The sequence below is a fragment of the Bythopirellula sp. genome, assembly GCF_041737835.1.
Taxonomy (GTDB): Bacteria; Planctomycetota; Planctomycetia; order Pirellulales; family Lacipirellulaceae; genus Bythopirellula.
Window position 1 is genome coordinate 1 of the sequence record NZ_JBGSQY010000031.1, and the last position, 115343, is coordinate 115343.

Below are 115343 nucleotides of genomic sequence, written 5' to 3' on the forward strand. Positions count from 1 at the left end.
AAATATCGACGTTGATTCTTCTTTTGGGCGCGGATCAATCAGTCTCTCTGCCCTCGCCACTCTCCAATACACAGGTGACACTACTAGTACAGATCGAAGCATTCAACTTGATGTGGGTATTGAAACTTTAGGAAACATTGAAGTCACTCAGATCGCCACGAAACTTACGCTTGCCGGTGATCTCACCGGAAGCGGTGGTTTAAGAAAGACAGGTGCTGGAACTCTCAATCTGGCCACTGCGGGAACCTATTTGTCCGGCACGATTGTGAATGACGGCACGCTCGCGGTAAACAATGTCACAGATTCTGCCACCGGGCCTGGACCAGTGATCGTTAATAACAGCGGGACTCTCACTGGCGAGGGCTCTGTATCCGGCCACGTCGAGATTCACGGTGGTGGTATACTTTCACCAGGTAACATCGTTGAATCACTCGAAGTAGGAATGCTTACGTTTCATACGGGTGCTAAATTAAGGCTGGAAGTCAATAATCCTACAGGACTTATGGGCTCTTTGGATGGTTGGGATGCTGTAATTGCCTCCGGATCAATCGCCTTCGACGCAGCCGCTGAAGTAGAAATAGATATTACGTCACTCGCGTCAGGTGATGTAGTCGGCACACTCGATGATTTTGACCCGACAACGGAGTACACTTGGCCGTTTGCCACCGCCGCGGGTGGAATAGCCGGTTTTGAGAACGTCACCTTCCTGATCAACGACGCGCAATTCGCTGCCGCCAACGGCATCCCCACCGGCCGCTTCAGCGTTGTCCAAAACACTGCCCTGAGTCTCGCTTTGCAGTTTGCTCCTTTCGAAAAGGGCGACTTCGATTTCGATGGTGACGTCGATGGACGAGACTTCCTCGCATGGCAACGTAATTCAGAAGTCGGCGATTTGGCGGATTGGCAGACAAACTACGGTACACCGCCGTCGCTCGCGACTCCATTGTCCGTGCCCGAGCCCACGGCACTGATCGTGTTCTTATCCATGGCTGGAGGAGTATCGCTAGGTCGCATAGGTTCTCGCTCTAGGGGTATTACCGTAGCCAGTAGATTAACAACAAAAGCCTAGAAGGTTTCTGTCGTGTTCGCATCCTGTAAGAGTGGAGTGAAATTTCGCGGCCGAAATACATTTCGGTTAGCGGAGCTAGTGACGAGGCATTCTAAAGCTGGAACCGAGTATCATTTCTAGATCTACCTAATGTGGGCGTGTCATTTGTTACAAAGAAGCTTGGATAACAGGTCAAGGGGTGAAGTTGATGGTAACAATCAGAAGGATCAAGAATCAGTGAGTCTGTGGAGTAGGCGAGACGACAGACATACTGACTAGGGTGTTGAGTATTGAATACAGCCTAAGAATATCAGTTCGGCATAAAGTGATTCAGCAGAATCACTTGCGATAAGAAGTGCCTACTTAAATGGCTGCTCGCAAGTCCCTGATTAAGAGTCCGGGAGCCTTACGAAAATCCCTCGAAAAATAGGGGTCTCCGATTCCAATTTTAGCAAACAATGCGTGTACGAACAGTCCAGGCGTGTACCGAGGCGTGTACCAGTTCAAGCGGCAGAAGTGCAGACACTAATGACGGTTCGTCATGTGCGCGCAACAGTCACCACATCTCACCGAGAGCTGCGTCCCCAAAAAGGGTGGCTTTTCGGTTTGTCTGACGCGTTGACGAGTTGATGAGACTAACCGCCGTTTGCGTGTCGACGGTGGTGCTCACGGACCTGGCACGCAAGACCGTGGCACGGCGAACGGTGGATGTGCTGGCAACGTGTTTAGCGTCCGCCGCGGGCCTTTCGACGCCGCGCGTGGGCTCCCACTGCGCCACAGCCCAAAGCAGAGAGCAACAAAATGAATGACGACGGCTCCGGGACTCCTTCGACGACAACGTTATCGAACCCGCTCAGAAAATTGTTGCTCGCTCCGCCGTTATAAAAAGTTAGACTCGTTGAGCTCCCCGTGGCCACAAATGGCACAACGAATTGCATCCAGTCGAGATGATTCGACGGCGCATTCGGGTTTGTGAAATGTGTTCGAGTGCCCCCGTTGATGCTTAGATCGATCGTCGACGGGAAAAAGAAATTGTTAACGTTATCATCCGCCGACCCAACATAGAAACTAATCGTATATTGACCGCCCATAACAGTGGCAATATTTTGGGTCACGCCGCTGCTCTGGGAATTCGAAGCATTTCCGGCCAAATCGATCCATTGCTGGCCATTCTGGGCATTGAATGTGACGCCACTCTGCGCAAATGACGTGCTGACCAAAGCCACCGAATCAGCCCCAACACCTGCGACCGTCCACCCCGTGATCGCCGTGGAGCCCGCCCCATAAATGGCCGTTCCTCCCGCCGTCACGACCGGCGTTTCAAACGAACCGTTCACAATTAAGTTCGCACAAGCTGGCGTCGCAACGGCCGCTATCAGGCAGAATGCCAAAAATCGCAGAAGACCCATCATTAACTCCCCTTCGATTGATGTTCGATCACGAATACTAAACCGACATTTCCCATTTGGGTTGAGCCTGGAACCATCCAGGCTCGGACTGGCTTCGATTGTAGCATCGCGCTCCCCGCCCCGCCTCTAGCGCGCAGTGGATTGTTCTCCATTTCTAGTCCACGGCACCGGTTTCTGAGTTCCCACGGCAGGAGCTATGTCCCTAATGGTGCTTTTCTGCCCTGCTCAAGTCTCGGCTTCGGTCTCCCGTAAATGGTTGGTTTGTTGGCACTTGTCGCAGTGAGTCCAAGTTGCGGCCAAGTGCGCAGCGGAGACACATATTGAAGCTGTCAACATCTTAGCGTTCAGCTGCGTAATGGGGGCGTGTCATTACGGTTGAATTTTCGAGCGAAATGACGGTTCGTCATTTGCGCGCAATACTAAAACAACGCAACACGGGGCCGCGTTCCGAAAAACGGTCGTTATTTAGAACTGCTTGTCGTTGCCATCACACCCCCAATCATGCCTGCGAGGGCGCCCGCGATGACGACCACTGCGATGGCCCAAAATGCCAGCGTGCTCGGCGCCCCCGGATCTCTCGCGCTCGATAGAGCTACCACGGCCAGACCGACAGCGAATCCCAAGACAGCCCCACCGCATAAGCCGATGAATCCCCTCAATGCAACGGCTCTCCCCGGTCGACTGCCAACTGCGGCGCTCAGCCCACCGGCGATTGCGCCGACAAGAGCCGAGAAAATCACCATGTACATGCCCGCCATTTCCCAATGAAAGACAGGACCCTTCATGGCCACTACGACGGAACTCGTCACGCCGCCGACCAACAATCCGGCTACCGTCGCCAGGACGATACGCATGGGCATAGTCAGATCCTTGTGCGCAAGATTAGCCACATCATTTTAAGCTCGACCATTTCTCTGTCACAGGCCCCCGCGGGTCGCAAAGTGAATGCAAGATCGGCGGTTTAGGCACACGGCTTTTCTTCTGCGGGGACATCGTCTGTTCGTCCTGGTAATCGAGTCTAAATCGGTGGGTTGTTGACCAATGTAACGCGTTGATGAATTGATGGGACTTTCTACGCGGCTCGCGTCGCCGGAGACGCCAACTAGCCGAATCGTAAAAAGGTCGCAGGCCGCCTCGTGAGAGACGGCCCGCGCGTTTTACGAGCGAAGTGCGGTTACTTGACTTTGGTCACCGCCGGAATCTTCCAACTGCCGTCGAGGATCGAAGGCGATTTCTCTGTCGGCCAGTACAGACGGAGCATCGGAATGAACCCACCTGCGGGGGCCGGAAGCCAATTGGATTCTTTCTCAGGACCAGGGCTTTCGTGCTGAAGGTAGAGGTCCACCGAGCCATCGGTATTCTTCTTGAGGTCGTTGCGGGCGCTGAGTGTATAGCGGTTGAGCGGGTTGTCCACGAAGAAGTAATCCGCGTTATACATCGTCAGCGACCAGAAACCATTCACGGGCGGAAGTTGCCCCTTCGGGAAGTGCATGACGTACTGGTTCGCGCCCGTGTAAGGCTTGCCCTCGGTATCCATTTCCGACGTCGGATAGACGGCGTCCTGCGGACGATTCGCGCCAAGCCCGATGGCGGTGACCAGTGCGCGCTGGAGATAGTCCGTGCCATAGAGGCCGGTCTTCGTAGTGAACGTCCAGCTGTTGACGTCTTCCCCGGCATTCTTGAAGTGGGCCATGATTTTTCCGAAGCCCACTGTTGGCACATCCTTGAGCGCTGTTTGGACTGCCGGTTCGAGTTGGCCGAAGTCGAATGGCGCACCTGGCTTGATGCCAAGCTTCGCCATCTTTGCGATGAGAGGAGCATCCGCTTCCGCAGGGGGATTGTCCTTCATCAAAGCGGCCAGCAGATTGAAGTAGGCGGCGGTATCGAGGGCGTTCACCTGGTCCCGCACGGCTGTCTTCATATCAATGTCGGCGTCCACTTTTCCCGGCGGCGGCGTGTAGGGCTTGCCGTAAGAACTCAACGGCACGATGGAGATTTCATCCTGCATCTTGTGAACCTTGGCGTAGTCCTCCGGCGTGCCAGTGCAATAGATGCGGCCCAGCACCCAGACGAGGCTGGTGGGTGATTTGTATTCCTTGACCCCCTGGGAAATTTCGCCTTTCCAGCCTGGTCCGGTGATGGCGTATTTCTGCGGTCCCGTGCCGGTCGTGCGCTTGCCGGGCACTTGGAAGACATCCGTCCAAGCGTCGAGCATCGGGAAGAGGTAATACCGGTCCTGCGCATCGGGCAGGCTCAGGACCCACGGCTCCTTGCCGACGTCGATCCAGGCCGTGGTGTAGAGCGTGTCCGCGTTGGGCGCGGTGACATCTTTGTAATCCGCCGTGGGATAAGCGCGGACCCGGAGTAGATGCCCCATGGGCGCCCGCGTGGCTTCCGGTTCGGCGACGTTGGTCATTACGCGCCGGGTCATCTCCATCGTGACCAGGGAGTAGCCGTAGATGTAGGCTTCTTCGGCGATCTGTTGCGCTTCAGCGGGTTTGATGTCCGCGGCATACGCCGGGAAAGTAGCGCAGAAGAGCACCGTCGCAGCGGTCAGCAGCGACAAGCCTCTAGTGATCAGATTTCGTTTCATTGTTTTGTCTTTCTGTCGTTGTTTTTTTATTTGTAGTGTCTGAAATCCAATATTGAACGGAGCCTGGAACCGCTCCGGGCTTGGACTGGTACTTATTCTACCGAGCTGCACCTACCGTGTCTCACGCGTGGGGATTATTTGCCCACGACCTTTAAATCCGAGCACCCCACGCTGGAGTGATGGCCTTCAACGCCTTTCGGGCCTCGGCAGAAGGCTCGCCCCGGGGTCACAATCGTTGGTTTCTCGGCACCAAACGCGTCAACGCGTTTCGCCAACGAATCTTCGGTCCGCAACGTTTCAAAACTCGTCTCGGGAATCAAAGTGCCATCAAACGTAGTTTCTGACACAGCTCTTCGGGGTCTCGTCGCCAAGTTGCGCACCGGAGACGCACTTTGAGGCTGCAAACATCTTAGCATCCAGCTGTCTAAGGTGGGCGTGTCATTTGTTACAAAGAAGCTTGGATAACTGGTCAAGGGGTGCAGTTGATGGAAACAATCAGAAGGATCAAGAATCAGTGAGTCTGTGGATGAGGCGTTCCCGACAGACATACTGACTATGGCTTTGTGTCGCGGATGGAACCTAAGAATATTAGTTTGGCATAAAGTGATTCAGCAGAATCACTTGCGATAAGAAATGCCTACTTAGCAGGTCGCTCGCAACGGAATGATTAAGAGTAGGGGAGCCTTACGAAAATCCCTCGAAAAATAGGGGTCTACGTTTCCAATTTTAGCAGATAATGCGTGTACGAACAGCCCAGGCGTGTACTGAGGCGTGTACCAGTTCAAGCTGCAAGAGAGAGCCGACACTAATGACTGTTCGCCCTTATACAGCGTTCTAAGGGGCAGAGTTACCACTTCGACAATAGCTTGGTCGCGGAAAGAGCCGCATGAATGTCGCAATGATTTGCGACTGCGAAGGGATTGTTTAATGCTGCTAACATCTACCTGCTCACCGATTGGCTCGCAGTCGTCTCAGTATGCAACGATCTCGTCTTTCGTAGTCGGGGCATCTTAGCAGAGCGACAGTGAAGTATCTGAATCCACGTGGCTAGGATACCACGGCTTCCAGCGTCCAGAGACATTGGATTGACTAGAGGCCCGGTTATCCGAGAATGAACATATATGTCCACCACTCCTCTACCGCTGCCAGTTGTATTGAGCGACAAGGCCGATATGGCTGTTGAAGCGCTCTCGGTGAAAGACCGCGAGAAGGTCGTAACTAATTTCATGCGGTTCCAGAGTGAGGAGCACACAAACTGGATCAGCAACCATACGCACAAAGTTGCGGTTTCAAACAAGGGCTCATTATGGACGCTTCGCGTTGATCAATCCCTACGAATCCTTTACTGCATTGAACACGATGCGGTCGGTCGGCCGTACGTTCTAATTCTCGATGTCGCTCGCAAGGAAAGGTTGGAACGGTTGATTCAATCTCTCGGAGCGAATCCGTGACGAAGAGATTTCAACAGATTACTTTCGACGCGGCTGTTGCAAAGCAAGAAGTTGCTGAGTTCAAGGCTTTGCTGGATAAGAACCAGTGGCTTTCAGAAGCAAAAGATATTCTGCCCTTCTTTAAGACGCGATTGCATTTGTCTGCCCTTGTCGGATGCTGCACTCCGAATATCGTTATTCCGGATATGGTCGGCGGTGAATTTATCCTACAGGGAGACTTCCGCTGTGACTTGGCAATCGGACAGAATTCCAGGAATTCGTTTTGTATCGTCGAATTTGAGGACGCGACGGAGTTCAGCTTGTTCGAGAATTCAGATAAGGCATACCGACCCTTCTCAAAGAGATTTGAGCAGGGCATGAGTCAGATTATTGACTGGTGCTACAAACTCGAAGACATGAAAGGATCTAACGACTGCGAGAATATTTTTGGCTGTCGTGAACCGGAGTATGTGGGACTTCTCGTGACGGGCCGCTCTCAAACGATGTCTGATGCAGAGCAGAAGAGATTCAAGTGGCGTGGATTTGGCACGCATATTCGCGGCCATGCGATCTTTGCTCTCACCTTCGATGAGTTGTACGAACATGCGTACGAGCGGTTAAACCTGTGTTGAATTAAAGATGCAAGGCAGATTGGTTTCAGTGCATTTATCGTTATACCGCTAATTGAAAGAGTTATTGCAAATAGGAGGAATTCGAAATGGCTAGATGCACAGCCCCAGTGCTGGGCCATCGCACAGCGAGTGGTCGAGCGGCCTGCCCGGCATGTGGTGGCGGTGGCCGCGGTTACGGCGGCTACGGGTCGTACTCGTCCCCGTCCTACTACTCTCCATCGGGGATCAGCGGGAGCGGCCGGAGCAGTAGCGGGGGGGCCGGTAGCAGCGCTAGGCCGAGGTGGTCGCGAGCAGGTTCGACCGTGGTGTACACACCTGCCGAGGTGAGGACGCTCACGCCGGTTCGCGAAAACGTCGAGAAGCGTGCGTCCGTGCCCGAACTTCGGGACGTTTTTCTTTGCCACGCGTGGGACGACCGGAAAGGAGCCGCCAAGGAGCTCCACGATCTGCTCGAGTCTCACGGCGTCTCGGTTTGGTTCAGCGAGAAGGACGTGGCCCTCGGCACGCCGTTGCTTCGCGAAATCGACAAGGGATTGGCGAAGTCGCGAGTCGGGATCGTGCTGGTGACCCCTGCGCTACTGAGCCGTCTTCCAGAAGAGAGCATCGCCGACAAAGAGCTTTCGGCACTCTTAGCGCGTGACCAGCTCGTTCCCATCGTGCACGACACTACGTATGAAGCTCTCCGCGAAGTCAGTCCTCTACTCGGCTCACGAAGCGGCCTGAACACTTCAGAAGATACGATGGCAAATGTCGCAGCCAAGCTCGCGGAGCTGGTTGCCCTTTGACTCTGTCCCGCAACCATACCCAAACCCACGGTCTGCCCTTTTCATCTAAAAACGGAAAGTCATCTACTCCGTCTGGCTCTCCGTGGGACCCAAATATTGCAAGTCTCGATGAATGGTGGTTGAATGCGGTTTAGGCAAGCAAACGTCTTAATTCAATTCGCCTCCGCATTCTGGAGAAATGTATATGTCGATGACTGACAACGCTCGACGTGCTTTCGACAAACTCTGTTTAAGGGGTGTTACGCCGATTGAGGTGGAAGCCGGTGAAGGCAATTCTATTACGCAGTTTTATCTGCCGCATGCGGGTTATTATGGCGACACAATTTTCGCTGATATGGATGGCAATTGGATTAAAGAGGCCTGGATCAATGGCCAGTGGATAAGCCCGATGGGAATTCGTCACGATATTCACGAAATATTTGCCGAGCATAACTTGGCCCATGAGTGGCAGGATTTCGGTCGGCTTTGCATTTACGATGCAGATGCTCACGATGTAACCGGATGGCCTCATAAGGACTGCAACGATAGAGAACTTGCCCGTGTAAAGCGAAGTACTAAGAACAAAACCGTTGACTCAGACTCTGAAATGCCACCGATGAGCGATGCTGCGTTTTCAGCTTACTGCGATTTGGCTCGGATCGGAGCGCCTGTTTGGGATTGGCACAATTATTCGCATTCTTACGACCCAAAAGCGTTAGACGCCGGAACTCAGTTTGTCATGCAATGCGAGCCTAAGTTTTCTATTTATTTTGCAGACCCCCCCGAGGCAACTTACGCTAGCTTCGAAGCAACTGGAGGCCTGCGGCCTGACGTGCATAAAATCATCACGAAAAATCGGCTCACATATCGATACTACACTCACTATTCTGAAGATCCGAGATTCAATCCAAAGGAACTCGTGGCGTTTTTTGATCCGAATGCGACACCAAAAACTCGTGGTATTGCCTGAACACTTTTGATTGAATACCGAGTTGCAACTAATCAATTGTCAGAATGTTTATTATCACTTTTATGTAAAACGGCGAAGGGCTAATACCGCCGCATTTTTTTCTTCTCGTGTCTTATAGAGATTATCGCGTGTGCATTCGGTCTAATCGTCCAATTCTTGCAACCACCTCGGAATTGGCACAAGTCCAAAATGGTTCACCACAAGCTGCGTGTCTCCGTTAACTAATGCGATTCTTGTTGTGCCCTCATCGAACGGCGATTGGATTCTACCGAGCTCCTCAAAGTCATAACTATAGACAATGCCCTCGCCACCTTCCTCTGTAATAATGCGGACGCGTTCTCCAATTTCAGGTTCGATCTCAAATTCGCAATCCAACACTTCTCGGTGTCTGCCCCAGAATCCATAGCTATTACTGTTCGTGGCAACAAAACGTTGCCATGCGTACTGCTCAGATTCGGAACACACGACGGGAGGTTCATCCCCAGTGGCCCCCAACCAATCGCGAACTGCAGGAAGAGAATTAAGTTCTAAGCCAAGTTCGCGAACTAGACGACAAGCAAAAGTCCGCGACTCTAACCCTGCTTCTAGGAGTTTCGCAGCAGTTACGCATGATACTCCATAGGTTGCGCAAAGCCCGACGTAGCTCAAACGCTCGTTTTCATCCGCACCGATAACGCCGGTTCCTACAAGTATGATCCGCACTGCTTCAATAGCCCATACGAACTTGTAGACGATGCCCTCTTGGACAAACGCAATCGCTTCAGGACTGCCGATTTCGCCGAGCGGGTGGCCGCTCATCCACACTCCGATTAGAGGACGCCAGTCATCCTCCGTCCATGAGTTTGGGATGCTGCTGGGTTGAAATGGATAAATGGCGAATAAGTGGGATGCCAAGTCGGCACAAGCCTGGCCGAGCGACTCTGCATTGTTTTCGTCAACCGCATTTGCGGCATTCCAGAGTAACTCCTTTAGCGCGTCAGCCTCGGATACAATGAATGTCCCGGTGTCAGTACCAACCGTAGCGGAAAAAAATGACCGACGCTGAGCACCAGAAGTCTTGTTCCAAATATGCGTACTTCTTGCTTGCAGCAGGGCGAGCTGTCCTGCCATCTCAGTCTGCCCAATGACCTCTATACGTCGTCTCCAATAAGAACTCGCAAGAGCCGCATCCAGCTGTTGCGCTATTTCCGTCACCTCACACTCGTGATCTTCAATCAGTGCAAGAAGACCTGCATCTAGCTCGGCCAGAACAACTGACAATTGTTCAGCAATTTCGGCTTCGCCCCCGGCTAGGTCATCAATCTGTTCCTGCTGATTCAAAACATATTCTTGCAGTTCATCTTGTTCGATATCTAAGTGATGGGCTAAAAGAGTTAGACAAAGTGAGATCAACTGATACAGGCCGCTCTCCAGTTCCCGATGCCTAGCATCCCGAACTAAAGCGTGGAATTCACTAACGCGAAGTTGACGTTTCCGAGCATCCGCCTCATGGACTGGCAGCACGTAAATGCCATCAATGTCAACATATGCACGACCGACGCGGCCCGCTACGTTGGCGAACTCTTTCGGGGGGATTAGGGCGCGATTGCGCCACAATGAATGAAAAATTAGAACTCCAAATGAAAGATCAACACCTTGAGCAAGAGTGGGCGATGAGATAGCTACGTGCAGCACGCGTCGCTTAAGTAACCGCTCTATCTCTGACAAGAACGCCCGTGGCAACTGACCATGATGAACAGCGATTCCGGCTTGCAATGCAAGTATTGCAACGTGATTCTCCCCGAGCCATTCTGCTCCTACTCTCCTTGCGGTTTCTATCTCCTCGCGAGCATTTTGAGGCAAGAATGAGCGGACATATCCTTTCTGAATCGCCTTTAGAATCGACTTTGCAAAGCTCTCTACTGAGGCTCGCATTGGACAGTACACGAGAACAGAGTGCCCGTCTTCGGCGAAACGCTGGATAGCTGCACTAAGGAGTTCTGGTTTGTCATGTGGGAAGCGGTTTCGGCGGGGGGCGCGACCTGGCTCAGATTCAATGAAACGAGGGACAAAGACGTGCTCTCCATTTACCTCGTACTCAAGGCGGGCAACGTTGGTCTGCCACACAAGCGTTGCGGGTCGCTGACGTGTGGGTCGCCATGCTGATCGAAGTGCCTCGCCCTCCTGGTCGCGACGAATCCAACTTGTGAAAGAGTCGAAGGCTGCGCCCGGCGTGAAGATGGCGGAGAGGCATACAATCCGACGGGTATCGGCGTCTGCCCACCTCAGGAGTCGTTGAACGAGGATTTCATATCGTATCTCTCGCTCATTGAGGCCGATCATGTGCCCCTCATCCAGCACTATGAGTCCGACATCATCGATTACTTCACGTGATTGTCGAATCGCAAAATCCAACTTCTCCGGAGTAGCAACTACAATGTCCGCCGACATTATAGTCTCGATGTCACTCGCTCCTATGCCGCTTGCTCCATATACGCTCGTGATTGAGAACCCTAGTGGACGAAACGTCCTGGAAAGTGTCGCCTCGATTTGAGCTGAAAGAGCTCGAAGCGGCGTCACGTAGATCACTCGCCTTTGTTTTGACAAGCATCGTAAGATGCAGAGCTCTGCTATCCGTGTTTTACCGCTGCTTGTTGGTAGTGCGACAACTAAGTTGTCACTATCACCGAGTACACGGTCTGCAGCAGCCAATTGTGATGGCCAAAGATCGATTTCCGCTAAATCACGGTCGGTTAGGACATCAATGAAGTTTCGCCGAAGTAGGTCCCAGTTTCCATCAGGAGATGTCGGCAAGCGGGAATGCAAACTACGTCGCCACAAGTCGTCGATAAGATGCCATGCTAAAGTACTGCACCACCATAAAGGTACATGTCGGGCAATTTCAGATGCCTCAATGCAGACATAGAGTATCTCTAACGCCGTTGTGATCTGGCTAGCATCACCTGTGCGTAGTCCGAATTCAGCTGTGGCGATAGCTCGGTAGAAGCCTCTTTGCATTGCCGTCCGGGATGCGTCTGCCGCGTAGAAGTTAGTCGCGTCGTCGTCCAGCATACGGGCGACGCCTGCATCTTGATTGCGTTCGTCCGTAAGCCAGCTTCTGCACACACTCGCAAGCTCATTGAGCTGGCGTTGCATTAAAGCGACAAGTATTCTTTCTGCCCCAGATAAGTTGAGATCGTCGCTGTTCTCGGCCAATAGCGAGAAAGACCGCGCCGCGTAGTGACCTATATGGTAGGACGCAGCTGCTACCGTAAGGTGGAATCCTCGATCACCATCTGTCTCTCCATTCCTTACAGCTGCCTCGATCGCTTCTGCGGCGTTCTCAAAGCTGCGGTCAAGAAGTTCTGAGTCGCGGTTGAGTGTTCGTAGCCTCAGTGCACGACCGAGCAGCGTGTACCCGTGATTTAAGAGATCGTTTGTGAGGTCGGCAGAAAACTGAGGACTATCCGGAGGAAGTATGCCTTCCTTCCAGATCATTCCTCGTGCTAAACCCTTCGCCAGTAGGCGGTCGCGGGATGCAGGGTCAGTGAGAGCCGATAGCTCTTCTTCCAGCTCTTCAATGCTCTCCATCTTCATCTCCTAACCGCCCGCAGCCTTCGAATACACTTGCAACGAAAGCTCCATGATCGGCTACGCGACATCCGCAGAGCTGTAGCGAGATGCCGCGTTGTATCGGATCAGCTTGGCTAGCCAGCAAAGTGCTGGGATTATTTCCGCTCAAAGTAAAGATTAAGTGCGCTACGTCTCTCGCGCGAATTGTGGACTGCTGTAGGCTCTTGAAGATTTCCGCCTCAGCATCCCGATCTTCCTTACGCAAGAGATACTCGATGAACGCTAAAGTGCTAGGATTTGGTCGTCCGCGATATTTGCCAAGTCCATCCCTCGCTTGTTCAATCACGGCACCCGCGAGAGCAGCCCGGCTCTTTGCCTCCGCTTTTAAGACTTTTGTACGGTTGCGTGTGCGTTGAATAGCAATAACATCGTCGCCCCTCATTGCGCTACCGCGATCATCCTTAAATCGCAGCCTCTTAATCGGGACCGCAAAAGAGGTCTTCTGTGAGATGTATTCAGTAGCGAGTATTTCACCCAGGTCGCCCGACCGCTCTGTCTTGCGCTGCGGGAGCCGATGCTTCAGCACATGCTGTGATTGAGTGAATCCGCCCATCTTTTCTATGACTTCTAAGTCCACTAGATGATCAGCTACGGTTTGAATAAGCGATTCAAGTACTAAAGCCCTTCCACCGTTACGCTCCGTGAAGACGGAAATAACATCATCACGGTCTTGTTGATCAAACCAACTTGTGAACAAATCAGGCATGTGAGATATCGCCTAAGGTGTATGTGTTAACTGCGACGTTTCTACTTTCCACGATACTTCCTTATTAGAGGCGGCTCTTTATCGCTGTCCGTTCGCATGTGGCGCGATAATACAGCCACTCCCGCAGCTTTTTCGGGTGGGCAGTACTCTTTATCGATGAGAATGAATTGCGTACCTTTCAGTTCTCCAGCCGCAAGCTCGTAAAGCAATGCGTGAAAGCCTTCGAATTGCTCTCGATTTTCGCGCTCACTTATGTTCTTCATAGGCGAGTCGATTATCAGTAAAGTGGGTAGAAACGTATTCAATTCCGCCGATAGTCGGTGAATCGCTAGCGCATAGCAACACTTGAAGAGGTTCTTCTTCCCTCCGCTGCCGAGAGTTCCGAAGCTCGTGGTCGCAATCTCCCCTGTAGTTACCCCAAGAACTTCAGGTAAAAACCACGGCGGTGACATCCGCACCACGTCGTCGCTCTCAAACCCAGCCACCTTCGCTCGAAGAAGACAATCCAGGAACAATTCACCTAGTCGTTTGAGATTGCTTAAGTCTTGCTCCGCAGCTCCCCTTGCGTCCTTTAGCTCCCGGCGAATTCGGTATTCGTCCGCGCCTAGCTTATCAGCTTCTTCGTTCAATTCAACAACCCGCTGCGGCAGCGTTCTAAGCTTTCCTAAGTAGTCCTGCTCTTGTACGAGAGTGGCAATCTCTTTCTCAGCCTCCAACACCTGTGATAGATAAGCAGAGTCGTATCGAAGCATCGATTGATCGAGCGACTCGTCAACATCGTGCTTCTGTTTCAGAAGTTCGTTCCTGCGGCGCTTTAATCGAGAGACTTGCATTGTCTGAGACTGCAAGACCTCCTCTAGCTCCTTAACGCGTGAGTCCATATCGGCCTTTGCTTGTTCACCTTCATGGTCTCCATCCACAGTTAGGGAGTCATCCTGGCCACAGACGTTGCATAGGGCGTCCTCTCTTTTGGGAAGTTCTTGAACGCACCGGGGGCATTGAACAAACGCGACATCATTCAAAACAGCTCGGGCACTTCTTAGTCGCCTTACCTTAGTCGACAAAGCAAGTATCTCATTTAGATGACGCCGATCATTGAACGTCAGTTCCGACAAGTCCTGAAGGGCGATCTCTAGCGCCTCAATTTCAGAAGCCAACTGTCGCGCAGTCTTGCGGAGCTGGTCGGATGCGTGTCCTCGTAGTGCTTCTCCGTCTGCACGTGCTGCACCGGTACGCTTTCTCGCCATCTCAAGCCGTTGGTGAATCTCACCGACTTTGTGGTCGATTTCTTCAACAGATTCGATCCCCGCAGTTGTAAGCACTTCTGAGACGACTTTCGCGGCTTCGGCCGAGCGCAACTTTCGCCGACGCACTTCCTCCAACGCACTTCCTCCAACGCAACTTCCAACTCCGCAACTTTCTCTTGATGAACCCCAAGAATAGACCTTAGGACGTTACGACTTTTAAGCCGACGAAACTGCTCTTCATCGTGATCCAAATGAAAGAAACTGCTGTCCATGCTGTCTTGGTCTAAATAGCAATACCATAGCAAGTCCCTGACGCTCAGTCGCTCAAGCTCTGAATCTTCGTTTATCTGGCTGCGGCGTACTCGTGGCGGAGTGATGCCCTGGAGGTAGAAGATTAAATCGGATAGGACCTCGACGTGAGTATCCGGAATAGCAGCGCCTTTTGGAGTTCTTGCCGGAATGAGCAACTGATTGTCGTCCCATGTAGCGATGATCTGCCCTGACTCACGTTCACGAGCAAAGTTCGCTTCAACTTCTCCAATTTTTAATTCTAGAGAAACAGATACGAACTCGCTCTGTAGCGTCGGGGTCATCACAAGTTCTTTCGAGCCCAGACAATAGTCTATAAGCCGAGCGATCGTCGACTTACCAGCACCCATCTCTCCATAAAAGTACGTGAACCCTGCAAGTGGAATTTCCTCGATAGACCCTCGACACGTCAGCATTAATCTCCGTAAAAACATCTTCATAGCTCAATCTCCTCGCCCCAAGCCATGCTGCCGAGGCTAGGTATCGCCGCATAGATCGCATCTTTGAGCCATGTGCCCGACTTGTCACCCAGGCTCTTGCACAATAGCTTGCATCGCGCATCAAGATCACCGTAGTCTTCCGCTTCAGACACTCGCTGTGCTACACCAACTCCAGCCTCGGTGAGACGGACGTGTACCGTTCGGCCAACGATGTAAGTTTCGATTAGCCCTTTCGCACATAGCAATGCAATCCATTGCCGATACCGTGGGTCCCAAGGACCGTATCGGAAGCGGATCATCTTCGACTCGACGGTATCAACTTCGAAGTTGTGCATTGGAACCTGCACCGGTCGTTTTCTTGTCTTGTTGAGCAGGTCTTCTAAGTACTTGGGGTAGCGTATCAGAAAGTCGAGCTTTGCCAGCTTCATGATGCCGTCGATAGATCCCTGCCCTCGGTCGTAAGCGTGCTTCAAAAGTAAGAGAAGCCTCGCCTCATGAATCTCAGGGCTTTGCTCCGTATTGATCGCCGCACTAACAATCCGCATGCTCATGGGTCTGCCCCCACATCAAAAGCTTCGCTCCACCAGACAGAGCACCCCTCAGTGAGTAGACCTGCAACGCCAACGAGGCATTCATACTCCTGCCGGAGAACCATTTCTGCACGCTTCTCAGCAGTATCTCTTAGCCGCTGCTGCACTTCCCGATACATCACTAGGCCGTACGGAGTCGGCCCATCGTCAGACATGGCACGGGCATCATCGCAGATACCCTGCACGACGTTTTCCAGCTGAAGTTGAACGTTCTGAGCGAAGGAAGGGTCGCGCGCTGTCAGCTCAAGAAGATGTTGCTCAGCCGACAAAGTCCGGCGGCGCATGGTCTCCAGCTGATTCGCCAATCCGCCTTTTAGCAGTTTCTTTTCAAATACCGATAATGCACGCGTTGGCGCTTCGGGCAGTAGCCGGTCCATAGGTGCAAACCGAAACGGCACACCACGCCTCTGCTCGATGATCTCTAGAACGACTTCGACGGATATTTCCTTCATCTGTATGAACGGGTTGTCTGCCGGGGCACCGTTAATACAGCACCAATGCTTCGCGGGATCGTCTACAGTACGCGACGACGCGTCATAAACACGCTGAATGATTTCATCGCGAACGGCGTGAAGTGCGGAGTGCGTTAAAGAAGCACAGGATGGATGATGTGCAACATGGTTGACAGAGACAGCGGCCTCGAAATCATCCAAACTCGGCCCTTTCACATACTCAAATCGCACAAGCACAGCGAACACTTCATCAGGGGCACATTCAAATTCAGTTGCCAGCGCAGTCACGACTCCTAGGAAAGGGTCCCCCAAGTTCGCGATTGAAGTAGCGGCACGGACAGCCTCCTGAAGCCTCAGCGGAGACAAATGAAGTTTGTTAGCGGCACGTGAGTCAAGCGGAGCGTGATTGGAAACAAAATGGAATATGCCGAGGCGCGAAGGAAAACGGGCGTTAAGAGAGACACATTTTTTAATTGCTCCCTTTAAGGCGATGTGTGACAAAGTCCATGTGCCATGTTCCGGCTTTGCAGTCTTAACTTGGAAGCTATCGAACACGCCATTTCGCTTGGCAAGGAAATCATCATGATGTTCGCACCAAATACTTCTATACGGCTGCCTTTGCAATGCTGCTCCGATTAGCAAGATCGCTCCATAAGCATGTTGGTAGCGAAATCGACGTTGAACGTCATCACCTGGATCGTCGTCTTGAACGACATCTGGTGCGGCAGTTACCGGTTGCGGCAGAGAACGCTTATCCCGAGGCTTCGCACGCGATGTAGGCTTCTTCTTCGCCATCTACAGCTCCCCTCGGAAGGCACGGTCCAGGATTGACGGCAAAAGCGCGTTGACACTTAGCTCAATGGACTTTTGGCGGGTTGAGATCGCGTCAACTTTCTCCATATATGCATTCAACTCCTTAGCAATCGCGATCTGCACACCCATAGGCGCGAGCGGTATCGTGAAGTTACGGATCAATCCGAGATTGAGGTTACCCTGAGAATGCCCCCGCCCAAGGGTGTTCATTGTTGCGCTCTTCGCACCGAGCGGTGAATTAAGCCAATGGACGAGGTATTCAGGATGAATAAGATCCCGATGAGGTTTGATTAGGCAGAGGCTTACGTAGTAGGCAAAATCCAAGGGACGATCAATTAAAGCTGCTTCGCCAATCATGGCTCCGACGCGTGTCATAAGTACGTCACCAACCTCTGGCTTTCCGCGAGCAATGCATGCCCGATATAGTTCTTCGGAAACGTATTTGTGCCCTTCCGGGAGGAAGCGATACGGCTTCACGTTTTGCGCAGAAAGGAAAGGAACTCCTACATCCAGGTAATCCGGCGTTTGATGAGTGCCATCGGTAATTGCAGAAGTTATATCGCTCAATTTGGCGTTCTTCCAACCACGCGGAAGCTCTTCAGAAGCTGATCCAATGAAATGATGCTTTCGTATCGAGTTCCAGAATGCAAGAAGGTCTCTACTACTAGACTCTACAATTGCTTTAATCTCACCGTCTATTCTTCCCGCTAGGTGTTCAATCTTTGTCACTATACGGCGTTGTTCCGCTAGCGGAGGCAATGGGATTGTATGCCTCAAGAATACGTCTTCCTTCAGACGGACGCGATTTGTCGTGCCTTCGCTTGCTCGCTTACATGCATCGATGAAACTACGCGTCTTCGACAGCCATCCCAAATAATCTGATACGAGTTTCTCCGGCACAGTGTCGAAAGTCGGAAAATCGTTCGAGACAACTGCGCCGTCGAGATCGTCAGGAACGATTCCAGTGGCACCATTACGAGCGTCGATACGCGAGAGGATGAACTGGCCTGCACGAACTACTGAGCGTCGAGCTGCGGCGATCTCGCTTCCGAGCGCTATCCTTCGTTCAACAACGCCACGGCCCCACAACTTTACAGTCACCTCGCGATATTGTGTGTCTGCGGCAAGGTCCGTCGTAACATTATTTTTGCTGAGCAGCTCCCAAAGTGGCACTTCTGGAGCCCAGCCTTTGCTTGTGTTCATCCTGGTTCTCCTGCGAGTACCGCCTCGATCTCTTCTAGGATCTGGATTATCTGACGCTCCTTCTTAAGAATGTCGGCTAGGAGTTGTGCGGGAGGCAGGTGCTCCAGGGCCTCCGCGCTATTAGGGTTCTTGATGTCAAGATTACAACTGATGAGTGCTCCCTCATCGTCGTATTGCATCACATCGCTCGCCGGAATCCTCCAGGCCTGATCATTCTCTTTGCGTCTCTTCTGGGCGAACCATTTCAGGCAATCCGAAAACTCCTCAAATTGCATCGGTTTTGTTTTGGAATAATTCTTCCGACCTTCTGGAAGAGGCATTTCATAGAACCAGATGTCCTTCGTTGGCCCGCTGCGGTCGAAGAAGAGCAAATTGGTGGGGATAGCGGTATATGGCTGAAAGACACCGTTCTGCAGCCGAACAATCGTATGTAGGTTGAAGTCCTTTAGGAGAGCTTCCTTGACCCTGGCACAAACACTATCACCGAAAAGCGTGCCATTGGGTACGACGACCGCTGCACGGCCAGGCTCTTTGCCACCAACAGGACGGCGGAGTCTGCGCATGATGAGTTGCAGGAACAAGAGTGCCGTCTCGGCGGTCTGCATGTCCTGAGGGAAGCCACTCTTGATGCTCGCCTCTTCTTCACCACCAAACGGCGGATTGGTGAGTATTACGTCGACACGATCACGATCACCGATCTCGGTCACCTTCAAAGCGAGCGAGTTACCGTAGTCAATCTGCGGCGAATCCAAGCCGTGAAGCAGTAAGTTCATCTGACAAAGCAAGTAAGGGAGAGGCTTTGCCTCCTGTCCAAAAAGAGTTTTGGTTTGTAATGCTTTGCGATCTTTCGCTGTCTGCACTTGCTGCGACAAGTGGTCAAACGCTTCCACTAAAAAGCCACCCGTACCGCAAGCAGGGTCGAGAACGGTCTCACCAAGCTGAGGATCAAGAGCAGCCACCATGAACTGCACAACAGCCCTCGGGGTGTAGAACTCGCCTGAATCTCCTGCTGCGTCTCGCATCTCTCGAAGCATTGACTCGTAGAGGCGACTTAGAGTGTGGATTTCCTCACTTGAGTTGAAGTGAATGTCATCGATCTTGTTCAAAACATCTCTCAGTAGGTATCCAGACTCCATCCGATTGGTGACACCACGAAAAACGTTTGCAACGACTTCTTCTCTCCCTCGGCCGTCGGCTGATTGCAAACCGCGAAGATAAGCAAATAACCCTGGCCCTTGCTTGCCGTCAGGTCTCGTCGCTTTCTCTTGGCCAATAAATGCAAGCAATTCAGGTCCGGTCATGCCGTCATCGTTCGTAGCCCAATCCCGCCAGCGATAGGGTTTGGCAACAAGCGGGCGAAACTTCTCACCGCCCAATTGGGCTTCTTCTTCCTTAAGCTTCTCCAAGTCATCAAGAAACTTGAGGAACATGATCCACGTGAGCATCGGCAAGCGATCTAGGTCGCCATTGAGCCCTTTATCTTTGCGCATGATGTCGCGGCAAGACTTAATCAGGCTGCCAAGGGCCTGAGCGGTGGTTTGCGTCGGTGCGGCCTTCTTGGCCATTTTCTTCGCCATCTGCTATTTCCTAAGCGACATAAAGTTCGGTTTGGAGTTGTGTCACGGCGGATCGAAGTTGCTCGGCCCCTCCGAAGAACTGAATTATTTCACTAACATTCCCTCGATTTGAAATGGGAGGCACTTTCAAAACATCTGGGATTTCAAACTGCCCTGCTCCATGGTCTTCATACTTCATCAAGATATCTAATAGCACGGCCTTGGCTTCTGCACCGTATTGGTCGAAGAAATCTTGCTTATCTTTGCGAAGCCGGTCAGCCCGTTCGCGGCGCGTGCGGAGCGGTGCATTAAATGCTAAATGACAGAGTAAATCGAATGGGTCTGCGTCGGGATTGCCTGCCGCCTCGGTCAGCCCATCAAAATCAATGCCTCGTTTGGCCAACTCGGCAACAATTTCATTGCGGCGTTCATTATCAAGCCAACGATCTAGCAGGTCTTCAGGATCGCGGCAGAGTGAACGGACGCGGCCAGCCGTATAGTCCACAAACTCAGTGACTGTGAGCAATCGCCCTTCAGCATCCAGGTCTTGAATGACTTCGTGGGCAATACCGACACCGGCATCACGGTCGACATAGAGCTTGCGAGGTTCTTCGGGTCCAGGGGGTTCATCAATTGGCGGCGGTCCGTCAACGGGTCCATCGCCTTCTTCGGGCGTTGGTTCGTCGTCACCTTCAGGCAAGACATCGACTATCACGTCGCCTTCGTCGTCAATTGTGATTTCTTCGATCAGTTCTGGCTCGCCATCAAATTCAGGATCGGCGAAGTGGCTCGTGGCGGTGCCTGTGTAATCCAAAATCGAAAACCAAAGTTTACCGTAATCTTCATCAATTCGTGTGCCGCGTCCGATGATTTGCTTGAATTCACTCATGCTGCCTACGACTCGGGCCAACGCAACGTTTTTGACCATCTTGGCATCGACGCCTGTCGTCAAAAGTTGCGATGAAGTGAGGATTACTGGCTCTTCGGTTTCGAGTTCTTGAAAGCGGCTGAGGTGACCACGTCCAATCATTCCTTCATCTGCTGTAACGCGAACGACATAGTTGGGATATTTCTTGGCACGCTCCGGATCGTGTTTGACGAGAAGGTGTTGCAATTCAGCCCGCATTTCCTGGGCGTGTTCTTGATCGACGCAGAACACGAGAGTTTTGGCCATCGGGTCGTTGCGTTGCAAGAAATCAAACAGATGCTTAGCGATTGCCTTAGTTCGCGAACGTAAGGCAACGACCCGCTCAAAATCTTTCGTCTCGTATTCATCATCGGGAATTTCGCGGCCATAGCGATCAAGTTCGCCGCGAGTCGGACGCCAACCGGCAGCATCGGCTGTGGTGATGATGCGATGCACCCGGTAGGGTGCCAAAAATCCATCCTCAATTCCTTGTCGCAAGCTATAGGTATAGATGGGATTTCCAAAGTAACGATACGTATCGCGGCTATCCTCGCGGAGCGGCGTCGCCGTCATTCCAAACTGGGCGGCGGGACGAAAGTATTCTAAGATTTCCCGCCAACTGCTCTCAGTGCGGGCACTGCCCCGATGACATTCATCAATGATGATGAGATCAAAATAGTCGGGCGCGTATTCCTTATAAAGACCTGGGCGCCGTTCATCCTGAGCAATGGCTTGATAGATCGCGAAGTACATTTCCCGGCTCTTGATAACTTCGCCATTCTCGATCTTGTGCCGTGCATCTCCAAACGGTGTAAAGGTCTTGTCCTTAGGGTCGTCGATCAAAATGCTTCTGTCCGCAAGATACAATATCCGAGGACGACGATTAGGATCGCCTTTGCGATTCCACTTGGCATTCCAAAGTTTCCAGCAGATTTGAAAAGCGACAACCGTTTTGCCTGTGCCGGTTGCCATCGTTACTAAGATGCGGTCTTGCCCCTGCACGATGGCTTGGACAACTCGGTTGATGGCAATCTCTTGGTAGTAACGGGGAATTTTTCCCGGCTGAATATAACTGCCTTCTAACAATTGCTCGGCAGCTTCATCATTGAGTTTGTCTTTTTGTTTGATGCGAGCGAACAACTCGCCAGGGCTTGGGAAATCCGTAAGGGTTGTTTCGGCTCCGGTGCCAAAATCAAATTCCACAATGCCGGTGCCGTTAGTCGAATAGGCGAAGCGTATTCCTAGAGCCTCGGCATAGCTTTTGGCCTGAGCAAGTCCATCGCCCGGTTTCTTGTAATCGGGCTTGGCTTCGACGACGGCCAGGGAATAGTCGCGAGAATATCGCAGTAAATAATCAACTCGCTTCTTTTCGCCACGGCGTGTTTGGGCATCGGGTCTTACAAAGACACGGCCATCAGTAAAGGATCGTTGCTCCGTGAATGAATGTGGAATTTGATCCCAACCCGCCGCGATAAGCTTAGGCACAACATATTTGGTGCAAGTATCAGCTTCATTCATCGTGGCTTCCTCTGAATCTGCTGGAGGGACTTGCCCCGTCGATGGTTGGAATTGGCTGCGGCCAGAATGTAATGCCATTCAGTCCCTGCTCGCTCGGCCCGGATATCATAGCCTCGCTGCCGCAGAGCCATCACGTCGCGGGAAATCGTGGGAATGGACACGCCGATTTCGGCGGCTAGCTCCGGGGTGGAATACTGACCAGTTTGAATAAGCTGCAAAACCGTCTGCAAACGGTGCTCGATGTCGAGCGAGCGTTGATAAAGCATGGAAACTCCTCCGTAAGTTCCTCATGTCTATCACGGGGCGATAGGAGCGTCAATTCGCGGGCCAGAAAAAGTGCCAATAAGGCATTTACCCTCAGTCAACCTCAAGGCTTGGCCAGTTTCCGTATTTCTCCTGGCAGGCAGGACAAAGCCCTGTATAGTTCGCCATCGGCAGGTCCGGTGCATAGTCCATGCAGGTCCACCCTTCGCGGATGGCTTGTTCATAGCTGTGGATGTCCATCCCTGCATCGCATTCCTGGCAAACGAGAGTAAAGGGCACGTCTATCGTGATTTTCTTGGGAGTATTCATAAAAGGCTCGCTGTAGGTAAAGAAAAACGGCCGGCAGCGAACGCCACCGGTCGTGGAACAACGATCAAACGCATTCCGGCTGAAGGCCATGCAGATATTCCGTGGCACGGCTGGCATGAGAAGCGGCGGTAAAAATCGCTCGCTTATCGTCTTTCAAGACTTTGAGCCAAGTCTCGATATAGCTGGCATGGTCTTCACGGATTTCGGGTGTCAGACTCAAGTCAGCACAAAGAAACGCGGAGCCCAGTTCTGCGACCAATTCCTCCATCGCATAACCGGCGTCGCCCCATCGTTGAGCCCCCTCTTCTCAAAAAAAAGAACGTCAATCGGCGTCAGCCCATGACAGTCGCCGACAGGCCCTAGAAAAACTCTTGCTGAATTGGAAAGGAATGTTAGGTTCGCGGTTATGACCGCTCTCCTCAAACACTCTTGCCATGACTTATGCTGCTCTGATTGCAAAGAGCCGATTGCGGCGAACGCCGGTCACTACGCGATTGAATTTCACGATTGCCGTATCCACGGCGATAAGAGACAAGTCGAACAGACCGAGAGCATCGCGACCGTCTGTGCCAAGTGCTCTCTCGGCTACGATCTGACGCGCTTGAACCCTCCCAACAAAGAAGGCTATTTTGCTCACGAGCCTTTGGGACTGGCTCTTATCGATGAGCGTCAATGTTCCCTTTGCCAGAATGAATTGTCCCATGGTGACAAGTTCCAAGCGGCAAGCATCCGTCCTGTGGGCATTTCAAAGAGTGATGAAGCAACGATCACGATTTCGCTCTGTTTGGTATGTTCCGAGAAACGGCTCTTGCGATACGCAGAACCGCCCAGCAACGCTTGCCCTCCTTATTGCTACCAATGCGGTGCGTACACCGGCTACACCGGCGGCTATAGCGATCAGCGAAAACTCTATGTGAGGCACCCAAGCGTTCCCGCCTATTCGCTGCCGAAGGACAAAATACGCGTGTGCGAACACTGCTTTTTCGAGGAGCTAGACGACGAGTCATGACTAACCCGCTTCATAACAAACTTGACAAACGTAACATATATGTTACGATAGAAAATGAATGAACTGATTGAATACGTCAGGGACAACGGACGTTGTCCGTTCGCAGAATGGTTTAAAAGCCTGGACGATCAGTCCGCTGCGAAAGTCACGACGGCCCTTGATCGGATGAAGGCCGGTAACTTCGGTGATTATAAGTCCGTTGGGAGCGGCGTGATCGAGCGACGTATCCACCACGGTCCTGGCTACCGTATCTACTTTGGCCGCGATGGCGACAAGTTGGTTGTCTTGGTCGGAGGGGGTACAAAGTCGCGGCAGAGTTCAGACATTAAAACCGCTCAGGAAACGTGGGCCGAATACAAAGCAACGAAAAGGTAAGGAAACGAGAGATGGGATACACGAGACCAGTTAAAGAAACGATTCTTGAGCGGGCCAAATCGAGCCCGAAGTTCCGGGCTGCCCTGATCGGCGAAGCTCTAGAACTGATCGCTGAGAATGACGTGCAAACTGCCAAGTCGCTCATTCGCGACTATGTTCTGGCTTCGATTGGGTTTGAGGCCCTGGCGAAAGAAGTTGGCAAGAAACCCGAGAGCATTAAACGGATGCTGAGCGTCAAGGGTAATCCGACGATCAACAACATGGCTGCCCTTATTTCTTCGCTCAGTCAGCATGAGGGTATTACGCTGCATGTGGAGGCGACACGCTAACAATGGCTCACCCACCTAGCATTTCTCATGACGAAGCCCTCGTGCAACAATTGCGGGCTGATCCAAAATTTGCAGAAGCCTACCGAGAGGAAGCTGCGGAAGAAGCCATGGGTGTCCGTGAGATTGCCCAAGGGCACTTGGCTGACGCTGCAAACGGTTCCACGGGCCCCACTGCATCATCATCCTAAGCCGCCGCACGGCTCTCTTGCTGAGCCAGTATTCCAAACACCGAATTGTGCAGCCGCAATTCCGCAGTCCTTGCCCTGTTGATCATCCCGCGAAAGTAAGCGGCGGGCTTCTCGACCACGTTTTCCGTCCGTTCGGTGGCCCTGTCGGTCACGAGCAAACACAACGCGGCTCCGGTGCGACCCAGAATTTCGCACGCTTCTCCCCAACTCGCTTGCGAAATCCCAAGCGGCGTTCGCAAACGGTAGGCTGCTTCAATCAAATCGGACCAAGTGGGTTCTGGCGGTAAGAGTTCTTGAAGCCGTTCACTGGCTGCCGCAATCGCCATCGCTAGTGAAATATGAGCTATCCCCGAGCTTGTGACGGGGTCAGTGGCCTCAGGACGAGCCGCTACGCTTCCCTGCAAGCCCTCGTCGGCCCGACTACTATCCTTATTTATTTTTAGAGTTGTGTATTTGTAGTGGGCGAACGGAGGTTCGCTTGTGCATGTACCTTTATTGGTTTTTTCTGGAATAGAACGCGGTGGAGGGGCTTCAAGAGTTTCGACCTTCCCTACTCCCATTCCTTCCAATATCGCGTTATGGAGCGATTGATGACGGGCTAACAGCGTCCGCATGGTTTCAAGATCCAAATGCGTGCGAAGCTGAATAGCGATTTGATCGTATCGTTTTTCATATTCGTTTAACAAAACAAAAGCCCCCTCCTCCTGCTGCCATTCGAGCAGGAGCGAGCGAATTTGGCGGCGGTAGAACGATATCTCACGCTTGCATGCCAGCCACGCCTGATCGTGGAGTTGTTTTTCGTGCAGCATGTCCTGCAATTGCTCGCGGAGATACGCGAGCGGCGTCAGGTCGACGCCATAGGCGTAGAGAATTTTTCCCGATTGGGAATCACGCTGTCCGTAGCGTTTGTGATTTCCAGAATCGCTCCATGTGATGGCTCCCAATTCAAACAAAGCCTTCTCAAGCTTTTGAACTTGCCGTTCGCAAACGCCTAAATCGAGTGCCGTGCGAGATAACGACTGGTAAACAATCGGTCGTGACCCCCGCTCCCAATCGATTTCTCTCGTAAACGCAAAATAATAATCCAAGAGTTGCATCATGCGGGGCGTAAAACCTGCCGCCTTCCCTACCCGTTTGACCAGCAATAGTAACTCGTAGCGGTCGATCCCCTCCTCCAGTCCGGTAAAATCTTCGCTGCGAATAAGCGATTGCCGGTAAGCGGGCGAGCTCACGCGGCCCCCTCCTCGCTGATCATGATTGGTATAGGTCTCTAGCATGGTTTCTCTAGCGTTACCGCGAGCTAACAAGCAGCATTCAAGGGTGTGCAAAAACTCCTTGCCGAACCAGAATTTGGTTTGCAACATGAGAATACTTGCGCTAGAGTGAGAGTGTTGATTACCTCAGCTCCAACGCTATTTGCCAAGTCACCGCCGCGCCAACGGCGGTTTCTTTTTATCTAAAACGTGCCGGTCAAGCTTACGGGTCGGACGCCCTCCTTGGTTGGTTAAGTTGGCAAGTGGAGATGCCAGAACGGCCCTCCGATAGATAAGAATGGCCACGATTCGGCCTTCTCATGAAGTGACTGTACATGATTCCTGCACAGATTTCGATCAAAAACTGTGCGTCCATCCCTGACCAGCATTGACCAATGAACAATGGGGTGTGCAGCACCCGAAGCTGCACAGTTTTTCTGAAGCTGTTAAGGGCGGCGTATTCCAAGTGTGCAGTGGTGCCTACCGCACTTGTTCATTGTTGACCAGTGGTCAGTGACCTGGACAGCACACGCTGCACAATTGGGTGAGCAGGGGTGTTCATTCTGTCCTGCACACGGCTGCACAGTTCCCTGTGCATAGCTGCAAATGGCACTGCGTTAAACGCTTGCGCGGCCAATTAAAGTAGTGATAGGTTATCCACTGCGGCTGTGACCCGCGAGGAATCACGACCACAAAATACCATCTGCGGAACGGTACTTGTTTCAATTTTGATCCTGGTGGTCAAAGTGCTTACGAAACTGATGGCTATAACCTGCTCAAGGATGTCCATGTGGAAAAGCCTGGTGCCATAGGCCGTTTAATGGCGCTCGCTGCGGGCTCTTTCCCGGACAATCACAACGTTAAGGACCAATGGTACATAAAAGGGCCAAAGACCGGGCTCGCCTCGACCTGGGGGCATTTTCTCTCAGCTAGCGACGATCCCAGCAAACATAACGTGGTTTATGGTCTGCAACGGCTTTTGGGAATTGATCCCCTGACAGGGATTGCCGAACCGCGTAATCAGGAAAAGTTGTTTCAAGAAATGATGCGAAATCCGTCCCTCAACGGCTGGATTCAAACCGTCGCATGTTCCTTGTACCAGCTAGGAGAAAAGAACTTCGGTGCCCTCAATTCTGAATTGCAAACGAATGCTGGGTGGATGCTAGATCCCACAATGACAGAGGTGTTGACCAAACCATCCAGCTTCAGTCTTGACTGTCTCGGCCATGATGATTGGCCAGTAACGGCGTTTTTTACACCTCCTCGGGGAGAGAAGGTGGCCAATGCTTGGCTGCGTTCAATTTTCGAGTTGATGCAAGTTGTGTTTCAACAGCAGGAGCATGTCCCAAAGTATTCAACCGGTATAATTTGCGACGAATTTAAATTTTGGGGAAGCGACGTAACATCGGCAAGAGACTCACTGAACGTCATGAGGGACAAAAATGTAGCCCTCCATATTTATACCCAGAGCTATGCCCAATTACTCGAAATGGCCGGCGAGCAGGGGGCAGCAGAAATGCTGTCAGCATGCTGTCTCCAAGTGTTTGGCTGTAACGATCTGATCACACGGAAGATGATTCGAGAAAAACTTGGTCGCACTCAGTACCGGAAATGGGGTCGTGCCTCAGACTGCCCCACGGCAGTCGATGTGCTGTCTGATGACTCTATCGACCGTTATTTGAGCCGTAGCTCACCACTGCAAATAGTTATGCCTCCCGATACTCCCGCCATGATGTTGGGTCGGCTCGCATACAAAACGCTGCGAACGAAGGAGGGGACGTATTACGAAGGGCTCCCTCTCAAAGGGCATTACGACGATCACTTGGGCCATTAAATCAAAACCACTCGGCGATGGCGATTACTATGAACTCTGACCACTTTAAGAATGTTCCCGCTTTGAAACATGATTTTGACGAGACGCATGAGCAAGCTCTTCCTCTCGAACACGATGCTGTGAATTGGGAACTGACCGAAGAGCCTGAGATAGAGCTACCTTCCGAAAAGCATTTTGAATTGCATTACACGCCTGGCGGGGCATTAGAGCAGGAGGTCCATACACAGATTGATCAAGCCGCACGGAGAAGGATCGAAGAGCGAGACTATGTTGAACCAGCCCATGAGTTGCCCGATGAGCAGGAACTCAATTTTGGAGATAACTTCAACAGATTCAGCCGAGCGGGAGATAAAAGAGAAGAACGTGGTGATGACTTGACGGCGTCAAGATTTGAGCGTGGGCGAGGACGTAACCATAACTACGAGCGCGAACATTAAAGGAGCAAATCATGCAAAAGGCACTTAAGAATTGTGTCGCGGCATTGGCGAAATCACGACCCGCCCTTGTTGCCGACCACAAGGCAAAGCTGGCCGAAGCAGCAGAGATTCTTGAAGCGATTGCTGAAGTCGACAAATCGACTGAAAAACTTAACGAGATACTCAAGAGAATGAGGGATGAAGCAAAGGTTCCTGTAAAAGTCAGCAACTGCACCAACAAAGTTGAGATCATGGAGCTTATCGCGGAAGTGATGGCTGCTGATCAGCACGTCTCAAAAGTGAATTTGAAGAAGGAAGTGGCGGCGAAGCTTCGTAAGCGCAAACGCAACCTTTCCATTTACTCAAAGTTATTTGATGAGTGCGTAGAGGAAGTTGACTTTACCACCATGGTGACTGAAGAATTGGCCCTCGCGAAAGCTCGCAGTAACTCCGTTGCCACCGTCAAGGCGGGCTAACCATGGATGCAATTACCGACCCATCAGTCAATCAAGGCCAGCTCTTGACAATCCAGCAAGTCGCAAAGCGTCTCAATGTCTCGATACGTACTGTTCAACGTCTTCGTCGAAAGGAAGCTTTGCCTCAGCCGATGCAATTGGGCGGTAGCGTCCGTTGGAACCCCGAAACTATCGAAACTTGGATAAAGCTTGGCTGTCCTGGGGCGAGTACGAATGCGTTGGTGGGGAAAGCGAATAGTCGACCATGATGCGCTTATTGACTGTCAATGATGCGAGCGAGCAGCTGACGTTGAGCCGTTCGACAATCTACAGTGAGGTCAATAAAGGCCGCATGAGCCATATTCGACTCGCTGATGGCAGCATTCGCTTTCAACAAGCCCACCTCGACGCTTACGTCGCTGCTCGCGAAGTCCTGGCCTGCTCGCCGACAAAAAGCCAGCGAACCGCGAAAAGGGCCCCAAGAGCCCCATCGCGGTTCCGCCATATCGATGTCAGCCGACAGCTTGGCAAGCGAAAGTAACCAAATGCTCCTGAGCGACGTGGGTGTATCGCTCCGTCGTTTGGGTCGATGTGTGGCCAAGTAGCTGGCTTGTCATCTTGAGATTGCCAGTCTTGAGAATGGCGTTGGTCGCCGCCCTATGCCGCAAAGTGTAGGGAATAACTTTGGAATCAAATCCGGCACGCTTCCGAATATTCTGGACACGTTGGTCAATGGCATTGACGGTCCACGGTTCACCCCGCGAATTGATGAAGCAGTGAGTACTTGTGGAATGTTTTTTCAGCCACTTCAACAACCGCATCATCTTCGGAACCAAAGGTATGACTTTGGGTCGACCCGTCGAGCGGCGGGTTTTGTGTTGAGCGAGCAGGGCAATGTTTTGCTCCCAATGAATGTCACTCCACTGCAAGCGGATCAACTCGCCAGGTCTGCAAAACGTCCAGTCCATGGCGAGCAACACGCGGCGAAACTCCGCTCCGCGACGGTGGTTGTTCTTGGGATTGGTGGCCCGCAGCATGGCTTGAAATTCTTTGTCCGTGAGATACCGATCACGGCGGACACTCGTGGGTTTACGAATTCGGCCAAGCGAGTGGGGCGGAATGATTTGCTCTTCAACGCCCCAATTGAAGCAGCGTTGTACAGAACGCAAAACAATCCCCTGCGTCGTGGAATTGAGCCGTTTTTCCAGGGCAATTGTGAAGTGCCGAACATGGAGCGGCTTGATGGTATGAGCGGGCAAAGCCCCATACTCATCAACAAACATTTGGCAGCCGTAACGATACGAGTCGTACGTTTTGGGAGCCAAGTTCCGCTGCACGTCCTCCAAGAATTCTTCGCAGAGTGCGGCGACGGTCAGCGGACCATCGACCGTCCCCAAGAGCTTTCGCTCGGCGAGAAGGGCGTCCAATTTCTCTTGGGCAAGCTGCTTGTTCTTACGTCCCTTGGCGAGACAGAGACGTTTGCCGTCGATCTGCGTGGCCCAATACTTTTTGGCGGACCACCACCACAAACTCGGTTGCGTAGCCATCGAAATCCTCACGAAAAAAGCTGGTCTCAGTCACGAGGCGTGTACCTGAGGCGTGTACCAGGAGTCTTTTCGTAAGGCTTCTGTTTGTGTGCCCTTGCCGTAACTTCAATTGCGGCAAGGGTATTATATCAGTGCTCCCTGTTGGAATCGAACCAACAACCTACTGATTAAGAGTCAGTTGCTCTGCCAATTGAGCTAAGGGAGCTCGCAAGAATGCTTTCGAGAGGCTCATCACGACAATTCGTGCCGAGTCCAGCATTTTAGCGAACTTCGCCCCGAGCGACAGGGGGTGGGAATGCCTTCAGAAACGCGCTTTTTTACTCGATCCGCGACATGCGGCGATAAAATTCGTCTTCGAGCTTGGCAAAATCGTTGCCAAAGTGCCGTGTGAAGTCGGCCAGGCGCTGCTTTTTATCCGACGGAGTGAGCAACGGCTTCTCGGCAATTGCTTTGAGATACGCCACATACTCGTCGGTGTGCCAGGTGATCAGAAAATAGGTCCATGCCCACGCCTCGGCGTAGGCATCCACGGCGGTTCGCGAGTTGCGAAAAACATTGTCGTCGACGATCAAGCTCCGCAGCGTGCCAACTTTGTCGGCATTGGCATTGTTGCGATAGCGGTCCCAGCGGTCGTAGTTAACTTTGCCGATGCCCCCCCAACTCCGATTGCTGAACAAGTCCGGTGTCTCGCAAAACATGGCCAGCCCCTCGGCCAGCCAGATGGGATTGTCCGCGAATCGTTTTTGCAGACCGCAGTTGAAAGCGATCTGATGCGTCGCTTCATGCACAATCGTCGCAACCAAGTGCGCGGCGGCGGGATCGCTCAACATCGCGCTGATATCGCCTAAAGATCCACGCCGGGTTTCTTCGCGCCGAAGTGCCTGAACTTCGGTCAGGTCGTACATCGTGATCCGGTTGGATTGTAAACTGTAAAAGCCGATGGCCGACCCTGCGGCTGGGCCGAGTTCGTCACGAGCGTAATTGAGATAGCTCGCCTTGTCGGCAAAGATCACAACCACGAGTGGCGCTTCGGGTTCTTTGATGTCGCAACCCTTTTTCTTCCAATAAGCCAGAAAGCCCTTTTGCAAACGCTCAAGCAGCGAGCTCGTCCACTGGGCATACTTACGGGTTGTGTTGTAAACAACCACATAATGCTTGGATTGATAAACCTGAAATCCGGGCCCCATTTCTTTAAGCAATCGCTCGGCGAATTCGTCTTTGTCGAGCGGCTTGAGCTCTTCAGCGTTGCTTTCACGACTCTGAATAGTGTCGGCCATGATTTGCACCATGGCCCCTTCGTCGGTTTCCAGCAACATGCTCCCCACGGAGTCTTCAACCACAACCTTGCCGGAATACTGCTTCGACCGGCCCTCGACGTTCACCAACACGGTTTCGAGGGCCTGCGCGTAAGGAGCCTGCCAACTCACCACAGCCAGGAACAAGATAAGAGTCGATCGCAAGGACATGGGCCGACGAATAGGAGTGCAGGGATTCACCATCTGTATTGTAACCCCGCTCGGCCCCGTGTGGTTCGCACGATTGGCCGATGACCGGCAAAAGACGGCGGAATTACCACTTCAACCCGAACTTTTCGCCGCCGCTGGGGCCGCTAATCCCACCCTTCAGGTTCTTGTCCGATTCCCGTTCACGACGTTGGAGCGACTCCACGGGCGGATGGTCCGGCTCTCTGGGCTCGTGCTTCGGCCTTTCGGGAGCGGGCAGCAAGGCTTTGAGCGACAGCCCAATCCGCTGGGCATCGCGGTCAAAGGAAACAACCTTCACTTCGACTTCCTGGCCTTCGCTCACCACGTCGCTGGAACGCTGCACCCGGCCGTGGCCCATTTCCGAGATATGGATCAAACCTTCGACACCGGGGGCCAATCTCACGAACGCACCAAACTGCATCAGCTTGGAAACCGTCCCCTTCACGCGGGCACCGACGGGAAACTTTTGTTGGGCATCGTCCCAAGGATTGGCGGCGAGTTCCCGATAGCCGAGCGAGATCTTGCCGGTCTCGGTGTTGATCTTTTCGATCTTCACCTTCACGGCTTGGCCAACTGTCAGTACGTCCTTGGGATGCGTCACGCGATCCCAGCTCAATTGGCTCACGTGGATCATGCCGTCCACGCCGCCCAGATCAACGAACGCGCCAAAGTCTTGCAAGCTGCGGACGGTCCCTTCACGCATTTGCCCCGGCGCGAGTTCGGCCAGCAACTTTTGCTTCTGATCTTTGCGTTCGCGCTCCATCAACGCCCGATGGCTGAGCACCAGATTCTTGCGGCTGCGGTTGGCTTCGGTGATGACACAGGTGAGTCGTTGACCAACGAACTCCTCAGGATTCTCAACGCGATAGATCGAAATCTGACCCATCGGAATAAAGCCGCGAATGTTGGCGACGTGGCATTCCAAGCCCCCTTTGTTCGCGCCGGTGATGGCCACTTCGACGACCTGACCCGCTTGCACTTCATCCCAATTGCCGACGTCGACCGCCGCATTGGTCAGCGACAACTCGTAGAAACCTTGTTCGGCATTGAAACGCGCGACGACGACTTCCATCTGCGCGCCCACTTCAGGCGGTGTCGATTTCTCAAATTGCTTGAGCGGCAAGACGCCCTGATTGCGATTGCCCAAATCGATAAAAATATCGTCGCGATGAATGCTCACCACCGTTCCGGTCAGTCGTGTGTCGGAAGCCAACTCCGCACCAGTCACCGTGGGGCCGGTCGCGTCATCGATGATCGAGTCGAGCGATTCGCCACCCAAGGCCGCGGCAAGTTCGGCTTCTAATTCGGGCGTGAGCGCATCGCGCACATTCGGCGGGGGGAAGTTCGACTTCTTCGGTTCAGGCGTGGTCGATGACCCCGGATGCATTGGCTTGGCCTTCGGCTGCGCATCGGCTTCGCTCTCGCGCTGCGAACCAATTTGAATCCGCTCACTCGGGCGGTCGGAACTTTCGCCAGTCACAGCATCAACAGCCGCTGATTGAGTCTCGGTCTCCGACAAACTTGTCGTGGTATCCGTGGCGGGGCTGGTTGACTGGGGGGCATCGGTGTTCGAAGTCATACTAATTACAAAGTCCTGAGGAGAATCTCACGCAAACGTCGGCGGTAACCAAAGTCGCAAGTTTACCAACCCTTGCCGACGCGACGCAACTATTTCAGCGTTTATCTTGACCACCCCCGGGCTGGTTTTCTAGGGGCCACGGGCTAACCAACGGTACTTTTGCCTGCCAATTTTGAAGATTTTATGTTGCCTGCGTGACGCTCACGCAAGTTGGCACCTTTTGTGCTCCAGAAATAGACAGCTTTACGAAGCCGTGCCGAGCAATTCTCGCAGCGGAAAATGAAACTTACCGAGCTTACCACCATAATTGCCTGCCGAAATGGCAAGCACGCCTTCTCCTGCCGCTGCATGCAGCGCCGCACGCATGGCGTCGGCCACGGCCAGTTCATCGACGCCGTCGATCACGATTTCGTAAGCACAGTTGGCCCCTTCGACCAATTCGGTCGGAACGCGGCCACGCAGCGTCGGGCAAAAGGCATCGTTTGTCGACGCCACCATTCCTTGATATTTCGACCCAACTTTGCTGCCGCTCCGCACAACCCCACCTGGAAACGGCGTGATCGCGCCGGGCAGAACGCCAATCGCTTCGACAGCGCGTCGCGCCGCAGCCAGTGCCACCTCGGCGGTAGTTGCCTGCAAGATAATGTTGCCCCCGGCGACCCCTTTGCCGACGCCGATCTGCTCTTCGACGATGAACTCCCCATCCATCACGGGAATTCGCCAATACCGCCGTTCTCCGAGTACTTTGCTTTTCTGAAAGCCATCGCCGAAATAGCGCAAATATTTCCCCAGCGGAATTTGTTCTTCCCCTTCCGCCAAGCCATCAAACACGGCCGTCGTGGGGCATGTCATCAGGCACTGGCCAACACGGTTGGGAATCGCCTTGGCCAATGCCTGCGTGCTGAATCCAAACGCCAAAACCGCCGCGCCCGGTCGACCGTCGGGGGTTTCATGGGGGGCGAGCACTTGCTCGAGGCCAATCTCGGCATCGCAACCAATCACCGACGAGCCATAACCGGTCACTTCGCCGAGCGCAATATCCAGCCAATAGTCATCCGTCGCGGTGACGATCAAACGAACGTACCGCATCCGAAAGGCTTCTGCAAAGGTGTCGACAATCAGCGTGGAACCGAGCAGCATAGTCCGTGCATCATCGCACGTTTGGTGAGAGCAGCAAAGACGAGATCGCCCGATTTGCCGGCTCGGCTTTCGGCATGCTCGCCGAAGTAGTCCGCAACTTCTCGAGCAGCGCGGCAATCTTATCCTGAACAGGCTGAGTTTGTGAAACCACCAGCATTCCCGGCTTCATGAGGTGGGCAACCCCTTCCCCGCTCCCGTTCGTCATCCAAGAGTCGTACTCCACGCAATCGGTGATCACTTTCACGAGCGACGTGTAAGGGCTCTTTTCACCCTTCTTCCGCGGCGAGGTGTTGTCGACTAAGTCATCGACTTGATAAACAGCGATCACGAGATGCAAATTTGCCTCTTCTTGCGTCGTGATCAGCAGCACCTCATCGTTGACCATATAGGTGACGTCTTCGAGTCCAGGTTGACGAAGCATCAGGTTGAGTGCAGAACGTAAGGTGACATTTCGAAGATTGACGGTCACTTCTGTTTCAGGAGAGATCGCGACTTCATCCAGCGCCGCTGAATCAAAAACAATTGGAAATTGATATTCCTCTTGAAGATGATTCATTACCTCGTTGATGGGTATCTCCGAAAATTGAAGAGGCGATTTTAGTGGTGAATCGAGCAGCACCTCGATATCTTCCGGCGAAGCGAACGACGGAGCCTCTGATTTTGAATCCTTGTCGGACTCGGCTCTGAGCACTGATGAGAAGGCCAAAACAACAACCGCCAACCAAGCCCCTAGAATAACCCGCGACATAACATCGCTCCTCTCTCGCGCTAAATTTGCGCGAACGTCGGGAAAGATTCGGCGCGTGGTTCCGGACACGCAGCCTCAAGCGCCGGATAGCCTACTCCCGGTGGGGTGTTCGTGTCAAAGAAATTTCGACGGTTTTTAATGAACCTTGCAGTTCCCGAACATTTCCCCCAGGCTTACCAATATCGACCCCAAAACCTCCGTTAGAAACTTGGCAGAATTTTTTCACCGCTACTGTCACAGTTCGAGGAACGCTTCCGTCTTAGTAGTAGAACAATCGACTGCCGTGCAATAATTCACTGTTATGGAGGTGAAAATGATTCGTCTATTCCTAGGCCTCGCCGCAACGGTTTTACTTACCACAGCCCCTGCCTTGGCCCAGCATGGCAAGAGTCACGAAGACGGAGAATCTGTGAAGGTCGTCTCCGTTCGCGACATCATCGAGAAGCTCGACGGCAAAGAGAGTGCAGTATCCTTTGTCGAAGTCGAAATTGAGCCCGGCAAATCCGGTTTGCCTCATCGCCATCCGGGGCCCGGCTTCGTCTACGTACTCGAAGGCGAGTACGAACTCGGAATCGACGACCAGCCCACGCAAATCTTCAAGGCTGGTGAAACCTTCTACGAACCCTCAGGCTGTCTGCATCGGGTCTCCAGAAACCCGGCTAAGTCCGGCAAAACGCGTCTCTTGGCAGTCATCGTGCATCCGCGCGAAGCCAAGGAAGTCGCGACACCAGAACCGGCAACGGCCATAGCTCACTGAAACTGAATCGACTGCAAATTTGTCTTCAATTTAATCGCCGCCCATTCGCGGGCGGTAAGGAGAGTGTATCATGAAGTACGTCATCGTTGGTGGTAGTGGTTTGATCGGTTCCCAAGTCGTGAATAAGCTCCGCGAGTTGGGTCATGAGGTGGTGGCCGCCTCGCCCCGGTCAGGCGTTAATGCCGTCACCAACGAAGGTTTGGCCACCGCGCTCACCGGCGCGGATGTGGTAGTCGACGTGTCGAACTCGCCGTCATTTGCCGATGATGATGTGCTCGAGTTTTTCAAGGCCTCGACAACCAATCTGCTCGCCGCGGAAAAAACCGCCGGTGTGAAGCATCACGTTGCGTTGTCGGTCGTAGGGGCTGATCGCCTCCCCGACAGCGGCTACATGCGCGCGAAAGTCGCTCAAGAAGACCTGATCAAAGCAGGTGAAATTCCGTACACAATTTTGCGAGCGACCCAATTCTTTGAATTCCTGGGAGCAATCGCCGAATCGAACGCCGATGGCAAAACAATCCACATGCCAACGGCCTTGATGCAGCCGGTGGCCGCTGAGGACGTCGCTGCGGCGGTGACCAACATCGCGCTCGACAAGCCTCAGAATATAATCGTGGAACTCGGCGGTCCCGAAGCGACCCCGCTCGACGAGTTGATTCGCCGCTGTCTCGCCGCGACGAACGACAATCGCGAAGTTGTCACCGATCCCAACGCCCGCTACTTCGGCACGCAGCTGGAAAAACGGTCGCTCGTCCCCGACGAAGGTGCCCGCATCGGCAAAATCAATTTCGAGCAGTGGTACAGCAAACGCTGAGATTTCGGACGCTTGTACTCCACTTCTTACTTTCCTGTTTCCGACTAGAGACTGTCAAACTTTGACGGATATAACGCTTCTACGGCTGTGGAATAACCGCTTTTTTCGTTCTAACTCTGACAGGCTGACTTCCCCTTGCTGGAGTATCCGATACCAAAGTCATAAACGGTATGACCTTCACAACCGGCGAGTTGTTGCATGGAAGTTCTACGTCGCTTCATAGTAGCAGTCTGTCTTGTACTGACTGCTAGCGGTTTGAGTGGAGTACAGGCTCAGGAGAATTTGGCCCCCATTGCCACTGAGCAAAAACTCGCAACATCATGCGATAGCAATCAGCTTGGACTTATGCTGTTTGCTCCACGCTATTTGTGTTGCAGATCCTGCTACGCATCTAAGCCTGAGCCCTGCATTCAATGCGGTTATCGACCCACGTGTGACTGCTATGTCTCCAAGCCGCTACCGTGCTGTCCCCCAGTCGCGGGATGCACATGCGGGGCCTATTGCCGTAAACCCTTACCTTGCACCTTCCCCCAGCCGGTTTGCGCCCCCACTGCACTCTCACGCTAAATTAACCGTCTGCTGACCGTCACTTCGCCCAGACCTGCGGGAAGTGACTGAAATTTATGCGAAGAATCTCCAAAACATTCGATCAACACGGTTTAGCGTGGCTTCCTCGATTTATTGTCGCGGTCGTTACGCTCACCTTGTTATTCGATTGCACGGGTTGCACCAGTTTCAGAGATTACGTGCGGAATGGCTTCAAGGTGGGGCCCGAGTATTGCCAACCTGCCGCACCTGTTGCAGAAAACTGGATTGATGCTGCCACCGATTCACGAGTGCGGAACGATCGCGATGATCTGGCCGGATGGTGGACCGTGCTGGGTGATCCCAAACTCAACTATTTGGTCGATACGGCCTACCAGCAAAACTTAACGCTTAGAGAAGCCGGTTTTCGCATCTTGGCCGCGCGTGCTCAACTCGGTTTTGCCGTCGGAAACGTCTTTCCACAATTCCAAACCGCGGACGGTGGATATACACGATTCGGCCTAGGAGATCAGTTCTTCGACCAATGGAATTTTGGTTTCAATCTCGGTTGGGAACTCGACTTCTGGGGCCGCTTCCGCCGAGCCGTGCGGGCAGCAGAAGCTACGCTTGATGCCTCGGTCGAGAACTACGACGCCGTGCTTGTGACATTGCTAGGCGACGTCGCTAACAACTACGTTTTGTATCGGACAACACAGGAACGAATTCGCCTGCTCGAAGACAACATCGCTGTCCAAGAGGACGTGCTTTCATTCATTACCGAAAGGTTGGCAGCGGGAGCAATCACCGAGGTCGATCGCGCGCAAGCCAGTAGCAATCTCGCGCAGAGCCGTGCTGCGCTCGATGAGTTGGAAATTCAGCGGCGACAAGTGGCCAACATTTTGTGCATTCTGCTCGGCATGCCGGTTCAAGATCTAACGTTGCTGCTCGATGGCGACGACACCGACAAAACAAATATCCCCACCACACCCGAGTATGTCGTCGTGGGTATACCCGCCGACCTGCTGCGGCGACGACCCGATGTAAGACAAGCCGAGCGGATCGCAGCTGCTCAGGCCGAACAGATTGGTATCGCGGAGGCCGATTTCTATCCGGCCCTCACTTTAACCGGTACGCTCGGTTGGCAGGCTGCTAATTTTTCTGATCTGTTCAAAGATACGTCCCTCAATGCCGCCGTCGGTCCTGGTTTTCAGTGGAACATTCTCAACTATGGCCGTATTCTAAACAACGTTCGTTTCCAAGAGGCCCAGTTCCAGGCTTTAGTTGCAACTTACCAAAATACAGTATTGCAAGCTGATCTCGAGGTCGAGAACGCGATCGTCTCGTTCCTCAATTCTCAGGACCGTGCCCGCAATTTGAGAATCAGCGTCGAGGAATCGGCCCTCGCCTTGCGGATTGTGATCGGACAGTACGAGGAAGGTGCGGTCGACTTTAATCGCTACACGGTTCTCCAGCAGTCGCTGATTCAACAGCAGGATTTATGGGCCCAATCGCGCGGTCAAATCGCCCAGGGTTTGATTGATGTCTATCGCGGGCTTGGCGGCGGCTGGCAAATCCGACTGGCTCCACCACCAGACAAGCAGGGCATTCTGTCGCCCTTGGGTCCTGATCCGGAAGCCATTGAGGGTGACGACCTGCCTGTCGAAGTCGAGGAATTGCCGCCGGTCGAATAATTCGTGGGTGCCCACGGAGAGTTAGTTGCCCCGCTGTGGCAAGGACTGGAATCGCTTATTCATCGCGATGCCGCCCCCTGCGGTTCTCCACAGGCGCTTGGCCCAGACTACTTTTAGTTTATGCCCATGAATATTATAGGGGCATGAAACAATCCTCTACCAAAGTCAATGCTCCCAATCGGCGCTTGGGAGGCAACGCAATCCTGCCCGCAGGTGTCGCCGAGGTTGATGACCTCTTACGTATCATTTTGGGGAACATCATTGATGTCGGAGATAAGGCCGCTCAGTTGCCACTTCGACAATTTCACGTATGTATTCTTCTCACACGCAGTCCCCTCTCGATGTCGCAGCTCAGCGAAAAGCTACGCTGCTCGATGAGTGCCGCGACTCAGCTCGCTGACCGCTTGGAACGAACCGGCTTAATCACTCGGCTTTCCGACGATACGGATCGCCGTGTCCGGTGTTTAAGTTTGACCGCGAAGGGCCGTCGTGCCCTGCAAACGCACGATGCAACTCGCCTGAAACGCCTGGCTAGCGTGTTCGAGGGAGTTGACGAAGCAACTCGCACAAAAATCATTGCCGGATTAAAGCTCTTCCAAGACGTCTGCCTGCGGGCGTCCACAAAAACTCAATCCTGAAGATCACCTCCATGAAGACGTTTATCACGACCATCCTCCTGATCTCGCTCGTCGCGGGAGGCGTAAAGCTCTACGGCGTGTATCAGAAATCTGGTTCCACCGTACAATTTCGCGTGGCCAAAATTGAGCGCGGCGATGTGGTCGAATCCGTCGCCGCGACGGGCACCCTGGAGCCTGAAGAGCTGATTGATGTGGGCGCCCAAGTCGTCGGCCGGATCATTGAATTTGGCACCGATCCTTCCGGTAAGAGAGTTGACTATACCTCTACGGTCCAGGCAGGAACCGTTCTCGCAGTGATCGACGACGCCGTTTATGTTGCGCAGCGTGATCAAGCGCAGGCAGCGCTCCAACGGGCTGAGGCGGATCTGCTGCAAATGCACGCCAGATTTGCCCAGGCCGAAGCCGAATGGAATCGTGCTCAGCGACTACAGGATTTGTCCACGAAACCCAAAGTGACAGGCAAATTACCAGTCTCCAAGGATTTGTCGGTGCAGATTCGTGGTATTTCAGACGTTGATTTCGTGCTGGCCAAATCCAACTTTGAAGTTGCCAAGGCCAACATCAAGCTTGGCAAGGCTGCGGTGCAGCAAGCCCAATCAGCACTCGATCTGGCAGAAACCAATCTTGGGTACACCGTAATCACGTCGCCCGTCAAAGGCACGATTATCGATCGTCGAGTTAACATGGGCCAAACCGTGGTGGCCAGCCTGAACGCCCCAAGCTTGTTTCTGATCGCGACAGATTTAACACGCATGGAAGTATGGGCCTCCGTCAACGAAGCGGATATTGGACAACTCAAACTCGGGGCGCCCGTGACGTTTACCGTCGACGCATTTCCCGATGATTTTTTCAAAGGAAACGTCAAACAAATTCGCCTGAACGCCTCGATGACGCAGAACGTGGTCACATACACCGTCGTGGTCGCCACCGATAATTCTGACCGTAAGCTGCTTCCCTATTTGACGGCCGATGTGAGTTTTGAAGTCAACCGCCGAAACCAAGTTCTCACGGTTCCCAACGCGGCCCTGCGATATCAGCCTCGGGCGGAGCTTGTTGAATACGGAGACGCTTCGGCAGAGAATTCGGAAACTCGTGAAAGCGATGATTCCAATGACAATGACGCAATTGTTTGGGTTCGTCGTGGAGAACGCGTCACGCCGATTCAGGTCAAGACGGGCGTGACCGATGGCACGAAGACGGAAATCGAGTCGCCCGATCTGAAAGAAGGCCTCGAGATTGTCATGGGCGAAATTCAAGCGGGGCAAGCCACCGAGCAAGTCAACAATCCGTTTGCGCCACGCATGCCACGCTCGCGCCCCCGTTCGTAGGTCTTCAGTGGCTTTCAAAGCACGCAAAGGTTTGCCGTGGATCTCCTTAAGCTCGAAAACATAACGAAGACTTACCATCTTGGTGAGATCGATGTGCCCGTTTTGAAGGGGATTTCGTTCAAGGTGCAACGGGGCGAGCTCGTGGCTCTGATGGGGGCGTCGGGTTCAGGCAAGAGCACTCTGATGAATGTGCTTGGTTGTCTCGACCGACCGACGGCTGGCAAATACTGGCTGGATGGTGAAGACATCAGTCGCTTGTCGTCGAACGAGCGGGCGCTCGTCCGCACGTCGAAGCTTGGGTTTGTCTTTCAGAGCTTTAATCTTTTGCCACGAACGACGGCCCTCAATAACGTGCTTATGCCGCTGGACTATTCCAGCGGCACGGTTGACATCGAAGCCATTCAGCGAGGTCGTGCTCTGTTGGAACGCGTTGGTCTAGGCGACCGTATCGATCATGTCCCCAGCCAAATGTCCGGTGGGCAACAGCAACGTGTGGCCATCGCTCGGGCGCTGGTGAATGATCCGCAATTGCTCCTCGCGGATGAGCCGACGGGTAATCTCGACTCACATACGAGCATCGAGATTTTGGAAATGTTCCAGCAACTCAACGCTTCGGGCCTGACCGTCATGTTGGTCACCCATGATCCGAAGGTGGCGGCTTATGCAGACCGGGTCATACGCGTCGTCGATGGTTTGATCGTCGAAGATGATCACGGAGGTCGCACGATCAACGTCGGCCTGAATTTGGAAACCAATGGCTCGGCGCCTGCTATTCAAGAAACCAATAATGCGGGAGGAGTTGCCACGCTTGTTGCGCCGCAACGTGTCACAACGCAGCCTGCTAAAACGAAAACAGCCTCAGAGAAGTCTCCGGTTCGCCAGTGGAGTGCAATGGGCTTGATGCCCGCCCCGCTGAGAACGGCACTCACGGCGCTTCGCCGTAACAAAATGCGTTCGGCCCTGACCGCTTTGGGCGTGATCATCGGCGTGGCCGCTGTAATCGCCATGGTCGAGATCAGCCAAGGTTCGCGCACGTCGCTCATGCAATCGATGTCCACCATGGGTGCCAACAACATCATGGTCCGGTCCGGCGCGGCAGCGAGTGGGGGCATCAGTTTCGGCCAAGGCAGTTTGTTGACGCTCACGCCTGGCGATGCGGACGAAATTGCGGAGGCGTCTGCCGTCGAGGCGGCGGCCCCCGTTTTACAAATCCAAGGCCAAGTCGTTTACGGCAATCGCAACTGGATCCCTATGAATACCTTGGGGACCACTGGCGCTTACCTGCGCGTTCGTGATTGGGAAACGATGGAAGAAGGCGAGATGTTCACTGACCGAGATGTTCGCAATGCCAACAAAGTTTGTGTCATTGGGACGACCCTCGCCCGCGAATTGTTTGATGGACAGTCACCCATTGGCGAAAATCTGCGCGTCAAGAATGTTTCCTTGCGAGTTGTCGGAGTTCTTTCGCGAAAAGGCTCGAATATGATGGGCATGGATCAGGACGACGTGCTCATCGCACCATGGACCACGATCAAATATCGGATTGCTGACAATTCGGCTGCGACGGCCGAAACTGCTGCAGCCACGAGCGACGCCACCTCGCAAGCGGTGAACTCCCTCAGCGAACTTTATCCGGGCTCGTCATCGCTCTACCCGCAGCAATCGGCGACACAGGCGGCGAATACACCTCAACCGGTCCGATTTACGAATGTCGATCAGATTATGGTCAAAGCCCGGTCCGCGACTGAAGTTGCCCAAGCGATGGACGAGATTACTTCAACGCTCCGTCAGCGCCATCGCATTAGGCCGGAAGAAAGTGACGACTTTAATCTCCGCGACATGACCGAGATGGTCAAAATGATGGGCTCAATGTCGGAGATGATGGGGGGGCTGCTGCTTATCGTGGCACTCATCTCCCTCGCTGTCGGCGGAGTCGGAATCATGAACATCATGCTCGTCTCGGTTACGGAGCGCACCCGAGAGATTGGCCTACGCATGGCCGTCGGGGCACGCAGCTATCATATACTGCGGCAGTTTCTGATCGAAGCGATCGTCCTTTGTGTGGCCGGCGGGGCAATCGGGATTCTTATCGGTCGCACGGCCTCATTCGCAGTCTGGTATTTTCTGCGCTGGCCGATCGCTGCCTCACTCCCCGCGATTGCAGCCGCCTTTATCGTCTCCGCGACAATCGGAGTTGCGTTCGGTTTCTATCCCGCCTGGAAAGCGTCGCGGCTGGACCCGATTGAAGCACTGCGCTACGAATAGTTCTAAGACAAAGACATTGAGATTGTCAAAAAACAAAGCGGGCGGTCGCCTTTGGCAACCACCCGCTCAGAGGGAGGGGAGAAACCCGACTCGCGCAGTGCCACGCACACCGCACGCGCCGTCTGCTTACTAAGCGGTTCGACCAAGCGGCAGGACAAATCGTCCGCCGCTGGTATAGCGATGACGTTGATCGAAGCGGCACCACGTGAGCTCCACTTTCACCGAGTGGGTGCTCATGCCGCGCTTCTCAAACGTCACGATCACGTGTCTTGCCGTGAGGGGCACCAAATGATTGAAAGCGATCGTGCGTTCGTCGATTTCCACGACAACCACCGTCCACGGCGCCGCGGGGCGGCCCAGTTCGTCGAGTGGTGTGACCCGTGCCCGCAACGCACTGCTGGGCAGCGATTGTTGGGGAAACTCGGTCAAATTGATCAAGCCCGCTTCTTGGTCTTGATCCGTGTCGAGATCGACATCGCAGCAATCATCATCGTGAGTCATACGGCTGCCCTCAAGCATAAAACGATAAGTCAAGGAAAAGCGACAGTTGTTCGGAAACACGCTGTCGTGAAAGTTAAAAGTTGCCTGCCGACGGGACCCCCATCCCATCGGCAGGCCAATTTCACGCATCGCTCTTGAGTTGTTGCCAACCCGCTTGCCGCTCGAGCACGAAGCGACAAAGAGTCTCTGCGTTGATTAGCCACGCGTGCGAACGATTAAGAGGAGCCATTCTAAAGTTCGTTCGTTGCGTCGCTGCTGTGTTCTGAGCAAATCTACACGCCAACGAAAAGCGCGGCGGAGATATTTTGAAAAATCGAGACCAAATTTATTCAAGCCGCGAGCAACAACCGACAGGTCCGTCAGGCTTTAACAAATCGTGGTGCGATCAAGTATTTACGAACGAACACGCCGATTGTGCCACCACATATCACAATCAAATCAACGCGCGCATCACCGTTAGCCGGCATCGTCCCGATGCCGTTTAGCCCTGAGAACTCACGCCAACTCTTTCAGCGCCGCCAGCACCTGCTCATCGTGCCCGTCGACTTGCACCCGCTTCCAAACCTTGGCCACTTTGCCGTCGGCATCAATCAGATAGGTGCTCCGCTGAATGCCCATCGACACCTTGCCATACATGTTCTTCTCGCGCCAAGCGCCATACTTCTCCGCGACCTTATGATCGGTATCCGACAGTAGCGGAAAATTCAGCTTGTACTTGTCGCGGAATTTCTCGTGGCTGGCCGTATCGTCGGCACTCACCCCCAGCACAACCGCGCCAGCTTTCTTGAGCGGAGCTTGGGCATCGCGAAACGCGCAGGCTTCCTTGGTACAACCGGGAGTGTCATCCTTGGGATAAAAATAGAGCACAACCGGTTTCCCGGCAAAATCGCTCAGGCGGACTTTGCTGCCATCATCGGCCGTCAGGGTAAATGCGGGGGCCTTCTGACCCGGTTCAAGCCATTCGCTCATCGTGTGATCCTTTTTTCCAGTCGCGTGTCTGTAAGCATCGGAACCAGCATGTTTTGCAGCACATTTTTCGTCCCGACAAGCCCCCTGTCGATGGGCCACGGGACCGACTAAAATGGGAGGCTCCAATAACCGCTAGAACGAGAGTAGAGTTAACCATCGTCGAAACCTTACCCAACGCCGAACGTGCCGCTGAGCGCAGCCTACAACTGGCCATGGCCGCTGCGCGCACGGCTGATGACAACCGCGGACTAGATATCGTCGTGCTCGACATGCGCTCGATCACGCCCGTCTTTGATTATTTTGTGATCGCGACCGGCAACAGCCGCCGCCAATTGCACGCCATCAGCGAAGAGATCGACCGCTGCCTGGAAAAAGAGCTCGGCGACAAGCGAATGGGCATCGAAGGCTATAGCGAAAGCCGCTGGATTCTATTGGACTACGGCACGGTCGTGATTCATTTGTTCGACGAAGAGACGCGTGACTTCTACGCGCTCGAACAATTCTGGGGCGCCGCCCAAAAAGTGCCACTGCCGTTTGAAACCAGAAAGTCCTCCGACGAATCCGCAAACTAAAACAATTTTTATGCAGAGTTCTTCTGTTATGAACCGCTGATAGACGCTCATTGTCGCTTATAAGAATAATGGCTTTCATGAGCGAACATTAGCGTCTATCAGCGGTTTGCGAATTACGACTCTGCGTGAAACTCTCTCTCCGTAAGCGAATTGCATGAATATCCAGGCTGAACTTCGCAACCGTTTTCGCCAGGCGCTCGTAGCGCTCGATCCTCATGCCAGCCAATTCGCTGAGATGGTGCTCCCCAGCCAGGACGCCAAGTTCGGCGACTATCAAGCCAACTGTGCAATGCCGCTGGGTAAACAGCTTGGCAAACCGCCGCGCGAAATTGCCCAGCAGCTGATCGCGTCGCTCAAGCTCGACGACCTCTGCGAAACTCCCGAGATCGCTGGCCCTGGCTTTATCAATCTGCGATTGAAGCCGCAATTCCTGATCGATCAGCTCCAACAGATGCTCGCCGACCAGCAGCAGCTGGGCGTCACGCCACAGGCCGAGCCGAAAACTATCGTCCTCGATTATTCCGCGCCCAATGTCGCCAAGCCGATGCACGTCGGGCATATTCGTTCGACCGTCATCGGGGCGGCCCTCTATCGCGTGCTCAAGGAGTTGGGCCATCGCGTGATCAGCGACAATCACGTTGGCGATTGGGGCACGCAGTTCGGCATGATCATCTACGGCTACAAGCATTTCGCCGATGAAGAGGTCATTGCCAAGGAACCCGTCGCCGAATTGAGTCGCATTTATCGGCTCGTGAATCAGCTGGTTGAATATCAAGAAACCAAACGGCACAAGCTCCCCACCGTCGAAAAGCAGATCGTCGAAGAAGCTCATCGGCTGGAGAATTTGCACGACGGCACGGAGCTTGAGGATCCTAAGCAGCGCAAAGACCATAACAAAAAGATTCAGCTCGCCGAGAATCAACTGGCAACTTTGCGCGAAACGCTCGACGAGCTTCGCAAGAAACTGGCAGCGGTCGATGAGAATCCCGAACTTGCACAACTCGCCGCGGCGCATCCCGAAATTGGTTCGGCCGTGTTGGCCGAGACGGCCGCGCTGCACGCTGGCGACAAAACAAATCGCGGCCTGTGGGAGCGCTTCCTGCCTGCCTGCCTCGAAGCCAACGAACGGATTTATCACCGGCTCGGTGTGAAGTTCGACCACACGCTCGGCGAAAGTTTTTACGAAGATCGCTTGGCAGGTGTCGTTGCTGATCTCACGAAGAAAGGTCTCGTCACGGAAAGCGACGGGGCTAAGTGCGTCTTTCTGCCGGGGATCGATGCCCCCTTTATCGTGCAGAAAAAGGATGGCGCGTTTCTCTACGCCACGACCGATCTGGCCACGATTCAGTATCGCGTTGAAACCTGGCAGCCCGACGCGATTGCCTATGTGGTTGATCATCGCCAATCGCTGCACTTTGAGCAACTTTTTGCGACGGCGCGTAAGTGGGGCTACGACAAGATCGAACTCGAGCACGTCAGCTTCGGCACGGTGCTCGGCGAAGATGGCAAGCCGTACAAAACACGTTCCGGCACCGCCGTGGGGCTCGACGGTTTGCTCGACGAAGCCGTCGAACGAGCACACGCTATTGTTTGCGCCAACGACGATGCCCGCGAGACGCCGCTTTTGTCCATCGAAGAACGGCAACTTGTCGCCGAGCGCGTGGGCATCGGTGCGATCAAATACGCCGATCTGTCGCACAATCGCACCAGCGATTACGTGTTCAGTTACGACAAAATGCTTGCCATGCAAGGCAACACCGCGGCCTACATGCAATACAGCTACGCCCGGGTCCGCAGCATTTTTGCGAAAGGCGCCGTCGACGTCGCCGCACTGCGTAAGCAAGCCGCGGCGGTAAAAATCGAGCAGCCTGCCGAGCGTGCCTTGGCTTTGTCGCTGCTCCAATTGAGCGAAGCCCTCGAGCGGGTCGCCGGCGATTATCGCCCCAACCATCTCACGGCTTATCTGTTTGATCTGGCGAGCAAGTACTCATCGTTCTTCGAAAATTGCCCGGTGCTCAAAGCCGAGAGCGAAGAAGTCCGCACGAGTCGCCTACTGCTCTGCGACCTGACGGCTCGCACGATTGCCCACGGCTTGAAACTATTGGGCATCGAAGTCGTCGAGCGAATGTAGGGATTTACTTTTCACATTCTGTCTCCTAGCCGGACTGCCACGCAGTCCGGATTCGCTGAAAGTCCCCAGCGCAGCGCCAATGAAAGTCAATGAGCGGTTCCACAATCTTCTCCGGTCACTGATGTTCACGGCTCGCCTATTTTATTCGTGCAATTCGTTTGATTCGTGGTTCCTCTCCCACAGAGGGGTGGCCAAAAATCGTCGTAGCATCGCGCTCATAAATCACGATAATGGGGTCTTATTGTTAGCCGCGACGTGTCGCGAAGCTCCGCGGAGCGAGTGAATTGTCTTGTAGGCCGGCCCGTGTAACACGAGTTTCGGCAAGAAGAGGGGGGGACGTTAAAACATTTTTCGATGAGGCATTGCCGGAACCTCGTAAAACTCGTTCCGGCCTTTATGCAAAGCATTTACTTTTGCTTCTATAACTTCTGCCGCAAACATGAGACAATCAAGCAGACCCAGCAATGGCCGCTGGGATTGCTGACAAGCAATGGACTTGAATTGCTGGAAAGGGTGGCAGAATGAAATCAATCAGTGCATCGCTGGTCTTATTGTCCGGTGCGTTAATGCTGATGGCCGCCAGCTTGAGTCAAGGCGATCTCAGGGACGTTACATCGATGCTCGGGTTCATCGTGGTACTTGTCGGTTTGATAGTGTGGGTGGTGACGGTGTTCAAGAAAGATTAGCCCCAAAAATACCGACAGTGCCCGCGAATAAGCCCTGCCAAGTTGGAAGAGTCGGACAACTTGGAAGTCTTGAAATGAGACGCCAAGAAGGGAGAGCCTACAAGCCAGCGTTCAAAAACTGCTCGCGAATCAACCCGTAGGTTTGCCCTCATACTTACCGAACACCATACGCCCCGCGCTGGTTTGCAAAACGCTCGTCACGTTCGCCATGATATTTTGATTGACATAATCGCGGCCACCCTCGATGACCACCATCGTGCCGTCTTCGAGGTAGCCGACCCCTTGGCCGGGCTCTTCGCCCGCTTTGATGATGCGAACTTCCAAGTGCTCGCCGGGCAGGAAGATCGGCTTGAGAGCGTTGGAAAGGTCGTTAAGATTGATCACCCCCACGCTATGAAGCTTTGCCACTTTGTTGAGGTTGTAGTCGTTGGTCACGACCTTGCCTTCCAAATGCTTGGCGAGCAACACGAGTTTTTGATCGACCGATTGCCCGGCAAATTGGGGCAGTTCGCGATCGAAGATTTGCAGATCAACCTTGGGATCGGAGCGCAAACGATTGAGAATGTCGAGCCCGCGGCGGCCGCGCCCGCGACGCAGTCGGTCGCTGGAATCGGCGATCGCCTGCAACTCGGCAACGACGAACTGGGGCATGATCAGCTGATTGTCGATGATGTGCGTTTCCACGACGTCGGCAATCCGGCCGTCGATGACAACGCTGGTATCGAGCACGTAAGGTTTGAGCCCTTTGATTTCCTTGGCAAATTCAACGTAAGGAATGATGAAGCGAAAATCGTCCTTGGTCTGCATGAGAATACTAATGCACGTATAGCACATGACCATGCCGAGAATCACGGGGATCCATTGCGCGAGCAGTGTTCCCGCGCGGGGGAGCATCGGACTGAGCGCCAATTGCAACACGTAAGTCAGCAGCAGTCCGATCAACAAGCCAAAGTAGACCGCAGTGATCGTATCGAGCCGTTTGCGCCCCGCGAGAACGTCAATCGCGATCACTCCCACGGCCAGCAGGACCAACCCGCCAAAGACCATGTAGGGGATCAACGCGGAGTCGCGCGAGAGCTCGTCGGAATTGATGAGTTGAAAACCAATACCCGCTGCCACGAGTACAAAAAAGCAGCGTAAAATTACAAGAGCCATAAAGATCGGCCAAGTTATGAATGATGTTGGCGTGCGCTCGCAAAAATGATGGCAAGCCGCTCGCCAGAAAAATGATATTACCCCGCATATATTCTAGCACGCTCGGCTAAGCGAGTCAGCCCAGGCCGTGCTAGGGATTAGCGGCGATGCTCACCCAAGGCAAAACGGTCGGTCATACTGGCCAGATAATCGCAGACGGAACGCGAAACGCCGTCTTCCGCCAAACGGGCTTGAAATTTGGGTGGCAGAGTTTTTGGATTAGCCGAGTAGCGGTTAAAGAGTTCCAGAACTGCCTGTTCGGCTAGGGACCGTTCAGCCAAAACATTCGGATGCCGGTAAACTCGCTCAAACAGAAAGCGTTCCAATTCCGACTTTTTCGCCAGGATTGCATCCGACGGGGTGATGAGACGCAATGGCGCTGAAGTGACTTGAGACACACTTTGTATCTCGTATTCCGTGAGTTGGGTTTTGGTATTTTCAACCAAGTCGCTAACCAAGAATTCAATCAGCCGATGAATCACGGCGCGGCGAAATCGCTCTGTATCAAGCGCGGGGTAACGCGAACGAACATCATCCGCTGCTTGCTGCCACAACGGCACCGCCAACAAGTCGTCCAAATCAAGCAGGCCCAACTCCAAGGCATCATCGGCATCGTGCGTGTCGTAGGCAATACTGTCCGCCGCGTCGACCACTTGCACTTCCAACAACGGCATCGCTTGTTGTGAGATCCGATGCTCCTTCGTACGGGTTCGCTGGCCGGAAAGAACTTCGCTGGAAAGATTGAGCCCCGCGAATTCTGGATAGCGAGTTTCCAGTAGCGTGGCGATTCGCAGGGCGTGTTGATTGTGGTTGAAGCCTCCGCAATCACGGCAACACTCAGCGAGCACGGCTTCCCCCGCATGCCCAAAGGGCGGGTGGCCAATATCGTGCATTAAGGCGAGGGCTTCGATCAAATCTTCGTTGAGTCGAAGTTCGCGGCCAATCGTTCTTGCGATCGAGGCGACTTCCAATGTGTGAGTCAAACGCGACCGATGATAATCGCCGAGTTCCCCGGTGAAGACTTGCGTCTTGTGGGCCATACGGCGAAAGGCGCTGCTGTGAACGATGCGGTCACGATCGCGCTGAAACGGCCCGCGATACGGATGGGCCTGCTCGGGGTGTTCGCGGCCAGCCGTGTCGGCACTGTGCATCGCGAAAGACGCGAGCAGCGCGGCCTCGCGTTCCACGGTCGACTCGGCAGCGAACAGATCACGAGTCATTCGTCAAAGCCTCCCACAAAGCTTCCAGCGATTGCGAGATCACCCGCGTTCCCGCCGTGGTGGGCATGAAGTTGTTGTCCCCCGGCCAGCGCGGCACCAAATGCCAATGCAAATGGCCAGGAACACCCGCCCCGGCGATGCGTCCCAAATTGAGGCCAATGTTGAAGCCCTCGGCGGAAATCAATTTGGCAAGCCGCTTGGTGTAATGACTCAGCGCCGCCATCGCGGCGAGATGCTCGTCGCTTGTCAGCTCGCTCAGCTCCGCCACGTGTCGCAACGGGGCGACCAGCAAGTGGCCGTTGTTATAGGGATAGCGATTGAGCAATGTCACGCAGTGATCGTCGCGAGCGATAACCAGATTCTGCTGATTTGCTGCGCTGGCATCGGCGTAATCACCGGCCACGCGGCATAGAAAACAACCGTGGTCGGCCCCCGCTTGCCACGTGTTTGGCAGAATCTGAGTCTCCTCGCTCTTATCACCGGCAGCGATATAACCGATTCTCCAAGGCGCCCAGATTCGCTGTTCGTCTATCACAATTGTTTTCTCAGAGTGCTATCAGATACCCCGTCAGTGGAAAATTTAGGGGTGGGAGTGCCCTGAAGCAATACCGACCTCTGCTAGCCGCCACATGGGCTGGTGCAAAGTTCAGCAAGCAAGCATAATCCCTGCCCTGATTTTCCTAATTAACCACGAATCAAACGAATGACACGAATGAAGAAGTACTGAACAACTATTCGTGCTATTCGTTAGATCCGTGGTTAATAAATAACGGTATGAATTGATGCGATTTCGCGTGCAACTCGATATGTTTGCCGGGCCCTTGGACCTGCTCTGGTATCTGGTGCGCAAACAGGAACTCGACATTCTGGATATCCCCATCGCACTCGTGACCGAGCAATATCTCGAACTGCTCTCAGTCCTTGAGGTGATCGACGTCAACGCCGTGGGAGATTTCCTCGAGCTCGCGACTCGGCTCATGGAGATTAAATCCCGACTGATGCTCCCCCGGCACGAGGAAGAGCAAGAAGCCGAGCAGCAGGTCGAAGACCCGCGCCACGATATCGTGCAGCGGCTGTTGGAATATAAGAAGTACAAAGACGCTGCTAGCATGCTGGCCGAGCGCGGTCAGCTTTGGCAGCAGCGTTTTGCCCGACGTGCCAACGATCTACCCACGGTTGGAATCAATCCCGCGGAGCAGGAAATCCGCGAAGTGGAAATGTGGGACTTGGTCAGTGCCTTCGCGCGTGTGATCCGCGACAACGCGGTCGCCAAGCCGTCGGCTATTCGCTACGACGATACGCCCATCGAAGTCTACATGGATCAGATCCGCGAACGCTTGGCCACCGAGTCGCCGCTCGCCTTCACAAGCCTCTTTCCACCGGGGATCATTCGGTCGCAACTAACCGGCATGTTCCTCGCCGTTCTGGAACTCATTCGGCACCATCATGTGGGGGTCGAGCAGGAAGATTTGTTTGGCGAGATTTGGATCTTCGCCAAAGCCGCCGAAGCGGTCGACGTCGACCAGCAGGAACAAGCGGCGTAGCATCGGCGTCTCCATCCGCTAAACAGCCAGGGGCTAAGCGGTTACAATCGTGAGCGATTCGCGCCGGGAATGGTTCCTGGAGGACCGATCATGGAGGTCTCCGTCGGGGAGTGAAAAGTGCGTTTAATTTGGCAACCTATGGTGAGTAGCTCAACTACTGCTGGCAGAAATCAATATTTCAGTGTCATTGGCGTGGCGTTTGCCTTAGTGGTGTTTGGTTTAAGCCGGGCATCCGCCATTGAAGCGGGAATGCCCAATCCCCCCGGCTCCCCGACTGTCGTGAAGGTTGGAGTCTTCATAGCCGACGTGATCGAACTGAACGAGGTGGATGAAACTTTTCAAGCAGAAATTGTTGTGATGGCGGAATGGAATGACCCACGCTTGGCTTTCGATCCGGCCGAAGAGGGGACGGACGTCAAACTCTTTCAGGGGCAGTACCAGTTCAACGAAGTCTACGCGGGGTGGTGGCCCCAACTGGTGATTGTCAATGAAATCGGCTCGGGGGACGTCAACGCCATCACTATTCGAGTCCATCCCGACGGGCGAGTCCACTATCTGGAGCAGCGGAGCATTACGTTGGAGACTCCCATGAAACTCCAACCGTTTCCGTTCGACACCCAAGTGCTCGAGGCAAAAATGATTGCCTTTGGCAACTATAGCGACTCAGTGGTGTTCGAAGTGGACGAGCAGATGGTGAATGCGACCGAGGAACACGTCCTCAGCAACGAACAGATCAACATCGCCCAATGGCGCCTGATCAACCTCGATCAGGTGGCCGAGCTTGCGGACTTTCGCTATTACGGTCGTCCCAAGCAGATTTCGGTGCTCCGCTTCAACATCACTCTCGTGCGCGAGTCGGCCAATATCATTTGGAAGGTGATCGTCCCGCTAATCGTCCTCGTGCTGTTGATGTGGGCCGTCTTTTGGATGGAAGTTGACAATCTGGCAGATCGTTTGAATATCTCCTTCATTGGAATCCTCACGATCGTGGCCTATCAGTTCCTGATCGATGGCACGATGCCTCGTATCGCCTACTTCACATTCACCGATACCGTGTTGATCTACTCTTTCCTGGTGATGTGTTTGGCAATCGTGGAGAGTCTAATCCTCTATTCGCTCTGCAAGGCGGGACGTAAGCCGCTGGCCGAGAAAGTGGACCGTGCGGCCCAGTGGATGTTTCCGATTCTCTATTTTGCCGGACTTTTGATTAGCTATTTCTACTACATCTACAGCTATTAAGAAAAAAGTAGAAACAACAAAAAAGGTGACAGAACGATTCTACAATCCGTTCCGTCACCTTACTGACTGAGGAATCTCTTGCTAGGTCGCAATAAAACTATTTGTGAAGCGCTGTTGCAATGTTCTCGCCCGTCGGAGTAACGAGCGACTCGATTTGTTCGTTTCCTTGCATCGAAAATGTGACGATCTCGTCGGCGTTGAGATTCATAGCCGCAAGATCAATCATGCGAATTTGACTGTTTTCGTGAGTGCGAAAGTAGAACCGCTTCGCCTTTAAGTCGCAGGCACAGGTCCACTGTGTGATTTCGCAAACATCGTTCCCATGATCGCCGTTCGTCAGTTCGCGGGTCGAACCACGCGGAATGTCGAAATTATTCAGGACATGGAATGCCGCCAGCAGGGATTGTTCGCCGTTGGACGTTGGCTCCATCGACTGGCTGTACGCCACGGCCCGCACAAATCGCGACGGAGGTGTGTAGTCGCCTGGTAGTCCCAACATCCCGGAACCCTGCCCAAAACTATCGAGTGTTAGGCCGTCCAATTTCAACGGCGGGGCAAGCAACGGGGACATCTTCACATAGTTCCGGAGGTTCGTCATGTGCCAATCAAAAGTCGGGCAGTTCGTGAGCACCCCGATCGGATTATCGAAGATACGCGGCGCACCATCGGTGTATTCGATGACGATACTCTTGCCAGTTGCGTCCATCACCAAGTAATGCACGCCAGGACTAATGCCCATCTGCTTGAGCACCACGGCCGGGACAACTACCTTGTTCACGCCTTCACGAACTTCGTCGAGGGTCGCAAAATTGTCCAGAATGTACGCGCCGAGTTCGACCGCGGAAAGTGTCTGGTTGGAATCCTTCGCGTCATAGGGCATATACTCTGCCATGTCGGGAAAATAGAATAATCCTACGGCCAAGCCCTTCTCGTTGACGCCGTTGAGCATCACGGGCAATCCAAACGCATTCGCACCAACGCTCGCGTACTTGGCTGTCCACTTCATGCCAGGCGCACCATCCGGCGTGCTGCCCGTGCGAGAATACCCGCGGGGTACGACAATCACCTCTGAATCAAGAGGCATCCCAAATTCGAGCGTGCGAGCTTGGATCACTGTGCCATCGCTGGCCGTCACGCGTATGCCGGTGCAGGCCATCGTCGGCGTTGCGAGCAAAGCGACAAGCATGCCAATAGCGAACGAGAATTTGGTGATTTTGTGGTTCAACAACATAACAGTCTCCTAACAGGTGTGGCTCGTGTGCGAACCAGACCGCCGTTGCAACATCGCCACGCTAGTGGACGGCCAGTCTGCGGTCTGCCGAATCGCCCAACAAGTATAGGGCGCTATTGCTGCGTCGAGACTGATTCCAAATGTGGCGAATTCCACGATTCGGGCGATGTTAAGGGAGACGGCAGGAGAGGTCCATTGCCGCAGTTCCAAACCGCGTCATCAGCCTCTGTTTTGACGACGACTAGGCCGCGTTAACGCAGCAAATAACCGACACCCTTTACAGTGTCCTCGCGTTGTGCTTCCAGAGTTCCTCGTCCTTTAGAATGGAAGCGTTAGGAAGTGCTGCTCGCAGTCTGTTGACGCCGTCTTGCGTTACCTGCTTGCAACCCGAAACATCGATAATCTCCCAATCTTTCTTTGCAGCAAGAAGCTGAATTCCTTCGTCGGTCAATTGGTCGCAACCGTTGAGTTCGAGACGTCGTAAATTTTTGACTTCAGCGAGCTTCGGCAGGGCTGCATCGGTAATCTGGAAGCTCTGTAAAAAGCTGAGTTCACGGAGCGATGTAATCGAGCTGATGCTGTCGACCGCACGGTCTGTAATGTTGGGGCAGGCCCACAGGCGAAGGAAGTCGAGCTTCTTCAATTCTTTGAGATGCAGCAGCCCATCGTCGGTGATGTTTGGATTCTCGTCGAGGATGAGAAATGTCAGGGTAGGTATTTTTCCAATTTGTTCGAGGCCAGCATCGGTGATGGCAGGACATCTGCCAAGATCGAGTTCTTCGAGGTTTGGCAAATTGAGTTTGGCAAGCTCGGCCAACCCAGCATCAGTGATTTTCGACGGATACGCGGCCCACCCCCCTTGAAAGTCGATTCTCTGCAAGTTAACGAGTCGGCTCAAGGACGGAATTTCGACATCCGACAGTGTTCGCGCTCGAATTGACGACTCGGTGACGAATAGTCGTTCGACATCTGTTTTCGTGTTTACGACAGGCGGATAATCTCCGCAGCCGACACTGAAAAGTGTAGTAAATGTGACAAGCACTGCGACATTCAGCAAAATCCGCATGTGAGAATGCATATTGCGACAGGAATTTTTATTGCACACGAGGCTGATTTTAGCCCTGGTTCGATTCTGTTGTCCATAAAAATCTCACATTAGCGATTGCTGCGGAGGGTCGAATTCCAAAGCTCCCGCCCAAATATGTCGCCAAGCGGGAGGCAGTCGCTCATATCGAAGCCGAACCTCGGGTAGGTCCAGGAAAGCAAATTGATTACCGTTTCCTGCTCGATCTTCTCGTGGCAAACCGTCTGCTCGACCAGTCACCTGACTCTGTTACCAGGCAAGGCTGATGGTGCAGATCGCGAAGCATGCCACTGCTTGCGACTCGACAGTTGCCATCTTAAACTACTAACAGGCCTGCTTCGGCGGCCCAAATGCGGGTGTAGTTCAATGGTAGAATGAAAGCTTCCCAAGCTTTAGGCGGGGGTTCGATTCCCCTCACCCGCTCTTACTCTTTTGGCAGTTGATCGGGGGCAACCTGTGCGACATGGAAATCGCCGAACACGCCCCAGTAGACGTCGTTGTGTTTGTCGTTGAACCAAAAGATCATCTCGTTTCCATCATTCTTTTGGCGATTGGCAAAATACTGCCAGTCTGTTCCTTGTGACCTGCGGGTGACTGAGGCCACGGCAGCGACGTAAAAGGGAAGTTTCATCATTTCGGCGCTGGGGAGTTGATTGGGTTGAGGTTTTGGCATCTTCTGCCTCAGGGTCAACGCGGCGTCCTGTAGCTTTTCAGGAAGCCGTCCGCCCATGTGCTTGGCATAGATCTTCAGAAATTCGGCAACCAAATGAGCGGGTGTCGTGACGCCATCAAGGGGAATGGCAGAGTCGACCTTGAACCCCGGCGCAGGATCGATGCTGAATAGCGCGGCATCGAGGACTGGGTTTAACTCGATATTCGTCCAAGTATGAGTGGTCCCTGCCGCTGGATCTTTTTCACGTAGATCGACTTGAAAGAGCTCGCCCGTTTTGGAATTCACCCAGACTGTTATGAATTGGTCATCGCGTTCGAACTGGAAGCCGTCGGCCAGGACAGAACCAATTTTTTTAGTGCCGATGGGAAAGCCTTGTTCTTCGTCAAGGGATTGGACGCGCTTGATGGCTTGGACCGCTTTATCGGCTTCTTCCGATTTTTTGAAAGGCAAAATACTAGCGGTTTTGTTCTTTTCGTCCACCATTAACACCTTGCCGGCATTGGCATCCAGAACAATATAATTCTGCTGGCCGTTGCGGGCCTTGATTTGTATGCGCACCTTGCCGGGGACCTGATAAAGATTGCGCCCCTGCCCGACGATCTTGCCGTCAGAAGCACGTTTGGAAATCCAGTCATAACTAAGTGTGTGCGCCGCTCGTATTTTTTCCACAACTTGGGCGAAGGCGACCGAGTTGCCCGCATTGGTCAATACGACGTAAGCCATTAACACACTCGCCGCCATACCCATGATGGCTGCGACTTTCGATTTCCAGGACATCTGTTTGATCCTTTCTAAAAGACCAGGCTGGGCATGAATAGATTTGATGCGACTCATCAAAGTGGCCGGTTCGCCAAACTCGGCCGTAGGCCGACGCAACCGCAGGGACTTCAAGCGTTGTTCAAACAGATCCATCAGGCACCTCCAACTTCCGGCGAAGTTTCTCGAGCCCCCGGCGATACCAACTGACGATGGTTCCCAAGGGCAACTCGCGAACAGTGGCAATCTCGCGGAATGTTAAATCTCCGTAGAGATGTTGCACGATCGTTTCCCGCTCGTCGGCGGAGAGCTGCTGCATGAGCTCAACGACGGCTTGCTGAAAATCCGCATCTTCCAGCGTGGTGATATGGCCAGGATCGAAAATCCCCTCGGGTTCGGCTAACCCCACCATGGGGAGTCGACGAACCAAATCGATCGCAGCATTGCGAACGGACTGAAACACATAAGCTTTCGGGTTCAAACTTTCGGGCCTGCGGCCAAGCAGTTTGCAAAACGCTTCATGCACGGCATCTTCGGCGAGGGTCGACGAGCCCGTGATCACCAAGGCGCAGGTGAACAACTGCTGTCGATACTGGCTGTAGATAGTTTCCAACTCACCGTCGCTTATCTGCACGGCAACAATGCTCCGAATTGGCTCGACCGCGGTTCACTCTCACCTAGGTAGACGGAGAGCGGGGCCCAAATTATGCAAATGCCCAAAATAATTTGCCGTAACACGCTCCGGAAAAGGAGTTCAGCCCAGGCGAGTGGCGGGCATTCGTTGGACCCAGAAAGCAGGGGCCTTAAATTTAGCCCATTTTCGCCGAAAACCCCATTGCACCAAATCTTCCAAAACCTAGACTTACGAGAAGTCAGTGGGATTTGGCCTGCCAATCCCGGGTTCCGTTTTTTCCAGAGGGGAGAACGTACGAAATGTTACGTCGTGTTGTTTTGGCAGTCGTTTTGGCTGCCGGCTCGCTCTTGGCGAGCAATGTCGAGGCTGGTGGTGGTGCTTGCTGCTGCCCGCCCGCTCCAATTCAAACCACGCTCTGCGTGGCTCCACCCTGCAGCTGCTGCAACACCACCGTTTGCGTGTGTGTTCCCGGCTGCTGCACCGAAGCTCCAACCGTCTGCTGGAAGCAAGGTTTGTTGGGTCGCCAAGTCGGCACCTACACCTGGCCCTGCTGTGGTCACGAAGTTAAGGTGGTTGTCACCCGTCGTGGTGAAGTCAAAGTTCGCGGCTAAACAGCCGTTGAGCGAAGACGAAAATACGAACGCCTCGGGATGGCAATCCCGGGGCGTTTTTATTTACCCGATTCATCCCTTGGAAAATCTTCCGCCATCGGCAGCGTCACTTCCCCCGTGGCGGCCCACTCGGTGCCACGCAGCAACAGCGTTTGAAAGCCGGGGCAGTTCATCGAATAGTCGGCATGACCCAGCACAGTGTGAAACACTCGGCCGGCGCCAAACGGCAACACCATCACCATCGGCTCGTGCTTACCCGATCCCTTGAATTCAGGATCGCTGTAGGCCGTTGCCAGAATCTGCATGTCGGTCGCCGGCCCGCGCAGCGAATCATAGAGCTCATCCTGGGCATGACTCCAAGTCATGGGAAAACCGCGCGTGATCGGATGCTCAACGTCGCGCATGCGAATTTGATATTCATGTTGCGGACCATGACTTCCCCCCGCACCTGCCTTTGTATCACGAATCTCTTTACCCACTTCATCGAGATAAACGTGTGGTCCCGCTTTCTCATTTCTGCCATACCAGCCGCCGACGCCGCACATGCGGTTGTATTCCGGCCAATCGGGAAACGCATTGTTTGCCGAATGAACGACCACAAAACCACCGCCATCATTCACAAACCTGACGAACTCTTCTTCAGTCTGCTGCGGCCAACGCGGGCCGATGTAATTGCCGATGATCACGTCGTAATCAGCAAAGCTGGGGTGAAAATCCAAATCTGCCACGGGGGCTGGGGCTTTCGAGACATCGGTCTTGTAGCCTTCAGGAATCGGTACAGTGGCGACATCCACCTCAAATCGACCACTATCTTCAAGAGTTTTCTTCATCAAAGGCGTGGTCACCTGCCAATCGTGATAGGGATTGTTACCGTCGATGATCAGTGCGCGTATCTTCTCGGCACCGCGCGCGGCATCTATTCCAGCAACAAGTGACAGAACCATGAAACAGGCCAACAGGCGCATTAGGAATCTCCCAGAAGTTGTGACAAGACCGCTCAATTATGCCGCAGATGCAACGCGTCAGCAACACGCGAGCTGGTGCGTCACGCCTTGAGAATATCCTTCACCACCGAGCCATGCACGTCGGTGAGTCGGAAATGACGGCCTTGGAACATATAAGTGAGCCGTTCATGGTCGATGCCCAACTGCGCCAGCACGGTCGCTTGCAGATCGTGCACGTGAACTTGGTTGGCGACGATGTTGTAGCCGAAATCGTCAGTCTCGCCGTAAGTGAAGCCGGGCTTCATCCCGCCGCCGGCCATCCAAATCGTAAAGCAATTCGGATGATGATCGCGGCCATGCTTTTTCTTGTTGTTGATATCCCCTTGGCCGTACGGCGTCCGGCCAAATTCGCCGCCCCAAATCACCAGCGTATCGTCAAGCAACCCACGTTGTTTAAGGTCTTTCACCAACGCGGCCGACGCTTGATCGGTGTCGCGGCATTGTTCGACAAGCTGCGTCGGCAAATTGCTGTGTTGATCCCAACCGGAATGCATCAACTGGATAAAGCGCACGTTCCGCTCGGCCAGCCGCCGCGCCATCAGACAGTTGTACGCATAACTCCCGGGACGAGTCACATCGGGACCGTACATGTCGAGTACATTCTGTGGCTCGTTCGATAAATCCGTCAACTCCGGCACCGACGTTTGCATGCGGTAGGCCATCTCGTATTGCGCCATCCGTGTGAGCGTTTCGGGATCGCCCACTTGCTCGTGCTGCAACTCGTTGAGCTCGCCCACGGTATCGAGAATCTTGCGGCGAACTGACGAGCTCATCCCCTTGGGATTGGAAAGATACAGCACCGGATCGCCGCCGCTGCGGAACTGAACTCCTTGATGCTTGGTGGGCAGAAAACCGCTCCCCCAGTAGTAATCAAAAAAGAGTTGGCCACAGGAACCTTCACGGTCGCGCGAGGTCATCACGCAAAACGTCGGCAGGTCTTCGTTCTCACTGCCCAAACCGTAGGACAGCCAAGATCCCATACTCGGTCGCCCCGGCTGCATGCCACCCGTGAGCAAAAAGGTCATCGCGGGCGCATGATTCACCCCTTCAGTTCGCATCGATTTCACGATGCACAAATCGTCGACAATCGAAGCCGTATGCGGCAAATAATCCGACATCCACGCCCCGCATTTGCCATGCTGCCGGATCGGAGCGATCGCGCCGAGGCAAGGCTGCCCTTTACCGGCGGTCATGGTCGAGCTTTGCTGGCCCATACTGACCGAGGCCGGAATTTCCTGACCACGCAGCTTGTCGAGCAGCGGCTTGTGATCGAACAAATCGACGTGCGACGGTGCTCCCGACTGCATCAAGTAGATGACTCGCTTGATTTTTGGCGAAAAATGGGGCAGTCCCGGAAGCCCTTGCGCCGGCGTGCTCGCCGCTTGAGCGAGATTCCAGTTGCCGCTCAACGAAGCCAACGCCGCGGCACCCAATCCCAACGTGGCATTACCGAGGAATTGGCGGCGAGTTTGAGCACGCAAGTTTTCGAAAGGGGGAATCATGGTCTGTCGGTCCACTAGCCTTTGTTTTCCACTTCATCCAAATTCAAAATCGCATTCATCAATCCACCATACGCGGCCGTTTCCACGGGGTCGAGCGTTTCGTCGTGCGGTGCTTCGCCAACACTAAGAAACTCTTGGGCAGCCTGGGGATTAGCGGCGTACTCATCCAACAAAAATCGGAGTGTCTTTAGCATGCTCGTCAGTTCTGCTTCGGACGGATCGCGTGCCGTGGCCAACCGAAACGCCAAGGCGATTCGCTCGGCGGGCGTACTGCCCCCTTCGCGCAAGATCCGCTCCGCAAACATCCGCGAAGCCTCGATGTATGTCGTGTCATTGAGCAACGTGAGTGCATGCAGCGGCGTATTCGTCAGTGAAGGACGCACCGTGCAAACTTGCCGCGCGGCATTGTCGAACAGCATCGTAGGCCCCACCGACCGCCGCCAAAATGTATAAACGCTCCGTCGGTGCAGATCTTCGCCGTGTCCTTGCTCGTACGAAATCTTGCCCAAGCTAAAATCTTCCCACACACCGGCCGGTTGATAAGGCTTCACACCGGGCCCACCGGGTTGATCGACCAGCAAACCACTCAGCATGAGAGCCTGATCGCGCAAGGCTTGCGCGGAAAGTCGAAACCGTGGACCACGGGCGAGCAACCGATTGTAAATATCACGCTCGGCCAGTTCGGGTGTTACGTCGGACTGCTGCTGATAAGTGGCCGACATCACGATCAACTTGTGCAGCGCCTTCACATCCCAACCACTGCGTACAAATTCAACGGCCAGCCAATCTAAAAGCTCGGGATGAACGGGCCGCTCCCCTTGCACACCAAAATCTTCACTCGTTTTCACCAAGCCCGTGCCGAAGAAATGCTGCCAGTAGCGATTCACCGTCACGCGCGCGGTGAGCGGATGCGCAGGATCGATCAGCCACTCGGCGAGCGTCAGCCGATTCTTAGGTGCATCTTCTGAAAGTCGCGGCAAGCATTCCGGCACATCGGGGAGCAGATTTTCGCTCTTATCTGGGGCATCCCACACCCCACGTTGCAAGAGATACGTCTCGCGCGGCTCGGCTCGATCGCGCATGATCATGGTTTTGAGAAACGTCGCTTCCGTCGCGGCGATTTGTTTTTCCAAACCGTGAATTTTGTCACGAAGTGGCAACTGCAAATAAGCCCGGGTTGCTTCAGTGATGGATTTGCGTTGCTCAGGCGTGCGGTCGGATGCGGGAACGGCCAGTGCCGCTACGACATCACCCGATAAACCGAGATTCTCTGCCAACGTCGGTCGCGGATACTCCGTCAGCGAAACCCGGAAACGACCAATGGGGGCATAGCTGTCGACCGATTCGTTGCGAAGTTGCACAACCAACTTGGCTCCGGCTTTGGCTTCTATCGGCTTTTCAAAATAAGCCATCCACGTGGGATTGCCTTGCACTTCCCGAGGATTGCCCGCCGTGAAGCCCGTCCGAATATTGCCGTCGAGTGGACCGTTGGGGCCATCGAAGTTTGTGATATTCATCTGCGGATCGACGAGCTTAATTTCCTGCCCGTCGAGTTCCACCTTAATCGTGGTCACGCGATAATCACCCGAAATCGACGTGCTGAACAAACCCTTGAAGAGACTGGGATCTTTCAGCGCTTCCAGACGCAATGCATAATGCTTCCCCGCCGGCAACGGGATCGTGAGCGTGTAGTCCTCGTTGCTATCGACATTCTCCACGAGCAATACCGATTGATCGTCGAGCAATTTCAGCTTGGAGCCTTGCTTGGTGCTTAACTCCGGGTTGCGGAGTGGCTGCCAAAACGATTGCCCTTTTTCTGCCGCTAGCCATTTGTTGGCATAGGCCTCCCACTCGGCTTCCTGCTTTGGCGTCGGTTGCGGAACAGCAGCAACCTCTTTTTCGACCGCCGCGATTTGACTCCGCAGCTCAGCAACCTGGGCTTGCTGCTCATCCGTCGGCAAGGGCAAAAGTGGCTTGGCCAGTGGATAGACATCAATCCCCCCCGATTCGTCGACACTGTTAAAGTACGCATACATTCGATAAAAATCTTTATGCGAAATCGGATCGTACTTGTGGTCGTGGCATCGGGCACATGCCACGGTTAGGCCCAGCCATATCGTACTCGTGGCATCGACACGATCGATCACATACTCCACGCGCGATTCTTCGAAATTGCGGCCCCCTTCGCCATTGAGCGCATGGTTGCGATGAAAGCCCGTGGCGATCAGCTGATCTTGCGAGGGATTGGGGAGCAAATCCCCCGCCAGCTGATAGAGCGTAAATTTGTCGAAGGGCAGATTCTCGTTCATCGCGCGAATCACCCAATCACGCCACGGATAGTTCGTGCGGGTCGCGTCGTCTTGATAGCCATTCGTGTCGGCATAGCGTGCCGCCGCCAGCCACTCAAGCGCCATGTGCTCGCCATAATGGGGCGAAGCCAACAGTCGATCGACAACTTTCTCAAATGCGTCGGGCGAATCGTCGGCGAGAAACGCATCGAGCTCCGCCAGGGTAGGGGGGAGGCCCGTCAAATCGAGCGTCACACGCCGCAAGAGTGTTTCTTTCTTCGCGGCCGCCGAAGGCGAAAGCTTCACTTGGTCCAAGCGATTCAAAATAAAATAATCAATCGCATTGCGAGGCCATTGCGGATTGCTCACCGTGGGCAGCGGCGCCGCCTGAGGTGGCACGAACGACCAATGCTGGGTCCAAGGCGCACCCGCGGAGACCCATTTCTTGAGCAAGGCAATCTGCTCGGGCGTGAGTTGTTGCTTGGCATCGGGCGGGGGCATCCGCTCGAATTCATCTTCGCTCGTGATACGGCGAATCAGTTCGCTCTCGTCGGGATGGCCGGGCACGATCACCGCCGCCTTGGCATCCTCTTCGCGGTCAAGCCTGAGATCGGCTTCGCGGCGCGCTTCGTCAGGACCATGACAAGTGAAGCAAGTGTTCGACAAGATCGGCCGAATCTGGCGGTCGAAATCGAGGGGTGCTTCGGCGCGCACGGAGAGCGCGGTCAAAAAAATGGCAACGCCGTAGAGGGTGATCCAAATCTGGCGGGACATAAAACGAGAGCTGTCGAAAAAGAAAAGCGGCTAATCCATTAATTATGGACCGCGGCGCAAACTTGGTGAGGTGGTTTTTCTCGCATTTTTCGGCCACGAATCTTGCAAGCCGCTTCAGGCTACGCTGGTTCGCGGCAACGCACGTTTACCAACCCCACAAAAAACGCGAAAATCGCGGGGACTCACGCCCATTCCGTCGACCCGCCCTGCGATTTCCCCGCCAGCCATGCCGCACGCCAACCACTTCCGCCATCAGCCTTATCACGCCTTGCCGCCCCAGGCACCGGCTGAAGTGCTGGACACGTCGCATCCTCTGGAACCGAAACACCCCGATTACACTGCCAAGTTGGCCCAGGCGTGCCAGCCTTATCGCCACGCCAATCTGGCCGGAGTCTTCTTGGTCCATGGCACGTTTACGGGCAACGATGCCTTGGGAACTTTGACGGAATTGCAGCGACTGAGCCCCCGTTTGGCGGAACAGCTGCGCCGGTGGATCAAAGGAACAGTTGACGCGATCATCGGCGAAACAGGCAACTACACGGCCAAGTTCGCGACACGATTTCAAACAGGATTAACCGCCGCCACGGGCCGCGAAATTCCGGTGCGAATTTTCAACTGGTCGAGCCAGAACAATCATATCGCCCGCGCAGATGGAGCCGTCCGCTTGATCGCCCGCCTCGCGGTGATCGCCGAGCATCATGACGCCGATCTGTCGTCGCCCTCACCGCCGCGTGTCATGCTCTGGGGACATAGCCACGGCGGCAATGTGCTGGCGCTGGTCACCAATCTCTTGGCTGCCGAACAAACAAAACGCCAAGAGTTTTTTGAGGCCGCGCGAGTGTTCTATCAGCCGTGGCTCACAGACGAAACAGACATGCCTTGTTGGGAGCAGGTCGAAAAACTTTTGCAGTCCGACCACCCGGTCCGACGACTGCCGCTCGACGTCGTGACATTCGGCACGCCGATCCGCTACGGCTGGGAAAGTCGCGGTTATCACAACTTGCTCCACTTTGTGAACCATCGACCCTCGCAAAGCTTACCCACCCACCGTACCCACTTCCCCTTACGCCCGTTTCATTTTCTCACCGCCAAACACGGCGACTACATCCACCAAATCGGCATCGCGGGAACAAACATGATCCCCGTGCCGCTGGCCATCCGCACGTTTCTTGCCGACCGACGACTGCAAAGCGTGCTGCAAAACGAAGTGACTTGGTTTCGACTTCTACGTCGGTATGCCCTGGGGCAACGGATCCACCACGAAGGCCACACCTTGCTGGTGGATTACGACGATCGCAGCTGGCGCTTCTGGCACCACTTGGCAGGACATGCCATCTACACCCGCAGCAGCCGCTTGCCCTTTCATGTGGCGGAAGTTGGGAGAAGGTTTTATGGAAGCAAGAATGGGAGCTAACATATCCACCTCCCGCTACCCCGGGAGGGGCTAGGGGGAGGGTCTTCAGGCCAGCGGGTACTGACGTGCGCTTGTTGCGTAGTGCTTTGCTAAGTGTCAAGATTTGTCACAGGAGGAAGTAGAGTGCCAATTACCGTTAGAGAATTCCGAATGACGGACGATCTTGCAGATTATGAGATCGCGTTAACCGTTGGATGGGCCCAAAAACTTGTTGACTTTGTTCCAGAAGACAATCGGCTAAAACGAGTAACGGATCGACTAATTGCTGACTTAAGAGCGGTTACTTTTGCTGCCACATGGCCACGCTTTCTTCCTTCCGCAATAGTAAGTTTCTATGACGGCTATCTGAACGGCAAACGAGATACTACCTGCGTTCCAGATGTCGTGAAACAAGTAAATCGTCGGCTTATTGGCGATCTCGCTAATCAACTCGATCCAGATTCATTAGCAAAGGTACAAGCCGCGTTATTAAATATCAGAATCAACACACACGAAATTGACAAAACAAGCATAGAACTACCGGTGCAGGACGTATGGCAAAGCTTTTTGGAAAATGTACTTTTTCGGCATGGAGTTTGGGGGACCCAACGAATATGCTTCGCTGCCGCATTTAGCGCCTACGATAACTTCTTACTAGGTGCCACCCGGGCTGCTTTCAGACAGCCAACTTATAAACGACCAAGGGAAGAGCCGAAAGTTGTTGGTCACCTTGCTCGTTTCTTGAATGAACAGTTAGCCGCTGATTGCTGGACTGAGCATGAAATAAAGGTAGCCCGTTTTGTTCGTAATGCAATTGCCCATACCGGCGGCGAAGAACAAAGCGAATTGAGGGAACTAAAACACCACTTCCCTGTTGATAACAAAGAAATTCAGGTATTGGCAATACACAACAACTGGTTACTACGTCTTATAGAAGATCGTGTTTGGCGTGTTGCTGAGGCGGTAATTCATTTGCCAGAATTTCAGCCTAAAAAGAAGCGAGACTAACATTACACATTGCAAATATTTTCTTCGCAACCGTCAGCAGAAACCTTCAATACTTAGTGTGCCGTAACTTCCGATTTCACAGAGATCAGACACAGGCGTTAACGGTTCATTACCTTCCCTCCGTGCTTTCCGTGTCCTCTGTAGCTTAATCCCTACACCCCGGCCAATAATCGTTGTGGCGGTGCGCTTTCTAATCACGATAATGGTGTTCGCCCAATCGTAGGCGCGTTCTTTGACAACCGAAAATTTTATCGCAAACCTACGGAAATCCTCGTCAGGAAAAGGCCTCGAAAAAATCGCCCGTTTGCATCTCGGAAACCACAACCGGCGGTGGCGATACAACACCCCCGCCACTACGGGTCGTGGTCGAATTGTCCACGAAACCGGGGACGGACCGGCGGAATTCTGTAATCGATTCTAAGGGGGATTTGGCGAGATATAATTAAAGTATGACCCCCTTCATCCAAATCGCGACAACCACAGCCACTCGGGACGAAGCCAAGCAGATCGCGCGGATGCTGATCGAAACGCGACTCGTGGCTTGCGCACAAGTCACCGGGCCGGTCACAAGTGTCTACCATTGGCAGGGAGGGATCGAAAACGGCGAAGAATGGCTCTGTACGCTCAAAACTCGCGAGACTTTGTTCGAAAAAGTCGCCACGGCCATTCGCGAAGTCCACTCCTACCAATGCCCCGAGATCGTGGCGACGCCGATTGTCGCGGCCACTGCGGATTATTTGGCTTGGCTGGAGCGGGAACTCCCCTGAAATTTGTCTCGGGCTCGTCCCCAGACTACTCTGGCAGGATGAGCACTAAATGGGCAGAAGATGGTCACCCCGATGTTCCGGCACGGGAATTTGCGCGAGCTATATTGACCGAACGAGTCAACTCCGTGGAAGAGTTACTCCCGCATGCGGCCTATCATTACCGGGATGATGTGGAACACGTGCATCAACTCCGCGTCGCTTGCCGAAGGTCCTCGGCCGCGCTCAGGGCATTCGCTCCTTTGATGAACGAAAACCCGCAAAAGCTCAAAGAATGGTTAAGCCGCATCCGCGATGCCGCCGGTCCTGCCCGTGATAAAGATGTCCTGCTGGCACGCTTTTCCGAAGAAGAAGCCAACGAGGTTACGGAATATGCCATCGCCAGATTGGGTGATGAGCGTAAGCAAGCTCAGAAGCCTTTGGTCAAAATTGCCAAGAAAGCCACCAGTGGCAAACTCGATCAGGTTTTAGAGCAAACGCTGGAACTCCTTGGTAAGCCCTCCAAAAAACCAAACTTGGCGAAGTACGGTCATGGGGCAGTCCATTTGGCTTACGCGCCGTTTGCCCGCTTGATGCGGCTCGATAATCCCACGACTGCCGAGCTGCACCAGCTGCGGATTGCTGGTAAGCGACTGCGTTATTCCCTAGAGATCTTCCACGGCTTGTTTCCCGACGAACTTCACAACGATATCTATCCACAAATCGAAGAGTTGCAAAGCCGCTTGGGCGACATCAACGACCATGCCACGGCGCAGAGCCTCTATCAAAGTTGGCTTGCTGAAATGGAGCCCGATGATCTGGCCGTCGCCGTAGCCGGCCGAGTTATCAGCGAACGTAAGGCACTTATGCGATTGCAGTCGCAGTTCCTGCGGTGGTGGACTGCCAAGCGAATCGCAAAACTAGAAACTTTTTTCGCGGCGTGCCAGGTGGACCAGAAGTAAACTGCCGCTGGCTTGTGTCTTGACGAGAATCTCCCTACTCTGAGCCGTATGGGTGAAGACACCACAACCGTTTCTTTGGCCGAGAAAACCAAACTGCGCCGTTTGGGAATACGTTGCCTCTACGGCAACGCGATCTTGTGGGGGCTCGGCAACGGACTTGTCGGCTCAGCACTAGTCATATATTTGGCTAGTTTCTATGGCGCTAAGGGATTGGCTATCAGCTTGATTCTCGCGGCCCCGCGGCTGATCGGCGTGCTGAGACTCGCTACTCCCCTGCTGATGTCATGGATTGGGAATCGCCGTCGTTTTACCATCATCTGCTTTTTAGCTAGCGCTGCTTTCCTGTTGGCGCTCCCACTGGTTTCCGCACCCAAAATTTTGCCGTCCTCCGAGGTATCGCTGGCAGCTGTTGTCTTCCTGTGGAGTTGTTATCACTTCTGTGAGTTCCTGGGAACGATCGCCCTTTGGTCGTGGATCGGCGATCTCGTGCCACGACGGATTCGCGGACGATTTGTTGGCAAGCGGTCCGGTATTTTGAATGCCGGGCAGGTGGCTGGCATGCTCTTGGGAGCAGCGATCACATGGTTTTGGCAAGAACATGCCAAGAACCAAGGACACCCCGAACAAGCTTGGCTGGGGTATGTCATCTGCGTGGTGAGCGGTGCCATGATTTTCAGCTTAGCCACTTTTCCGCTGCTGCGAGTTCCCAACGTTCACTCACCGATCGCAATCCAACAATCCCACCTACGAGAGATCTTCACGCCATTTTTTGATCGAGCCTTCTTGCGCTACTTAATTTACGGAGGTTGGTTTTCCTTGGCCAACGGAATCACGGGCGCCGCGCAAGCCTTGTTTCAAATACGCGTGTTGAACATCACCTACGCCCAACGCATCGGCTTGGATGGAACCTCTCAGGGCATCCAGTCGGCAGTCATGCCGTGGATTGGGCGGGTGATCGATCGTCGGGGCAACGTGCCGGTGCTGGTCGTGTCGCAGCTCCTCGTCGCGGGCGGTCTGCTTTTCTTCGTGATTGCCACGCCCGAGCAACGCTGGTGGATCGCCGGGGCGTACGCCATGTGGATTGCCTACGCCGGGATCAACGTCGCCATGCCGAATCTGGTGCTCAATCTGACGAAACGCGAATTGTACGCCAGCTACGTCGCTGTTTGGTTTGCCTGGACTCAACTCGTGTATGCCCTCAGCACCGTGGCAGGGGGCCTGCTCTTCGACTGGGCCAGCCAACAGGCAGCGTACCCGTCGATTTTTGGCGAAATCGACCATTTTGCCGCGATTTTCCTGCTTGGTTTCGTATTGCGACTCATCGCCGCGGGGCTGGCGGCACGCGTTGACGAACCCAGAAATACGGTGTCTCTCGATCACCGCGCCTGATGTGGAAAATCGCGAAATGGCCCCTCAGCGCGTTTCCGCTGGGAGAGTTATAATGAAGGTTTGCCATTCTTAGCTGATTCTATCCGTTCGCTTGAGTGATTCATGGTATCTCATCATCGTTTGCTAATGCTCGTTGCCCTTTGCTGGGGATGCTTGTCTACCCAATTTCCGACTGCCCAGGCGAAGGACTCGGCTGCCTCGGCAGTTGCTGTATCATCTCCTTCCGCTGGTTCGCCTCTCACGGCAACGGATAAGGCTACGGCCAAGTCGTCGAAGATTCGCAATGTCATCCTCATCATCGGCGACGGCATGGGCCCTCAGCAAATGGGCCTGCTGTTTGCTTATGCCCGTCACGCACCGGGTTCGAAGGTTCCGAATCGCATCGCCGCGATGGAACAAATGGCCATCGATGGCGAACTTGGGATGGTCCGCACCGACCCACACGGCGCGCTCGTGGTCGACTCCGCCGCGGCGGCGACGCAACTGGCGACGGGGGCCTATGCGGGCTCAGAAATGATTGGCGTCGATTTTGAAGGGAATGCTCAACCAACCGTGGTTGAAATCGCGCGTGATTCAGGCAAGGGAACCGGCCTTGTCTCCGACACGCGACTGACTCATGCCACGCCAGCTTCTTTTGCCGCTCATCAACGCGATCGTTCGATGGAAAACGAGATCGCGGTCGACATGCTTGAGAACAAGGTCGACGTTCTCCTGAGCGGTGGCTTGCGATATTTCGTTCCCCAAGCAGTCAACGATACCGACTCTGCCGCCTACGATGCTCTGATTCAAATGATGGGGGGTGTCTACAAACCCTACTCACGGCGTGAAGACAATCGCAATTTGCTGCTCGAAGCCCGTAACGATTACAAGCTTGTTTTCGATTACAAAAGCCTCGCCGACGTTAAAGAAGGCAAAGTTCTCGGACTGTTCGGCAATTCGGAAATGCTCGACGCGATCAGCGAGAACAAAGCTCTCGACAGCGGAGATCGAATCGAACCAACTCTCGTGGAAATGACCGAGAAGGCCCTCGAATTGTTAAGCCAGAACCCCAAAGGTTTCTTCTTGATGGTCGAAGGGGGCCAAATCGATTGGGGTGGGCACAACAACGACGCTGGCGTCATGTTGCACGAGCTGTTGCAGCTCGATGACACGATTCGCGTCGTCATGAATTGGGCCCGCGAGCGCGACGACACGCTGGTTTTGGTCACCGCCGATCACGAAACTGGTTCGTTTGGCTTTAGCTACTCGGGCAAAGACCTGCCTGAACCACGCCAACTGAGCGGCAAGGCTTTTGGCAAAGTCCCTTTTATTCCGAATTTCAACTACGCAGCGCACGAATTGCTCGACAATCTCGCGGCCCAGAAGAAGAGCTTCTTTGAAATTTTCACAACCTATGATGCACTTCCCGAAAAGCTAAAGACTCCCGAAACCTTGGTCACGATGGTCAACGAATCGGTGGCTCCCTACAGCATCACGCTAGAGGACGCCACCAAGATTCTCACCCGCACGACCAACCGCAACTACAAGAAGGGCCATCCCTATCTCGGTACCGAAACCGTGCCGCAAATGCCCGATCAGCAGGACTTCTTCGTCTATGGCGAAAACCTGCGTTTCAATCGGCTTGGCCATATTCTTGGCGGCCAGCAACACGTCGTCTGGGGCACCGGCACGCATACGAACACGCCCGTCGCCATCATCAGCTACGGCCCCGGTTCCGAAAATTTCTCCGGCCTCATGCACTCAACCGACGTTGGCAAAAAAATGATCGAACTCGTGAAGGGCAAGTAAGTTGCTATCGGCCACGCCACCAGAAGGCCAGCGTGCCGAGGAACAGCACCCATTCACTCGCTGCGAAATACCAAGTTGGATTCACCACGCCGCTGAAGAGCGTGAAACTCACCGTTCGGCAAAGCACCAAACAGCCGTGAAACACCAGCGAAATCAAGAGAGCCGTCGACAACATTTCCGGCCGCACAAGCGGCGCGAGGAAGAATAGTCCCAGCGCCAGCTGCATCCCGCCATAGACGGTAAAGTATTCGCTTTGCCCTGAGCCCGGTTTGAGCGAAAGTCCCAGCGAGCCCGCCGTCTTCTCCGGCTGAGCCATGCACCATAGTGCCAAGCCCAAATAAATCGCGCCAACGACTGCAAGAAAAGTACGTGCCATGAGATTACATTTCCGAAGGTTACAGTTATTTAATATTTTACCGCTATAATTATGTCGAATTAACGTAACTGTTTTGCCTGTTTATTAATAGATGGCAGATAATGCCTGGCCGTTCCCTGGCACTACAAATTGCTGAGGGCCTGCGATTGGTGTTTTGATGACAAAGGCGCAGGTTTGACATGCCCGAGTCTGCGGTCGTTTGCAATGAATAACTGGCTACCTAAAAGCGCGCAATGCTGGCATACCTACTCTTGGCGAGCTTTCTCTCGTGATTTGGTGGCTGGGATCACCGTCGGCTTTGTGGCCCTGCCACTAGCAATGGCTTTTGCTATCTCATCCGGAGTTCCACCTCAGTCTGGCATTTATACGGCTGTCGTTGCCGGTTTTCTGATTTCCGCGTTCGGAGGCTCCAAAACTCAGATTGGCGGACCAACTGGTGCATTTGTTGTAATTGTCTACGGGATTGTTGCTCGTTACGGTCTCGATGGGTTGGCGGTCTGTACGGTGATGGCAGGCCTTATTTTATTGATGCTGGGCCTCACCGGATTGGGGGCAACTGTCAAATACATTCCTAGAACCGTGATCGTGGGATTCACCAACGGCATCGCGGTTCTGATTGCAAGTACCCAACTGAAGGATTTTTTCGGACTTCCCATCGATAAAGTTCCAGGCGAGTTTGTAGCACGATTAGAAGCCGTTTGTTCAAACATCAACAACTTCTCATGGCAGTCCACACTTCTGGCACTCAGCGCCATGGCGACAATCCTTGCCCTGCGAAAATTCTTGCCGCGTGTGCCGGCTTACATCGTTGTGATGGTCCTGGGGACGGTTGCTGTTGTCGCTTTTGGTTTGACTGTGGACACAATCGGCACCCGGTTTGGTGGTATTCCTACTGGCTTACCGAAAATCACCGTTCCACACTTCGAATTTGGCATGTTGGAATCCCTGTTTCCCTCCGCACTCACTGTCGCGCTTTTGGGAGCCATCGAGTCTTTGCTTTCGGCTGTTGTTTCAGACCGAATGAGCAACGACAAACACAACCCGAACGTGGAGTTAGTGGCTCAAGGGATTGCCAATATCGCTTGTCCGTTCTTCGGAGGAATCCCCGCCACAGGTGCCATCGCTCGGACTGCCACGAATGTTCGGGCGGGGGCTCAAACGCCAGTTGCTGGCATGATTCACGCGCTCACTCTCCTTGGCATACTCTTGTTTGCCGCGCCCTTGGCAAAATTTATACCCCTCGCTGTCCTGTCGGCGATCTTGCTAGTCGTTGCTTACAACATGGGTGAATGGCACGAGATTCCAAAGCTCGTGCGTCTCACTTGGGCAGATGTCAGCGTTTGGGCAATCACGTTTGCGTTGACCGTGTTTGCCGATCTTACGATTGCCGTCGGAAGTGGGATCGTACTCGCGGCCCTCTTATACATCCGCAAGGTGACGGGAACCACCACCGTTACACGGGTCACCTCACAGTATGTCGAAGAAGGGTGGTTACATATCCTTCAAGGCATGCCTATTCCCGATTATGTGGCAATCTTTCGTATTCATGGGCCGTTACTCTTTGGCAGCAATGACAAAGTTTCGCTGATTGCCGATTGCTTGCAAGATTTGCCACCCATTCTGATTCTACGCTTGCGGAACATGACTGCGATTGACGCGACGGGGCTCCAGTCGCTGGAGGACTTGGCTGAAAAATGCCGGCTTGCCGATCGCACCCTCATTCTCTGCGGCGCACAACCTCAGCCAGCAAAACTGATGAAACAGGCAGAGTTTGAGCAACATGTCGGCAAACAGAATATTTGCGCGAGCTTTCACTCGGCCTTAGAGCGAGCCATCGTCATCCAATTCAACTCAGGCCACGGGAACCGTGTCGCCTGATATTCAAGTTTCCAGCTGTTATCCAAATGCGACGCTATCCCTGCGAATCTTTGTAATGATCCTCTCGGCCACCTACTCGCCTGAACAGGAATGAGAACTCCTGCAAAGTTCTACGCGAAATTCTCACGTACAACATGGTTCGTGTTTATTTTTCAGCCGCACAGTAGAGTTGTTCTGCGGTCTCTTTGAGCGAAGCCGATTGTCGCGGCCAATAGCGTCACCAGAACCAAACTGCTCGGCTCGGGTACGCCGAAAAAGATGGTCGTCGAGACTCCTGATTTAGTGTTGCCGAATTGGCCTGTGAGGCTGTTGGATGAAAATAAGATCCCATCGGTCGTGAGCTTGGCAGGCGTCACGCCATCCCAGGTGACATAGAGTGTGCCTATCCATTGAGGTGCGGTCTGGCCGACCGTACGGCGCGGATCTGAAGGGTTCGTTACTCCACCAGTAATCGACACAAGAATGCCCTTGTTATCCCCCGGAATTCCCGCATCCACATTCACAAAGAAAAGTGGGATTGCTGGTGCATAATATTGCTGCCAGCCACCGAGCTCCGTTGTCAAATTCTCGGTTAATGCATTGAAGCCGATATTGGCGAAGCCGGCTTCATTTGGCTCCAGGTCATAAACAAAAATCGAAAAGTCGATTTGATAGACGGCTGAATGCCCTGGATAGGCATTGATGTCCGGAATAGGAATTGGATTAAAATCGGTCGCGTTGTTGTAAGCCGCCACAACCTGAGGGATGAGATCGACCGTCAAGGCCTGCGCGAATTGCGATGTGAAACAAGCAACGGCCAAACAGATGGCTTTGACGAAATTACACGTCTTATAGCCGCTCGTGAGCAGCATGGCTCGTCCTTTCGCAATGATCTTAAAGAGCTCTTCGCCGACCTCTCATATTGAAGCAGCCAGCCGCGCACAATCCTACCAGAACCAAACTACTTGGCTCGGGCACGCCGAAAAAAATGGTCGTTGAAACCCCGGACTTGGTATTGCCGAATTGGCCTGAGAGGCTGTTGGATGAAAATAAGATCCCATCGGTCGTGAGCTGGGCAGGTGTGACTCCATCCCACAGGACGAATAGCGATCCCATTAGCGCTGGTGTCGTTTGTCCGACGGTGTAGCGAGGATCGCTCGATCTTGTGATGCCTCCAGCTATTGAAACCAGTATTCCTAAGTTGTCTCCTGGAACGCCTGCGTCCAAATTTACAAAGAAATAGGGAATTATGCCTGCCGGTCTTGGGCCCGGAATATCAATATCGGTCATATCGGGCTGCCACCCAGCAATATCAGTCAGGTTTTCGGTTAACACATTGAAGCCGATGTTCGCGAAGCCGGCTTCGTTCGGCTCAAGGTCGTAGACAAAGATTGAAAAGTCAACCTGATAGACGGCCGGATAGCCAGGAAGCGACTTCGTATCGGGAACAGGTACGATCGAGTCAAAAGTTGTTTGATCAAAGGCCGCGACGACCGTCGGGATGAGATCAACCGTCAAGGCCTGCGCGTATTGCGATGTGAAACAAGCAACGGCCAAACAGATGGCTTTGACGAAATTACACGTCTTATAGCCGCTCGTGAGCAGCATGGCTCGTCCTTTCGCAATGATCTTAAAGAGCTCTTCGACGACCTCTGCTGAAGAAGCAACCCGCCGCGCACATTCCTAATAAAATCAAACTGCTTGGCTCGGGTACGCCGAAAAAGATGGTCGTCGAGACGCCGGACTTGGTGTTGCCGAATTGACCCGTCAGGCTGTTCGATTGAAATAAGATGCCATCGGTCGTGAGCTTGGCAGGCGTCACGCCATCCCAGGTCAGATACAGCGAGCCTATCCATTGAGGTGCGGTCTGGCCGACCGTGCGGCGCGGATCTGAGGGGTTCGTTACGCCTCCGGCGATCGATGTCAAAATACCAATGTTGTCGCCAGGAGTACCAGCATCAAGGTTAGTCGCGAAAAGAACACCGAGGATCGGAGGGCTACTGTCAGATGCAAAATATTGCTGCCACCCACCAAGTTCCGTTGTCAAATTTTCAGTTACGGCAGTAAAGCCGATATTGGCGAAGCCGGCTTCATTTGGCTCCAGGTCATAAACAAAAATCGAAAAGTCGATTTGATAGACGGCTGAATGCCCTGGATAGGAATTGATGTCCGGAATAGGGATTGGATTAAATTCGGTCGCGTTGTTGTAGGCCCCGACAATTGTGGGGATAAGATCGACCGTGAGCGCGGATAATTGTTGGGAAACGATGCCCAGGCAATTGCCAGCGATCAAAGCAATAGCGAATTTCTTGAGATAAGCGAACATTTTGGAGATCTCCTCATGCACCTGTCCTTGTGATGTCGCTTGATGAGTTGCGTTATGCAAAAATAAGCGACTGCTGCGAGGATCGCTTACCCCGAGGGGGAAGCTACTGGCCAGTTACAACCAACATAACTCTTGTTGAGAGTAGTCTCAATAGAAAAACAAAAAAACCCTCGCTACCAAAGGCAGCGAGGGTTTTGTTGTAAAATCGAAATGTGTTGCTAATTAGGCAGCACGGCGACGGAAGGCCAAGCCGAGCAGGCTCAAACCAGCCATGGCAATGGTGCTTGGTTCAGGCACACCGAAAATAACCTCCGAAGAAATTCCGGAAACGGTGTTGCCGAACTGACCAGTGGTGCTATTCGATTGGAACAGGATGTCTTGAATGCTCAGCTTACCTGTAGCAACTGCATCCCATTGCACGAACAAGGAACCAAGGAAACCTGGAACGCCACCGACCTGTCCGACCTTGCGGCGTGGATCGTTAGCACCAGTCACACCACCAGCGATCGAAACCAAGATGCCCAATTCGTCGCCAGGAGTACCTGCATCGACGTTGGTAGCAAACAAGGGAACGATACCGCCAGGAAGAGCACCGTTGGAATCAACAGTTGCGGAATTGGCAGTCCAACCAGCATCAAACGCATCGCTAACACCATCAAAGATGGCATTGAAACCGGTGTTGGCGAAGCCAGCTTCACCAGCTTCAAGCGAATCCACGGTCATAAAGATATCAACTTGCCAAATGCCAGGACCGCCAGTTTTGTCCGTGGTTGAACGAGTCGCGGCATCTTGGGTAAAGGCCAAGTCATAGGAAGCGGACACAACAGGCGTCAAAGTAAACGAACCAGCTTGAGCCTGAGCAGCAATCATACCCACCAGGGCGATTGCAAACATACCTTTCAAAAATCTAGTCATTAGAACATCCTCGAGGTCGTAAAGTTTTTTTTGAATTATCAGTAGTTACAACGGTGCAATTTTTGGTCTATGGGAGACTATCTCTTGCGGATAAAGCCCAACATAGCCCCAGCTGCGGCCAACAAGGCGAAGCTGGCTGGCTCAGGGACAGCCGTAAAAGCTGGATTCGGAGCCGATGCGAAGAAGTTGTTGATGACAAAACCGAAGTCGGTGTTGTTGACAACGCCATCGCTGTTGAAGTCGCCTTGATCCCAAGTGCGTGGGCTGGCAAAGAAGTTGTTGATGACATTACCGAAGTCGGTGTTGTTGACAACGCCGTCACGATTCGAGTCACCGAGGAGCAAGCCATCAACAGCGACCGAGTCACCGCGAACGCCATCACCACCCATCAGGACAATGGCTTCTTCAGGACCACCTGCAGTCATGGCACCACTGCTCCAGCTTTGACCAGTGCTAGGACCACCACCGGCGCCGGGAAGACTGCCGAACGAAGGACGAGTTGCACCAAAGGCACCTGACATGATTAAGGCCATGTTGTTGTAGGTAGCGTTGGAACCGAAGAGGTCATCGTTAGGAACATTACCGGGAGTTCCAGCACCATTTCCGACATCAGCAAATTTGCCAACACCAGCAGTCGCGTTCACATCGTAGCCCCAGACGATTTCGGTCAAGGTGCCCGATTGGCTGGTTTCGATGGGGATACCATCAATGGCGCTGTTGAAGGTTGTTGAACCAAAGGTGATGTTGTCGAGGACAACCACCAAAGCCGAAATGCCATTGACATTGTCGGTTTTGGCCAAGAGATCCCAGGTACCGCCACCGGCAGCATTAGCAGGATCGGTATATCGCAGGTTCAAAGAAAGGCTGATCGTGGCCATTGCTTGGCCAAGGGACATTGCCACGATGGCAACGACACAGAAAGACATTAGTAGGCTTCGCTTCATGTTCATTACTCCAGTTTCCCCATCTCAATAGGTCGAAGATAAATCTTGTTACTAGAATTCCTTGTTTGTTGGGGTTGCGTTCATTGTACTGACGCTGAACGCGGCGTGCACGCGAAAAATCGATTAAGAATTCAGATTCTGCCCCCGCGTGTGCAATCCGGCTGATTTAACAGCAAATCACTCGAAACTTAGCCACACTTCCCACGGGCCAAACTGCCCTAAGTCACCGTGGTGTCCATTTCTCAGAGAAAAACGGCTAAAAACTCCGGATTGCTGACAAGACAAGAAACCCATCAACGGCAGACGATCTGCCATTCCTCTCACACTTTACCAAGGAATTGCGGGCTTGCAACAGTTTTGGCAATGGTAAGGGAGAGAAATTTTGGGAAAAAAATCCGGCCGCATCAGGAAAATGGCGTTTCTTCTTGAGGGGTAAACACTTGCGAATAATGGGGAAGATGTATCTGAAGTGAGAAATTGCGGCTTTTTCTTGGCACTCCTGGACTCTTCGCTGGTCCCAAAAGTGCGTCAGCGCAAATTTTGTGCCGAGTGCTAGCACTCGCTATTCCCGCAGCCCTTTTTGTGAACTTGCATGCCTACGAAACCATCCTCATTTCATGGAAACTCTCCGCCCCGCCCTACCTTTCATGGGGAGGCGGCGTTTGTGATAAAGGCCGGATCAAGAGTTGGTTGTCACGCGGAAAACTCGCGATGGCCGACTTGCTTGGCACGCTTTATACTCCCGAGTTCTTAAGTTCAGTCTTTCCCCACCCTAAGCGATCATGCGAGCAGCGCAACCGAACATGTTAAAAGTCACTTTGCCGGATGGTAGTCGGCGTGAATACCCTAGTTCTGTCACTCCTCGTGAAATCGCAGCTGAGATCGGCCCGGGCCTGTTGAAAGCAGCGATTGCTGCCGAAGTCGATGGCAAGCAGATCGATCTGACCACTCCTTTGCCGAACGATGGCGAAGTGCAGTTGCGCTTGCTCACCAAGCGCGATGCGGAGTCGCTGGGCATCTTGCGACATTCGTGCGCGCATGTGATGGCCCAAGCGGTGATGCGTTTGCATGAAGGCGTGCAACTTGCCTTTGGCCCTTCGACCGGAATCGGTTTTTATTACGATTTTCAGCTAAAAAAGCCGCTTTCTGAGGAAGATTTCCCCGCGATCGAAGCCGAGATGGCCAAGATCGTCAAGGAAGATTTGGCATTTGAGCGTCTGGATGTTGCTAGAGAGAAAGCCCTGTCTATGTGCCAAGAGCTGGGGCAGGAATTCAAGGTCGAGCACATTGAATCAGGCTTGGCCAATGAGGCGGAATTATCGTTCTATCGGCAAGGAGAATTCCTCGACCTTTGTCGTGGCCGGCATATCCCGAGCACTTCTCACATTGGCAAAGCGTTCAAGCTGTTGAGCCTTGCCGGAGCGTACTGGAAAGGCGATTCCTCGCGGCCGCAGTTACAGCGTTTGTATGCGACCGCGTTCTTCGACAAGCAAGAACTTGAAGATCATTTGCGCCTTCTGGAAGAAGCCAAACGCCGCGATCATCGCGTGCTTGGGAAGCAGCTGGAGCTGTTCACCGTGAACCCGATCGTCGGCTCGGGTTTGATTCTGTGGCTACCTAAAGGGGCCGTCATTCGTCAGACCTTGGAAGACTATCTCAAGAGCGAGCTCCGCCGCCGGGGGTACGACGCGGTTTACACCCCGAATATCGGCAAAATCGAGCTTTACCAGATTTCCGGGCACTTTCCGTATTACAGCGAGAGCCAATTCCCGCCAATCGATTTGAGCGAACGGGAAGGGCAAAAGCCGGGAGAAGGGGAGCGGTATCTCCTTAAGCCGATGAATTGCCCGCATCACATCATGATTTACAAGGCGAAACCCCGCTCGTACCGCGATTTGCCGGTGCGTCTGGCGGAATTTGGCACTGTTTATCGCTACGAGCAATCGGGCGAACTCAGCGGCATGACCCGCGTGCGTGGATTTACCCAGGACGACGCCCATATTTTCTGCACCGAGGATCAGGTCGCCGACGAGGTCCGTGGTTGCTTGGAAATGACACTGACTGTGCTGAAATCACTGGGCATGGAAAACTACCGCGTACGGCTTGGTTTCCGCGATCCCGACAGCGACAAGTACGTCGGCAGCAGCGAAGTCTGGGACCGTGCCGAAGCCGCCATTCAGCGCGTGGCTGAGGAAATGAACCTGCCAGGTCGCGAGCCTGAGCCGGGCGAGGCAGCATTCTACGGGCCGAAAATCGACTTCGTGGTGACCGATTGCATTGGACGCGAATGGCAATTGGGGACCGTGCAACTCGACTACAATCTGCCGAGTGCGGAGCGGTTTGCTCTGGAGTACATCGGTGCTGATAACCAGCCCCACCGGCCGGTGATGATTCACAGAGCGCCGCTCGGCTCGATGGAGCGTTTTGTGGGGGTGTTGATCGAGCATTTTGCGGGGGCATTCCCGCTGTGGTTGGCTCCTGAGCAGGCTCGCATCGTGACCGTGAGCGAAAAGTCCGAAGCTTATGGCCGAGAAGTCGAACAGCGGTTCAAGGAGGCCGGTTTCCGGGTGACCGGCGATTACCGGGGCCAAAAACTGGGGGCGAAAATCCGCGAGGCCCAGTTGGCGTTGATTCCTTACATGGTCGTGGTGGGTGAAAAAGACGCCCAAAATGGCACCGTGACGCTGCGGGATCGGATCGAGGGTGACCTGGGAGCCTTGGCGCTCGACGAGGCGTTGGCCAAGTTGCGCGAGGAAGTCGACGCCAAGACAGTTCGCCAGGTGGCGGACAGCAGCGGCCCGGCCTTGGTGGATCGTGACGTGAAGAACGAGTATTGACGCTTAAGCAAATAATGAGGCCTGAGCGAGTTGACGACCCCCGCCTGCATAACCAATACTGTGATGTTACGCGGATTTGGCGGAAATTGAGTTTTTAAAAGACCCTGCGGAGGCAATTGCGATCGAAACGAAACAGCAACGAATCAACGAACAGATTCGTACATCTCCTTTGCGAGTGATTGGACTGGAAGGCGATCAATTAGGCGTCATTACTCGCGATGAGGCACTTGAACGAGCCCGCGAGTCTGGCCTGGATTTGGTCGAGGTGGCTCCGTTGGAGAAGCCGCCCGTCTGCCGCATTATGGACTTCGGTAAGTTCAAATATCAGCAGAAAAAGCGGCTTGCCAAGGGCCATACGCATCACGGCAAGAACAAAGAAATTCGCCTCCGCCCGAAGATCGGCGATCACGACTTCATGACCAAGGTCAACCACGCGCGGCAGTTTCTGAAGGCCCGCGACAAGGTGATTTGCTCGGTCATTTTCCGCGGCCGCGAAAATGCGCACGTCGACGAAGGCTTCAAGCTGGTGAAGCGGCTCGTGGCGGAGCTCGCCGAAGATGCCAAGGTCGAGCAAGAAGCCTCGATGCAAGGCCGCCGGATCGTGCTGATTTTGGCGCCAAAATAAGCGTTTTCGGCTTAGATTTTTAACGCCGCTAAACCGCGAGCGACCGCTTGCGGATTAGCGGCGTTTCTTCTGGGACGCCCTTTTCAGGGCCAGGGATTCTGCTAGAATGCGGGGCTTCCGTATTTGTATCGATCCTTGTTGGAGTGTGTGACATGCCCAAGCAGAAAACCCACAAAGGCACCAAGAAGCGCTTCCGCTTGTCTGCCACCGGCAAGGCTATGCACCGCAAGGCTGGTACGAGCCATTTGGCCGCCCGCATGAGCCAAAAGCGCAAACGCCAGTTGCGTGGCACCGATGCCACGGCGAAAGCCAACAACAAGAGCATCAAAATTGCTCTGGCTGGCAACAGCTACTAACAGTGTGGTGCGACTCTTCGAGTCGCATTTCGCCATGAATTACGAGTCGGAGACTCGTACCGCACTGATCAAGCACGCCGGGCAACAGAACATCTTCCACCGTGTGAAGAGGCCTGGGCGCGACACCGAAAAGTAAAGGGTTCCTTCGATGAGAACCACCAAAGGCAGTGCCCGTAATCGGGCCAAGAATCGTCTTTTCAAAAAGACCAAGGGCTACCGTGGCGGTCGTAACAATCTGTTGCGTACGGCCAAGGAAACGTTGCTGCGTGCCGGCGCGTTCGCGTTCCGCGATCGTCGCGTCCGCAAGCGTGAGTTCCGCAAGCTCTGGATCATCCGCATCAACGCCGCCGTTCGCGAACGGGGTTTGCGTTACAGCGAGTTCATCTGCGGCCTGAAGAAAGCCAACATCGATCTCGATCGCAAGACGCTTTCCGAAATGGCGATCAACGATGCAGCGGGCTTTGATGCCGTCGTGGAAAAGGCCCGCGAAGCCTTGGCTGCCTAATTCCGCGGAGGCACAGACTCGTGGCCCTCGCTGAATTTCTCGCCAGCCTTGATTCACTTACCCAAGCTGCGCAAAGCGACTTTTCCGGCGCATCGGATGCTGCTGCGCTGGAAGCGGCTCGCGTGGCCTATTTGGGGGCCAAAGCCGGCAAGCTCCGCGATGCGCAAAAGGGCTTGGGTTCGGTGCCGCCCACCGATAAACCCGCCGCCGGCAAGAAATTCAACGAAGTCAAAACGGCCATCGAAGCAGCGTTTACGGTCGCGCAAGAACGGCTTGGCTCGGGCAAGACAACAACGGCCAAAGCCTTTGATGTTACCCTTCCCGGCCGCGCGAAACGCCTTGGGCATCTGCATCCGATCACACAGACTATCCGCTCGATGAAGGAAATCATGGGGCGGCTCGGATTTTCGGCGGTGGAAGGTCCCGAGATCGAAGACGAGTGGCATAACTTCGAGGCGCTCAACATCCCGTTGATTCACCCCGCGCGCGATCCGCTCGATAATTTTTATTTGAGCGTGGCGCATTCAACCAATGGTGGTGATGCTGCACCGCCCGCTCCTGAGTCTTCGGAGAGTGGGGGCTCGCCGTTGTTGCTTCGTTCGCAAACAAGCACCGTGCAAATCCGCGTGATGGAATCGACGCCGCCACCCGTGCGAATCATTTCGCTGGGTCGCGTTTATCGCCCCGACACGGCCGACGCCACGCACTACCCGATGTTCCATCAAATCGAAGGTTTGCTCGTGGATCGCGGCGTGACGATGGCCGACCTCAAGAGCGTTTTGCGGCTGTTTTGCCAGAGCTATTTTGGCGGTGACGATGAAGTGCATATCCGCTTTCGCCCCTCGTTTTTTCCGTTCACCGAGCCGAGTGTCGAAGTCGACATGAATTGGCAGGGGGGCTGGATGGAAATGGGTGGCGCGGGCATGGTCGATCCCAACGTCTTGCGTGCCGTCGGTTACGATCCCGACGAAGTCACCGGTTTTGCCTTCGGGCTGGGTGTGGAGCGTGTCTGCATGCGGCAGCACGGAATCACCGACATCCGTGCGCTTTATCAAAATGATGTGCGATTCCTGGAGCAATTCTGATGATCGTTTCCTGGAATTGGCTGAAAGAATACGTCCCGCTGACGATGACCGTCGAGGAGCTGACCAACCGTTTGACACTCACGGGGCTTAACCTCGAAGAGTTTCATCCGGTAGGGGATGACGTGGCCATCGATGTCGAGGTGACGAGCAACCGCCCCGATTGCTTGGGGCATATTGGGATCGCCCGTGAGGTTTCGGTGCTTTGGGACACTGGACTCAAGATTCCTGCCGCTAAACCGCAAGCGAAGGGTTTGGATGTTGCCAAGATCACGAGCGTCACGGTTGAATGTCCGGATTTGTGCCCGCGCTACACGGCTCGCGTGATTCGGGGCGTGAAGATTGGGCCGAGCCCAAAGTGGCTCTCTGATCGGCTGCAGACTTTGGGCATCGCCGTGATCAACAACGTGGTTGATATCTCCAATTACGTGATGATGGAATGCGGCCAGCCTTTGCATACGTTTGATTTCAAGCAACTTGCCGGTGGTAAGATCATCGTTCGCCGCGCCAAGCCGGGCGAAAAATTTACCGCCATCAATCACCAAAGCTACGAACTTGCGGCCGATACCTGCGTGATCGCCGATGGCGAAAAAGCGGTCGCTCTCGCCGGCGTGATGGGTGGTGCGACGAGCGAAGTCTCCGACTCGACCGTTGATCTTTTGATTGAATCGGCCGATTTTGCCCCACTTTCGGTGCGAAATACGGCAAGAAGGCTGCATTTGCATAGCCCGTCGTCCTATCGCTTTGAACGGCGAGTCGACCCCGAGGGGATCGACTGGGCTAGCCGGCGTTGTTGCGAACTGATTTTGGAACTCGCGGGGGGTGAACTCGCCGAGGGAGTGATCGATTTCGGCACACAACCGCAGCCACGCGAACAGGTGAAACTTCGTTTCGATCAGATCGAACGTGTTTTGTGGATCAAAATTCCCGATGGCCGCGTGCGACAAATCTTAAAAGCCCTGGGCAACGAAGAAACGCACGCTTGCGATCATTGCGTGAAAGTCGTGCCGCCGAGTTGGCGGGCCGATTTGACACGTGAGATTGACCTCATCGAAGAAGTAGGCCGGATCAACGGTTACGACGAAATCCCCGAGGATGCGGGGGTCAAAATGGTCGCTTCGACCCGCAGCCGTGAAGATCGCGTGCTTGATCAGGTCCGCGATGCCATGACGTCGCTTGGATTCGACGAGGCCATGACGATTAGTACCGTCGACCGCGAATGGGTCGATGCGTTTCGTCCGTGGACGACCGCCGAGCCACTTTCAACGAGCACACCCGTTTTACGCCGGGCGAATTGCCTACGGCAAACATTGCTACCAAGCCTGTTGGCCAGCCGCCGCACGAACGAAACATTGTTCAACAGCGTGATCGAGCTGTTTGAAATCGCCAGCATTTATCTGCCACAAACCGGCGGTTTGCCCGACCAGCGACGCATGCTGGGTCTCACCAGTGGCGGCGGATTTTTGGAACTCAAGGGCATTCTGGAAACCTTGGTCACGGCAATCGCTCCTGGCGTGAAACTCGCTGCGACATCGTACGATGCGCCGTTCTTCACGGCAGGGCAGGGGGCGGAGCTAAAACTCGGCAACCAGCGGTTTGGTTACCTCGGCGTGGTCAGCCCAAAAGGTCGCGAGCAGTTTGAACTCCGCGGCGAAACGGCCGTGGCGGAGCTTGATCTCGGCGTGCTGATTGAAGCCGCCGTTTTGGTGCGGCGAGCCAAGGAACTTTCGCCCTATCCTCCGGTATCGCGGGATCTGAACCTCGTTGTTGAAGAGAAAATCCTGTGGGCCGACGTCGAGCGGATCGTCCGCGCCGGCTGCGGCGAGTTGCTGGAAATCCTCACGTTCCAGGAAGAGTATCGCAGTGCCGACAAGCTAGGCCCCGGCAAAAAAAGCTTGCTGTTCTCGATCCAGCTACGCTCGGCGACTGGCACGCTCACCAATGAAGAAGCCGACGGCGTCCGCGACAAAGTGGTCGCCGCGCTTGCCCAGGAACTCGGCGGGCAACTTCGGGCTTAAGTGCAATGGGGTGTGATTATGCCGTCACCCACCAATTCCACCATCCCGGCCCTTTTCCAAGCGACCGTTGCGCGGCGACCGGAACAACCGGCGGCGGGACGAATTCGCGACGGCGTGCTCTCTTGGAAAACCTGGCAGGAACTCAATGTCGACGTGCAGCGGGCGATGGCCGGACTCCAAGCCGCGGGAGTTCAAACGGGTAATCGCGTCGTCCAATACGCGCCCAACAGCTACGAGTGGATTGTCACAGATCTCGCCATTCTTACTCTGGGAGCCGTGCATGTGCCGCTCCATGCGACATTGCCAATGACGCAGGTTAGTGAGCAAATTGCGTTGGCTGAACCTCAGCTGTTAGTTAGAGAAGCCCATTCACAATTTTTGTCGAAAGGGTCAATCTCATGCGTGACACATGAAGAGCTGTTAAGGAATTCTGAAAATCATAGATCCAAAATCATAAATCCAAAATCCTCTGACCTCGCCACCATCCTTTTCACTTCCGGCACGACGGGCCATCCACGCGGCGTGATGCTCAGCCACGGCAATTTAGCAAGCAACGCCATCGCCACAACCGAAGCCGTTGGCTCGCCTCATGAAGAAACGCGGCTTTGCTTCTTGCCTTTGAGTCATATTTACGCCCGTACGTGCGATCTTTATACGTGGCTCTACCGCGGGACGCGCATCGTTCTCGCCGAGAGTCGCGAGACGATCCTGCGCGACTGTCAAATCGTCAAACCAACCGTTCTTAATGGTGTGCCCTATTTCTATCAAAAAGTAGCGCAAGCCCTGCATGTCGCTGGCAAAGCGAACCAGCCGGAGGCGCTCAAGGAACTGCTCGGGGGACAGGTGCGGCTTTGCTTTTGCGGCGGGGCGGCCGTCGCGCCGGAAGTCGAACGGCTGTTTGCCGAACAGGGTTTGCCACTGTTGTCGGGATATGGGCTCACCGAAGCCGCGCCGGTGATCTCTGCAACTCGCAAAGAAAACTACAGACCGGGCAGCGTGGGCCGAGTGCTTGAGGGTGTCGAAGTTAAACTCTCCGACCATGGAGAGATTCTCGTACGCGGTCCTAACGTGATGCAGGGCTACTGGCGGGATGAGGCGGCCACGCGCGAAGCGATGGTCGACGGCTGGCTGCACACGGGAGATCTCGGCGAATTTGATCTGGCCGGCAACCTGCGGATCGTGGGCCGTCACAAGGAGTTGATAGTCCTCACGACCGGCAAGAAAGTCAGCCCCAGTGCCGTCGAACAACAGCTCGCAGGCTCGCCTTATGTCGAGACCGCGTGCGTGGTGGGGGACGGCCACAGCCATTTGGCGGCGCTCATCGTTCCCAATCCGCAGGCGCTCAAGAAATTCATCAAGGACAATCGCTTGTGGGTCTGGTCCAAACGCCGAGCGGTGAATCATCCTCGCGTTCGCGAACTGTTTCGCAGTGAAATCGACCGCCTGCTAGTCGACATGGCCCACGAAGAGCAAGTAGGGCCGTTCACGATCCTGCCGCGCAACTTTTCACTGGATGCGGGCGAAGTTACCGCGAAATTCAGTTTGCGTAGGGAGGTGATTTCACAGAATTTCGCGAGGGAAATTGACGCGATGTATCGCTAGCTCTGCTCGCCTAGCAATTGTTTCACCTTGACTTCCAAGGGTGGCAAATGATTGGTTAGCACATCCCAAACGATAGCGATGCTAATACCGAAATAGTTATGGATTAACACATCACGAAAGCCGGCAATATTCTTCCAGGGTACATCGCTATGCAAATCACGCAAATCCTGCGGGAGAGCTTTCACCGCTTCACCAATGATTTCTAAATTGCGAATCACCGCATCAACGGTACGCTGATCTTCTTCAAAGCGTGCATGATCGAGCCCTTGGGTATAGGACTTTATTCGAGTGATCGAGTCTATGATGTCCTGAAGATAAACATCAGAATCCCGGGGCATCGACGGCCTCCGCCAGGATTCGTTCGCGCAGCAACGGTTTGATTGTGTCAGCTAACACGAGATCCACGCCACAGCCAAACAGATCTTCCAGGTAATACTTAACTCCCATGTAGGAATCGAGCGTGTCGTCGGCAAGTTCGACGACAAAATCGAGATCGCTGTCCGTGCGAAGCTCGTTACGAACCGCCGAGCCGAACAATTGCAATCTGCGCACGCCAAATTTGCGCAGCTGCTCATGGTGCTGCTCGATGAGGTTAAAGATTTGACTGCGGTTTGCGACCATAAATGCGTCCTTCATGCTGATAGCGTAATTCTAACCTTTTCTGATAGCTGGACATAGTTCGAGCGTTGTAAGGGGATAAAGTTACCACCCTGACCCGCACATTCCCTACCACCGTCACTCGGAAAACCACGCTTTTTGACCCACCGTGAGCGGCAACCTATATACGGTTGGGAAACTATCGCTCGGCATTGTCCTGGCGGTCTCTGACGAGAGACCGTTCGTAATGCCCGTGTGCATACTCGCTTCGTATCGGCAACTTCGCTCATGGAAGAATTGGAACAAGGCTCTCGCGCCGCGGACGATCGGTCTCAAAAGACCGGTGAAGCGCTGCGCGCCTTGCGCGAGGGCTTAGGGGCCAAGCTCGAAACGCATCGCCGTCGGGTGAGCGACATCGAAGTGGATCTCACGTCGCGTCTCATGCAACTCGCCGAGGAGATGGCCAAAGAACAAGCAGCCGAAGCAGAAGCCCAGCTCGCCCTGCGCGATGAGCAGCTACAAAAGCTGCGCGACACCCTCACCGAACGCGATGCCACGTTGGCCAAACTCGAGCAGCAGGTTTCCGATGTCGAGTCCACCCGGTCGCGTTTGTCCGCGGAACTCACTCAATCTCGCGCCGCGATCGAATCTGTTCGTAACGCAGGGTGCCAGGATTGCACCAAGCTCCGAGCCGAGTTGGCTACCGTGAGTGAACAAAATTCTGAGGCTCAGCAGCAAATCTTGGAACTCGAATCCAAGGTTGTCGACTTAGCCCAGGAAGTTTTGAGATCGCAAGCGGCGGCCGCGGAGTTTGCCGCCCAGCAGGGTCAAGAAAACGACCTGCTCGCACAATCGCAATTCGCCGCCGAGCAGATTCAAAAACTGCTCGATGAAACTTTGGCCAACTTGGAGGCCTCGGAAAGCCGGGAAGCGACTGCGGCATTGCAGGCCGATGAGTTGCAAGTAGAGATCGAACGACTGACTTCTGAACTCACGACGGCCCGTGAAGCGGAGACAAAGCTCGCCTCGGCGACTCAACGCGAGTTGCAGTCGAGCGACCAGGTGACACAGTTACTGGCCCAGGTCACGGAATTGTCCGACGATCTCAGTCGCTTGCGTGAAGCGGAATCGCAATTGGTGTCGCAGCACTTGGCCGACGACACCGCGATGGCCGAATTAAAAACGGCGGCCGAAAAAGAGAATCAATTGCTCGCTGATCAACTGACTTCGATCACCGCCGAGCGCGACGATCTGGCCGAGCAACTTCAGCAAGTTCGTGCTGAAATTACGACGCATGACGATGCGAAAGTCAATGAACTGGCCTGGCTCGAAAAAGAATGTGCAGCCGCCGAAGAGAGCCGCAATCAACTGGCGCTCGAATTTGAGAATCTGCTCAAACGGCATAAAGAAACCGAAGCGACGCTTGCCAAGACGCTAGAAAAGCAGGAACAATACGCGGCACTGTTGAAGAATGCCGAGGAAAAGATCGCCGAGTTGAGCGAGTCGACCGCGCACGAGGAGGAGTTGGAGCAGGCCCAGCGGAAGTTTGAACTCGCGCTAGTTGATGCTCAGAAACTCAAGCGTGAGAACGCTGAACTGCAGGAAGAACTTACTCGTCGTCCGGAAAAATCCGAGGCCGAATCGCCCGAGCTGGTGAGCTTGCGCGTGGAACGCGACGCCCTGGCCAGCCGCGTGGCTGAACTCGAAGCGACGCCGACCCAAGTCGTCGATCCCGATGCCGAACGCCGGATGGAGGATCTACAGCGCCGATTTGAGATGGCCGTCGAGGATGTGCGCCATCTGAAGCAGGAGAATGCTCAACTCCACGAAAAACTGGCCAAAGCACCGCAGGCGGCAAATCATTCCGCCTCGACAAGCGGTGCCATGGATTGGCAATCGCAGAAAGCCCGGTTGCTCGCCACGCTTGAATCGGAAGATGAAGAGGTACTGTCCCATGAGCGTCGTGAAGAGCGAATGAGTATCGAAGAGACAATCTCGACCACGGACCGCGTCATCGCTGACAAAGAGCGTGAAATTGCCGACCTGCGAGCCCAGTTGGTCGATCAATCGTTCGCGGCCGTCGCGCCAGTCGACGTATCGAATGAAGTGATCGACAAAGATGAGCTCATTGCCGCTGAGCGTGCCAAGCTGGCAGCCCTGCAAAAGGAATGGCACGACAAACTGCGGACCGCGGAAATGGAGATGTCGATTCAGCGCGCGGCTCTTGCTCGTAAGGAGTCCGACATCGAGCACAAGCTCCAGGCTGCACTGCAAGCTGCCGCTGATGCGCCTAACACTCCCGACGGCAAACCGCGCCGCAAATGGCTCTCGGCACTGGGACTGCAAGCCGACGACGAAAAAGAAAAATAGGACGGCTCGCTAGTTCTCGACCGTGCCTTGCTCCAACAGATAGATCGCCCGAGTGGTGCCGTCCATGTCGGCAAACTCTTCGAACTTAAGAACGCCTTCGACCGCGATCGGACGGATGGAATATTCCGCTGTTTTGTCGGGGTGCATCTGCACGCGAATGCAATCGAACAACGCCGCACCGGGTCCAAAACAACATTCTTGATTATCGCGGACGAGGACAAAGCCCGTCAGGCCGCGACGCTTGAGCGTGGGATACATGTACCCGCGGATCTTGATACGTTGTCCGAATAGATCTTCGATTTTGGGGGTGAGCAACGATCGCTTGAACGGGGCATCAATTTCCATTTCAAATTTGATGTCGTCAAACGACGTTTCCACGGTTTGGGTGTTGCTCACCGTGCGAACTTTGCGTGGGGCCGAAGCACCAGCCACAACGGGGGCGGAATCGCACCCAGCGAGTGGAGCAAGTAACAGTGCTAGCAACAATGCGTAACGCATGATCATTGCACGTAGTCGGCTTTAATGGTGTACACAGGGGCTTGCGAAGGAGAGTTGACGTTTTGGGGTCGCAAATGAAGCGTCCCGGCAATCCGAAACAGGCCCGTCGAATAGTCAGTAGTTACCTTATCGTCAAAATCGACCAGCACTTGGTCATAAAATTTCACGCTGGCCAAATCGCCGAAGCAGCATTGGTTGTTATCGCGCACCAACAAGAAACGCCGCACGTTCCGCCGCACGGGAGTCGAATCCGCCCGCATGTAGCCCTTGATAAAGACTCGCTTGCCATCGAGTGCTTGCACGTCCTTGGGAATCGGGATGCCAGCATCGAGGTCGTTCTCGCTGGGGCGAAATTCATAAAACGACGTGCGGATCGCGCCCTCGGGGACTTCGGTCGCATGCACGTAGCCGGCATAGCTCAGCCCCGTCAACATGCCCACGAGCGACAACGCGATCCCCACGACGGCGAACTTTCGTCCGCTCACTTGATCGGGATTGGCGCGAATCGCCGACAGGGCGCGAATTCCTAGCACCACACCCAAGATGGGAATCGGGCAGATCATAAGCGCGGAATCAAAACTGTCGCGCGCCGCCACGATCGTGAGCAGCGACAACACGCCAAAGATGGCCGAGGCGATCGCGCTGGTGCTGAACGAGCGGTATTCGAACTGTTCGTTATTGCTGGAGAGCGCGGAAGGGAAATCGGATATTGCTTCAGAAAATGCCATGGGAATTACAAAATTAAAACGGGAATAAGAACTTAAGAGGTGGGAGGCTGTGGCGAATTGCTTTGCGAATGACTCGCATGGCCACCGCGGAGCATGACGTTGAACAACCCCATCAATAGAATTCCTACGATCACAGGCACAACAATCATCGTCATCTTGCTGGGAGCGGCCAGCACTTGGCTGCCATTGGTGAGTTTTTGCTTCACGGGAGCTGGCTTTTTGGCGGATGCAATTGCCTTAGGCTCTTTCGTGTCGGATTCTTTTTTCACGGGTTCTGCCGCTGTGGTTTCGTCCGTTGTCTTTTTCGCGGCGGCCTTGCCTCCACCCGGTGTCAAACCAAATGCCAAATAGCTGCGAGCTCGTTTCACTCCTTCGGGATCGATCCCTTCCAGCTCCGCCACGGCGGCGTTGGCCTTTTCGCCAACGGCTCCTGGCTGCTCCGCCGCGGTTAGCAAGTAAGACACTACTGGCTGCCGAATCCAGCCATCTTTGTCCGAGGCTTTAAATTTCTCCACGAGCTGGTCCATGATCTCCCAATCTTCCCAGCGGGTGAGGTCGGGGATCACTTGGTCGGCGATCTCTTCATTGTCCAACAGCAGCCGCATCGACTGCACGAGCCGCTCGCGGGGAATTTCCGACGATTCTTCGCCGTGAAACCGCAGAGCCATGATCGTCGAATACTGCTGCGTGTATTCTGTTTTGGGATTCTTCAAAAAGCGTTCTTCAATGACTTCCAAGCCATCAGGGCCTTTGAGTTTCAAATAGGCGGCAATCAGCGCGTCGAGGCATTGCTGTTTGGCTCGCACGTCGGCTTGCACCAACTCGTCGACCAGCGGGGCGCCAATTGCCGAGCCCCCCAAGTCCATCACGCCAATCATCGCTGCGAGTCCCGGTTTGAGGGATTCGTAATCATACTTAAGCAGCTTTTCCAGCATAGCCACGTCTTCCTGAGTACCGCACACGCCGAGCATGGTCAGATACAAACGCCGCCGCGTGGGGCCAACTTGCGAATCCAAAATCCAGTCGACCAGTTGTTGGCGGTCGAGCGCGTCTTTCAAATCGATCAAATCTTGGTACGGCGCCCGGGCGAACTCGTCATAGGCATCCTGGCCGAGTAGCGGATCGCTGTTCTCCAAATAGCTCATGAAGAAGTGCAATCGGTCGCGGCCCGATTGAGGAATCTGTGGCAACTGTTTGACATACTCCACTGCGGCGGGGCTCAACGGCAAGGGCGTACCCCACTCCAGTTTGTCGCCTTGGATCCCATGAATCAAAAATTGCTTGTCTGGGGCATCTTCGCCAAAGTAGACCGTCTCGATGATGTCGCCGGGCTTGAAGTCGCCCCGAATCACTTCGACGACCTTGAATTCCGCCCCTTTGTAGGCCCCCGTTTCATCTTCCTCAAAGGGATCACGCTCGCCATCTCCCTCGGCGGCTGCCGATTTCTCGGCCACCGGTACCGCCGGTTTGACCTGAACGGCAATCACCGAGGCGTCAGCAGCCGAAAGCTCTTCGCTCATCGTTTGCTGTGTCACGTCGCAGAAGGGGCAGGCCCAGGCATTTAGAATATCGCCCAAACTGAACAAACAAACGAGTGCCAGGATTGTTCCACGACGAAGAATCGAATTCGTTTTGTGCATGCCGATAATCTCTTGCCACCCGAAATTGCTAAACCTTATTGTACCGTTTCAGGGACCGAGCGAACACCAAAGCGGCCCAGTGGACGACCTATCGCCCACCTCCCAGGATTCGCGCGACATCGGTCCGATAGGCCGTCAACGCCGGTAAAAATCCCACCAGCGAGGCAAACACCACCAGCCCGGGAATCAGTAGACTTTCCTGCCAATTGAAGTTCCAGAACCGCAGCGCGATCCCCGTGTGCGACTCGACAATCGGACCCGCGATCCCCAGCACGGCATGGCCTAAGAAGACTCCCGCCAAGCCACCCAACAGCGAGAGTAAAATCGATTCGACCAAGATAATACCCATCACCGCCGTGCGGCTCGCCCCCAGGGCCCGCATGACGGCGATATCGTGCGAGCGTTCGCTCATCGAGTTGTAGATGCTCACCAAGATGCTGATCCCCGCCACGATGATGATCAAAATCGTCAGCACGAACAGCACGATCTGTACCGGCCCAACAATGCCCTGCAACAAGCGCTCGACGACAAAGCCAGGCGCGATGGCCTGGGCAATCCGGTCGCGGCCTTTATTGATCTTCGAATCGAGCGTCATCGCTTCCGTGCCGGTATCTTCTTTACACAGCACAAGAATCGAAGTGACTTCGCGCTGATCTTCCGGCAAGGGTTGCATGCCGTAGTTCGGATCGTTGGGATCAACAGCTTCCGAAAGCGATTTATCCTTGAGAGCTTTATCCACCGAGGTTGCGATTTTGCCTTCCTCGGGGGTCAGGGCATGACCTTCGAGCAAATAAAAGCCTTCGATATTGGCGAAGACGGCCCGGTCGTTGGCGGTGCCCGTGGGGGCAAGAATTCCAACGACGGTGAACTCGGTGTGCTTATCCCCTTCGGCGCTCATGCCGTGGGTCGGTTGGAATTTGTCGCCGACTTTTAAGCCCGTCTTGCGGGCAGCGACCGAACCAATGACCGCTTCAAAAAAGTGATCGCTTTGGAAATTGCGACCTTCTTGGAAGCTGTAGGTCTTATTCGTGCCGTCGGCGTTGGCACCGTAGGAGATTTTGTCGAACAAATCCGGCGTCGTGGCCACCACGCGAAATTGCTGCCCGTCGGCCTGCAAACTATCCCCGAGGCAATACGGCACGGCGACCTCCGTATAAGGAGCAAATTCGCCTTCGGTGAACTTCTCGAAGTAGCTGTACGGAATCGGATACAACGGCCGCCCTAAGTGAAACACGGTCGTCATCACCAATTGTAGATCGCCACCTTTGCTGCCCCCAACGATCAGATGATAGCCCTGGGCATCATTGGAAAACTGCTCGACCGTGACGTCGTGAATCACGATCACCAGAATCATCAGCGCCACTCCAAGCGCCATCGACAAACCGGTGAGCGATGACGAGAGTGCTCGCTGCTTGATATTTCGCCAGGCGATTTTCCAGAAGCTCATAAGAAGTAGTCAGGGGAAAGAGGTCGGAGGTCAGATTCAATTGATCCCCCTCCCTGCCAACCGTTCAGCATGATGGGGGGAGGGGCTAGGGGAGGGCTTTAAGAACTGCTCACTAGCCCCACGGCTTTGTTAACTTGTTCCAAATACTCAACGCGCGGGAACTGGCTGGCGACCTCAGTGCTATGTGTCACCAGCAACATCGCAATATTTTCACGGTCACAGGATTCGCGCAAGAGATCGATAATCTGTTGCTGATGTGCCGGATCGACATTGGCCGTCGGTTCATCTGCTAGCAAAAGTGCCGGCTTGTTTGCTAGCGCCCTCGCCACCGCCACCCGCTGCTGTTCTCCCACCGAGAGTGCCGAGGGCTTGTGGTCGAGCCGATGCCCCAACCCCACGTCCTTGAGCAGATTCTCCGCACGTGCGGCATCGGGTTTCTGCCCCGTGAACGACATGCCAAGCTGTACGTTTTCGAGGGCCGTGAATGCTGGCAATAAATTGAATGTTTGAAACACGAACCCGATGTAACGAGCGCGGAACCGGTCGCGCCCTACTTCTTGCAGTTTGACGATGTCGGTGTTGTTGATTTTGATGCTGCCGGAATCGACCGTGGTCATCCCCGCGATGCAGTTGAGCAGTGTTGTCTTGCCACAACCGCTGCGGCCCCGCAGCACGACCTGCTCCCCTGCCCCGACCGCAAACGAGTCGATATCCAAGATGGGCAACAACTCGCCGTTGGCTTCGTGGTAGGACTTGCGGACATTCTGAATGTGAAGCATGGAGGGCGGCCTGACGTGTAATGATGCTAGCGAGTCGGACAGTCTTGTCCGAAACAATGGCCAGCGAAGAAGCGAATCTAGCGGTTCCGTGGATCGCGCAATAGGCGATCTTACCGTGATAGCTAGTGCTAGTACGCCGGGAATTGTCGAAAAGTTCTGACGAGTTGGCATATCCTACAACCGTGCGTTGCAACATTTACAACGCGAAGCGTAGGCCCTGCGACGATTTGGCAAAATCGTCGGCCTTTTCTGGGAAGATCGGTTTTGGCATCCCCTTTGCTTAACAAAAGGGCGGTAGAAGAGAATGTGGTCGACAGGCGGCTCAGACCCGCGGGTAATCCAGGCCCGAGCCAAGACGGTCAGTCGATCGCGAGAAAAGTCCCACCTTAAAGTCTCCCCCCTCCGAGGGTCGACGAGGTCTCCCGCTCCTCGTCGGCCCTCTTTTTTTTTGATTTTTCAGCAAACTACCTCCTCCAGCTTGCAGCGACTAAAATAAGTGCAAGCCGTTGTTTTCTTAGGGGAGCATTTCATGTCCGCCGAAACACCCGTTCAATATATTTCTGACGAGAGTGGCAATGCCGTGGCGGTCATTGTTCCCATCGATGTGTGGCACGAGATAGAATCGGAGCGCGAAACGGCTTATTTGCTTAAGAGCGATACCATGCGCAAACGGCTTCTTGAAGCTAAGGATCGCACGGGAGGTCTATCGCTTGACGAAGTCCGTCAGAAACTTGGAATTTGATCCCGCCGCGTTTGACGATCTTGCGTGGTGGGTTCAATCAGATCGCAAAAAATCTTTGCGTATACTGCGCCTCATTCAAGAGACGATTGACGATCCCTTTGGTGGTATTGGAAAACCTGAGCCGCTGAAACATGAGCTCGCTGGATGCTGGTCTAAGCGTATCGATGATGAGCATCGGCTCGTCTATCAAGTGAGCGAAGATAAAATTCGTATACTGGCTTGTCGATATCACTATTAATCTGACATCGTGACACATACTTGAGCCACGGAATATCCCACAAAGGGCCGCCCGCTGTTGGCAGCGGTGTGTAGAAGTGCCTTTGAGAATCGCGGGCGACCCATTTTGCGGGAAGAAATTAGCGACGCTTACGCGACAACGCCAATCCGAACGCACACAGACCGGCCAAGGCCAGCGAAGTTGGTTCGGGAACGAATGATGGCGCGAAAGCCGTGCCGGAGATCATCGAGTCGACGCGCAATTGGTCGAAGCTCGAATGAATTTCTTCCGTGAATTGCACACGGAAATCACCTGCGTAACCCGGCAAGAAGAATTCCCAAATCTGCACGGCCAAAGTCACTTCACCCATGCTCGATGAGACAGATCCATTGAACATCTCATCGCCATTGATGAGTGCCGCAGAATTCACGCCACCGGTGATGGGGCTACCACCCAGGTCGACGATTTGCAGCGTACCGGGAAGCACGGTCTGACCCGTGCCGCCCAAAGTGGCGGCCGTTTGCACGATCACGTGCGTGCCGGCACCTGCGCCGTGGTTGTAAATATTCGCCGAGACGGGATAGTTGCCGCTGAACGAATAGAAGTTGCCGGAGCTAGCACGGAAACCAGGGGAACTGACACTCAAGAGTGGAAACGTCGCCATGGCAGGATTCGTCGAGTAAAAACCTGCATCTGGCGCATTATTTGTCGACGCAGCCAGCGCATCCCAGGTTTGGCTCGTTGAACCGGCATCGCCCACATTCCAACCCGCGGGTTCGATGAACATAGCGCCGGTGGCGGTGTAGCCTGCCAGCGCGGCGGAAGATAGTGAGAGGACAACCAACAGTGCGGGTGCCAAGAATTTCATAAGTTTCATTAGTCTTAACCTTGGTAGGAAATTAGGTGAGATAAAAAAGGAAGAAACAATCGCTGTGGTGAGTGCCGCTCCGGTTGGTCATGTCCAAGCGTCGGCATTAATAGTCATTAGCAGCAATACTTCAGAGGCAGGGTCCTTTCTCAAGTTCAGATTTCATGGCGATAAACCTTTGAAAACTCGTTCTATATGTCATCCCGAGGTGAGTTCCAGGAGCCGAGGGATCTGGTTCGAACACTCTTGCGCGTTGAGAACACGTAAGACTTGAATCTAGAATCTTTCCGCCTCCGACGGACCTAGGCTCCCTCTGAATGACTTGTGGAGTAAATCTACTATCTCGACAACAACTCGATCACGAGGCCCACGTCGACGGGTAGGGTGATGTCGGCCACCGTGGGCAATCGCAATACCGTGATCTGCAAATTCTCGACGTCGACGGCAAGCCAATCGGCGTTCTCCCCTTCTCCACTGGCGAACAGCTCACGATACATATCTACGAGCTGCCCTTTGCGTTTCACGTGAATGACGTCGCCCGCTTGAACCAACGCCGAAGCGATATCCGTCCGGCGGCCATTCAGTAAGAAGTGGCCGTGGCCGACCCCTTGGCGAGCTTGCGGACGGGTTTTCGCAAAGCCCGCCAAGCGGACGACGCTGTCGAGCCGCCGCTCGCATAAGAGCAGCAAATTTTCTCCGGTGTTGCCGGCTTGCCGTTGAGCCTTGTCATAAAGCCGATGTAGCTGCTTCTCGCCGAGGCCGTAGTAGTATTTGATCTTTTGCTTCTCGCGCATCGACTCCCCGTACTTGGAGAGCTTACGTGGGGCCGGTGTCATACCGGGCGGTTGCGGGCGTCGATCTGTGGCCCGCATGGCGCCTGCGCTTTCAAAGATCATGCCCCCCAAGCGGCGATTGATGCGAGCCTTAGGTCCCGTATATCGCGACATAATATTTCCTCAATTGTTCGTTAGCCGGCATCGTCCCGATGCCGTGTTGGTAATGCTTTTAATTAAGCCCCAGGCCACTCACCCGCGAGCACCTTCAACCGATTGCGACAATCGTTCGCGCGATCGTCGTGACCCGCGGCTTCAAAAATATGTTGCATGAGCGTCAGACAACGGATGCAGGAAAACTCGTCCGAGTCGACCGCTACCAACAGCGCGGCCCCGTCGTTGCTTTGGCCCGTTTCATGGAGCAGCCAAGCAAGCGTAATTCGGCAGTCCTTGTCTTCCGGAGCCAAATGATGAGCGCGAAACAGCGTCGGCAAAATGCGTTCGACCGGCATGTGCAATCGTCGCATGTAGTGCACGATCCCTTTGAGCGGCTCGGGATTATCAGGCATGCGCTTCGCCGCTGTCCGACAAATGGCAAGCGCGTGTTGATATTCGCCGTAGCGGCCCAACCCAGCGGCCAGGGGTTCCATCAATTCGTCATCCAACGAATCGAGGGTTGCCACGTGGCGGTAAATCGCTCCGGCGGCTTCACGATATCCCAGTGCGTCGTAGCACTTGGCGAGCACCAGTTGTCCCCGCGCGGAAAGCGGGATCATGATGCTGGCTTGTTCGATCGCCGCACGGGCAAGCTCGGTGTCGTCGATCGCAAACGGCAAGACCCCCAACAGTTCCCAGAGCTTGGCGGCATGGGGCCGCTCTTCCAGGTGTTCCTGAAGCTCATCAATCGCTTGACGAGTTTGCCCGGCCTTGTGGAGGTCCACCGCCCGGCGACTAAGATCACAACTTTGTTTCGTGGACATGCGCGGCGAATCCTTTCACAGGGAGAGCAGCGAGAGAACGTGCATGGCCGACCGACAGGACTGGCGTCAGAACGAAGGTGGTCCGCCTGAGAATCGTAGCGGGCGAACACGGAGCCCTTGCGGTAGCAAACCCAATCAGAAACAGCCAGCGACACAGTTTTCTCTCCAAACACACGGTTTTTTGCCGCCGATTTGCATCTGGCGGGCATCACGTGGCTGGCTGGAATAAAAACCTAGCTGGCTGCGTTTATCTAGATTTATACTTGATAGTGAGTATCAATAGCATTATCTTAATGCTTCTCGGAGCGCTCGCAAGGAGCTACTCACTAGATTTCAGAATTTTTTTGGGACACAGCCGCAGCTTGTGGCATTGTCTAACGCCCACCAATCACGGGAAAGATATGACAACCGATCAGAAGCCTGAATCAGCTCCCAAGTCGGAGGCCGTAGCCGTCCGCGAGATCGGCTCAGCTGAGATCTTCCAGGGCGAGCGAACCATTGTGATTACCCATGAAGGTGTGCAGTATCGTTTGTACATCACGCGCAACAACAAACTGATCCTGCATAAATGAGATCAAGAAGTGGCCAAAGATCTTTGTCGAAATTGGCCGCTCGATGTGGTAAAAGGGACCGTTGACCGTATGACTGTAGAGAAAATCTACAGTCTACTGTCCATCGTCCACAGTCCTTCACCGAGCTTTGCAACAATTGGAGGGCCGCAAACCAAACAAACCTCGCCAAGCTGGCAAACCTGAAAAGCAACGCAGTGCAAATAGAAATTATTCGTGTGATTCGTTTTATTCGTGGTTTCAATTTTTCATGAATTGGAAATCGCGAATAAACCCTGCCAACTTGGAAGAGTTGGACAAGTTGGAAATCTTGAATTGGCAACGGAGTCGCTCGCAGCTTAGCGTCTGTGTCCGTAGACAAATTGTTTGCCATCGTGCAAAGTGTGAGGATGATCCGCGTTTTCTTCCCACAGATTTTTGCCGAAGGAGCGAGCCCCCAGTGGCCCGACGGAATCGATGCTTCGCTCACTGTCACGGTGCTGGCGCTGATGTTCGGTATTCCGCTGTTGGGTTACGTGGCGATGGTAATTGATTTTCGACGTTACTTGCGTTCACTCCGTCGGGCGCTGGTGGTCGTTTCGCAAGCCATGCCCGTCGTGCCGTACTGGGCGTTGATGCAACGACCAGCCTGCTTGCGGGCGTTAGGTTTGGAATTGCCGGTCACCGAGGAAGAAGTGCTGGCCGCCTATCGCGAACAGGCGAAGTCGATGCATCCCGACCGTGGGGGCGATTTGCAGGAGTTTCTGCGGTTGCAGAAGCATTTCGAGCAAGCCATGCACATTGCCCAAAGACAGCAGGTCCAATAACGCTTGCTAGCATGTGATCTGATCTTGCGAGTTGGATGGGGCTGGAGATAGTATCCGGCATCTCTCCGCCGTGACCCTTATCTTACTGGGTGGAGTGCAGGCACGCTGGCAGTCAGGACGACGGCCACGATATTCAGGGGAAAGGATGCCACTATGCCGACCACGCTCGCCGAATTGGCGACACTTGTCGGAGGCCGCTTGTGCGGCGCTGATTCGATCGCGGCCGAGGCCGTTGTGATTCGTGGAGCTGCGATTCTCGACGTGGCTCATGAGGGCGAAATCACGCTGGTCGATCACGCCGATCGCGCGCCACATTGGCAAAAGTCGGTGGCCGCCGCGGCGATCGTTCCCCATGATTTTCCAACTGGCGAGAAAACAACCATCGTTGTGGATGACGTCCACGCGGCGTTTACGAAAGTGGTGAATCATTTTCGCCCCCGACGAACAAAACGACGGGCAGGAATCAGTGGGGCAGCTTGGATCAGTGAATCCGCTCAGTTGGGCGAGGACGTCGAAGTACATCCCGGCGCGTCGATTGGCGATGACGTGGTGATCGGCGACGGCGTAACAATTCACTCCGGCGCGCGAATCATGGCCGGCTGCGTGATCGGTCGTTGCACGACGATTTTTCCGAACGTCGTGCTGTACGAAGACACACAAGTCGGTGAGCGGGCGATCCTGCATGCTGGCGCCGTGATCGGCGCGTATGGATTCGGCTACAAGCAAGTCGATGGTTCGCACAGGATTTCGGCACAACTTGGTTATGTCATCTTAGGCAACGACGTGGAAATCGGCGCTTGCGCAACCGTGGATCGTGGCACTTATGGTGCGACCACGATTGGCGACGGTACGAAGATCGATAACTTGGTCCAGGTCGCGCATAACTGCCGACTTGGCAAACACAACTTGATTTGCGGGCAGGTCGGTATCGCGGGCAGCACGACCACCGGAGATTACGTCGTGATGGCGGGACAAGTCGGCGTCCGAGATCACGTTCATATCGGGCAAGGGGCCGTGCTCTGCTCGATGGCCGGCATTTCCAACAATGTTCCCGACGGCGAAATCATGCTGGGCCAACCGGCGACTTCCCTACGGCGGCAGAAACTACAAATGGCGGCGATCGCGAAACTACCGGAAATGCGACGGGAGTTTCGCCATTTGCAACAGCAGCTGAACGCATTGCAAAAACAAAAGGGCCCTGAAAACCAATTAACACCAGACGAACAAGCGGCTTAAGTTTGTAAGACACCATGCCTTTCCGTTTGCACAAACAAGAAACCGATTTGCTCACCGATGACCAACGGCCATTGGCCGTCATTGCCGGTTGGGGCAACTATCCTTTGGCCGTAGCCGAGGCATTGAAGAAACAAAATCGGCGGATCGTGGGAATCGGCATCATAGATCACGCCGATCCGAAGCTGGCCGATTACTGCGAGCAGTTTGATTGGATCGGCATCGGCGGCATTGGCAAAGCGATACGGCTGTGCAAACGTTGGGGAGCGCAGCAGGCCATCATGGCTGGTAAGTTGCATAAGGTCATGTACTACCAACCCAATTGGTGGATCAAACATCGTCCCGATTGGAAATGTCTGAAAGCCTTCTATCCGCAATTGCTCGGCTTTGCCGACCGCAAGGACGACACATTACTTAGCGCGCTAGTGAATGCCTTTGCTGCCGAGGGGATTGCGTTTCAGAATGTGGCTGACATTGCGCCGAAATTACTCGTGCAAGCAGGACACATCGCCGGGAAACCACTTACTGCCAAACAACATAAAGACGTCGAGTTCGGCTGGCAGATCGCCAAGGCTATTGGCGGCCTCGATATCGGTCAAAGCGTATGCATTAAAGATCAAACCGTGATTGCGGTGGAAGCTATCGAAGGAACCGACCTCTGCATTCGCCGAGCGGGCGAGCTTTGCACGGCAGGTGGCATGACAATCGTGAAAGTGGCCAAGCCGTCACAAGATATGCGCTTTGATGTCCCCACAGTAGGACTTAAAACTTTGGAGTCAATTGCCACTGCGGGGGGGAAAGTGTTGGCCATCGAGGCCGGTAAGACAATCCTGCTCGACCAACAGGAATTCATTGCAGCAGCGCGTCGGCTGAATGTTTCGGTAGTGGCTTTGGACGAGGCACAAGTTGCCCGCCTGGCTGCTTGAAATAGCGAAATATCGCACTTTCCCGTGGGAAGGAATTTCCACACTCTTGCCGGTTCTTCCGGTGGTAAGCCCTATACTTGCTATTTTCCACTAGCGAACATTTTTCATAAGTCATTTATCACAAAGACCTTGCATCAAAAAGGCAGTTGCCTGCACAACCCCACCGTCCTGCCCAAATTCGTAGTCTTTCTCAACACGAAATCTTTGAGCAATCGGAAAGTTGCGTTTATAATGAGGAGCTGAGACAAGGGGTAATGGGCCAAGTATCTCGGTCTCGTTTTGCTACTATTTTACTTACTCTTTTCATGGGCTGGGTCGCCAGTGAGTTAATCACAGATCGGATTCCTACGCAGGAACAGCGCGTGGAAACCGACGGGGCTTTTCGTCGGCGGATGTAACTGCATCCGTCTGGAGCTGAGAAATGGCAACTATGTATTCGTCCTCTCTGGAGAATTTGGCGTCGTTGGCGCCTGAAGATCCGGCGAGCCTTCTGCTGGGGCGAGATCCATCGGTCAATCGCCTTGCGCACCACGCCGAGCGCGCTGCTCAAGTGGAATGCACAGTCTTAATTACCGGGGAAACCGGTACGGGCAAAGAAGTTTGGGCCCGACTGCTGCATCGCGTGGGTCCACGACACAACAAAGCATTCGTGCCCGTCAATTGCGCCGCGCTAACGGCCACTTTGGCGGAAAGCCAACTTTTTGGCCATGAAAAAGGGGCATTTACTGGTGCAGCCGGGGAAAGCCTTGGTGTGTTCCGCGCCGCACAAAATGGCGTCGTCTTTCTCGACGAAGTTGGCGATATGCCACTGGAATTGCAACCTAAACTGTTGAGGGTTCTGCAAGAAGGTGAAGTGACACCCGTGGGCGCGGCTCGCCCTCTGAATATCGATGTGCAAATTATCGCTGCCACGAATCGCAACCTGGAGCGAGACGTAGAAGAAGGCCGATTCCGTGAAGACCTCTATTATCGGCTCAATCTCGTCGAATTGCGTATGCCGGCACTACGCGACCGTGTGGAAGATATCCCCAGTTTTATCAACTATTTCTCGAAGAAATTCGCTGCTCGTTACGATCAACCAGCCTGGGAACCCAGCCCTGAAATGCTGCGGCGATTCTGCGAATACCGTTGGCCAGGCAACATCCGCCAATTGGGCTTTGTGATTGAGCAAAGCTACGTTTTGCAATGCGAACCGATGCTTCCAGGCGTGCCCGAGCAGAACGATCGCAATATGCAGCTTCCCTTCACCAATCTGGGGAGGCTCCGCCAAGTTGCGGTGGAGCAAGCACTTCGCACAACGTGTGGCCACAAAGGCCGTGCTGCGGAACTACTGGGAGTTCATCCCAACACGCTCACGCGAATCCTTGCTCAAATTGAGGAAGAGTAGATTAATACCATAAGATATGACGCATACAGAGCCGCTCCTTCGGGGGCGGCTTTTTTTATTGGCCCTCTGCGCTTGGAAGTCTCAAGACTTCCTCACCTTTTTGGTGGCGTTTTCACAAATTGGTGAATCATTGACAAACCTCTTTAATCATAGCGTGCATCAGTTGTGACGCTGATTTCTTCTCACCAATACAGTGAATCGCCCTTTTCAGGTTGCTGTCGCTCGTGTTCTTCGTAAGTGCTAACTCATACGACACTTAGCATTGATGATAGCTCGCATGCTTAATTGGGCACGGCACTAGCTAAGTAAATGTTCGCCTTACAGCGCACGCGTTGTAAGGAAGGGTCGGCCTCTGTCGACTCGGGTGCGCCAGCTTGTCGCTGGCAGCACGGCAAGAGACGTTTGTCACCGAATATGGTGACGGGTGTTTTGGCTGATCGTCACGTCACAGGTCACGATCTCGCCTAGCTCAAGGAGACATGCGAATGAGCAACATGCAATCTTACGAAGCGTTGGCAGCAGACTACAGCACTGACAATTTTCGTCGTAGCGAGCCAATTAAGGCGAGCCGGCAACAATCCCCGACCCAAGGTCGGCGTCGTGGCAAAGGTCCTCAGTCCGTAAACGGCATTCATCGTCGTCGTCGTCGGAAGATTAGTTGGTAACGATCATCTCGTTGGTTTGAGCATGCACGTGATGGCGACATTGTCGTCAGAGTGTGCATGCGGCGGTAAAGCTGTACTCGTCGCTTACCGTAAAAGTTTGGATTGATTAAGAGACATTATGCGCCGGCGCCGTTTGCGTCAGTTGGACATAAACCTCTTGAATGGTCGTGTGTGTTGTCAAAGCAATGCTACGTCCGTGGTTTTTGATTTGATTTTTAGGGCAGCCTGTGATGTCGAACACCGTGAGTTACTCAACAAACATGTGCCTGGAAACATAGTCCGTGGAAACTGTCTCACAAACGCCTATCGCCAGACTGACGTTACCTGAAGGTAAGACCAATGCGCCTCCGCGCACGCTTGTTTTGCCCGATCTATTGCGTTGTCTGGTACTGACCTGGTCCGAAGGACGCGCAGAGTTGCTGCGTTCCGCGGCTTCGAACGAATCTTGGCAAGCAACGGTCAATATCGATGTTCGAGAGTTTCTGCGGAATCTGTATGTGCTACGTGTCCCCTTGACGTTTGTGGATTTGCCCAACGCTGATACGAGCAGCTATGCCTTGCTGAAGGAGGCCGCTCAACGGACATCAGAGCTTGGTAACTCATTGGTTGTTATTTGCGGATTAGGCGGGAATCCGGCTGAAGAAATTTGGGCTCGCCAGTTGGGTGCCTGGGCTTATCTGCCGGGTGACAACGGTTTGGCAGGCTTGGAACTTGTCTTTGGTGATGCCCGTAAGGCTGTGGCGAATCAAGCGCTCGTGAATGTCGAACTTGATGGCTATCGCTGACGAGTCACCAACAAGTATGACCTCGCAGAAATGAATAGGTTTTAGCTCTGAGTCGTGTGATCAACTCCCCTTACACCGTCGTGAGCACTGACAGACATGATCAAGAAACAAATGAGCGAACAGGAAGAAACCGCAGCGGAATACACGAACGGATCGATCGCCCGACCGGCGCGGCTCCGTCGTGAAGCGAAAACAGGAACTCTGCGGGCTCATAGCAAGCGCCGCACGGTAACGCGCGGCCGCAGAAAAAACACCGTCGTAGGTGGCATACACCTGCGTGGAGATAAGCGCACTTTGCGCTGATGTAACTGAAAGTGAAGTATCGACGCAACCAACAAGGCATTGCCGTGGGCGGGTCGCGACGACAGTTTTTGCCATGGAGTTTGCTCCGTGGCGAAAACCGAAATTGGAGATAGATCATTGCATAACGTACTAACAACTGCTTGGAGTTCTATGATGGCATCACTCAGGGTCCCGTTCGGTCAACTACAGTCCTCGCCTTTTCGACGAGGTAGCTTGTCTCTGCTTATCGCCTTGGTGATAACGTCTTTAAGTTCCGTGGTATCGGCGGATATTATTCACAGCAATGTGAATGGTAGTTCGGTATGGTTCACGAACATTAAAGAAGGATCACCCACTGGTGACCCCTTGCCGTTGTATGATCAGCCCTTCTCGGTTCAAGATGTTCTGGTCTTTGCTCCAACCGGCGGATTCTCAGCAACCTCGGCCGGTGGCGGCACTCCCGATCAAACCGACGGTAAACTGTCGTTCATTATCGAGGCCAAACCAGGTCAAACAATTGGTACGATCAAGGTCGATGAATCGGGCGTCACGAGGCTTACGGCTCCCTTTGGTGGCGATGCCTTCACTTCGGTTCTGGCTTATGCCGATATCAAGGTCTTAGAAGTTGGCGGCTCTGTCGTGAATTCGCCCACGACGAACCACTTTTTTACCTTTTCGCCGAGTGACTCTTTCTTGTTTTCCGCCTTGGCGACTGGACCTACTTATGCCTCTTCGTGGCAAGGTGCGCTATCTGTCGCCATGCCTGCTAATGTGACCAAAGTTCTCGTTTCTTTGGATAACATCTTGACCGCTTCAACAACAGGCATTGGAACGACGGCTCTTATCGACAAAAAATCTTTCAGCGTATCGGTGGTACCGGTCGGCCCAGAAGTTCCTGAACCAGGAACATTCATGCTTGGTGCAATCGCCTTTGGCGGAGTATTTCTCACGCGGAAGCGCTAAAGAATTAACGAAGGTCGTCAGACCCTCGAAGCTATAAACAAGGCTCAGCGGCCGAGCAATTCGTCGACCGCTGAGCCTATGTTTTTTTGCCTCATAAGCGATTCGCCGACGAGAATCGCATTCACGCCCCCCGCTTCCAGTCGTACGGCATCGGCGCGATTCTTGATGCCGCTCTCACCCACGAGCACGCAATCTGGGGGGACTTCTCGACGCAGACGCAATGTATGTTCGAGATCGACCTCAAACGTGTGCAGGTTGCGGTTGTTGACGCCGATTAAATTGGCCCCCGCCTCAAGCACGCGCGGCAAATTCGCCGGTTCGTAGAGCTCAACGAGCGGCGTCATCTCGAGTTCCAACGTCTCGTTGAAAAGTTTGCGTAAGTTGCAGTCGTCCAGACACTCGGCAATTAAGAGAACGGCATCGGCTCCCGCGGCACGGGCTTCCAATATCTGGTAAGAATCGATGATAAAGTCTTTCCGCAGTACCGGGATACCGACCGCCGCACGCACGGCACGCAGATAGTCGAGGCTGCCTTGAAAATAAGGCACGTCCGTCAGAACGCTGAGGCACGAGGCGCCGTGCTGTTCATAGATTTGAGCGATCGCCACGGGATCGAAGTCAGCCCGAATCAGCCCCACTGAAGGGCTCGCTTTTTTGACCTCGGCGATGAGCCTGATTGGGCCGTCCGCCGCGAGTGGCGCGAAAAAATCTCTTACGGGCGGGGAATCGGCAATTTGGGCCTTGAGTTCCGAATCCGCAAGCTGCGCACGGGCGGCGAGCACCTCTTGATGCTTGGTGGCGACGATTTTCTCCAATATTGTGCTGCTCATAGAGCAATTTTAGCTAGCCGACCGCAATTTCGACAGGCTTCGACAGCTGTCGCGACTAGCCTAATCCGCCAAATTTCCGCGACTGAGTGATTTCGCTCGCAGGAACGACTATCTTGGCAGTTAGCAGGACGGGACCGCCAAGACCCGGCGGACCTGTCCGAAATAACCTTGTCCTTCGACCAGGCGAGTGAACTGGCTAACCGCGATTTTGGCCGTTGGCAACAACGGCCCACTGAGGTGCGAGTTTGACCGACGCTGAACTACTGCGTGCGGCGCGAAATGATAACGCCGAGGCTTGGTGTGCGCTTTACACGCGCTATCTGCCTTTGGCATGGCGCTATGCGTACGCCCAGGTTCAAGACGTACATGTGGCCGAGGACGTGGTGAGCGACACAATGTTAGCTCTGCTCAAGAACATTCATCAAATCGAAGCCGATGCGGCCCATATCGCCGCTTGGTTGCGGTCAGTCGTTCGCAACAAAGTGGCCGACCACCATCGCCAATCGTTTCGGCTTAAAGATCGATTGGAAAAAATCGGCCGCGATCCGTCGTCGGAATGTTTCGCCAGTTCGCCCGCGGGGGCACTTGAAACGGCTGAAACTCGCAAGCAAGTCATCGAAATTCTGGAGCGGCTTGGACCCAAGCAGCGCCTGATTCTCGAATTGAAGTATGCCGAAGGGCTACGCGTCCGTGAAATCGCCGAACGATTGAATGAAACAGAAAAGGGGATCGAAGCCTCACTCTACCGTGCCCGGCGCGAGTTTCGCCGGTACTACGAATTGAGTGAACGGGAACTTCCCGTCAACGGGGTGGCCAGCTTGCCGCCGGTTCAACTTCCCCTAACCTAAGCGATCAACAGCCAAAGATTTGGTGTCGGTATGAATACAGGACATGAACAATTCGAAGATGAGGCCAGCCAACGGCGGGTCGAGCAGTTGCTGAGAACCACGTTCGCCGCGCCCCCGATGTCGGCCGACTTTGTCAACCGGATCTCGCAGCAGCTCGATCGCGAGTTCGCTTTTTCGAGTTCGGAAGTCAATGGCGTAGCTCATGCGGAACCCGCCACGATTCCTTTATCTCAGGCGGCCACAAAACGGCGTTCGACTCTGCGAATCTTCGGCACGGCCGTCGCCGCTGCGACGCTTTTGGTCGCCGTGGGGCTGTGGAGTGATCGGCCTGCTTATGGTTGGGCCGCGATGATCCAAGCGCTCGAAGGTTGCGACTGGGTGCAAGCGATCTCGCACTCGCAGGCCAATGACGGCGCGCAAGCGGCCATCGGCTGGTTTTCGCAATCGGCGCAGGTGGCTGCGCACGAAGAAGGTCAAGCACGGGTCTATCTTAATTTCCAAACCAATACGGCGGAGAACTTTGATCCCGCGGACCAAACGATCTATCAGCACGGACTCACTGAACCATCCCAACTCTCAGGTGAGTTCCTGGCCTTGCTGTTAGGGATGAAGGAACTGCCGTCAGCGCTCGCCAATGTTGATGCCACGAATTTGGAGGTCGTCGAGGAATCATGGCGCGAGGTTCTCGAAGAGAACGACAAATTCATCGAATTGCAGGTCACTCTGCGGCAGAAGAACAAGGGATTACTTCGCCTAGTTTTCTTGCTTGATTCGGAAACGCAACTTCCCGTGAGTGGCCGGGTGCTTGATGAGCGCCAACGAGCAAAGAAATCGTTGGAGTTCTCGTATCCGCAACAGGGACCCGATTCGATTTTCGCATTGGGCGTGCCTCGGGAAGCCAAAGTTGTTGTAGCAAGTCTTGCGAAGCCGGTGGCAGTGGCCTTGGCTGGGGTCGAACAGCCGGAGTCAGCTGTTGTGGTCGAGGAGTTGGTTGTCGCGGCTGGACCTGAATCACCAACCGCGCAACCAACGACCGACACGCCCAGTCAGTCGACCACTCCCGCCGTTGCGACGGAAGAACGGGTTGCCTCCAACACGCCTGCTCTGAAATTCAAAGCCGCGGCACCGCTCGCCAAGCCGCTCGAAGAACAGGAGTTGGTGACGCAAATTAACACGCGGCTGGCCGACTTCTGGCAGGCTCAAGGAATTCGCCCCGCGGCACCGGCATCCGACGCCGAATTCTTGCGCCGTGTGTATCTCGACCTCACCGGTCGGATTCCCATGGTGAGCGAAGTTTACGCCTTTATGGACGATCCTGGTGCTGATCGCCGGGAGCGTTTGGTGGATGACTTACTCGCGCGCCGCGATCATGCCACTCATCTGGCTGCCGTTTGGCGAGCCGTGCTGCTCCCCGAGGGAGTTGACCTTAATCTTTATGGCGGCACGAACAAATTTGACGCTTGGCTGGCCGATCGCTTCGGGCAAAACCTGCCCTATGACGAAATCGTGCGACAACTTTTGCTGGCCGAAGGCCGCGTGAGCGAATCGGGCCCCATTCTGTTCTATGCCTCGTTGAAATTAAATCCCGAAGAATTGGCTGCCAAGACTTCGCGAGTCTTTCTCGGAACCCGTATGGAATGTGCCCAGTGCCATGACCATCCGTTTGACGACCGCATTGCCCAAACCGATTTCTGGGGTTTCGCGGCACATTTCGCTCAGATCTCGCGGCCCCAAGGAAAGATGGAAATGACTTCGCCCGTCTTGCGGGTGCATGACAACCATCATGGCGAAGTGATGCTACCAGATACGGAAACCGTGATCGCTCCTCACTTGCCTGGCAAAGAGACAACCGCATCCACAGAAAAAACTTCCGAGGGAACTGACCTTTCTCGACGACGGCAGTTGGTCGATTGGCTTACCAATCAGAATAACGACCTGTTTGCGCGTGCGGCCGTGAATCGTGTCTGGCAGCAACTGTTCGGTCGAGGTTTGGTTGATCCCGTCGACGACATGCGGCCTGACAATCCGGCAGTCTGTCCCGAGGTGTTGGATTTGCTCACCCGTGATTTCGCCGCCAGTGGTTTTGATCTGCGGCGTTTGCTGCGGGCTTTGGTGCTCACCGATGCCTATCAACTCTCGAGCGGTTCGCCCCAGGACGAGCCATCGCAAGCACTTTGTTTTGCTCGGATGAATATGAAGAACTTCACCGCGGATCAGCTGTTCGACTGTATCGCCGTGGCGACGAGAAATGAAGGGATGCTGGGGAATGCACCCGACGGAGCACTAGCACGCACCGAAAATATGAGTCGCCAGGCCTTCATCGAACAATTCCGTGCAGCGGGAGAAAATCGCACCGAGTATCAAGCGGGGGTTCCTCAGGCTCTCACCCTGATGCACGGTTCGGTCGTGCATGGCGCGACGGATTTGAAAAGCAGTGGCCTACTCAAATCTTTGAACGCTCCTTTCTTCACCGACGAACAGCGACTCGACACGTTGTTCTTAGCAACGCTCTCTCGACAACCAGAACCAACGGAACGAGCAAAGCTGCTTGACTATCTTGAGAGTGCCAATAACGCGGACGAGCGGCTCGCGATTTTGGGCGACGTTCTCTGGGCGCTGCTCAACAGTGCAGAGTTTACTTTTATTCACTGATAGGAATCTGTGGCTGAGGTCTGTGACCTCGGTCAGAAGCTTGAACAATTGAACCGGCCTTCAGGCCAGCTACAGAATACGAGGTGTGAATCATGGCCAAGTTGAACGAAATGGATCGCCGACGATGGATGCAATCCGCTACGCTCGGCCTGTGTGGCTTAAGCGTCAGCGGCTGGCTGCCGTCGTTTGCCCAGCAACTGGCCGCCGACCCCAAGCGTCGACGGCATTGCATATTGCTGTGGATGGCTGGTGGACCCAGTCAAACCGATACCTTCGACATGAAGCCGGGGCATGAAAATGGCGGCGAATTCAAAGAGATTTCCACCAATGTGCCAGGCATGCGATTCAGCGAACACTTGCCACAGCTCGCCAAGCAAGCCGATCAGCTAGCCATCATCCGTGGTCTAAGCACAAAAGAAGGAGATCACGGGCGCGGAACGCATTTGATGCGGACGGGCCGCGCGCCGATGGGTGTGGAAAAATTCCCCGCTATTGGTGCCGCTCTGGCGAAACAACTTGCGTCAAGTGAAATCGCCTTACCCCCTTATGTGAGTATCGCACCCTACCGCGCATTCAATGCCGAAGCATTTGGGCCTGGGTTCCTAGGGCCGAAGTATGCTCCCTTGTTCGTGGGCGAAACCAATAGCGGCGCCCCCGTGGCCGGTGACGACTTCGCTCAATTGAAAGTCGATGCCCTCGCACCACCCGATGGCGTGACGAAAGCCCAAATGGAACGTCGCTTGGAAATTTGGCAGACCATGGAAGACGGTTTTCTCGGGCGTCATCCGGCCGAGGCGACGCGGGCTCATCAAATGGTTTACGAAAATTCTTTGCGGATGATCGACAGCGATGCCGCATCGGCGTTTGATTTGTCGAAAGAACCACAAAAAGTTCGCGAGGCCTACGGCAAGGGCATGTTCGGTCAAGGTTGCTTGCTCGCGCGGCGATTGGTCGAACGGGGCGTGCCGTTTGTGGAAGTCTCGCTCAATACGAGTTCCAACGGCAGCTTCGGATGGGATACGCATGCCAACAACTTTACGGCCGTGGAAGCCCTTTCCAAAGAACTCGACGCCGGCTGGGCGACGTTGATGGACGACCTGCGTTCGCGCGGCTTGTTGGAATCGACCACCATTATCTGGATGGGCGAATTTGGCCGCACTCCCAAGATCAATGGATCCGGCGGACGCGATCACTTCCCGCAAGCTTGGTCATGCGTCATGGCCGGTGGCGGGATTGCAGGTGGACAAGTGTACGGCAAAACCAGCAAAGATGGCATGCACGTCGAGGAGGCAGAAACTTCGGTGACCGACGTTCTTGCCACCTTATGTACCGCACTCGGAGTGGCCCCGGAAACGCAGAATATGTCGACATCCGGCCGACCCATTGCGATGGTCGACGGAATGGCAATCGATGAATTAGTGAGTTGAGAAATAACTTCCATGCACTTCTCTCAATCAAACACGCTCGATTCTTTAGCTCGACTCAACAAGTCGTGCCGGGCGTGCTTCATTGGCTTGATGACAGTGTTTGCGGGTATGCAGCAACTCATATTTGCTGAAGATGTGCAGAGCGAAAAGCCTCTCGCCACGTGCGCCGTCCAAGAGCTAAAAGCACAAGCAGACAATTATGAAATGACGCAGGCCGTGGTCCTCAACGGATATCAACAACCGCCGGATACGACGCTCGACAATTATGCCCGTAGTGCCGATGGCCAGTGGCTGATCCCTCAGCAAGTGGATCGAACAGATCCCAATGTGCGGCTGCTTATTTTAGGCCCTGAACAGCCGCTGCTGGTTGATATCGCCATTTTCATTGATGGCGAACCATTCACCGCAGCACGGGAGAAATTAATCGACGACTTGTTGGATGATGCAACGGTCGAAACTCTCGTTCGCGATGCCGTGAAAGTCTCGTTGCCAGAAGATGTAAAAGAAACCGAACAGGTCGCCGAGAGCAACTCCAACGATGAAGAATCCCAAGAAAATAAATCGCAAGAGGAAGATCAAGGAGAGGCCAAAAAAGATCCTGACAAGCCAGTCGTCGACGTGCAGCAACGAGCGACACGAAGCGTTGCTCAGCGATTAGTCAATTATATGGCTTCGGCGGATGTCAAAGCCGACCGCGAGGAAGTACGTTGGCTGCTTGCCGAGTGGACGGGTGGCCCAGCGATTTTAACACTGGGCCCAGCCATGAATTGGCAACGGGTTGGTTTCGCTCCACTCTGGAATGCCATCGATGTCGATGCCGATCGAATCTTAAGCGCGGCTGAAATTGCCGCAGCCGCGGAACGTCTCGCCCAGGCGGATGTCGATGAAAACAGCATCGTCGAGTTGGAAGAACTCTTCGCGATGGGTTCTCGGAACACGACGGCACCCTTTGGTCACCCACTTGCCGTGGTGATCGATCGGGAAACAAATTGGCAGCAATTACACTCCCATCTGCAAGCTGCCTACAGCCGACGCGAGACGGGGCAGCAAGGATCAGCCGCCTCGTCCGCGTCGGCGCTTTTGAATCGTATCGCGAGTGGCCAACTGAATGTGTCACAGACCGAAATCCAGAGCTTAGTGGAAGAAACCGCCGACATAAAGTTGCGCGTTTCGCTCGGCAAGCAAGACGGTGAGAAACAGGTTGCTTTGTTGGCAATGAACGCGGGCGAGCATTTGCAGCATGAGAATATGGTGACCGCCCTTCAAGGTGCGCAGTATTTGGAATTTTCTGCGGGCGATGCGAAGGAGCAAGATGCCGCCGAACCGGTGGCAACTCAGATCGCCATTGGAGCTGTTGTGGATGGCTATCCCCTGTTCCGCTTGGCAGATCGTAACGGTGATCGTCGGCTCTCACCTCGTGAGTGTCGCAATATGGCGGCCGTTTTGGCGGCACTCGATCGGAATGGTGATGGACAAATTGATTCCCACGAAAAACCCACTGCCATTCGCGTTTCAATCACCCGTGGCCCTCATGCCCACGAAATGCTTGCTGAGCCGACGTCGGCGGCGCGCGATTTTGCCAGTGTTGGTGCGACTGCGAACGCTGTACCTAAGCCCGCAGCCAGCGTGCCAGCGTGGTTCACGGATATGGATCGCAATCGCGACGGCGACGTATCCCGGAGCGAATTTTTGGGGACCAGCGAGCAATTCAAGCAACTCGATGGTGACGGTGATGGCTTGATTGGCGACCAGGAAGCCACGGAATAGTTGCCAAGATTTTGACGATCTCAGCGAACTCCCATTGTTTTACCCCAAAAACCGGTATCATAAACAAATCCGCGGTTGCGGCGTATCTATCTTCGATAGGCTCTATCCAGGATAGACGTCGCCTTAACATTCCCACCCCAGAGCCTCCGGAACTTATCATGAGTGAGAATCATCAAACCGTGCTCGATTCCAATCACGTACTTGCTCCCCACGCCAGCACGGAAGAAGTCACCCGAATGGTGAACAATCTGTATGCCACCTATGAACGGATGCGCACAGAACTGGCTGGTGTGATCGTCGGCATGGATGAAGTGACCGAACAATTGATGATCGGCATCCTTTGTCGCAGCCACTGTATTTTGCAGGGCATGCCGGGCTTGGCGAAGACGTTGCTGATTTCGCAACTCGCGTCATTGATGGACCTCACGTTTCATCGCATCCAGTTCACCCCCGACTTGATGCCCGGTGACATCACCGGTGGCGACGTATTGGAAGAAGATCACACGACCGGCAAACGGGCGTTTCGCTTTTTGCAGGGCCCTTTGTTTGCCAATCTGGTGTTGGCCGACGAAATCAATCGCACCCCGCCCAAGACTCAAAGCGCATTGCTCGAAGCGATGGAAGAACGCCAACTTTCCGTCGGCGGGAAAACCTATCGGCTGCCAAATCCGTTTTTTGTGCTGGCGACCCAGAATCCCATCGAAGTGGAAGGAACTTATCCTCTGCCCGAAGCCCAGCTCGACCGTTTTCTGATGAAAATCAAGGTCGAGTATCCCGACCGCGTCGGTGAATTGGAAATTTGCCGACGGCAAACGACCGATTACTCGCACACGACGCAGCAAGTGATCGATGTCCAGCAACTCCTCGCCATGCAGCAACTTGTGCCCAAGGTGGTGGTGGCGGATCACGTTTACGAAGCCGCCGTGGATTTGGCCCGCATGACTCGCCCCGACGAAGGCAAACTCCCCGCCGACTTGCGCGATAAGGTTCAATACGGCGCGGGGCCGCGGGCGAGCATCGCTCTACTCAAAGCGGCCAAAGCTCGGGCATTGCTCCACAAGCGTTGTCATGTCACGACGGCTGATGTTCAAGCGGTCGCGCTGCCCGTGTTGCGGCATCGAATTATCCCGACGTTCAATGCCGAGGCGGCCGGTCTCGACACCGATGATATTGTCAACGCACTCGTCGAGCGGAGCACGCTCGCGGCCAGCGCATAAAATTCATGGCAAGCATTTGAGTTATCGTGGAACAACAACCCCGCGTGCAACAATTTGTCGATTCTCTGCGAGCGCGGGAAAGTCCACGCCCTAGCCCCACGGTTCGCATGCCGATGCCGGCAGCGCGTGCAGGCGTGCCGACTAAGCCGATTTTCGATCCTCAGATGCTCACGAAGCTGGGGCGATTGGAAATCATCGCTCGCACGGTTGTCGATGGGCTGCTTTCAGGCAAGCATCGCTCCACGCATAAAGGTGGCTGCACCGACTTTGCCGAGTATCGACCCTACACCCAAGGCGATGACATCCGGCAGCTCGATTGGAAAAAGTTTGCCAAGACCGACCGTTACTACGTGAAGCGTTATGACGACGAAACGAATCTCCAAGCTTTGCTGATCGTCGACGCCAGCGGTTCGATGCAGTTTGGCATGTCGACCGTCACGAAATGGCGGTACGCGCAAATGGCTACCGCGTGTTTGGGGCATTTATTGCTAAGGCAACGCGATTCAGTGGGCCTCGCCGTTGTCGGTGAAAAGCTGCGCGACTATGTCAAACCCTTGCCGCGGGCCAATCATCTTTCTCGGGTGATCAACGTGCTGGAAGGGATCGACGCCAGCGGCAAGTCGAAGCTCGACGAAACACTTCAAGAATTAACCGGTCGTTTGAAACGTCGGGGCATGGTGATTCTGCTGAGCGATTGTTTCGGAGACGTCCCCAAGCTGAAACACGTCCTCGAACAATTTCGCCTGCGTGGTCATGACGTGCTCGTGTTTCAAGTCTTAGCGCCTGAAGAATTGGAATTCCCTTTCAAACGGGAATCGTTCTTTCAGGATTTGGAACTCCCACGCCGGCTACAAATTAATC

Annotated in this window: 108 protein-coding genes, 2 tRNA genes and 1 pseudogene (1 of these 111 running past the window's edge); 59 read left to right on the forward strand and 52 right to left on the reverse strand. The window is 54.1% G+C overall.

What is annotated here, in order from left to right; translation table 11 throughout:
- On the forward strand, positions 1-1069 hold a 1069-nt coding region (locus AC6T8Q_RS09320; protein ID WP_500678815.1), incomplete at its 5' end, for a hypothetical protein.
- Positions 1070-1773: 704 nt separating this feature from the next.
- Here AC6T8Q_RS09320 and AC6T8Q_RS09325 read toward each other — a convergent pair.
- From AC6T8Q_RS09325 to AC6T8Q_RS09340, 4 genes are all read right to left on the reverse strand, one after another.
- Positions 1774-2457 (reverse strand): DUF642 domain-containing protein, encoded by a 684-nt coding sequence (locus tag AC6T8Q_RS09325; protein ID WP_500678816.1) that lies wholly within the window; start codon positions 2455-2457, stop codon positions 1774-1776.
- A 461-nt stretch (positions 2458-2918) separates the two neighbouring features.
- On the reverse strand, positions 2919-3317 hold the full coding sequence (locus tag AC6T8Q_RS09330; RefSeq protein WP_500678817.1) for a hypothetical protein: 399 nt from the start codon (positions 3315-3317) through the stop codon (positions 2919-2921).
- Positions 3318-3631: 314 nt separating this feature from the next.
- Positions 3632-5050: a DUF1254 domain-containing protein gene (locus tag AC6T8Q_RS09335; RefSeq protein ID WP_500678818.1), complete on the reverse strand. Its 1419-nt coding sequence runs from the start codon at positions 5048-5050 to the stop codon at positions 3632-3634.
- 134 nt (positions 5051-5184) lie between these two features.
- On the reverse strand, positions 5185-5397 hold the full coding sequence (locus tag AC6T8Q_RS09340) for a hypothetical protein (RefSeq protein WP_500678819.1): 213 nt from the start codon (positions 5395-5397) through the stop codon (positions 5185-5187).
- A 774-nt stretch (positions 5398-6171) separates the two neighbouring features.
- On the opposite strand from AC6T8Q_RS09340, the gene AC6T8Q_RS09345 reads away from it, so the two are divergent.
- From AC6T8Q_RS09345 to AC6T8Q_RS09360, 4 genes are all read left to right on the forward strand, one after another.
- The gene (locus AC6T8Q_RS09345; protein ID WP_500678820.1) at positions 6172-6501 is read left to right on the forward strand and encodes a hypothetical protein; all 330 of its coding nucleotides are present in this window, start codon (positions 6172-6174) and stop codon (positions 6499-6501) included.
- Positions 6498-7112, forward strand: coding sequence for a Shedu anti-phage system protein SduA domain-containing protein (locus AC6T8Q_RS09350; RefSeq protein ID WP_500678821.1), 615 nt, complete (start codon positions 6498-6500; stop codon positions 7110-7112). Before AC6T8Q_RS09345 ends, AC6T8Q_RS09350 begins: the two co-directional genes overlap by 4 nt.
- An 86-nt stretch (positions 7113-7198) precedes the next feature.
- On the forward strand, positions 7199-7897 hold the full coding sequence (locus AC6T8Q_RS09355) for a toll/interleukin-1 receptor domain-containing protein (RefSeq protein ID WP_500678822.1): 699 nt from the start codon (positions 7199-7201) through the stop codon (positions 7895-7897).
- A gap of 184 nt (positions 7898-8081) precedes the next feature.
- A complete protein-coding gene (locus tag AC6T8Q_RS09360) occupies positions 8082-8846 on the forward strand; it encodes a hypothetical protein (RefSeq protein ID WP_500678823.1) in 765 nt (254 codons plus the stop codon).
- A 141-nt stretch (positions 8847-8987) separates the two neighbouring features.
- Here AC6T8Q_RS09360 and AC6T8Q_RS09365 read toward each other — a convergent pair whose 3' ends face one another.
- From AC6T8Q_RS09365 to AC6T8Q_RS09420, 12 genes and pseudogenes are all read right to left on the reverse strand, one after another.
- Positions 8988-12416: a DEAD/DEAH box helicase gene (locus AC6T8Q_RS09365; protein WP_500678824.1), complete on the reverse strand. Its 3429-nt coding sequence runs from the start codon at positions 12414-12416 to the stop codon at positions 8988-8990.
- Positions 12403-13164, reverse strand: coding sequence for a Hachiman antiphage defense system protein HamA (locus tag AC6T8Q_RS09370; protein ID WP_500678825.1), 762 nt, complete (start codon positions 13162-13164; stop codon positions 12403-12405). The genes AC6T8Q_RS09365 and AC6T8Q_RS09370 overlap by 14 nt, the downstream gene beginning before the upstream one ends.
- A 41-nt stretch (positions 13165-13205) precedes the next feature.
- Positions 13206-14045, reverse strand: coding sequence for a hypothetical protein (locus AC6T8Q_RS09375; protein ID WP_500678826.1), 840 nt, complete (start codon positions 14043-14045; stop codon positions 13206-13208).
- A 251-nt stretch (positions 14046-14296) separates the two neighbouring features.
- Positions 14297-15160, reverse strand: coding sequence for an ATP-binding protein (locus AC6T8Q_RS09380; RefSeq protein WP_500678827.1), 864 nt, complete (start codon positions 15158-15160; stop codon positions 14297-14299).
- Positions 15157-15711 (reverse strand): hypothetical protein, encoded by a 555-nt coding sequence (locus AC6T8Q_RS09385; RefSeq protein WP_500678828.1) that lies wholly within the window; start codon positions 15709-15711, stop codon positions 15157-15159. The genes AC6T8Q_RS09380 and AC6T8Q_RS09385 overlap by 4 nt, the downstream gene beginning before the upstream one ends.
- Positions 15708-16997, reverse strand: coding sequence for a dsDNA nuclease domain-containing protein (locus tag AC6T8Q_RS09390; protein ID WP_500678829.1), 1290 nt, complete (start codon positions 16995-16997; stop codon positions 15708-15710). Before AC6T8Q_RS09390 ends, AC6T8Q_RS09385 begins: the two co-directional genes overlap by 4 nt.
- Positions 16998-18218 (reverse strand): restriction endonuclease subunit S, encoded by a 1221-nt coding sequence (locus tag AC6T8Q_RS09395; protein WP_500678830.1) that lies wholly within the window; start codon positions 18216-18218, stop codon positions 16998-17000.
- Positions 18215-19795, reverse strand: coding sequence for a class I SAM-dependent DNA methyltransferase (locus tag AC6T8Q_RS09400; RefSeq protein ID WP_500678831.1), 1581 nt, complete (start codon positions 19793-19795; stop codon positions 18215-18217). The genes AC6T8Q_RS09395 and AC6T8Q_RS09400 overlap by 4 nt, the downstream gene beginning before the upstream one ends.
- Positions 19796-19805: 10 nt before the next feature.
- Positions 19806-22199, reverse strand: a complete 2394-nt coding sequence (gene hsdR / locus AC6T8Q_RS09405) for an EcoAI/FtnUII family type I restriction enzme subunit R (RefSeq protein ID WP_500678832.1) — start codon at positions 22197-22199, stop codon at positions 19806-19808.
- Complete coding sequence (locus AC6T8Q_RS09410) at positions 22196-22465, reverse strand: HTH domain-containing protein (RefSeq protein ID WP_500678833.1); 270 nt, start codon at positions 22463-22465, stop codon at positions 22196-22198. Before AC6T8Q_RS09410 ends, hsdR begins: the two co-directional genes overlap by 4 nt.
- A 91-nt stretch (positions 22466-22556) precedes the next feature.
- The gene (locus AC6T8Q_RS09415; RefSeq protein WP_500678834.1) at positions 22557-22862 is read right to left on the reverse strand and encodes a hypothetical protein; all 306 of its coding nucleotides are present in this window, start codon (positions 22860-22862) and stop codon (positions 22557-22559) included.
- Positions 22837-23058: pseudogene (locus tag AC6T8Q_RS09420) on the reverse strand (zincin-like metallopeptidase domain-containing protein); the annotation flags it as partial. The gene AC6T8Q_RS09415 and the pseudogene AC6T8Q_RS09420, both read right to left, overlap by 26 nt.
- Before the next feature lie 120 nt (positions 23059-23178).
- Between AC6T8Q_RS09420 and AC6T8Q_RS09425 the strand changes: the two are divergent.
- Genes AC6T8Q_RS09425 through AC6T8Q_RS09440 form a run of 4 tightly spaced genes read left to right on the forward strand, consistent with a single transcriptional unit; the run spans position 23179 to position 24673 of the window.
- On the forward strand, positions 23179-23781 hold the full coding sequence (locus AC6T8Q_RS09425) for a hypothetical protein (protein ID WP_500678835.1): 603 nt from the start codon (positions 23179-23181) through the stop codon (positions 23779-23781).
- A 54-nt stretch (positions 23782-23835) separates the two neighbouring features.
- The gene (locus AC6T8Q_RS09430) at positions 23836-24156 is read left to right on the forward strand and encodes a type II toxin-antitoxin system RelE/ParE family toxin (RefSeq protein ID WP_500678836.1); all 321 of its coding nucleotides are present in this window, start codon (positions 23836-23838) and stop codon (positions 24154-24156) included.
- 11 nt (positions 24157-24167) lie between these two features.
- Positions 24168-24485, forward strand: a complete 318-nt coding sequence (locus tag AC6T8Q_RS09435; RefSeq protein ID WP_500678837.1) for a helix-turn-helix domain-containing transcriptional regulator — start codon at positions 24168-24170, stop codon at positions 24483-24485.
- 2 nt (positions 24486-24487) lie between these two features.
- The gene (locus AC6T8Q_RS09440; protein WP_500678838.1) at positions 24488-24673 is read left to right on the forward strand and encodes a hypothetical protein; all 186 of its coding nucleotides are present in this window, start codon (positions 24488-24490) and stop codon (positions 24671-24673) included.
- Here the strand turns inward: AC6T8Q_RS09440 and repC are convergent.
- A complete protein-coding gene (gene repC / locus AC6T8Q_RS09445; protein WP_500678839.1) occupies positions 24670-25905 on the reverse strand; it encodes a plasmid replication protein RepC in 1236 nt (411 codons plus the stop codon). The two genes, AC6T8Q_RS09440 and repC, sit on opposite strands and share 4 nt — an antisense overlap.
- A 724-nt stretch (positions 25906-26629) precedes the next feature.
- Here repC and AC6T8Q_RS09450 point away from each other — a divergent pair.
- The 5 genes from AC6T8Q_RS09450 to AC6T8Q_RS09470 are packed head-to-tail and all read left to right on the forward strand — an operon-like array spanning position 26630 to position 29172.
- Positions 26630-27760 (forward strand): TraM recognition domain-containing protein, encoded by a 1131-nt coding sequence (locus AC6T8Q_RS09450; protein WP_500679059.1) that lies wholly within the window; start codon positions 26630-26632, stop codon positions 27758-27760.
- A 29-nt stretch (positions 27761-27789) separates the two neighbouring features.
- A complete protein-coding gene (locus AC6T8Q_RS09455) occupies positions 27790-28197 on the forward strand; it encodes a hypothetical protein (protein ID WP_500678840.1) in 408 nt (135 codons plus the stop codon).
- Positions 28198-28208: 11 nt separating this feature from the next.
- Positions 28209-28652: a hypothetical protein gene (locus AC6T8Q_RS09460; RefSeq protein ID WP_500678841.1), complete on the forward strand. Its 444-nt coding sequence runs from the start codon at positions 28209-28211 to the stop codon at positions 28650-28652.
- Positions 28653-28654: 2 nt separating this feature from the next.
- Positions 28655-28900 carry a helix-turn-helix transcriptional regulator gene (locus AC6T8Q_RS09465; RefSeq protein WP_500678842.1) on the forward strand — a complete coding sequence of 82 codons (246 nt, stop codon included), beginning with the start codon at positions 28655-28657 and terminating at the stop codon, positions 28898-28900.
- On the forward strand, positions 28897-29172 hold the full coding sequence (locus tag AC6T8Q_RS09470; RefSeq protein WP_500678843.1) for a helix-turn-helix transcriptional regulator: 276 nt from the start codon (positions 28897-28899) through the stop codon (positions 29170-29172). The genes AC6T8Q_RS09465 and AC6T8Q_RS09470 overlap by 4 nt, the downstream gene beginning before the upstream one ends.
- Here AC6T8Q_RS09470 and AC6T8Q_RS09475 read toward each other — a convergent pair.
- The 6 genes from AC6T8Q_RS09475 to AC6T8Q_RS09500 all read right to left on the reverse strand — a co-directional run bounded on the left by AC6T8Q_RS09475 (position 29144) and on the right by AC6T8Q_RS09500 (position 35102).
- Positions 29144-30178, reverse strand: a complete 1035-nt coding sequence (locus AC6T8Q_RS09475; RefSeq protein WP_500678844.1) for a tyrosine-type recombinase/integrase — start codon at positions 30176-30178, stop codon at positions 29144-29146. The two genes, AC6T8Q_RS09470 and AC6T8Q_RS09475, sit on opposite strands and share 29 nt — an antisense overlap.
- Before the next feature lie 132 nt (positions 30179-30310).
- Positions 30311-30383 (reverse strand) — tRNA-Lys (locus AC6T8Q_RS09480).
- A 112-nt stretch (positions 30384-30495) separates the two neighbouring features.
- Positions 30496-31644, reverse strand: coding sequence for a DUF1570 domain-containing protein (locus AC6T8Q_RS09485; RefSeq protein WP_500678845.1), 1149 nt, complete (start codon positions 31642-31644; stop codon positions 30496-30498).
- Positions 31645-31747: 103 nt separating this feature from the next.
- Positions 31748-33241: a 30S ribosomal protein S1 gene (locus AC6T8Q_RS09490; protein ID WP_500678846.1), complete on the reverse strand. Its 1494-nt coding sequence runs from the start codon at positions 33239-33241 to the stop codon at positions 31748-31750.
- 243 nt (positions 33242-33484) lie between these two features.
- Positions 33485-34381 (reverse strand): formylmethanofuran--tetrahydromethanopterin N-formyltransferase, encoded by an 897-nt coding sequence (gene fhcD, locus AC6T8Q_RS09495; protein WP_500678847.1) that lies wholly within the window; start codon positions 34379-34381, stop codon positions 33485-33487.
- A 10-nt stretch (positions 34382-34391) separates the two neighbouring features.
- Complete coding sequence (locus tag AC6T8Q_RS09500) at positions 34392-35102, reverse strand: hypothetical protein (protein WP_500678848.1); 711 nt, start codon at positions 35100-35102, stop codon at positions 34392-34394.
- A 340-nt stretch (positions 35103-35442) separates the two neighbouring features.
- Between AC6T8Q_RS09500 and AC6T8Q_RS09505 the strand changes: the two genes are divergently transcribed.
- From AC6T8Q_RS09505 to AC6T8Q_RS09530, 6 genes are all read left to right on the forward strand, one after another.
- A complete protein-coding gene (locus AC6T8Q_RS09505) occupies positions 35443-35886 on the forward strand; it encodes a cupin domain-containing protein (protein ID WP_500678849.1) in 444 nt (147 codons plus the stop codon).
- A 70-nt stretch (positions 35887-35956) separates the two neighbouring features.
- A complete protein-coding gene (locus AC6T8Q_RS09510; protein WP_500678850.1) occupies positions 35957-36700 on the forward strand; it encodes an SDR family oxidoreductase in 744 nt (247 codons plus the stop codon).
- A gap of 623 nt (positions 36701-37323) precedes the next feature.
- Positions 37324-38916, forward strand: a complete 1593-nt coding sequence (locus AC6T8Q_RS09515) for an efflux transporter outer membrane subunit (RefSeq protein ID WP_500678851.1) — start codon at positions 37324-37326, stop codon at positions 38914-38916.
- A gap of 143 nt (positions 38917-39059) precedes the next feature.
- Positions 39060-39554 (forward strand): MarR family winged helix-turn-helix transcriptional regulator, encoded by a 495-nt coding sequence (locus tag AC6T8Q_RS09520; RefSeq protein ID WP_500678852.1) that lies wholly within the window; start codon positions 39060-39062, stop codon positions 39552-39554.
- Between the two features lie 11 nt (positions 39555-39565).
- Positions 39566-40882, forward strand: coding sequence for an efflux RND transporter periplasmic adaptor subunit (locus AC6T8Q_RS09525; protein WP_500678853.1), 1317 nt, complete (start codon positions 39566-39568; stop codon positions 40880-40882).
- A 36-nt stretch (positions 40883-40918) separates the two neighbouring features.
- Positions 40919-43147, forward strand: a complete 2229-nt coding sequence (locus AC6T8Q_RS09530) for an ABC transporter permease (protein WP_500678854.1) — start codon at positions 40919-40921, stop codon at positions 43145-43147.
- 129 nt (positions 43148-43276) lie between these two features.
- Here the strand turns inward: AC6T8Q_RS09530 and AC6T8Q_RS09535 are convergent, their stop codons facing one another.
- Entirely contained in the window at positions 43277-43648 is a 372-nt protein-coding gene (locus AC6T8Q_RS09535; RefSeq protein ID WP_500678855.1) for a hypothetical protein, read from the reverse strand.
- A gap of 495 nt (positions 43649-44143) precedes the next feature.
- Positions 44144-44617: a thioredoxin-dependent thiol peroxidase gene (gene bcp, locus AC6T8Q_RS09540; RefSeq protein WP_500678856.1), complete on the reverse strand. Its 474-nt coding sequence runs from the start codon at positions 44615-44617 to the stop codon at positions 44144-44146.
- 155 nt (positions 44618-44772) lie between these two features.
- Between bcp and rsfS the strand changes: the two genes are divergently transcribed.
- The 3 genes from rsfS (at position 44773) to AC6T8Q_RS09555 (ending at position 48006) form a co-directional block, all read left to right on the forward strand.
- Positions 44773-45189: a ribosome silencing factor gene (gene rsfS, locus AC6T8Q_RS09545; RefSeq protein WP_500679060.1), complete on the forward strand. Its 417-nt coding sequence runs from the start codon at positions 44773-44775 to the stop codon at positions 45187-45189.
- A 154-nt stretch (positions 45190-45343) separates the two neighbouring features.
- Positions 45344-47320 carry an arginine--tRNA ligase gene (argS, locus tag AC6T8Q_RS09550; protein ID WP_500678857.1) on the forward strand — a complete coding sequence of 659 codons (1977 nt, stop codon included), beginning with the start codon at positions 45344-45346 and terminating at the stop codon, positions 47318-47320.
- Between the two features lie 521 nt (positions 47321-47841).
- Entirely contained in the window at positions 47842-48006 is a 165-nt protein-coding gene (locus tag AC6T8Q_RS09555) for a hypothetical protein (protein WP_500678858.1), read from the forward strand.
- Between the two features lie 129 nt (positions 48007-48135).
- Here the strand turns inward: AC6T8Q_RS09555 and AC6T8Q_RS09560 are convergent, their stop codons facing one another.
- The 3 genes from AC6T8Q_RS09560 to AC6T8Q_RS09570 form a co-directional block, all read right to left on the reverse strand.
- Entirely contained in the window at positions 48136-49161 is a 1026-nt protein-coding gene (locus tag AC6T8Q_RS09560) for a PIN/TRAM domain-containing protein (protein ID WP_496920268.1), read from the reverse strand.
- A 137-nt stretch (positions 49162-49298) separates the two neighbouring features.
- Entirely contained in the window at positions 49299-50420 is a 1122-nt protein-coding gene (locus AC6T8Q_RS09565) for a deoxyguanosinetriphosphate triphosphohydrolase (RefSeq protein WP_500678859.1), read from the reverse strand.
- Positions 50410-50955 (reverse strand): HIT family protein, encoded by a 546-nt coding sequence (locus tag AC6T8Q_RS09570; protein ID WP_500678860.1) that lies wholly within the window; start codon positions 50953-50955, stop codon positions 50410-50412. Before AC6T8Q_RS09570 ends, AC6T8Q_RS09565 begins: the two co-directional genes overlap by 11 nt.
- A gap of 247 nt (positions 50956-51202) precedes the next feature.
- Between AC6T8Q_RS09570 and AC6T8Q_RS09575 the strand changes: the two genes are divergently transcribed.
- Together AC6T8Q_RS09575 and AC6T8Q_RS09580 are read left to right on the forward strand one after the other, a co-directional pair.
- Complete coding sequence (locus tag AC6T8Q_RS09575) at positions 51203-51964, forward strand: segregation and condensation protein A (RefSeq protein ID WP_500678861.1); 762 nt, start codon at positions 51203-51205, stop codon at positions 51962-51964.
- Between the two features lie 141 nt (positions 51965-52105).
- A complete protein-coding gene (locus AC6T8Q_RS09580; RefSeq protein ID WP_500678862.1) occupies positions 52106-53203 on the forward strand; it encodes a ligand-gated ion channel in 1098 nt (365 codons plus the stop codon).
- 97 nt (positions 53204-53300) lie between these two features.
- Here AC6T8Q_RS09580 and AC6T8Q_RS09585 read toward each other — a convergent pair whose 3' ends face one another.
- Positions 53301-54434, reverse strand: a complete 1134-nt coding sequence (locus AC6T8Q_RS09585; protein ID WP_500678863.1) for a linear amide C-N hydrolase — start codon at positions 54432-54434, stop codon at positions 53301-53303.
- 277 nt (positions 54435-54711) lie between these two features.
- A complete protein-coding gene (locus AC6T8Q_RS09590; protein ID WP_500678864.1) occupies positions 54712-55332 on the reverse strand; it encodes a leucine-rich repeat domain-containing protein in 621 nt (206 codons plus the stop codon).
- A 538-nt stretch (positions 55333-55870) separates the two neighbouring features.
- Between AC6T8Q_RS09590 and AC6T8Q_RS09595 the strand changes: the two genes are divergently transcribed.
- Positions 55871-55941 (forward strand) — tRNA-Gly (locus AC6T8Q_RS09595).
- Position 55942: 1 nt separating this feature from the next.
- On the opposite strand, the gene AC6T8Q_RS09600 is transcribed toward AC6T8Q_RS09595, so the two are convergent.
- Positions 55943-57103 (reverse strand): LolA family protein, encoded by a 1161-nt coding sequence (locus AC6T8Q_RS09600; protein WP_500678865.1) that lies wholly within the window; start codon positions 57101-57103, stop codon positions 55943-55945.
- On the reverse strand, positions 57090-57581 hold the full coding sequence (locus AC6T8Q_RS09605) for an RNA polymerase sigma factor (RefSeq protein ID WP_500678866.1): 492 nt from the start codon (positions 57579-57581) through the stop codon (positions 57090-57092). The genes AC6T8Q_RS09600 and AC6T8Q_RS09605 overlap by 14 nt, the downstream gene beginning before the upstream one ends.
- 299 nt (positions 57582-57880) lie before the next feature.
- Between AC6T8Q_RS09605 and AC6T8Q_RS09610 the strand changes: the two genes are divergently transcribed.
- The gene (locus tag AC6T8Q_RS09610) at positions 57881-58192 is read left to right on the forward strand and encodes a hypothetical protein (RefSeq protein ID WP_496920277.1); all 312 of its coding nucleotides are present in this window, start codon (positions 57881-57883) and stop codon (positions 58190-58192) included.
- Positions 58193-58251: 59 nt separating this feature from the next.
- Here the strand turns inward: AC6T8Q_RS09610 and AC6T8Q_RS09615 are convergent, their stop codons facing one another.
- The 3 genes from AC6T8Q_RS09615 to AC6T8Q_RS09625 all read right to left on the reverse strand — a co-directional run bounded on the left by AC6T8Q_RS09615 (position 58252) and on the right by AC6T8Q_RS09625 (position 63760).
- Positions 58252-59157, reverse strand: coding sequence for a ThuA domain-containing protein (locus AC6T8Q_RS09615; protein ID WP_500678867.1), 906 nt, complete (start codon positions 59155-59157; stop codon positions 58252-58254).
- An 80-nt stretch (positions 59158-59237) separates the two neighbouring features.
- Positions 59238-60698, reverse strand: coding sequence for a DUF1501 domain-containing protein (locus tag AC6T8Q_RS09620; RefSeq protein WP_500678868.1), 1461 nt, complete (start codon positions 60696-60698; stop codon positions 59238-59240).
- A gap of 14 nt (positions 60699-60712) precedes the next feature.
- Positions 60713-63760 (reverse strand): PSD1 and planctomycete cytochrome C domain-containing protein, encoded by a 3048-nt coding sequence (locus AC6T8Q_RS09625; protein ID WP_500678869.1) that lies wholly within the window; start codon positions 63758-63760, stop codon positions 60713-60715.
- 226 nt (positions 63761-63986) lie between these two features.
- Here AC6T8Q_RS09625 and AC6T8Q_RS09630 point away from each other — a divergent pair, with 226 nt between their 5' ends.
- From AC6T8Q_RS09630 to AC6T8Q_RS09655, 6 genes are all read left to right on the forward strand, one after another.
- Positions 63987-65174 carry a hypothetical protein gene (locus tag AC6T8Q_RS09630; protein WP_500678870.1) on the forward strand — a complete coding sequence of 396 codons (1188 nt, stop codon included), beginning with the start codon at positions 63987-63989 and terminating at the stop codon, positions 65172-65174.
- 150 nt (positions 65175-65324) lie between these two features.
- Positions 65325-66161, forward strand: a complete 837-nt coding sequence (locus AC6T8Q_RS09635) for a hypothetical protein (RefSeq protein WP_500678871.1) — start codon at positions 65325-65327, stop codon at positions 66159-66161.
- Positions 66162-66610: 449 nt separating this feature from the next.
- The gene (gene cutA / locus AC6T8Q_RS09640) at positions 66611-66928 is read left to right on the forward strand and encodes a divalent-cation tolerance protein CutA (protein WP_500678872.1); all 318 of its coding nucleotides are present in this window, start codon (positions 66611-66613) and stop codon (positions 66926-66928) included.
- A 38-nt stretch (positions 66929-66966) separates the two neighbouring features.
- A complete protein-coding gene (locus tag AC6T8Q_RS09645) occupies positions 66967-67866 on the forward strand; it encodes a CHAD domain-containing protein (RefSeq protein ID WP_500678873.1) in 900 nt (299 codons plus the stop codon).
- Positions 67867-67914: 48 nt separating this feature from the next.
- Positions 67915-69255, forward strand: a complete 1341-nt coding sequence (locus AC6T8Q_RS09650; RefSeq protein ID WP_500678874.1) for an MFS transporter — start codon at positions 67915-67917, stop codon at positions 69253-69255.
- Between the two features lie 102 nt (positions 69256-69357).
- Positions 69358-71043 carry an alkaline phosphatase gene (locus AC6T8Q_RS09655; RefSeq protein ID WP_500678875.1) on the forward strand — a complete coding sequence of 562 codons (1686 nt, stop codon included), beginning with the start codon at positions 69358-69360 and terminating at the stop codon, positions 71041-71043.
- Positions 71044-71047: 4 nt separating this feature from the next.
- Here AC6T8Q_RS09655 and AC6T8Q_RS09660 read toward each other — a convergent pair whose 3' ends face one another.
- Positions 71048-71419 (reverse strand): DUF4345 family protein, encoded by a 372-nt coding sequence (locus tag AC6T8Q_RS09660; protein WP_500678876.1) that lies wholly within the window; start codon positions 71417-71419, stop codon positions 71048-71050.
- 204 nt (positions 71420-71623) lie between these two features.
- Between AC6T8Q_RS09660 and AC6T8Q_RS09665 the strand changes: the two genes are divergently transcribed.
- Entirely contained in the window at positions 71624-73297 is a 1674-nt protein-coding gene (locus AC6T8Q_RS09665; RefSeq protein ID WP_500678877.1) for a SulP family inorganic anion transporter, read from the forward strand.
- A gap of 152 nt (positions 73298-73449) precedes the next feature.
- Here the strand turns inward: AC6T8Q_RS09665 and AC6T8Q_RS09670 are convergent, their stop codons facing one another.
- The 5 genes from AC6T8Q_RS09670 to AC6T8Q_RS09690 all read right to left on the reverse strand — a co-directional run bounded on the left by AC6T8Q_RS09670 (position 73450) and on the right by AC6T8Q_RS09690 (position 77461).
- Positions 73450-74148: a PEP-CTERM sorting domain-containing protein gene (locus tag AC6T8Q_RS09670; protein ID WP_500678878.1), complete on the reverse strand. Its 699-nt coding sequence runs from the start codon at positions 74146-74148 to the stop codon at positions 73450-73452.
- Between the two features lie 22 nt (positions 74149-74170).
- A complete protein-coding gene (locus AC6T8Q_RS09675; protein ID WP_500678879.1) occupies positions 74171-74794 on the reverse strand; it encodes a PEP-CTERM sorting domain-containing protein in 624 nt (207 codons plus the stop codon).
- A 112-nt stretch (positions 74795-74906) separates the two neighbouring features.
- The gene (locus tag AC6T8Q_RS09680; protein WP_500678880.1) at positions 74907-75602 is read right to left on the reverse strand and encodes a PEP-CTERM sorting domain-containing protein; all 696 of its coding nucleotides are present in this window, start codon (positions 75600-75602) and stop codon (positions 74907-74909) included.
- A gap of 222 nt (positions 75603-75824) precedes the next feature.
- Positions 75825-76517, reverse strand: a complete 693-nt coding sequence (locus AC6T8Q_RS09685) for a PEP-CTERM sorting domain-containing protein (protein ID WP_500678881.1) — start codon at positions 76515-76517, stop codon at positions 75825-75827.
- 77 nt (positions 76518-76594) lie between these two features.
- Positions 76595-77461, reverse strand: coding sequence for a dockerin type I domain-containing protein (locus AC6T8Q_RS09690; protein WP_500678882.1), 867 nt, complete (start codon positions 77459-77461; stop codon positions 76595-76597).
- An 803-nt stretch (positions 77462-78264) separates the two neighbouring features.
- On the opposite strand from AC6T8Q_RS09690, the gene thrS reads away from it, so the two are divergent.
- The 7 genes from thrS to AC6T8Q_RS09725 all read left to right on the forward strand — a co-directional run bounded on the left by thrS (position 78265) and on the right by AC6T8Q_RS09725 (position 86486).
- Entirely contained in the window at positions 78265-80298 is a 2034-nt protein-coding gene (gene thrS, locus AC6T8Q_RS09695) for a threonine--tRNA ligase (protein ID WP_500678883.1), read from the forward strand.
- Positions 80299-80374: 76 nt separating this feature from the next.
- The gene (gene infC / locus AC6T8Q_RS09700; RefSeq protein ID WP_500678884.1) at positions 80375-80923 is read left to right on the forward strand and encodes a translation initiation factor IF-3; all 549 of its coding nucleotides are present in this window, start codon (positions 80375-80377) and stop codon (positions 80921-80923) included.
- Between the two features lie 152 nt (positions 80924-81075).
- A complete protein-coding gene (rpmI, locus tag AC6T8Q_RS09705) occupies positions 81076-81279 on the forward strand; it encodes a 50S ribosomal protein L35 (protein WP_500678885.1) in 204 nt (67 codons plus the stop codon).
- Positions 81280-81427: 148 nt separating this feature from the next.
- Entirely contained in the window at positions 81428-81784 is a 357-nt protein-coding gene (rplT, locus tag AC6T8Q_RS09710) for a 50S ribosomal protein L20 (RefSeq protein ID WP_496920118.1), read from the forward strand.
- Between the two features lie 20 nt (positions 81785-81804).
- On the forward strand, positions 81805-82869 hold the full coding sequence (gene pheS / locus AC6T8Q_RS09715; RefSeq protein WP_500678886.1) for a phenylalanine--tRNA ligase subunit alpha: 1065 nt from the start codon (positions 81805-81807) through the stop codon (positions 82867-82869).
- The gene (pheT, locus tag AC6T8Q_RS09720) at positions 82869-84884 is read left to right on the forward strand and encodes a phenylalanine--tRNA ligase subunit beta (protein ID WP_500678887.1); all 2016 of its coding nucleotides are present in this window, start codon (positions 82869-82871) and stop codon (positions 84882-84884) included. The genes pheS and pheT overlap by 1 nt, the downstream gene beginning before the upstream one ends.
- 18 nt (positions 84885-84902) lie before the next feature.
- Positions 84903-86486, forward strand: a complete 1584-nt coding sequence (locus AC6T8Q_RS09725) for an AMP-dependent synthetase/ligase (RefSeq protein ID WP_500678888.1) — start codon at positions 84903-84905, stop codon at positions 86484-86486.
- Here AC6T8Q_RS09725 and AC6T8Q_RS09730 read toward each other — a convergent pair.
- Both AC6T8Q_RS09730 and AC6T8Q_RS09735 read right to left on the reverse strand, forming a co-directional pair.
- Positions 86483-86824 carry a HepT-like ribonuclease domain-containing protein gene (locus tag AC6T8Q_RS09730; protein ID WP_500678889.1) on the reverse strand — a complete coding sequence of 114 codons (342 nt, stop codon included), beginning with the start codon at positions 86822-86824 and terminating at the stop codon, positions 86483-86485. The genes AC6T8Q_RS09725 and AC6T8Q_RS09730 overlap by 4 nt on opposite strands.
- Positions 86808-87122: a nucleotidyltransferase family protein gene (locus AC6T8Q_RS09735; RefSeq protein ID WP_500678890.1), complete on the reverse strand. Its 315-nt coding sequence runs from the start codon at positions 87120-87122 to the stop codon at positions 86808-86810. The genes AC6T8Q_RS09730 and AC6T8Q_RS09735 overlap by 17 nt, the downstream gene beginning before the upstream one ends.
- A gap of 216 nt (positions 87123-87338) precedes the next feature.
- Between AC6T8Q_RS09735 and AC6T8Q_RS09740 the strand changes: the two genes are divergently transcribed.
- Positions 87339-89453 carry a coiled-coil domain-containing protein gene (locus tag AC6T8Q_RS09740; protein WP_500678891.1) on the forward strand — a complete coding sequence of 705 codons (2115 nt, stop codon included), beginning with the start codon at positions 87339-87341 and terminating at the stop codon, positions 89451-89453.
- 9 nt (positions 89454-89462) lie between these two features.
- Here the strand turns inward: AC6T8Q_RS09740 and AC6T8Q_RS09745 are convergent, their stop codons facing one another.
- The 5 genes from AC6T8Q_RS09745 to AC6T8Q_RS09765 all read right to left on the reverse strand — a co-directional run bounded on the left by AC6T8Q_RS09745 (position 89463) and on the right by AC6T8Q_RS09765 (position 94545).
- A complete protein-coding gene (locus tag AC6T8Q_RS09745) occupies positions 89463-89951 on the reverse strand; it encodes a hypothetical protein (RefSeq protein ID WP_500678892.1) in 489 nt (162 codons plus the stop codon).
- Between the two features lie 2 nt (positions 89952-89953).
- Positions 89954-90679: a DUF4190 domain-containing protein gene (locus AC6T8Q_RS09750; RefSeq protein WP_500678893.1), complete on the reverse strand. Its 726-nt coding sequence runs from the start codon at positions 90677-90679 to the stop codon at positions 89954-89956.
- Positions 90680-90711: 32 nt separating this feature from the next.
- Positions 90712-92319 (reverse strand): hypothetical protein, encoded by a 1608-nt coding sequence (locus tag AC6T8Q_RS09755; protein ID WP_500678894.1) that lies wholly within the window; start codon positions 92317-92319, stop codon positions 90712-90714.
- Positions 92320-92407: 88 nt separating this feature from the next.
- Positions 92408-93766 carry an ABC transporter permease gene (locus AC6T8Q_RS09760; RefSeq protein WP_500678895.1) on the reverse strand — a complete coding sequence of 453 codons (1359 nt, stop codon included), beginning with the start codon at positions 93764-93766 and terminating at the stop codon, positions 92408-92410.
- Positions 93767-93864: 98 nt separating this feature from the next.
- Positions 93865-94545: an ABC transporter ATP-binding protein gene (locus AC6T8Q_RS09765; protein ID WP_500678896.1), complete on the reverse strand. Its 681-nt coding sequence runs from the start codon at positions 94543-94545 to the stop codon at positions 93865-93867.
- A 529-nt stretch (positions 94546-95074) separates the two neighbouring features.
- Between AC6T8Q_RS09765 and AC6T8Q_RS09770 the strand changes: the two genes are divergently transcribed.
- A complete protein-coding gene (locus AC6T8Q_RS09770; RefSeq protein ID WP_500678897.1) occupies positions 95075-95287 on the forward strand; it encodes a hypothetical protein in 213 nt (70 codons plus the stop codon).
- On the forward strand, positions 95277-95525 hold the full coding sequence (locus AC6T8Q_RS09775) for a Txe/YoeB family addiction module toxin (RefSeq protein ID WP_500678898.1): 249 nt from the start codon (positions 95277-95279) through the stop codon (positions 95523-95525). The genes AC6T8Q_RS09770 and AC6T8Q_RS09775 overlap by 11 nt, the downstream gene beginning before the upstream one ends.
- A gap of 118 nt (positions 95526-95643) precedes the next feature.
- Here the strand turns inward: AC6T8Q_RS09775 and AC6T8Q_RS09780 are convergent, their stop codons facing one another.
- The 3 genes from AC6T8Q_RS09780 to AC6T8Q_RS09790 all read right to left on the reverse strand — a co-directional run bounded on the left by AC6T8Q_RS09780 (position 95644) and on the right by AC6T8Q_RS09790 (position 98125).
- On the reverse strand, positions 95644-96381 hold the full coding sequence (locus tag AC6T8Q_RS09780) for a PEP-CTERM sorting domain-containing protein (protein WP_500678899.1): 738 nt from the start codon (positions 96379-96381) through the stop codon (positions 95644-95646).
- A gap of 329 nt (positions 96382-96710) precedes the next feature.
- Positions 96711-97319 (reverse strand): 30S ribosomal protein S4, encoded by a 609-nt coding sequence (rpsD, locus tag AC6T8Q_RS09785; RefSeq protein WP_500678900.1) that lies wholly within the window; start codon positions 97317-97319, stop codon positions 96711-96713.
- A 62-nt stretch (positions 97320-97381) separates the two neighbouring features.
- Positions 97382-98125, reverse strand: a complete 744-nt coding sequence (locus AC6T8Q_RS09790; RefSeq protein ID WP_500678901.1) for a hypothetical protein — start codon at positions 98123-98125, stop codon at positions 97382-97384.
- Positions 98126-98526: 401 nt separating this feature from the next.
- Between AC6T8Q_RS09790 and hemP the strand changes: the two genes are divergently transcribed.
- From hemP to AC6T8Q_RS09835, 9 genes are all read left to right on the forward strand, one after another.
- Positions 98527-98697: a hemin uptake protein HemP gene (gene hemP, locus AC6T8Q_RS09795; RefSeq protein ID WP_500678902.1), complete on the forward strand. Its 171-nt coding sequence runs from the start codon at positions 98527-98529 to the stop codon at positions 98695-98697.
- A 386-nt stretch (positions 98698-99083) separates the two neighbouring features.
- On the forward strand, positions 99084-99500 hold the full coding sequence (locus tag AC6T8Q_RS09800; protein ID WP_500678903.1) for a hypothetical protein: 417 nt from the start codon (positions 99084-99086) through the stop codon (positions 99498-99500).
- Positions 99501-99653: 153 nt separating this feature from the next.
- The gene (lpxD, locus tag AC6T8Q_RS09805) at positions 99654-100736 is read left to right on the forward strand and encodes a UDP-3-O-(3-hydroxymyristoyl)glucosamine N-acyltransferase (protein WP_500678904.1); all 1083 of its coding nucleotides are present in this window, start codon (positions 99654-99656) and stop codon (positions 100734-100736) included.
- A gap of 14 nt (positions 100737-100750) precedes the next feature.
- Positions 100751-101659 carry an LpxI family protein gene (locus AC6T8Q_RS09810; RefSeq protein WP_500678905.1) on the forward strand — a complete coding sequence of 303 codons (909 nt, stop codon included), beginning with the start codon at positions 100751-100753 and terminating at the stop codon, positions 101657-101659.
- Positions 101660-102089: 430 nt separating this feature from the next.
- The gene (locus AC6T8Q_RS09815; RefSeq protein ID WP_500678906.1) at positions 102090-103046 is read left to right on the forward strand and encodes a sigma-54 interaction domain-containing protein; all 957 of its coding nucleotides are present in this window, start codon (positions 102090-102092) and stop codon (positions 103044-103046) included.
- Positions 103047-103531: 485 nt separating this feature from the next.
- On the forward strand, positions 103532-103711 hold the full coding sequence (locus AC6T8Q_RS09820) for a hypothetical protein (protein WP_496920150.1): 180 nt from the start codon (positions 103532-103534) through the stop codon (positions 103709-103711).
- Between the two features lie 281 nt (positions 103712-103992).
- Positions 103993-104496, forward strand: coding sequence for a hypothetical protein (locus tag AC6T8Q_RS09825; RefSeq protein ID WP_500678907.1), 504 nt, complete (start codon positions 103993-103995; stop codon positions 104494-104496).
- 96 nt (positions 104497-104592) lie between these two features.
- Complete coding sequence (locus tag AC6T8Q_RS09830) at positions 104593-104799, forward strand: hypothetical protein (protein WP_496920148.1); 207 nt, start codon at positions 104593-104595, stop codon at positions 104797-104799.
- Between the two features lie 87 nt (positions 104800-104886).
- Positions 104887-105741 carry a hypothetical protein gene (locus tag AC6T8Q_RS09835; protein WP_500678908.1) on the forward strand — a complete coding sequence of 285 codons (855 nt, stop codon included), beginning with the start codon at positions 104887-104889 and terminating at the stop codon, positions 105739-105741.
- A 44-nt stretch (positions 105742-105785) separates the two neighbouring features.
- Here the strand turns inward: AC6T8Q_RS09835 and trpC are convergent, their stop codons facing one another.
- A complete protein-coding gene (gene trpC, locus AC6T8Q_RS09840) occupies positions 105786-106571 on the reverse strand; it encodes an indole-3-glycerol phosphate synthase TrpC (RefSeq protein WP_500678909.1) in 786 nt (261 codons plus the stop codon).
- A gap of 245 nt (positions 106572-106816) precedes the next feature.
- On the opposite strand from trpC, the gene AC6T8Q_RS09845 reads away from it, so the two are divergent.
- The 6 genes from AC6T8Q_RS09845 to AC6T8Q_RS09870 form a co-directional block, all read left to right on the forward strand.
- Positions 106817-107419 (forward strand): RNA polymerase sigma factor, encoded by a 603-nt coding sequence (locus tag AC6T8Q_RS09845; RefSeq protein ID WP_500678910.1) that lies wholly within the window; start codon positions 106817-106819, stop codon positions 107417-107419.
- Between the two features lie 30 nt (positions 107420-107449).
- Positions 107450-110071 carry a DUF1549 domain-containing protein gene (locus AC6T8Q_RS09850; protein WP_500678911.1) on the forward strand — a complete coding sequence of 874 codons (2622 nt, stop codon included), beginning with the start codon at positions 107450-107452 and terminating at the stop codon, positions 110069-110071.
- A 92-nt stretch (positions 110072-110163) separates the two neighbouring features.
- Complete coding sequence (locus AC6T8Q_RS09855; protein ID WP_500678912.1) at positions 110164-111498, forward strand: DUF1501 domain-containing protein; 1335 nt, start codon at positions 110164-110166, stop codon at positions 111496-111498.
- A gap of 12 nt (positions 111499-111510) precedes the next feature.
- The gene (locus AC6T8Q_RS09860; protein ID WP_500678913.1) at positions 111511-113265 is read left to right on the forward strand and encodes an EF-hand domain-containing protein; all 1755 of its coding nucleotides are present in this window, start codon (positions 111511-111513) and stop codon (positions 113263-113265) included.
- A gap of 236 nt (positions 113266-113501) precedes the next feature.
- Entirely contained in the window at positions 113502-114482 is a 981-nt protein-coding gene (locus tag AC6T8Q_RS09865; RefSeq protein WP_500679061.1) for an AAA family ATPase, read from the forward strand.
- A gap of 26 nt (positions 114483-114508) precedes the next feature.
- Positions 114509-115343, forward strand: the 5' portion of a protein-coding gene (locus tag AC6T8Q_RS09870; RefSeq protein ID WP_500678914.1) for a DUF58 domain-containing protein. Its footprint extends 188 nt past the window's final position; 835 of the gene's 1023 nt are visible here — the first part of the coding sequence; the start codon lies at positions 114509-114511; its stop codon lies off the right edge, out of view.

Coding starts and splice junctions, on each gene's coding strand:
- AC6T8Q_RS09325 (WP_500678816.1), bottom strand. CDS start 2,457: ATGGGTCTTCTGCGATTTTTGGCATTCTGCCTGATAGCGGCCGTTGCG.
- AC6T8Q_RS09330 (WP_500678817.1), bottom strand. CDS start 3,317: ATGCCCATGCGTATCGTCCTGGCGACGGTAGCCGGATTGTTGGTCGGC.
- AC6T8Q_RS09335 (WP_500678818.1), bottom strand. CDS start 5,050: ATGAAACGAAATCTGATCACTAGAGGCTTGTCGCTGCTGACCGCTGCG.
- AC6T8Q_RS09345 (WP_500678820.1), top strand. CDS start 6,172: ATGTCCACCACTCCTCTACCGCTGCCAGTTGTATTGAGCGACAAGGCC.
- AC6T8Q_RS09355 (WP_500678822.1), top strand. CDS start 7,199: ATGGCTAGATGCACAGCCCCAGTGCTGGGCCATCGCACAGCGAGTGGT.
- AC6T8Q_RS09360 (WP_500678823.1), top strand. CDS start 8,082: ATGTCGATGACTGACAACGCTCGACGTGCTTTCGACAAACTCTGTTTA.
- AC6T8Q_RS09365 (WP_500678824.1), bottom strand. CDS start 12,416: ATGGAGAGCATTGAAGAGCTGGAAGAAGAGCTATCGGCTCTCACTGAC.
- AC6T8Q_RS09370 (WP_500678825.1), bottom strand. CDS start 13,164: ATGCCTGATTTGTTCACAAGTTGGTTTGATCAACAAGACCGTGATGAT.
- AC6T8Q_RS09375 (WP_500678826.1), bottom strand. CDS start 14,045: ATGGACTCACGCGTTAAGGAGCTAGAGGAGGTCTTGCAGTCTCAGACA.
- AC6T8Q_RS09380 (WP_500678827.1), bottom strand. CDS start 15,160: ATGAAGATGTTTTTACGGAGATTAATGCTGACGTGTCGAGGGTCTATC.
- AC6T8Q_RS09385 (WP_500678828.1), bottom strand. CDS start 15,711: ATGAGCATGCGGATTGTTAGTGCGGCGATCAATACGGAGCAAAGCCCT.
- AC6T8Q_RS09390 (WP_500678829.1), bottom strand. CDS start 16,997: ATGGCGAAGAAGAAGCCTACATCGCGTGCGAAGCCTCGGGATAAGCGT.
- AC6T8Q_RS09395 (WP_500678830.1), bottom strand. CDS start 18,218: ATGAACACAAGCAAAGGCTGGGCTCCAGAAGTGCCACTTTGGGAGCTG.
- AC6T8Q_RS09400 (WP_500678831.1), bottom strand. CDS start 19,795: ATGGCGAAGAAAATGGCCAAGAAGGCCGCACCGACGCAAACCACCGCT.
- hsdR (WP_500678832.1), bottom strand. CDS start 22,199: ATGAATGAAGCTGATACTTGCACCAAATATGTTGTGCCTAAGCTTATC.
- AC6T8Q_RS09410 (WP_500678833.1), bottom strand. CDS start 22,465: ATGCTTTATCAACGCTCGCTCGACATCGAGCACCGTTTGCAGACGGTT.
- AC6T8Q_RS09415 (WP_500678834.1), bottom strand. CDS start 22,862: ATGGCCTTCAGCCGGAATGCGTTTGATCGTTGTTCCACGACCGGTGGC.
- AC6T8Q_RS09425 (WP_500678835.1), top strand. CDS start 23,179: ATGACCGCTCTCCTCAAACACTCTTGCCATGACTTATGCTGCTCTGAT.
- AC6T8Q_RS09430 (WP_500678836.1), top strand. CDS start 23,836: ATGAATGAACTGATTGAATACGTCAGGGACAACGGACGTTGTCCGTTC.
- AC6T8Q_RS09435 (WP_500678837.1), top strand. CDS start 24,168: ATGGGATACACGAGACCAGTTAAAGAAACGATTCTTGAGCGGGCCAAA.
- AC6T8Q_RS09440 (WP_500678838.1), top strand. CDS start 24,488: ATGGCTCACCCACCTAGCATTTCTCATGACGAAGCCCTCGTGCAACAA.
- AC6T8Q_RS09455 (WP_500678840.1), top strand. CDS start 27,790: ATGAACTCTGACCACTTTAAGAATGTTCCCGCTTTGAAACATGATTTT.
- AC6T8Q_RS09460 (WP_500678841.1), top strand. CDS start 28,209: ATGCAAAAGGCACTTAAGAATTGTGTCGCGGCATTGGCGAAATCACGA.
- AC6T8Q_RS09465 (WP_500678842.1), top strand. CDS start 28,655: ATGGATGCAATTACCGACCCATCAGTCAATCAAGGCCAGCTCTTGACA.
- AC6T8Q_RS09470 (WP_500678843.1), top strand. CDS start 28,897: ATGATGCGCTTATTGACTGTCAATGATGCGAGCGAGCAGCTGACGTTG.
- AC6T8Q_RS09475 (WP_500678844.1), bottom strand. CDS start 30,178: ATGGCTACGCAACCGAGTTTGTGGTGGTGGTCCGCCAAAAAGTATTGG.
- AC6T8Q_RS09485 (WP_500678845.1), bottom strand. CDS start 31,644: ATGTCCTTGCGATCGACTCTTATCTTGTTCCTGGCTGTGGTGAGTTGG.
- AC6T8Q_RS09490 (WP_500678846.1), bottom strand. CDS start 33,241: ATGACTTCGAACACCGATGCCCCCCAGTCAACCAGCCCCGCCACGGAT.
- fhcD (WP_500678847.1), bottom strand. CDS start 34,381: ATGCTGCTCGGTTCCACGCTGATTGTCGACACCTTTGCAGAAGCCTTT.
- AC6T8Q_RS09505 (WP_500678849.1), top strand. CDS start 35,443: ATGATTCGTCTATTCCTAGGCCTCGCCGCAACGGTTTTACTTACCACA.
- AC6T8Q_RS09510 (WP_500678850.1), top strand. CDS start 35,957: ATGAAGTACGTCATCGTTGGTGGTAGTGGTTTGATCGGTTCCCAAGTC.
- AC6T8Q_RS09515 (WP_500678851.1), top strand. CDS start 37,324: ATGCGAAGAATCTCCAAAACATTCGATCAACACGGTTTAGCGTGGCTT.
- AC6T8Q_RS09520 (WP_500678852.1), top strand. CDS start 39,060: ATGAAACAATCCTCTACCAAAGTCAATGCTCCCAATCGGCGCTTGGGA.
- AC6T8Q_RS09525 (WP_500678853.1), top strand. CDS start 39,566: ATGAAGACGTTTATCACGACCATCCTCCTGATCTCGCTCGTCGCGGGA.
- AC6T8Q_RS09535 (WP_500678855.1), bottom strand. CDS start 43,648: ATGACTCACGATGATGATTGCTGCGATGTCGATCTCGACACGGATCAA.
- bcp (WP_500678856.1), bottom strand. CDS start 44,617: ATGAGCGAATGGCTTGAACCGGGTCAGAAGGCCCCCGCATTTACCCTG.
- argS (WP_500678857.1), top strand. CDS start 45,344: ATGAATATCCAGGCTGAACTTCGCAACCGTTTTCGCCAGGCGCTCGTA.
- AC6T8Q_RS09555 (WP_500678858.1), top strand. CDS start 47,842: ATGAAATCAATCAGTGCATCGCTGGTCTTATTGTCCGGTGCGTTAATG.
- AC6T8Q_RS09560 (WP_496920268.1), bottom strand. CDS start 49,161: ATGGCTCTTGTAATTTTACGCTGCTTTTTTGTACTCGTGGCAGCGGGT.
- AC6T8Q_RS09565 (WP_500678859.1), bottom strand. CDS start 50,420: ATGACTCGTGATCTGTTCGCTGCCGAGTCGACCGTGGAACGCGAGGCC.
- AC6T8Q_RS09575 (WP_500678861.1), top strand. CDS start 51,203: ATGCGATTTCGCGTGCAACTCGATATGTTTGCCGGGCCCTTGGACCTG.
- AC6T8Q_RS09585 (WP_500678863.1), bottom strand. CDS start 54,434: ATGTTGTTGAACCACAAAATCACCAAATTCTCGTTCGCTATTGGCATG.
- AC6T8Q_RS09600 (WP_500678865.1), bottom strand. CDS start 57,103: ATGGATCTGTTTGAACAACGCTTGAAGTCCCTGCGGTTGCGTCGGCCT.
- AC6T8Q_RS09610 (WP_496920277.1), top strand. CDS start 57,881: ATGTTACGTCGTGTTGTTTTGGCAGTCGTTTTGGCTGCCGGCTCGCTC.
- AC6T8Q_RS09615 (WP_500678867.1), bottom strand. CDS start 59,157: ATGCGCCTGTTGGCCTGTTTCATGGTTCTGTCACTTGTTGCTGGAATA.
- AC6T8Q_RS09620 (WP_500678868.1), bottom strand. CDS start 60,698: ATGATTCCCCCTTTCGAAAACTTGCGTGCTCAAACTCGCCGCCAATTC.
- AC6T8Q_RS09625 (WP_500678869.1), bottom strand. CDS start 63,760: ATGTCCCGCCAGATTTGGATCACCCTCTACGGCGTTGCCATTTTTTTG.
- AC6T8Q_RS09630 (WP_500678870.1), top strand. CDS start 63,987: ATGCCGCACGCCAACCACTTCCGCCATCAGCCTTATCACGCCTTGCCG.
- AC6T8Q_RS09635 (WP_500678871.1), top strand. CDS start 65,325: ATGACGGACGATCTTGCAGATTATGAGATCGCGTTAACCGTTGGATGG.
- cutA (WP_500678872.1), top strand. CDS start 66,611: ATGACCCCCTTCATCCAAATCGCGACAACCACAGCCACTCGGGACGAA.
- AC6T8Q_RS09645 (WP_500678873.1), top strand. CDS start 66,967: ATGAGCACTAAATGGGCAGAAGATGGTCACCCCGATGTTCCGGCACGG.
- AC6T8Q_RS09650 (WP_500678874.1), top strand. CDS start 67,915: ATGGGTGAAGACACCACAACCGTTTCTTTGGCCGAGAAAACCAAACTG.
- AC6T8Q_RS09655 (WP_500678875.1), top strand. CDS start 69,358: ATGGTATCTCATCATCGTTTGCTAATGCTCGTTGCCCTTTGCTGGGGA.
- AC6T8Q_RS09660 (WP_500678876.1), bottom strand. CDS start 71,419: ATGGCACGTACTTTTCTTGCAGTCGTTGGCGCGATTTATTTGGGCTTG.
- AC6T8Q_RS09665 (WP_500678877.1), top strand. CDS start 71,624: ATGAATAACTGGCTACCTAAAAGCGCGCAATGCTGGCATACCTACTCT.
- AC6T8Q_RS09670 (WP_500678878.1), bottom strand. CDS start 74,148: ATGCTGCTCACGAGCGGCTATAAGACGTGTAATTTCGTCAAAGCCATC.
- AC6T8Q_RS09680 (WP_500678880.1), bottom strand. CDS start 75,602: ATGTTCGCTTATCTCAAGAAATTCGCTATTGCTTTGATCGCTGGCAAT.
- AC6T8Q_RS09685 (WP_500678881.1), bottom strand. CDS start 76,517: ATGACTAGATTTTTGAAAGGTATGTTTGCAATCGCCCTGGTGGGTATG.
- AC6T8Q_RS09690 (WP_500678882.1), bottom strand. CDS start 77,461: ATGAAGCGAAGCCTACTAATGTCTTTCTGTGTCGTTGCCATCGTGGCA.
- thrS (WP_500678883.1), top strand. CDS start 78,265: ATGTTAAAAGTCACTTTGCCGGATGGTAGTCGGCGTGAATACCCTAGT.
- rpmI (WP_500678885.1), top strand. CDS start 81,076: ATGCCCAAGCAGAAAACCCACAAAGGCACCAAGAAGCGCTTCCGCTTG.
- rplT (WP_496920118.1), top strand. CDS start 81,428: ATGAGAACCACCAAAGGCAGTGCCCGTAATCGGGCCAAGAATCGTCTT.
- pheT (WP_500678887.1), top strand. CDS start 82,869: ATGATCGTTTCCTGGAATTGGCTGAAAGAATACGTCCCGCTGACGATG.
- AC6T8Q_RS09725 (WP_500678888.1), top strand. CDS start 84,903: ATGCCGTCACCCACCAATTCCACCATCCCGGCCCTTTTCCAAGCGACC.
- AC6T8Q_RS09730 (WP_500678889.1), bottom strand. CDS start 86,824: ATGCCCCGGGATTCTGATGTTTATCTTCAGGACATCATAGACTCGATC.
- AC6T8Q_RS09735 (WP_500678890.1), bottom strand. CDS start 87,122: ATGAAGGACGCATTTATGGTCGCAAACCGCAGTCAAATCTTTAACCTC.
- AC6T8Q_RS09745 (WP_500678892.1), bottom strand. CDS start 89,951: ATGCGTTACGCATTGTTGCTAGCACTGTTACTTGCTCCACTCGCTGGG.
- AC6T8Q_RS09750 (WP_500678893.1), bottom strand. CDS start 90,679: ATGGCATTTTCTGAAGCAATATCCGATTTCCCTTCCGCGCTCTCCAGC.
- AC6T8Q_RS09755 (WP_500678894.1), bottom strand. CDS start 92,319: ATGCACAAAACGAATTCGATTCTTCGTCGTGGAACAATCCTGGCACTC.
- AC6T8Q_RS09760 (WP_500678895.1), bottom strand. CDS start 93,766: ATGAGCTTCTGGAAAATCGCCTGGCGAAATATCAAGCAGCGAGCACTC.
- AC6T8Q_RS09765 (WP_500678896.1), bottom strand. CDS start 94,545: ATGCTTCACATTCAGAATGTCCGCAAGTCCTACCACGAAGCCAACGGC.
- AC6T8Q_RS09770 (WP_500678897.1), top strand. CDS start 95,075: ATGTCCGCCGAAACACCCGTTCAATATATTTCTGACGAGAGTGGCAAT.
- AC6T8Q_RS09780 (WP_500678899.1), bottom strand. CDS start 96,381: ATGAAACTTATGAAATTCTTGGCACCCGCACTGTTGGTTGTCCTCTCA.
- rpsD (WP_500678900.1), bottom strand. CDS start 97,319: ATGTCGCGATATACGGGACCTAAGGCTCGCATCAATCGCCGCTTGGGG.
- AC6T8Q_RS09790 (WP_500678901.1), bottom strand. CDS start 98,125: ATGTCCACGAAACAAAGTTGTGATCTTAGTCGCCGGGCGGTGGACCTC.
- hemP (WP_500678902.1), top strand. CDS start 98,527: ATGACAACCGATCAGAAGCCTGAATCAGCTCCCAAGTCGGAGGCCGTA.
- AC6T8Q_RS09800 (WP_500678903.1), top strand. CDS start 99,084: ATGATCCGCGTTTTCTTCCCACAGATTTTTGCCGAAGGAGCGAGCCCC.
- lpxD (WP_500678904.1), top strand. CDS start 99,654: ATGCCGACCACGCTCGCCGAATTGGCGACACTTGTCGGAGGCCGCTTG.
- AC6T8Q_RS09810 (WP_500678905.1), top strand. CDS start 100,751: ATGCCTTTCCGTTTGCACAAACAAGAAACCGATTTGCTCACCGATGAC.
- AC6T8Q_RS09815 (WP_500678906.1), top strand. CDS start 102,090: ATGTATTCGTCCTCTCTGGAGAATTTGGCGTCGTTGGCGCCTGAAGAT.
- AC6T8Q_RS09820 (WP_496920150.1), top strand. CDS start 103,532: ATGAGCAACATGCAATCTTACGAAGCGTTGGCAGCAGACTACAGCACT.
- AC6T8Q_RS09830 (WP_496920148.1), top strand. CDS start 104,593: ATGATCAAGAAACAAATGAGCGAACAGGAAGAAACCGCAGCGGAATAC.
- trpC (WP_500678909.1), bottom strand. CDS start 106,571: ATGAGCAGCACAATATTGGAGAAAATCGTCGCCACCAAGCATCAAGAG.
- AC6T8Q_RS09850 (WP_500678911.1), top strand. CDS start 107,450: ATGAATACAGGACATGAACAATTCGAAGATGAGGCCAGCCAACGGCGG.
- AC6T8Q_RS09855 (WP_500678912.1), top strand. CDS start 110,164: ATGGCCAAGTTGAACGAAATGGATCGCCGACGATGGATGCAATCCGCT.
- AC6T8Q_RS09860 (WP_500678913.1), top strand. CDS start 111,511: ATGCACTTCTCTCAATCAAACACGCTCGATTCTTTAGCTCGACTCAAC.
- AC6T8Q_RS09865 (WP_500679061.1), top strand. CDS start 113,502: ATGGTGAACAATCTGTATGCCACCTATGAACGGATGCGCACAGAACTG.